Here is a 90,619-nt window from a genome sequence, read left to right as displayed (position 1 = left end):
AGGAACGCTGGGGCATCGAACTGTTCTTTAAGTAAATCAAACAGCATTTGAAGATCAAGTCGTTCCTGGGCCGCTCGGAAAATGCAGTCAGAATCCAGATCCTGACTGCCCTGATCACTTACTTGCTCGTGGCTCTGCTGCACCATTCAAGGCAAGCCACCAACTCGCTGTGGGACTTTCTCTGCCTGATCAGCGCCACCCTTTTCCAACGTCCTGACGCGGAAGCCGCTGCTGTCCGAAGGCGACGAGAATGGCAGACGCACGCCAAAAATCAGGGGTGCCTATTCTGATGAAGAGGTCAACAGAATTATTCCGGACAGCAGTGCGCCTTCGCGGGAACGACGTTTTGGGGCTAACAAAGGAACAAATTACCGTAGCACGCAAGCACTCTCGGTAACAGAAAAGGGTATCATGTTTCGTTTGATGTTTCACGTTGCAACAAACTGAAACAGATGCGCAAGGAAATCGTGGTTCGTGGAAACCAATCCGCGGCTAAGTCCTTGAAAACCCGGCATTTCCAGCCGGTGTAGCCACTGGCACGTTGCTTGCATAGTGTGAGCCCATCACAAACTCCGCATCAAAGGACAAGCATGAGCCACTACTCCGCCGGCGCCGCATTCCGCAAGGCCATCCAGGAAGAATCCCCGCTGCAGGTCGTGGGCGCGATCAATGCCAACCACGCACTGCTGGCCAAGCGCGCCGGCTTCAAGGCGATCTACCTGTCCGGTGGCGGCGTCGCCGCCGGTTCGCTCGGCCTGCCGGACCTGGGTATCTCGAACCTGGACGACGTGCTGGTCGACGTGCGCCGCATCACCGACGTGTGCGACCTGCCGCTGCTGGTGGATATCGACACCGGCTTCGGCGCCTCGGCCTTCAATGTCGCGCGCACCGTGCGCTCGCTGTCCAAGGCCGGCGCGGCCGCCTGCCATATCGAAGACCAGGTCGGCGCCAAGCGCTGCGGTCATCGCCCCGGCAAGGAAATCGTCAGCAAGGAAGAAATGGTCGACCGCGTCCGCGCCGCCGTGGACGCGCGCCTGGACGACAACTTCGTCATCATGGCCCGCACCGATGCACTGGCCGTCGACGGCCTGGAGGCCGCCATCGAGCGCGCCGTCGCCTGCGTGGAAGCCGGCGCCGACATGATCTTCCCGGAAGCGATGACCAGCCTGGAGATGTATAAACAGTTTGCCGACGCCGTGAAGGTCCCGGTGCTGGCCAACATCACCGAGTTCGGCTCGACCCCGCTGTTCACGGTCGAGGAGCTGAAAAGCGCCAACGTGGGCCTGGTGCTGTACCCGCTGTCGGCCTTCCGCGCCATGAACAAGGCGGCCGAAAACGTGTACAACGCGATCCGCCGCGACGGCACCCAGCAGAACGTGCTCGATACGATGCAGACCCGCGCCGAACTGTACGACCGCATCGATTACCACAGCTACGAGCAAAAGCTCGACGCGCTGTTCGCCCAGAAAAAAGCCAAGTAATCCAGGAGACCCACTCGCATGAACACCCAGAACAACGACACGCCAGCGTTCAAGCCGAAGAAATCGGTGGCCCTGTCCGGCGTCGCCGCCGGCAATACCGCGCTGTGCTCGGTCGGCAAGACCGGCAACGATTTGCACTACCGCGGCTATGACATCCTCGACATCGCCACCACCAGCGAATTCGAAGAAATCGCCTACCTGCTGGTGCACGGAAAACTGCCGACCCAGGCCGAACTGAAGGGCTACAAGGCCAAGCTGAAATCGCTGCGCGGCCTGCCGCAGGCGGTGAAGAGCGCACTCGAAGCGCTGCCGGCCGGCGCCCACCCGATGGACGTGATGCGCACCGGCGTGTCGGTGCTGGGCTGCACGCTGCCCGAGAAGGACGACCACAACATGCCGGGCGCGCGCGACATCGCCGACCGCCTGATGGCATCGTTCGGCTCGATGCTGCTGTACTGGTACCACTTCAGCCATAACGGCAAGCGCATCGACGTCGAGACCGACGACGACTCGATCGGCGGCCACTTCCTGCACCTGCTGCACGGCGAAGCGCCGCGCGAATCGTGGGTCAAGGCGATGCACACCTCGCTGATCCTGTACGCGGAACACGAGTTCAACGCGTCCACGTTCACTTCGCGCGTGATCGCCGGCACGGGCTCCGACATCCACTCGGCCATCACCGGCGCCATCGGCGCGCTGCGCGGCCCGAAGCACGGCGGCGCCAACGAAGTGGCGCTGGACATCCAGAAGCGCTACGAGAACGCCGACGAAGCCGAAGCCGACATCCGCAACCGCGTGGCCAACAAGGAAGTCGTCATCGGCTTTGGCCACCCGGTGTACACCATCAGCGACCCGCGCAACGTGGTGATCAAGGAAGTGGCGCGCACGCTGTCGCAGGAAGCGGGCTCGATGAAGATGTTCGACATCGCCGAGCGCCTGGAGTCGGTGATGTGGGAAGTGAAGAAGATGTTCCCGAACCTGGACTGGTTCTCGGCCGTGTCCTACCACATGATGGGCGTGCCGACCGCCATGTTCACCCCGCTGTTCGTCATCTCGCGCACCTCCGGCTGGGCCGCGCACATCATCGAACAGCGCATCGACAACAAGATCATCCGCCCAAGCGCGAACTATGTGGGCCCGGAAGACCTGCAGTTCGTGCCGATTTCGGATCGGAAGTAAGCGCGTCAATCAGCGTACCAACCGCTTCAACATCGACACGCTACAGTCGCCCGTCGTACCGGCGAAGGCCGGTACCCAATTTTGTGCGCACGCTACGCACGCAAACCTGGATCCCGGCCTTCGCCGGGATGACGGTTTTACGGTCAGCTAATCAATCAAGCGCCATCGAGCGATCGAGCCTTATCATGAACACCAATCACCGCAAACCCCTCCCCGGCACCACCCTGGACTACTTCGACACGCGCTCCGCGGTCGACGCCATCCAGCCTGGCGCCTATGACACGCTCCCGTACACCTCGCGCGTACTGGCCGAGAACCTGGTGCGCCGTTGCGATCCGGCCACCATGACCGACAGCCTGAAGCAGCTCATCGAGCGCAGGCAGGACCTCGATTTCCCGTGGTTCCCGGCGCGCGTGGTCTGCCACGACATCCTGGGCCAGACCGCGCTGGTCGACCTGGCCGGCCTGCGCGACGCCATCGCATCCCAGGGCGGCGACCCGGCCATGGTCAATCCGGTGGTCCCGACCCAGCTGGTGGTCGACCATTCGCTGGCGGTGGAGTGCGGCGGTTTCGACCCCGACGCTTTTGCGAAGAACCGCGCCATCGAAGACCGCCGCAACGAAGACCGCTTCCACTTCATCGAGTGGACCAAGAAGGCCTTTCAGAACGTCGACGTGATCCCGCCGGGGAACGGCATCCTGCACCAGATCAACCTGGAGCGCATGTCGCCAGTGATCCAGTCCGAAAAAGGCGTGGCCTATCCGGACACCCTGGTCGGCACCGACTCGCACACCCCCATGGTCGACGCGCTCGGCGTGATCGCCATCGGCGTGGGTGGCCTGGAAGCGGAAAGCGTGATGCTGGGCCGCGCCTCGTGGATGCGCCTGCCGGACATCATCGGCGTCGAGCTCACTGGTAAGGCGCAGCCAGGCATCACCGCCACCGACATCGTGCTGGCGCTGACCGAGTTCCTGCGCAATTCCAAAGTGGTGTCGAGCTACCTCGAGTTCTACGGCGCGGGCGCAGCCAGCCTGACGCTGGGCGACCGCGCCACCATCTCCAACATGGCCCCGGAATTCGGCGCCACCGCCGCGATGTTCTACATCGACGAGCAGACCATCAAGTACCTGCGCCTGACCGGCCGCGAAGAAGAGACCGTGCAGCTGGTGGAAGCGTATGCCAAGCAAGCCGGCCTGTGGGCCGACAGCCTCGCCACCGCCGTGTACGAGCGCACGCTGAGCTTCGACCTCTCGAGCGTGGTGCGCAATATCGCCGGCCCGTCGAACCCGCACAAGCGCGTGCCGACGTCGGAACTGGCGCTGCGCGGCATCTCCGGCGTGGTGGAAAACGAGCCGGGCCTGATGCCGGACGGCGCGGTGATCATCGCGGCGATCACCAGCTGCACCAACACCAACAACCCGCGCAACATGATCGCGGCCGGCCTGATCGCCCGTAACGCCAACCGCGCGGGCCTCACGCGCAAACCCTGGGTCAAGAGTTCGCTCGCGCCGGGCTCGAAAGCGGTCGCCCTGTACCTGGACGAAGCGGGCTTGACCCCGGAACTGGACCAGCTGGGCTTCGGCGTGGTCGCCTTTGCCTGCACCACCTGCAACGGCATGAGCGGCGCGCTGGACCCGGTGATCCAGCAGGAGATCATCGACCGCGACCTGTACGCCACCGCCGTCCTGTCGGGCAACCGCAACTTCGACGGCCGCATCCACCCCTACGCCAAGCAGGCCTTCCTGGCTTCGCCGCCGCTGGTGGTGGCCTATGCGATCGCCGGCACCATCCGCTTCGATATCGAGAAGGATGTGCTGGGCGTGGACGCTGCTGGTAAAGAAATCCGCCTGGCCGACCTGTGGCCGACCGACGCCGAGATCGATGCAGTCGTGGAAGCCAGCGTCAAGCCGGAGCAGTTCCGCAAGGTGTACACGCCGATGTTCGCGCGCGTGGCCGACGACGGCAGCAAGGTTAGCCCGCTGTACGACTGGCGCCCCATGAGCACCTATATTCGCCGCCCGCCCTACTGGGAAGGCGCGCTGGCGGGCGAGCGTAGTCTGGCCGGCATGCGCGCGCTGGCGGTCCTGGGCGACAACATCACCACCGACCACCTGTCGCCGTCGAACGCCATCATGCTCGATTCCGCCGCCGGCGAATACCTGGCGAAGATGGGCTTGCCGGAAGAGGACTTCAACTCCTACGCCACCCACCGCGGCGACCACCTGACGGCCCAGCGCGCAACCTTCGCCAACCCGACCCTCAAGAACGAAATGGTGCGCAACGAAGACGGCACCGTGAGGGCCGGTTCGCTAACGCGCGTCGAGCCGGAAGGGCAGGTGACGCGTATGTGGGAAGCCATCGAGACCTATATGGAGCGCAAGCAGCCGCTGATCGTGATCGCCGGCGCCGACTACGGCCAGGGCTCGTCGCGCGACTGGGCGGCCAAGGGCGTGCGCCTGGCGGGCGTGGAAGCGATCGTGGCCGAAGGGTTCGAGCGCATCCACCGCACCAACCTGGTGGGCATGGGCGTGCTGCCGCTGGAATTCAAGCCGGGCGAGAACCGCCTGACGCTGCGGCTGGACGGCAGCGAAACCTACGACGTCCACGGCGAACGCACGCCGCGCGCCGACCTCACCCTGGTGATCCATCGTCATAACGGCGAGCGCCTGGAAGTGGTGGTGACCTGCCGTCTCGATACCGCGGAAGAAGTCGCGATCTACGAGGCGGGCGGGGTGCTGCAGCGCTTCGCGCAGGATTTCCTGGAGTCGTCGGCACCGAAAGCTGCCGCGTAAGACAGGCAGGCGTGCCTATCTACGCACGCCGATTATTTGACGCGCACTATGCACGTCGTCTGCTAACGATGGAACGGATTGATCTTATATGCCACACACCCCCCAAATCAAAATCCCCGCCACCTATATGCGCGGCGGCACCAGCAAGGGCGTGTTCTTCCGCCTCGATGACCTCCCGGCAGCTGCGCGCGTTCCCGGCCCGGCGCGCGACGCGCTGCTGCTGCGCGTGATCGGCAGCCCCGACCCCTACGCCAAGCAGATCGACGGCATGGGCGGCGCCACTTCCAGCACCAGCAAGGCCGTCATCGTCGCCAGGAGCACCAAGCAAGACCACGACGTCGACTACCTGTTCGGCCAGGTCTCGATCGACAAGCCCTTCGTGGACTGGAGCGGCAACTGCGGCAACCTGTCCTCGGCCGTCGGCTCGTTTGCCATCGCGAGCGGCCTGCTCGACCCCGGGCGCGTCCCGCAGGACGGCATGGCCACCGTGCGCATCTGGCAAGCCAACATCGGCAAGACCATCATCGCCCACGTTCCGGTGACGAACGGCGAAGTCCAGGAAACCGGCGACTTCGAACTCGATGGCGTGACCTTCCCGGCCGCCGAAGTGCAGCTCGAATTCCTCGACCCGGCGGCCGAGGAAGAGGGCGCCGGCGGCGCGATGTTCCCGACTGGGAGCCTGGTCGATACACTGGAAGTCCCGGGTGTGGGCAGCTTGCGGGCGACCATGATCAACGCCGGCATCCCCACCATCTTCGTCAATGCCGAAGACATCGGCTATACCGGCGCCGAGCTGCAGGAAGCGATCAATGGCGACCCGCGCGCGCTGGCCATGTTCGAGACCATCCGCGCCCACGGCGCCCTGCGCATGGGCCTCATCTCCAGCGTCGAGGAAGCGGCCAAGCGCCAGCACACGCCGAAAGTGGCCTTCGTGGCCAGGCCGGCCGACTATGTCGCCTCGAGCGGCAAGCCGGTGCAAGCGGCCGACATCGACCTGCTGGTGCGCGCGCTCTCGATGGGCAAGCTGCACCACGCGATGATGGGCACGGCCGCGGTGGCGATCGGTACCGCCGCCGCCATCCCGGGCACCCTGGTCAACCTGGCCGCGGGCGGGGCCGCCCGCACGGCGGTGCGCTTCGGCCACCCGTCCGGCACCCTGCGCGTGGGCGCGGAAGCGGTGCTGGCGAATGGCGAATGGAGCGTCTCCAAGGCCATCATGAGCCGCAGCGCCCGGGTGCTGATGGAGGGCTGGGTGCGCGTGCCGGGCGATTGTTTCGTGGCCGAATAAGCGTTGCAACGTTTGACGGGCCGCAACAACACGGTCCGTCATCCGTGCTTGTTAGTTTTGGAACATCGGGCATTTGTGGTTTATGATTGCAAAATGGCAACCAGCCATGAGCAAAACCACGAACCACCATGGACCGACTCTCCAGCAAAGAAGTGTTCGCAGCCGAAACTGACGCGGCCGGGGTCGTCGACCTCGAGCAGAAAATGCTGCGCATCGCACTGCGCGAGCAGCGCGCGATCCTCGAAAATGCGCCGGTCGGCATCGTGTTCACCCTGCCGGGCCAGTTCAAGTCCTGCAATCCCCGCATCTGCGAGATGCTCGATTATTCGTACGCCGAGCTGAGCCACCTGTCTCCCCTCGACGTCTTCACCACCGCGCAGGCCTACCAGGCGCTGGTGGCCGAGGCTTATCCGGTGCTGGCCTCCGGCGGCCTGTTCGAGAAGGGCGAGCACCCGTTCAAGCGCCGCGACGGTTCGCTGATGTGGGCGCGCCTGCGCGGGCGCGCGGTCGACCCGGCGGCGCGCGAGGCTGGCACCATCTGGATCGTCGAGGACGTGACCGACACGCGCCAGGCGCTGTTCGAGGTGCAGGCGATCATGACCAACGCCACCCTCGGCATCATGTTTACCCGCAACCGCATCATCCAGCGCTACAACCCGGCGTTCGCGGCCATGTTCGGCTACCGCGACGGTGAGGCGCTGGGCCGCTCCACCCGCATCGTCTATCCGGACGACCAGTCCTTCATCGACTTCGGCGAGCGCGCCTATCCGCAGCTGGCGCGCGGGATTCCCTACCGCGCCGAGACGGAAATGGTCTGCAAGGACGGCAGCCGCCTCTGGGGCCAGCTCAATGGCTACCTGTTCAATCCGGACGATCCGGACCTGGGCACGATCTGGATGTTCGAGGACCGCACCCGCGAGCGCGCCGACGAGATCCAGCTGCGCAACGCGCTGATGGAAAACCGCGCCATCCTCGACAACGCGGTACTGGGCATCGCGGTGGTCCAGGACGGCCTGACCCTGCATTGCAACAGCAAGATGGAAGAGCTGTTCGGCAGCCCGCCCGGCGGCATGGACGGCACGCCGGTGCGCACGCTGTATCCGGACGAAGCGGCGTGGCACCTGGCGCGCCTCGATACCGCGCGCAGCTTCGAAGAGGGCCAGGTGCACGCCGCCGAATACCAGATGGTGCGGCGCGACGGCAGCTGTTTCTGGGTGCGCCTGTCGGGACGCCTGTTCGACGCCGCCGAGAAGAGCGGCCGCAGCGTGTGGCTGCTGGACGACGTTACCGCGCGGCGCGAGGCGGCCGAGGCGATCCGGCGCGCGCGCGACGAGCTGGAAATCCGCGTGGCCGAGCGCACCGCCGAACTGGCCGGCGCCAACGCGCTGCTGCAGGAAGAAATCAACGAGCGGCGCCAGGCCGAGGCGCGCGCCCACCACATGGCCTACCACGACAGCCTGACCGGACTGCCCAACCGCGTGCTGCTGTCCGACCGGCTCGACTGCGCCCTGCGCGCCGCCCAGCGCAGCGGGCGCACGCTGGCGGTGATGTTCCTCGACCTCGACCGCTTCAAGACCATCAACGATTCGCTCGGCCACGCCACCGGGGACCACTTGCTGCGCGAAGTGGCCAAGCGCCTGTGCGCGGCGGTGCGCGACAGCGATACCGTGGCGCGCCTGGGCGGCGACGAATTCGTGGTGCTGCTGCCGGACGCCGGCGGGGCGGCGGAGTGCGCGCTGGTCGGCGACAAGATCATCGAGGCGCTGGCCACGCCGTTCCCGTTCGAAGGCCACAGTCTGCACATTTCGCCGTCGATCGGCATCTGCCTGTGCCCGGACGACGGCGACGACGTCGAGACCCTGATGCGCCACGCCGACGCCGCGATGTACCATGCCAAGGCGGCGGGCCGCAACAACTACCAGTTCTTCGACCAGCGCATGAACCAGGCCGCGGCGCGCCGCTTCGAGCTGGAGTCGAACCTGCGCGGGGCCCTGGGGCGCGACGAATTCGAGCTGCACTACCAGCCGATCATCGACACCGCCACGCGCCGCCTGCATGCGCTCGAGGTGCTGCTGCGCTGGCGCAGGGCAGGGGGCCGCCTGGTCGGCCCGGACGAATTCATCCCGATCCTGGAAGAGAACGGGACGATCGTGCCGGTGGGCGAATGGGTGATCCGCAGCGCATGCGAGCAGAGCGTGGCGTGGCAGGCCCAGGGGCTGGCCGCGGTGCCGCTGGCGATCAACCTGTCGGCGCGCCAGTTCATGCACGACGGCCTGGTGGAATCGATGCGCCGTATCGTCGGCGAGACCGGCATCGACCCGGCGCTGGTGGAATTCGAGATCACCGAGACCGCGCTGATGCAGCATGGCGGCCAGACGCTCGAGATCCTGCGCCAGATTAACGGGATGGGCATGCGGCTGTCGATTGACGACTTCGGCACCGGCTATTCGAGCCTGGCTTACCTGAAGCGCTTCCCGGTCAGGAAGATCAAGATCGACCGCGCCTTCGTGCGCGAACTCGAGGCCAGCGCGGAAGACCGCGCCATCGTCGCGGCCGTGATGGCGCTGGCGAACAGCCTGCAGCTGTCGGTGGTGGCGGAGGGCGTGGAGACCGAAGGGCAGTACGCGCTGCTGGGGAGCTACGGCTGCCAGTTCGCGCAGGGGTACTTGTTCGCGCGGCCGCTGCCGGCTTGCGATACGGCGCGGCTACTGGTGATTGAACCTACGGTCATTCCAGGGTCGCAATGACCGGCGCGTGATCCGACGGCTGTTCCCACTTGCGGGTCTCGCGGTCGATGCTGCAGGCCGTGCAGCGTTTTGCCAGTGCCTCCGACAACAGGATGTGGTCGATGCGCAGGCCACGGTTGCGGCGGAAGGCCATCTGGCGGTAGTCCCACCAGCTGTACTGCTTCTCGGGCTGCTCGAACAGGCGGAACGCGTCCGACAGTCCCAGGCCCATGAACCTGGCCAGCGCCTCGCGCTCGGGCGGCGTGAAGTGGATGTGGTTTTCCCACTCGGCCGGATCGTGCACGTCGCGCGCTTCCGGGGCGATGTTGTAGTCGCCCAGCACGGCCAGTTGCGGGTGGGCGCGCATTTCTTCGGCGACCCATTCCTGTAGCCCCGCCAGCCACGCCATTTTATAGGCGAATTTCTCGCTGCCGATTTCCTGCCCGTTGACCACATACGCGCAAATGATGCGCATGCCATTGATGGTGGCGGCAATCAGGCGCTGCTGCTCGTCCTCGAAATGCGGGTTGTTTTTCTGGACATCCTCGATCGGATGCTTCGACAGGATCGCCACGCCGTTATACGTCTTTTGCCCGGAAAAGGCGACCTGGTAGCCGGCCGCGTTGAGTTCCGCGACCGGGAATTTATCGTCGGTGAGCTTGGTTTCCTGGATGCAAAGCACGTCGACCGGATTGGCCTCCAGCCAGGTGAGCAGGTGGGCCAGGCGGACCTTCAGCGAATTCACATTCCACGTTGCGATGTTCATTAATGATCGGACTTCATGTTGCGAGAAGCGCATGATAACCGTTCACGCGGGATGCGGACAGCGCCGCTTCAGCGCCGTATTTACCTGTTAAATATGCTCGCAGAATAATCCCGATGTAATCGACAGTTGTTTTGATGCAATTCCTGCAGCAATTGTTGCCAATGGACCTACAACATTGTGTAGCAAATAATTGGCTATGCTAGAATAACTTAATAGAATACTAAACAAGCTTGCATTTTTCTACGGTACGGACTGTGAAAGTGTTCGCAAAAGAATTAAACTAGCGGCATGTAACACTCTTTCCATGCGGGAATATACTAGTTGCGTTGAGGCAACTTAGCTTGTACCATTTACAGACTGTCAGATGTTCGGAAGCCCACACGCTCAGCTGTATCGTGCGAGCATGTTGGCCAAGTGCAAAGTGGTACACTCCGAAGATTGTTTTTTCGATAGCAGATGAACCCGAACGCCGATTTACAAAGGACTGAAATGCGCAATGCATTCGAAGCGTGGGCCCAGCGCGAAGGCCATATCGTACGCCGCCGCGAAGACAAGCCCGAGGAATACCTTGTCTATGAAACCCAGCGGCGCTGGGTGATCTGGCAGGCAGCCCTGACGCACGGCGCCAAGACGGCCGCCGAAGCAACATCGAAGTTCGCCAAGGACCCTGAGCTCAAGCCTGCCGTGACGCAGGACGAAGCCAGCGTGCGCAACCGCGTGCTCAACGAAGTGCTCGACGCGTTCAGCGAGCTCGACGAAGCTGCGGGCATGGAAGGCGTACTCAAGGTCATCCAGGGCCTCAAGAAGAAGCAGAAGGCCCTGGCCGACGCCAAGGCGTAAGCTTGCAATACCGCCACTACAAGGGCGGCATCTACGAGCTGGTCTGCGAAGCCCTCATGGAAGCAGACCATACGCCCGTGATGGTGTACCGCGGCCAGGACGGCGCGGTGTGGGTGCGTCCCCGCGACGCATTCTTCGAAACCGTCCATGTCGACGGCGTGGCCGTGCCGCGTTTCGCGCTGGCGCCCGCCGAATAGCGCCCAGCCCTTCAGCATGTGCGTGTGCCTGCCGTTAAAGGTGGCATGAAGCATTTCCTGGTGGGTTCCATGTCGCGTCTTTCCCCGTTTGTCCTGGCCTTGCCGCTCCTCCTGGGCGGCTGCGCCACCGTGTCCGATTCCCCCCAACAGCAGCTCGAACTGCACGCCGTGCTCGACTACCGCGAGGTGGGCGGGGTGGGGTGCATCCTGTCGAACGACATGGGACGCTGGTTCGTCGTGGCGCCGGGGCGGGTGACGGTGACGCGCAGTACCAAGCCTTTGAGCGTGAGCTGCAAGAAGGACGGCGCGGTCGTGGCGCAGGAACAGTTTGGCTCGCGCGCCGATGTGGCGGGGGTGATCGGGAACGTGGTGGTCACTGCGGGGGTGGGGCACCTGGTGGACCGGTATACGGGGGCCGGGTTTTCGTATCCGCAGAATTTGACGGTGGTGATGGAGGCGGTGAAGGTGCGGGATACGCTGGCGCTGGAGCAGAGGGTGGAGAACCCGGTGTTTTGAGGGGGCTACGGGCTGCTCGCATAACTTGGGTTTCCGCCTGCGCGGGAACGACGTGCCAATATACGTGGCCCAAATTTCGTTAGCGCTGTTCTCTCACTAGCTTTGAAACCGTCGTTCCCGCGAAGGCGGGAACCCAATTTCGCCGAGCACCCACGTATAAAACAAAACAGCCCCGCAAGCGGGGCTGTTTCCATTAGTGAAATAAAATTTCGCCCAAGCGCCAAGGGTGAAAGAATATTTCACCCTAAATCCATCACACCCGATTCATCAGGAAAGTCGTCAGTAGCGGCACCGGACGTCCGGTGGCGCCCTTGGCCGCGCCCGACTTCCACGCCGTACCCGCGATATCCAGGTGCGCCCAGGTGTAGTTGCGGGTGAAGTTCTCCAGGAAGCAGGCCGCCGTGATCGAGGCCGCGCCCGGGGTGCCGATGTTGGCCAGATCGGCGAAGTTCGACTTGAGCTGGTCGTTGTAGATCTCGCCCAGCGGGAAGCGCCACGCCACGTCGCCGGCCTGCTTGCCGGCGTCGATCAGTTCTTCCGCCAGCGCGTCGCTGGCGTCGTCGTGGCGGGTGAACAGGCCGCTGGTGTGGTGGCCCAGGGCGACGATGCAGGCGCCGGTGAGGGTGGCGATATCGACCACGACGGCCGGCTTGAAGCGCTCGGCGTAGGTGAGGGCGTCGCACAGGATCAGGCGGCCTTCGGCGTCGGTATTGAGGATCTCGATGGTCAGACCGTTCATCGAGGTCACGATGTCGCCCGGCTTGGAAGCGCGGCCCGACGGCATGTTTTCGCAGGCCGCCACGATGCCGATGACGTTCAGTTTCAGGCCCATCTCGCCGATGGCGCGGAAGGTGCCCAGCACCGATCCGGCGCCGCACATGTCGTACTTCATCTCGTCCATGCCGGGACCGGCCTTGATCGAGATGCCGCCGGTATCGAAGGTGATGCCCTTGCCGACCAGGACCACCGGCGCATCCTTCTTGTTGCCGCCCATGTGCTTGAGCACGATGAACTTCGGCGCTTCGTCGCTGCCCTTGGCGACCGACAGGAAGCTGCCCATCTTCAGCGCTTCCAGCTGCTTGCGCTCCAGGACTTCGATGTCGAACTTGAACTGCTCGGCCAGCTGGCGCGCGGTGGTCGCCAGGTAGGTCGGGGTGCAGATGTTCGGCGACAGGTTGCCCAGTTCCTTGGTCAGCTGCATGCCGTTGGAGATCGCGACCGCCTGCGCCAGCGTGGCCTTGAGTTGCGGCGCGGCGTCGGCGGCGATGGTGATCTTGCGCACGCCGGCAGGCGCCGGATCCTTCTTGCTCTTCTGGGTATCAGTACGGTGCTCGGTCTCGTTGGCCGCGATCACGAGTGCGCGCAGCGCCCAGTTGACGTCGCGGCCTTTCACATCCGCGACCGGGAATGCGATAATGGCATCCTGGCTGCCCAGGGTGCCGAACACTTTCAGGGCGGCGCCGACGGCGGTGCCGAAGGCTTTTTCGCTCACCGCTTCATCCGTGCCCATGCCGACCAGCAGCACGCGGGCGGCGGCGACGCCGGCAACGCCGCGCAGCAGCAGGGTCGAACCGGCCTTGCCGCTGATATCGCCCGACTTGAGCGCCGCGCTGATGTCGCCGCCGGCATCCAGGGCTTTTGCAGCCTGCGACAGTTTCTTGTTTTCGAACACGGCCACTGCCAGGACGCCGGCTTTTGCGGCGGCGAGGGTGTTCTTGGTGTCGAATGCTTTTATGCTAAAGTCCATTTTTGGTTCTCCGTGTCGTGATTTCGCGGCATTTCCCGCGGCGTGCTGCCGGCCTGTGTGCCTGCCGTCGTGCCTAACCTGCAATTATATCTATTGAATGATCTTTCGACGCGCCCTGCAACGTGAATTGGCCAGTTCGGCCGGCGCCACCTTTACGGTGCTGTTCACCATCCTCGTGACCTGGACGCTTATTTCCGTCCTCGGCAAGGCCGCCGGCGGCAAAGTCGCTTCCAGCGACGTGCTTGCCCTGATCGGTTTCGCAATCCTGAATTATCTGCCAACCATCCTGACCCTCACCACTTTTATTTCGGTGCTGGCCGCGGTCACGCGCAGCTACCGCGATTCCGAGATGGTCGTGTGGTTCGCCTCGGGCATGTCGCTGCGGCGCTGGATCCGGCCCGTGCTGACCTTCGGCCTGCCGATCCTGCTGCTGGTGGCCACGCTGTCGCTGTACGTGTCGCCCTGGGCCGCGCTCAAGCGCGCCGAGTTCGTCGAGCGCTTCGAGAAGCGCGAAGACCTCAAGCGCGTAGCGCCCGGCCAGTTCCGCGAATCGTCTTCCGCCGACCGCGTGTTCTTTGTCGAGCGCTCCACCGCCGGCGCCACCGTGGTGCAGAACGTGTTCGTCAACTCCAACGACGACAAGGGCAATTCGGTCGTCGTCGCCAAGGAAGGCGTGATCGAGACCGACGGCAAGGGCAACCAGTACCTGGTGCTCACCAACGGCCGGCGCTACCAGGGCACGCCGGGGCAGGCCGATTTCCAGTCGATGGAATTCGAGCGCTACAAGATGCGGGTCGCGACCAAGGTGCCAGTGCTGGGCGCCGACACGCCGATGAACGCGCTGCCCACCTCGGCGCTGCTGGAAGTGAACCACCAGTGGGCGCGCGCCGAACTGCTGGCGCGCATCTCGGCGCCGATCGTCTGCCTGGTGCTGATGCTGCTGGCGATCCCGCTCGGCTTCGTCAACCCGCGCGCGGGCAGTTCGGCCAACATGATCCTGGCGCTGCTGATCTTCTTCACCTATAACAACCTGGCCAAGATGATGGAAAACAGCGTCAAGCGCGGCAAGCTTGAATTCGCCGTCGCCTGGTGGCCGCTGCACCTGGCCGCCGCGCTGACCGTGCTGGCGCTGTTCGCCTGGCGCCTGAACGTGAACCACCGCTGGCATCCGCTGGCCGTGCTGAGCGCCTGGAAGCGCCGCCGCAGGGACAAGCGCCAGCTGCCCGCGCCGGCGCCGCTGGCGAAGGTGGAGGCCGAATGAAAGTCCTGCAACGCTACTTCGCGGTCAGTATCGCGCAGGCGGTCGCCTTCGTGCTGGTCGCCTTCCTCGCCCTGATCTCCTTCATGGACCTGACCGGCGAACTGCCGTCGGTCGGCAAGGGCGGCTATGAATTCCAGCACGCGCTCATCTACGTGCTGCTGCTGGTGCCCGGCAACGTCTATCAGGTGATGCCGGTGGCCGCACTGATCGGCACCATCTACACGATGGCGCAGTTCGCATCGAGCTCGGAATTCACCATCATGCGCGCCTCGTCCATGTCGACCCGGATGGCGGCCGGCATGCTGTTCAAGGTTGGCCTCGTGTTCGTCGCCATCACCTTCCTGTTCGGCGAACTGATCACCCCGCGCACGGCGCCGCTGGCCGAACGGGTGCGCCTGGCGGCCAAGGGCTCCACCCTGTCGGCCGATTTCCGATCGGGCATGTGGACCAAGGACAGCGTGCACCAGGACGGCGTCAAGGGCCCGGTGGTGGGCACGCGCTTCTTCAACGTGCGCCAGATCCGCCCGGACGGCCAGCTGGTCGACGTGCGCCTGTACGAATTCGACGCCAACATGCGCATGCGCTCCCTCATCACGGCCTCCGGCGGCACTTACAGCGGCAACAACATGTGGCGCCTGACCGGTGTGAGCGAGACCATGTTCAGCAACAGCCGCACGCTGCCGGCGCCCGGTTCGCCGGTGCCGCAGGGCCAGTCGATCCAGTCCACTTTCGGCCAGGACACCGCCGCGGTGGCCACCCGCAAGCTCGATTCGCTCGAGCTCGCGTCCGAGATCACGCCCAAGATCCTGTCGGTGTCGCGCTCCGACCCGGAACGCATGTCGGCCAACGAGCTGGCCGTCTACACCCGCCACCTGGCCGAGAACCGCCAGGAGACCGACCGCTTCAAGGTGGCGTTCTGGAAGAAGATCATCGATCCGCTGTCGATCATGGTCCTGATGGCGCTGGCGCTGCCCTTCGCCTACCTGCACACGCGCAGCGGCGGCGTGAGCCTCAAGATTTTTGTCGGCATCATGATCGGCGTGAGCTTCCTGCTGATAAACGCGCTGTTCTCGCACCTGGGCGTGCTGACCGCGCTGCCGGCCATCTTCACGGCGGCCGCGCCAAGCCTGCTGTTCCTGCTGCTGGCGATCGGCGCCCTGTGGTGGGTGGAAAGGCACTGATGGCGCGCGCACTCGTCCTGTTCGCCCACGGCGCCCGCGCCCAATCCTGGGCCGCCCCCTTCGAGCGCCTGCGCGACCAGGCCCAGGCCCGCATGCCCGAAGTGCGGGTCACGCTCGCCTTCCTCGAGCTGATGGAGCCACGGCTGCCCGAAGCGATGGACGCGCTGGTGCTTGCCGGCGTCGACGAGGTCACCGTGCTGCCGGTGTTCCTGGGGCAGGGCGGCCACGTGCTGCGCGACCTGCCGCAGATCGTCGAGACCATCCGCGCCGCCCACCCCGGGCTGCGCCTGGAGATCGTCGGCGCCATTGGCGAAGACCCGCAAGTGCAGGCGGCCATGACGGAATACTGCGTCCGTTCGCTCGGCTAGCCACTTTTCTTTGGCATGGCGGCATCGTCGTTTGCAGGCAAGCTAACTTGCCTGATAACTGTGCTGGCAAGGCAGTCATCTTGTGTTGGATTTGCGTCGTATTGCCTTGAAGAATTTACTCTCTCGCTTCTCATAAAAGTTGGCGTAGGGCATCATTATTCCTGACTCCAGCGCGTGTTGCGCGCCACCCCATCAGGAACGATCCCCATGAGCAGCATCACCGATTACGCCCCGGTCGGCATCCTCGACGACCGCGACACCCTCTTGACGAGCCTGCGCACCGGCGACACCGCCGCCACGCTCACGCCAATCGATTTTGGCGTGCTCACGAGCGGGCGCTGGGTGATCGACGCGCAGTCGGTGCCGGGCCTGTTCACGATCGCCTACAATCCGGCCACCGACACCTCGGCGCGCCTGGTGCTCGCCAACGCGGCCCTGATGCCGGCGGCCGGCAGCCCGGTCACCGTCACCGCCCATTACTACGACCGCTACCAGATCGACAGCAACGGCAACCCGCTGCCCGGCAAGGGCGTCGCCGAGACCCTGGTCTACACGGTGGAAGCAGGCAGCACGCGCGAGCTGCAGGGTTTCGGCGCCGACACCACCCTGGGAGCCGGCAGCGGCGCCGCCAGTCCGGCGCTGGCCACGCTGCCAGACGGCGGCTTCGCGGCCGTCTGGCAGGGTGCGGACAGCGCCATCTGGGCGCGCGTGACGGACGCCGGCGGCAAGGCCCGCGGCGCCGCCTTCGCCATCACCCCGTCGAGCGACGGCATCCCGGAAGGCAGCCCATCGGTTGCGGCGCTGAGTGGTGGGCGCTTCGTCACCGCCTACACCACCAGCGTAGGCGGCCAGCCGCGCATCGCCTGCAAGATCGCCGACGTCAACGGCACTACCGGCGCCCAGCTGCTGGCCGACACGGCGCCAGCAGCCGATGCGGCGATGCCGGACGTGGTCGCGCTGCGCGACGGCTCCTTCGCCATCGCCTGGCGCGCCGGCGGCCAGGTCCACGTGCGGGTGCTCGACGCGATCGGCAACCCGGTCGGCGCCGAGCAGGTCTACGGCGCGCTTGGCACCGCATTCAGCCCAAGCATCGCGGCCACTGGCAGCGGCTACACCGTGGCCTGGGGCGAAATCGGCGACGGCAATGTCTACGCCGCGCAGCAGGGCGGCGCAGCAAGCGTGGTCAGCGGCGACGGCCTCGCGGCCAGCCTCGCCACGGCGGCGCCGCTGCCGGACATCGCCGCGCTGCAGGACGGCGGCTACGTGGTGGCCTGGGACAGCTACGCCAACGAACCCTACGGCTTCACGATCAGCGACATCTTCTTCCAGCGCTTCGATGCCGCCGGCAACAAGGTGGGGGCGCTCACGCAGGCCAATAGCGACAGCGGCGGCGGGCGCTACGACGCCTCCGTCACGGCGCTGGACACCGGCGGCTTCGTCGTGGCCTGGCAGTCGGCCACGGGCGACTTCGACGGCAACGGCGTGTTCGGGCGCCGCTTCGATGCCGGCGGTAATCCACTCGACCTGCGCGAGTTCACGATCAACGAAGCGCGCGCCGGCGACCAGGCGGCTCCTGCGCTCACCGCATTGGCCAACGGCGGCTTCGCGGCCGCGTGGATCGACACCGCGGCCAACGGCGCGGTGCAGGTCGAGGCGCGCGTGCTGGCGGGCGGCATGGACGATGCCGGGGGCACCGGCTGGATCAGCGACAGCGGCAACCTGCTGGTGGGCGGCGCCGGCAGCGAGCGCGTGGACGCCCTGGGCGGCGTCGATACGGTCAGCTACGCCGGCCTGCGCAGCCACTTCACGGTGCTGCGCGACGCCGGCGCCGCGACCGTGATCGACCACGTCGGCAGCAGCGGCGTGGATACGCTGGTGAACGTCGAGCGCATCGAATTCAGCGACGTCTCGCTGGCGCTGGACATCGACGGCACCGCCGGCCAGGCCTACCGCCTGTACAAGGCCGCCTTCAACCGCGCCCCGGACAAGCAGGGCGTGGGCTACTGGATCGCGATGATGGATGCCGGCGTGGCGCTGGAGCAGGTGGCCGCGGGCTTTACGGGCAGCGCCGAATTCGCGCAGCTGTATGGTGGCAGGGCGAGCGACACCACGTTCGTGGAGCTGTTGTACAACAACGTGCTGCACCGCGCGGCGGAAGGGGCAGGGCGGGATTACTGGATCAAGGCGCTGGCCGAGCTGCACACGCCGCGCGAGCAGGTGCTGGCCTTGTTCAGCGAGAGTGCGGAGAACCAGGCGCAGGTGATCGGGGCGATCCAGAATGGGATCGAGTACGCGCCGTGGATGTAGGGTGGCCGGCTATGCCGGCCGCGCCTTCAGCTACCGTATGCGGAACATGAACGTGTGATGCACCCACTGTTTGAATGCGCGGGCGGCGAAGCCGCCCACCCTACTGGTGTTCGCGTTTGGCGAGCGCCTCGCCCAGCATGACCAGCACCGGGCCGTGTCCCGGCTCCAGGCCGTGCGCCAGGTCGGATAAGGTCAGGCGCAAGATGCGCTCGTCGGCCCGGCTGCAGTTTTCCACCACCACCACCGGCAATTCCGGGCGCCGTCCCTCGGCCAGCAGGCGCTGCGCGGTGGCCGCAGCTTCGCGCCCGCCCATGTACTGCACCAGCGTATCGGTTTTCGGCAGCGCAGGATGCTCCGGATGGTCCGGCGCCGTACTCGAGGTAAAGAAGGCCACGCTGCGCGCCACGCCGCGCTTGGTCAGCGGCTGCTTGCTCGCCGCCGCCGCAGCGACCGCCGTGGTGATCCCGGGGACGATTTCGACTTCCACGCCCGCGCCTTCGAGCGCGCGCAGTTCTTCGTCGGCGCGGCCGAACAGCATCGGGTCGCCGCCTTTCAGGCGCACGATCAGCTTGAACTTCGTGGCGCATTCCAGCAGCTGCTCGTTGATGATGGTTTGCGCCATCGAGCGCTGGCCCGAGCGCTTGCCGACGGAGATGAGTTTGGCCTGGGGGCACAGGTCGAGCATGTCGGGGGTGACCAGGGCGTCGTAGAGCACGACGTCGGCCTGCGCCAGCAGGCGCGCGCCGCGTACGGTGATCAGGTCTGCGGCACCGGGGCCGGCTCCTACCAGATAGACTTTCCCCAGTTCCGGCATACGATCCTTTCTAAGCTTGTTTCAGCCGGATCATACCCGCTGCGACGGTCTGGTGGGTGACTTCATCGATCAGGATGAAGGCGCCGGTGGCGCGGTTGTCGTCGTAGGCGTCGGCCGCCAGCGGCTGCTGCACAGTGAGGCCAATGCGCGCGATGTCGTTCAGCTTCAAGCCATCGGCGGCGTGGCGCTGCTGGGTGTTGACGTCCAGGATGCTGTCCACCTTCGTGACCTTGGCGCCGGTCTGGCGGGTACCGTGCTTGATCCAGTACTTGCGGCGCACATCCAGCGGTTCGTCCGACATCCAGCATACGTCCGCCACCACCTGCTTGAGCTGGGTGGCCGGCTGGTCGGCCCCTGCCAGCAGGTCGCCGCGCGAGATGTCCAGGTATTCATTCAGCAGCAGGGTCACCGACTGGCCGGCGGATGCCGATTCGAGCGAACCGTCGAAGGTCACGATGTCCTTCACCGTGGCTTGCTGGCCCGAAGGCTGCACCACCAGCTTGTCGCCCCGTGCCACCTTACCCGATTCGATGCGGCCCATGTAGCCGCGGAAGTCGTTGGCTTCGTGGCCGTTGTGGCGCGCCACCAGCTGCACCGGGAAGCGGAAGGGCGCGGCGTGCGACTCGTCGTAGACCGACAGGCCTTCGAGCAGGTCGATCAGGGTCGGGCCGTCGTACCAGGCCATGTTGGCCGAACTGGTGACCACGTTGTCGCCGCTCAGGGCCGACAGCGGGATGGCGGTGACGTCCTTCAGGCCGAGCGAGGCCGCGAACTCGTTGTAGGCGCCCACGATGCGGTCATACACGGACTGGTCGTAGTTCACCAGGTCCATCTTGTTGACGGCCACGATCACGTGCTCGATCTGCAGCAGCTTGGCGATGGTCGAGTGGCGCTTGGTCTGCACCAGCAGCTCCACCGAGCCATCGTCGCCGAGCTTCACCTTGGAGACGTCGACCAGGATGATGACGGCGTCGGCGGTCGAGGCGCCGGTGACCATATTGCGGGTGTACTGCTCGTGGCCGGGAGTGTCGGCGATGATGAACTTGCGCTTCGGGGTGGCGAAGTAGCGGTAGGCGACGTCGATGGTGATGCCCTGTTCGCGCTCGGCTTCCAGGCCGTCGGTCAGCAGCGACAGGTCGATGGTGTCGCCCACGGTGCGCTTGTGCTTGGAGCGCGAGACGGCGGCCAGCTGGTCGGCGAAGATGCCCTTGCTGTCGTACAGCAGGCGGCCGATCAGGGTGCTCTTGCCGTCGTCGACGGAACCGGCGGTGATGAAGCGGAGCATGCCGCTTTGATGGAGGTTGTCAAGGGTGGGGTCAATGCGGGCGTTCATCAGAAATATCCTTGCTTCTTGCGTTTTTCCATCGAGGCTTCGGAGGTCTGGTCGTCCATCCGGGTCGCGCCGCGTTCGGTCACGTCGGTGACGGCAGTTTCGGCGATGATGTGTTCCACCGTCGAAGCGCTGGAGGCTACCGGGCAGGTGCAGGAAATGTCGCCCACGGTCCGGAAGCGCACGGTGCGGGTTTCGACCGTTTCGCCCGCGCGCGCCGGGGTGAGCGGGGTGAGCGGCACCAGCAGGCCGTTGCGCGGGATCACCTGGCGCTCGTGCGCAAAGTAGATTGGCGGCAGCGCCAGCTTTTCGCGCGCGATGTACTGCCACACGTCCAGCTCGGTCCAGTTGGAGATCGGGAACACGCGCATGTTCTCGCCCGGATGCACCCGGGTGTTATACAGGTCCCACAGCTCCGGACGCTGGGCCTTCGGGTCCCACTGGCCGAACTCGTCGCGGAAGGAAAAGATGCGTTCCTTGGCGCGGGCTTTTTCTTCGTCGCGGCGGGCGCCGCCGATGCAGGCATCAAAACCGTGTTCGGCGATGGTTTCCAGCAGGGTCACGGCCTGGGCCGCGTTGCGCGAGTCCGTCGCCGGATTACGCAGGCGCACCGTGCCGCGCCCGATCGACGCTTCGACCGAGCCGACGATCAGGCGCTCGCCCAGTTCCGCCACGCGGGCGTCGCGGAAGCTGATGACTTCATCGAAATTGTGGCCGGTGTCGATGTGCACCAGTGGGAAGGGGAATTTACCCGGGCGGAAAGCCTTCTCGGCCAGGCGCAGCAGCACGACCGAGTCCTTGCCACCCGAGAACAGCAGGGCAGGGTTGCTGCACTCCGCCGCCACTTCGCGCAGGATGTGGATGGCCTCGGATTCGAGGGCGTCGAGGTGGCGCGCGTTCACGTCGGTGAGGACGCCCGGGTTGTCGAATACTGTCGTCATGTCGTTTTGCCTTTGGTGGACCGGCTTACGCGGCCACGGATTTGATGCGAATAAGTTTGCCGTCGACCAGGTGCAGGCCGCATTCCTTCGATTCGGGGTTCTCCCACCACCAGCGCCCGGCGCGCACATCCTCGCCCGGCTGGACCGCGCGGGTGCAGGGCTCACAGCCGATCGACGGGTAGCCGCGGTCGTGCAGGGCGTTGTAGGGCACCTGGTGCGCGCGCAGGTATTCCCAGATGTTTTCTTCCGACCAGTCCGCCAGCGGATTGAACTTCTGCAGTTCGTGCCCGGCGTCGAATTCCTGCACCGCCAGTTCGGCGCGGGTGGTCGATTGCGCACGGCGCTGGCCGGTGATCCAGGCCTGCTTGCCGGCCAGGGCGCGGCCCAGCGGCTCGACCTTGCGGATGCGGCAGCATTCCTTGCGCATCTCCACGCTGTCGTAGAAGGCGTTCAGGCCGTTCCGGGCCACGTAGGCGTCCACGGCATCCGGCTGCGGGCGGAACAGAGCGATCTCATGACCGTAGGTCTCGCGCACACGGTCCAGCATGGCCAAGGTTTCGGCATGCAGGCGGCCGGTCTCGAGCGAGAAGATCCCGATCGGCAGCTGCGCTTTCAGGATCAGGTCGGTAAGGACCATGTCTTCGGCCGCCAGGCTGGACGCGAATACGGCGGGCGAGAAGTCGCGGGCGATGCGCGCCAGGATGGCTTGGGTTTCTTCGACGCGGTGGTGCAGGTCGCTCATGATGCTCGCCTCAGATGCCCGCGCCGAGGTCCGTATGCTCGGGCGGCGTGCCGCGCGGCGCCCGGCGGAACAGCGGCTCCGGCTGGTCGACCGAAGCCTGGTAAGTCTCGGAGAACACGGTCAGGCCCTTCAGTGCGTCGTGGATGCTGCGGTCCTGGCGGGTGGCATAGGCGTCGAAGCCGACCCGCGACAGCGGCCACAGCTGGTCGCGCAGCACGTCGCCGATGGCGCGGAGCTCGCCGCTGTAGCCCAGGCGCTTGCGCAAATTGAAAGCGATCGAGTAGCCGCGGCCGTCCGAAAACTTGGGGAAGTCGATGGCGATGACGGCGAAGCGGCCGAGCTCGTCCTTGACGTCGGCAGCCTGTTCGTCCGGCGCGAACCAGAGGCCGACCTGGGCGCGCTGCGCCAGCACGTCGCGCTGGGCTTGCCACACGGCGAGCGGCACGATGACTTTGCCTTCCGGCACGGCGACTGCGTCCGGCGTCTCGCCTTCGACCAGGCGCAGCACGCTCCAGTCGTCGTCGACCACTTCACGGCCCTTGATGATCTGCTTGTGCAGGATGAAATTAGGCATAGTGGTCTTCTCCAACCAGTGCGCCCGCCGTGATCGGCGTGGCATAGACGTGTTCCTTGAAGGGCGCGATGCCCAGGCGCTGGGCGGTATCGACGAAGCGCTCGCCCTCGAAGCGTTCGCGCACGTACACTTCCAGCAGGCGGCCGACCACTTCCGGCATCTGCAGGGCCGAGAACGACGGCCCGATGATCTTGCCGATGGCCGAACGGTTGCCTTGCGAGCCGCCGATCGACACCTGGTACCATTCGCTGCCGTCCTTGTCCACGCCCAGGATGCCGATGGCGCCCACGTGGTGGTGGCCGCAGGCGTTGATGCAGCCCGAGATGTTCAGTTCGATCTCGCCGATGTCGTGCTGGAAGTCCAGGTTGTCGAAGCGCTCGGCAATGGCCGCGGCGATCGGGAGCGACTTGGCATTGGCCAGCGAGCAGAAATCGCCGCCTGGGCAGGCGATCATGTCGGTCAGCAGGCCGATGTTCGGCGTCGCCAGGCCCTTGGCCTTCACCAGTTGCCACAATTCGAACAGGCGGCTTTGCTCGACGTCGGCCAGCACCAGGTTCTGCTCGTGGGTCACGCGCACCTCGCCATAGCTGTACTTGTCGGCCAGGTCGGCCACGAAATCCATTTGCTCGGCGGTGGCGTCGCCCGGCGGCACGCCGGTTTTCTTCAGCGACAGCACCACGGCGGCGTAGCCCGGCACCTTGTGCGGTTTCACGTTGCGGTTGAGCCAGTTGGCGAAGGCCCGGTTATCCGGATGGGCGGCAGTCGGATCGGAATCTTCCAGCTGGGCATAGCCGTGCGGCTGGAACCAGGCCGCGACGCGGTCGAACTCTTCCTGGGTCAGGGTTTCCGGACCATCCTTCAGGTCGACCCACTCGGCTTCTACCAGGCGGGTGAATTCCTCCACGCCCAGGGCTTTGAGCAGGATCTTGATGCGGGCCTTGTACTTGTTGTCGCGGCGGCCGAACTGGTTGTACACGCGCATCACGGCTTCGGTATAGGTCAGCAGGTGGCGCCACGGCAGGAATTCGCGGATGACCGAACCCAGGATCGGGGTGCGGCCCATGCCGCCGCCGGCCATGAACTTGAAGCCGACTTCGCCCGCTTCGTTGTGCACGAGGGTCAGGCCGATGTCATGGATGGCGATCGCGGCGCGGTCTTCCACGGCGCCATTGATGGCGACCTTGAATTTGCGGGGCAGGGCCATGAATTCCGGGTGGAAGGTGCTCCACTGGCGCAGGATTTCGGCAAAGGGGCGCGGATCGATGATCTCGTCCGCCGCGACGCCGGCGAATTCGTCGGTGGTGATGTTGCGGATGCAATTGCCCGACGTCTGGATGGCGTGCATCTCGACCGATGCCAGGTCTTCCAGGATGCTTGGCGTTTGCTCCAGCTCAATCCAGTTGTACTGGATGTTCTGGCGGGTGGTGAAATGGCCATACCCGCGATCATACTTGCGGGCAATATGGGCGAACATGCGCACCTGTGCCGAGGACAGCAGGCCGTAGGGCACGGCGACGCGCAGCATGTAGGCGTGGCGCTGCATGTACAGGCCGTTCTGGAGGCGCAGTGGCAGGAATTCTTCTTCAAGCAGCTCACCGGACAGGCGGCGTTCCACCTGGCTGCGGTACTGCGCGATGCGTTCGCGCACGATGAGATGGTCGTAGTGGTCGTAGCGGTACATGGTCTCGTCCTTGGCGGTGAACGCTGCCAGAACCCCGACAAACATTGTCCACCCGTTAAATGTAGGGCCAAGTGTACGGACCGGTGCTTATATTCCAAACTACGGAGAATTCATTTGCTTATATGCGTAACTTGAATAAGCATCTTAAAATGTCGTCTGCTGCCACATTTACAAGAACACGACCCCCTACATGAATCTCCACCAGCTGCGCTTCGTGCGCGAAGCCGTCCGCCAGAACTACAACCTGACCGATGCGGCCAAGTCGCTGTTCACCTCCCAGCCCGGGGTCTCGAAAGCCATCATCGAGCTCGAGGAAGAGCTGGGCGTGGACATCTTCACCCGCCACGGCAAGCGCATCCGCGGGCTGACCGAGCCGGGGCGGCTGGTGCTGCAGTCGGTGGAACTGATCATGCAGGAGATCGAAAGCCTGAAACGCATCGGCAAGGAATACGCGGCCCACGACAGCGGCAGCTTCACCATCGCCACCACCCACACGCAAGCCCGCTACATGCTGCCGAAGGTGGTGCAGGCCTTCATGCAGAAATACCCGAAGGTGCGCTTGTCTTTATTGCAAGGCAACCCGAAGCAGATCGCGGACATGGTCAAGAACGACCAGGCCGACCTGGCCATCGCCACCGAATCGATCGCCGCCATCGACGGCCTGATCACCTTGCCTTGCTACCAGTGGGAACACGTGCTGGTGGTGCCGCACGACCACCCGCTGACCCGCTCGCGCGCGGTGTCGCTGGAAGAAATTGCCAGCTATCCCGTCATTACCTATGATGCGGCCTTTGCCGGCCGCAGCAAGATCGACCACGCCTTCGGCCTGCGCAGCCTGAAGCCGGACGTGCTGCTGGAAGCCATCGACGCCGACGTCATCAAGACCTACGTGGAGCTGGGCATGGGCGTGGGTATCATCGCCGGCATGGCCTTCGACCCGGAACGCGACCGCAACCTGCGCGCCATTCCCGTCGGCCAGCTGTTCGGCATGAACATCTCGCGCGTGGCGGTCAAGCAGGGCGCCTACCTGCGCAGCTACATTTATACTTTCATCGAACTGCTGGCGCCGACGCTCACCCGCAAGATGGTCGAGTCGGCCATGCGCGGCGGCGAGAATTACGAACTGTAATATGAACAAGGAACCACCAATGAATACCAATCCAGTCGCCAGCTTCTTCTCGACCATCGCGGAACACTACGACAGCCAGTTCCACGACGAGAGCGACGAGGACCGCCAGGATGACCTGGACGACGTGGCCGAACAGGTGGCCGAGCTGATGCGCGGGCACACCGTGCTCGAACTGGGCTGCGGCACCGGCTACTGGACCGACGTACTGGCCGAATCGGCCGAGTCGGTACTGGCCACCGACATCAGCGAAGAGATGCTGGCCGTCGCGCGCGGGCACGGGGAAGGGCTGGAGAATGTCCAGTACCGCGTGGTCGATGCGCTCAATCTGCCGACCGACCTCGGCAAATTCACGGCCGTGTTCGCAGGCTTCCTGTGGTCGCACCTGAAGCGCGAAGACCAGGACGCTTTCCTGGCCGGCCTGCGCGCCCGGATCGGCTCGAACACCTTGCTGGTGCTGATCGACGACGAATACGTCGAAGGGGTGAGCCCGACGGTTGCGCGTACCGATGCACAGGGCAACACCTGGGCGAATTTCACGGACGTGGAGGGCAATCGCCATGAACTGCCCAAGAACTATCCGACCGACAGCGCGCTGCGCAAGCGGCTCGGCACGGCGGTGCGCGAGATCAAGATCGGGCGTTGGGATAGTTGCTGGGCGCTGACTTGCCGGTTGAAGTAAGTTCGCATGGCGTCAAGCTGCACGTGAGTCCCGCACCCCCAGCACGTCGTAGGCGCCACTGGCGCCGACGACCTCCGGCGAAGGCCGGAGCCTAATTTTGCATGCGCGGCTATAAAAGCAAGCTTGGGCACCGGCCTTCGCCGGTGCGACGGTCTTTCGTGCCGTGGTCGTAGCGAGTTTAGAACCCACGCCCTGACCCAATACTGATCCCACCGCTTCCCGCACCACCCATCCCACCCGGCCCCTGTCCACGCCCACCACCCTCCGGCCTGCCCCCACGCTCCGGCCGCCCTTCGCCCTTGCCCGATCCCGGCTCCCCCGGTTGCCGTTCCAATGTACTCCTGAACCGCGCCAGCACCAGCTTGCGCTGGCGGTCGTCGAGCGCATCGTTCACCGTCAGCCACGCCTCCCGCAATTCGCGGTCCTCGTCATGCAGCAGCGCCGCATCGTCCTGCAGCGGCACGGCCAGCGCCCGCAGTTCGGCAACGGGATCCGCCGCAGCCTTCCTGGCTGCCGCATCGATCAGCTCGCGCCGCTCCTTGCGTGCCCGCAGGATGACGCGCGTCTTGCGCATGCTCCGCTCCCACAACAGGTTCTGGTTATCGGTCAGGGCAAGTTCCTTCTTCGCGTCCGCCGCCTGCATCAGCAGCTCCTCGGCGCGCCATTCGGTCAGGGAAATACCGCGGGCTGCAGGCAGGAGGAAAACCAGGCTGGCGGCCAGGGCGATGTGTGCAAACTTCATAGGTACTCGGCAAAAAGGAAAGGGGCGTCCATTCTCTGTTGCCGGCCAGTTAACTGCTGTTAGCCAGCTGTAAGCAAATGTTGCCGCTCCGGTTGCAATCAAACAACGTTATAGAAGCAATAGTTTCCACTTGGTAACAGCAATCGATATACTGCCGGGCATACATACCGAACATGGAGACCTTGTGCTGGCACGCCGGATTGCAACACCCTTAGCCCTGCTTCTGCTCGCCGCATGCGGCAATTCGTCACAGGACTCGACCGGCACGCAGCAGTCGCGCCAGTTGTCGGTCGGCGTTACCGCCGCCGCGCCCGTGGCGGCGGACTACTACCGCGTCGTCCAGCAGATCTACGTCGGCTATTTCGGACGTCCCGCCGACGTCGGCGGACTCGACTGGCACGCGAAGGTGCTGCTGGCCGCCGGCGCACCGACCGACATCGCCGGTATCGCCCGGGCCTACGACAGCAACGCCGCGCTGCGCGCCGAGATCGACAGCTTTGGCACCAGCGCCGAATCCGCCGCGCTCTACCCGGGCGACAATGGCCAGTTCATCGACGCGTTGTACCGCAACCTGTTCGGCCGCGCTGCTGACGAGGGCGGCAAGGCGTTCTGGGCCAATGCCCTGGACCAGAAGTTGATGACGCGCGCCAGCGCCGCCATCCAGCTGATGTCCGGCGCCGGTGGCGCCGACGTGACCATCATCGGCAACAAGACCAGCGTCGCCAGCGCTTTCACCGCGCAGATCGTGACACCCATACTGGCCCAGGGATATACCGGGCTCGCATCCGATGCGGTGGTCCGCACCATGCTGGGCCAGGTTGGCGCCACCACCGACCTCGCCGCCTTCAACGGCACCATCCGCTCGACCCTGACCTCGCTGGCCGGCTCCGTGGCCGCCGCCAATGGCTGGGACATCGTACCCGCCGCGCCGGCAATGAATTCGGCCGCGCCGAAAGCGCCGGTGGTCCTGGCCACCCAGGTGGTGGCCCGTCCGCCGGCCGTGCCGGCCGCGCCGCCGGTGCCGGCCACCCTCGCTGCGGCCCCCGGCGGCAGCAACCTCAAATTGTGGCTGTACGACCCGCGCAGCACCGGCAGCGTGGCGCTGGCCACCGGCATCTTCCTGCGCAACGTGACGGCCAATGGCGCCTGGTCCTTCGTCGGCGCCAACGCGGACGGCAGCCTGTACCAGCAGCTCGCCGCCGCCACCAGCTACGAGTTCGATACGGTCGAACCGAACGGCACGGCAACGACGCTGCAGCGCCACCGCTACCAGGTCAGCGTCTCGGCCACCGGCGCCGTCTCGCTCAAGGACCAGAACGCGAACGCCAACGGCATCTATGCGGTTACCCTCGACATGGCGCCGACCGTGAGCCCGCAAGTGCAGAAGCTGCAGGACGCGCTGCGCGCGCTGGCGGCCCAGCCGGTGTCGGCCTTCAAGCCCACCTCGCAATGCCAGCTGGTCGACGCCGTGACGCCGCAGCGTGCCTTCCATACCGACCTCTCGGCCGGCTTCCCGAAAGTGCGCACCCGCCTGCCGTCCTTCGGCCATGTGCGTTCCCTGATCATCCCGGTCGACTTCCCGGAAGTGGCGGGCACCGATGACCCGGGCAGCTTCTTCACGCCGCTCGCCAACGAAGTGCGCGACTTCTACCACAAGCAGTCCTACGGCCGCCTGGCCTTCGACTTCGATATCCTGCCGAACTGGGTGCGCCTGCCGTTCAACCCGTCGAAGTATGGCTTCACGTCGGTGAACGGCTCGGGCGATTTCACCTCCTACCGCAACGACATCTTCGCGATGCTCGACGGCCAGGTGGACTTCAGCAAGTACGACGCCGTCTACATCCTGGTACCGAAGCAGATGCCGATGTCGAAAATGGGCTATGGCCCGGCCATCACCGGCCCGACCTGGACCTCCACCGGCTACGTGATCAACGGCGCCACCGGCGGCGCGGACATGTACCTGACCCCGGGCAATGAGTGGCGCTGGATGGCCCACGAAACCGGCCACGCCTTCGGCCTCTACGACGAAGACCTGGACCACAAGACCCAGACCCTGGGCCACTGGGGCGTCATGGCCATGAACTGGAGCCGCAACGCCATCGAGAACGTCAGCTGGGACCGTTACCTGATGGGCTGGCTGCCGGAAGAGCAGGTCGCCTGCCTGCCGAAGGCCGGCCTGGACGCCACCGGCACCTCGGTCACGCTCGGCCCGCTGGTGCGCCAGAGCGCCGACACCAAGGCGGCCATGGTGCCACTATCAAGCACCAAGATCCTTGTCATGGAATCGCGCAAGAGCGAAGGCTACGACCGCATCGCCGCCGGCAACGAGGGCGTGCTGGTCTACACCGTCGACATGACGGTCGGCACGCTCAAGGGCGGCTACCGCACCGTGCGCCGTAGCGGCTCGGTCGATCCGAACTTCGAGGATGCGGCGCTGCGCGCGGGCGACTCGGTGACGGTGGAGGGCGTGACGGTGACGGTGACGGCGTCCGGCAAGGATGGCGATACGGTGAAGCTGAGCCGGCATTAAGGCTTACCCGCCCGTCATGAAGTGAGGCGGGCGGGCCTGCTTCCCGCTCGTGCGCACTTGCCTGCCGATATACTCGGCAGGTCGACGAGCGTGGATCCAGCATGCCCGGATAGACCTTGCGCTGCGCCGCTGCTTTGCCTTGCCAGTTGTTCGCAGGCCCAGCTGAATGCGACGATGGCGTCTCGCCAGCCGACACCGCTCGACGCGCTCACGCCCTACGGCAAGCGCGAGCCGCTGCGCTCCATCCGCTCGGGCGAGAAGGGCATCACTGGCTTCAGCCACAAAAATCGCGCTTTACGAGTTGCGTCTCGCTACTACGTGACTGCCTGGGCTGCTTTCGGCCAGAAGCGGGCAGTGAGATCGGTGAGCACACTGCCAAAAACGCCAAGTTATGGTGCTCAATCGCCTCCGCCGCACCCACCACCGCATCCACCGCCGCCATCCCCGCAATCTCCACTGCTGTCGCAGTCGCTGTTGGTTGAAGCGACATAGCCGTCCCCACCATCCTGCCGCCTGCGCAACGCTTCCGCGTGGGTCTCTTCGGTAATGTAGCCAGCCCCCAGTAGCGCCGCCAGCGAGAGTTCGGGCTGGGGGGGCGCTGTCCTTAGCCTGCGCCCCGTCGCATCGAGCCGGGTGTAGGTGACCTCGCCGTGCTGGGTCGCGTAGCCATGGCCGCGCGGCATCCGCAGCCGCGCATCCAGGGTGAACAGGCGCGGCAGCGCCGGTCCGTGGGCGGGAATACCTTCCTGCGTGCGGCACACCACCAGTGTCCTGACCAGCGCGCCCTGGTCCAGCCTGTCCGCCTCCAGGTGCGGTACCGCGGCCCCGAAGTGGCGCCGGCAAAAGTGCTCGAGGCCTTCCGGATCGTGCCTCAGCCAGGCGTGCCACACCGAGTCCGCCGCCAGTGAGGGCAACGCGCAGGGGCCGCCCTGCGTGGTGACGTCGAAGAAGCCGAGCAGCCCTTCCGCCGCGCGGACGAAAAAAAGGGCATCCCTTGGGATGCCCGGAAACTCGGTCGATGCGCCGTCCCGCCACGCTGCCTCCAGCCCCGGCGGCAGTTCCGCCAGCGCGGTCCGATAGCCCGAGGTCCGCAGGTGGCGGGTGACGCGCAGATTGTTCAGCCAGTTCATCTTGCCTCCTTTGTCGTTGTTATTGGCATCAATAGCGTAAGACAGGAATATGACAGCAAGATGACAGCGCTACACGCCTCTTCCGGTACCGCATTTGCCCACGCGTGGGGCTAGCCCGGCCGCGTCGGCGCCGCTAGATTGGAACACCGGTTGTGCAGGCGCCGCCCGCCGTCCGATCTCGCCGCCTGACCATGACACTTCGATTTCTCCCGATTGCGGTCCTCGCCCCGTCTGCTTTGGCTCGGAAGCGGTCGCGACATAGGTCCTGCCGTGGTAGCCTTGATAAAGGCGGCTGAGCACCTTGGAGGAAAAATGATTGCGGTCCTTGAGAGCTATCGGGCTGGTCTATTTGCCCGGCCCCTGTGGGCAAGTAACGTCGTGGCAGGCGTCATCGTCGGTGTTGTTGCTCTGCCTCTGGCCATGGCTTTCGCTATCGCTTCGGGCGCACGGCCTGAACAAGGTCTCTACACAGCCGTTGTAGGTGGCCTGGCAGTCACACTGTTTGGCGGCAGTCGTGTGCAGATTGCGGGGCCTACCGGGGCGTTCATCGCCATCCTTTCAGGTGTCACGGCAAAGTACGGCATCGAAGGACTGCAGACGGCTACCCTGATGGCGGGGTGTATGCTCGTCTTAATGGGCCTGGCCAAACTCGGCGGCGTCATCAAATTCATTCCCGCGCCGGTCATTGTCGGATTTACCTCGGGTATCGGCGTCATCATATTCGTTGGCCAGTGGCGGGACTTCCTCGGCTTGGCGAAGGTTGGTGGCGAGCACTTCCATGAAAAGCTTTGGCACCTGCTTGGGGAACTACCACAGCTTCACTGGGCAACGACAATCCTTGCCGTGTTTAGTCTGCTGCTGGTGACAGTCGCGCCCCGCGTCAAGTATCTGACGCGTATTCCTGGACCATTGATTGCCATGGTGGTAGTCACAGCCATCCAGGCGACGTTTCACTTCCCTGGTGTTGCCACAATCGGCAGCGCCTTTGGCGGCATTCCGATCGGGTTGCCAGTCTTTCACCTGCCCACGCTCTCGGTGTCGGAGGGCCTGACCCTGATTGGCCCAGCCTTCACCATCGCGATGCTTGGCTCAATCGAATCGCTGCTGTCAGCTGTTGTGGCCGATGGGATGAGCGGAACAAAGCACAACGCTAATCAGGAATTGATCGGACAAGGGCTTGCCAACATTGCCGCGCCGTTGTTTGGCGGGTTTGCGGCGACCGGGGCGATCGCACGAACCGCGACCAACATTCGTAACGGCGCCACAAGCCCCCTTGCTGGCATCATGCATGGGGTCACCCTGATAGCCATCCTGTTGTTCCTGGCACCGCTGGCGTCGAGTATTCCGCTGGCTGCTCTCGCCGCGATCTTGTTCGTCGTTGCCTGGAACATGAGCGACGTGAAGCACTTCGTCCACCTCATGCAACGCGCACCAAGAGCCGATCGTGCCATCCTTGTCATCACATTTCTGCTAACGGTTTTTGCGGACCTGGTTGTCGCGGTCAATGTCGGAGTGATCCTGGCCATTCTTCAGTTTCTGCGCCGAATGTCTGAAAGCGTCGAGACGTACGGGATTGAGCATCACGAAATTGCGGTGGAGTTGGCAGCGGCAGGGCTGTCCAAGCTGCCTGCCGAAGTTGTCGTGTATGAAATATCCGGTCCAATTTTCTTTGGGGCAACGGAGAGGTTTGAGCGGGTGTTGCTGGAGACGCATGCGATGCCGCAGGTTCTTATTCTTCGGCTGGGTCGCGTGCCGTTTATAGACATAACCGGTCTGCAATCACTCGAGGAAGTCATTACGGAATTACGCAAGCGAAAAGTCATGGTACTGCTCTGTGAAGCCAATAGCCGGGTTCTTGGTAAACTAAAGGTGGCCGGGATTATCACCGCAGACGATGATACTTACAGCGCAACGTTACCTGACGCGCTGCTCCGCTCGTCGAGCCTCATCCGGTTTCCATGAACCAAGTACACTCGACCGTCTGCTTCGTGTCGAAACCGGACCGCCGCAGATAGACCTCTACCGGCCAAGAGCGGTCACACCTAACGAGCGGTTGCCGCTGGTATTGCGGGTGGAATTGCGAGCTTTAAACTAATTTAACTGGATAAGATGCCAAACACTCAACTTTGGATTGAACCTCTTGGCAATGTCGTTGTGGCTCGAATGAGGGGCGAATTAACCGAAGGCATGCTTGAAGAAACACACGAGCGGGTAGTCCAACTGCTTCAGGATACGGGTTACACACGCGTACTCTACGACGGACTGGAAATGGAGTCGCCTACCGTCGATCTTGCACTGGCGCAAGAAAAACTCGACAACAGAACAAGGCAACTGTTCCAAGATCGGCCTCTCCGTAAAGCTGTTTTGGTTCCGAATACACGATTGGCTTATTTGGCCCGGATCGCCTTCGGGCAATTTGGCGAGGGGGAATACCGCGTTTTCTATAACGACCTTAGCCAAGCCTTGCATTGGCTTGAGGATTAAGCGGACCGTCCGCTTTGGGTCGGTTGCTGTCCTTCGTGACAGTCTGCAATTTTCGGCCTTGGCGAGCTGCTATGCTGAGCGCACGGCCGCCTTCGGCCAGGAGCGGACATTCACTTCCATATATGAACGCTGTTTGTGAAGGTCACCATGAAGCCAGGTATCAGATTTACCAAGCTTTCGTCCGATGAAGACATGCTCACGCTAAACGTCGAGATTTTTGATGGGCGTTCGCTATTCACAACGGATGTTTACGTTGGACATTCGCATCTGGCCGGTATCGTATTAGGTCTTCACACGTTCAAGGACCATATCTACGGAGGGCTGTTCAATCTCCGTTTCGGTGAATTTGGACCAGAGTACGCATCGGGTGCGCTCGACGTTCGCATGCATTTCCGCAAAGGAGCCAAGCTCTTTTTACGCGTGATGGCACAGTCGAAGTTCAGCGAATTCGGTGATCGAGAGGTGGCTAGCGAGGCAACTTTATACCTGATGTCTGAGCCTGCACGACTTGATAATTTTATCCTTGCTCTTCGTATGTTGAGTGACGGAAGTGTTGACCAAGCCGAGCTAGAAATAATCGAATGGGACTAGCCCCATGTGTCTGCTTCGGATCGGGTCCGGCCCCTCGTGACACTCTGCGATTTTTCGGCCTTGGCGACCTGCTATGCTGAGCGCAAAGGCCGCGTTCGGCCAGAAGCGGACAGATTTGATAAAGGCCTTGGAATCGAATATCAATGACTACCTACAAGCATGACGATTGGTTCGAAGCCGAGCGCTTGCATCGTGCTGCCGAAGATGGGGATCTCCAAGAGATCGCGCGCCTTATCTTGTCTGGATACGATGTGAACCTATTCGATGACATGGGCCACACACCAATGCATCGCGCCGTCCTAGGCGGACAAAACGACGCAGTACAGGTTCTCCTTCGACAAGGAGCCGACGTCAACGCAAACGACCATGCGACGATTGGCGAAACGCCTTTAGGGCTTGCCGTGCAGGGTGAGCACAGCGGACTGGTACGCCTGCTGCTTGAGTCTGGCGCGGATCCCGATATCACAGGCTGGATGGGCTTAACAGCACGGATGCGTGCTGACCACCGAACTGACGCTACGGGGCGAGATATACGTGAGGCTCTGGCCCGCCGCTCACCGAAATCGGGTCCTTAGCTCCCGCCAATGTAACGTCCGCAATGGGTCGAAAGCAGACAGTCGCGCATCATTTACGCCCTGCCAGTTGTGGCACAATTCATTGACCAAGCGACTAATCGATACCGTGTACATCTTGCCCGTTGCGAAAGGAACCAGCATGAGCTACATCGACTGTTTCATGGCCCCAGTCCCGCGCGCGAACATGGCCGCGTACGAGGCGCTGGCCAGGCTTTCTGCGAAGGTGGTCAAGGAATACGGGGCGCTCAGCGTGATGGAATGCTGGATCGACGAGGCAGGGCCCGACGCGCAGACCTATCACGGAACGGAAACCAGGCAGTCCCAAGTGGAATACCCAAGCTTCGTCACGGCTGCCGGTGCCGGGCCGGACGACACCGTGGTCATCTCCTATGTCGCGTGGCCCGATAAAGCCACGCGTGACACCGGCATGGAAAAGTTGACGAGTGACCCGCGCATGCAATTCGGCGGTCAAGCCCCCGTCTTCGACGGAAAGCGCCTCACCGCCGCGGGGTTCAGGCCGATTCCAGGTCTCGACGAGGCCTGAACCCCAGGTAGTCGACGCCAACACTTCGGCTGGCGTCGAACCACTTAGTTGACGAGGTCCTTGGGTGAAACAACGCCGCTGTCCGAGCGTGCCTTGTTCAAGGCCACGCGCTGCTCCCAGAAATGCGCATTCTTGATCCCCAGCGCTACCGGATCGAATTCCGGATCCTTGCCCAGCTTCTTCTGCGCCTCATAATCGCGCAAACACGTGAACGCCACGTCGCGCAGCAAGACGATCGCAATCAGGTTCAGCCACGCCATCAGGCCCACGCCCAGGTCGCCCAGCGCCCACGCCACGTCCGCCGTCTTCACCGCACCATAGATGGTCGCGCCGATCATGCACAGCTTGAGCACCACGCCCATCCAAGGACGGTTGGTCGCGCGATTGAGGTAGGCGATATTGGTTTCGGCGATGTAGTAATAGGCCACGATCGTGGTCCCCGCAAAGAACAGCAGGGCGATCGCCACGAACAGCGAGCCGAAGCCCGGCATCACGTTTTCCAGCGCGGTCTGCACATAGCCCGGGCCGGACGCCACGCCCTGCACGCCGATGAACATCGGCGTGCCATTCGGCGCTTCCACGTTGTACTGGCCGGTAATCAGGAGCATGAACGCCGTGGCCGAGCACACGAACAGGGTGTCGATGTAGACCGAGAAGCCCTGCACCAGGCCCTGCTTGGCCGGGTGGCTCACTTCCGCGGCCGACGAGGCGTGCGGGCCGGTGCCCTGGCCGGCTTCGTTCGAATACACGCCGCGCTTGACGCCCCACATGATGGCCATGCCGATGATGGCGCCGAAACCGGCGTCCAGGCCAAAGGCCGAGCTGATGATCAGCTGCAGCACGCCTGGCAGCTTGTCGATGTTGATGGCGACGATGAAGCAGGCCACCAGGATGTAGCCGATCGCCATGAAAGGCACCACGAATTCGGCGAAACGGGCGATGCGCTTGACACCGCCGAAGATGATGAATCCGAGCACGACAGCCAGCGCGACGGCGGTATAGCTGGTATCGACGCCGGCGGCCGTTTTCAGGCTCTCGGCGATCGAATTGGCCTGTACGCCCGGCAGCAGCACGCCGCAGGCGAGGATGGTCACCAGCGCGAACAGCACGGCATACCATTTCACGCCCAGGCCTTTTTCAATGTAGAAGGCCGGGCCGCCACGAAATTGCTTGTCGACCGATTCCTTGTAGACCTGGCCCAGCGTGGATTCGACGAAGGCCGAGCTGGCGCCGAGGAAGGCCACGACCCACATCCAGAACACGGCGCCGGGGCCGCCAAAGGTGATGGCGGTGGCGACGCCGGCGATATTGCCGGTGCCCACGCGTCCGGCCAGGGTCATGGCCAGCGCCTGGAAGGACGAGACACCCTGCTCGGAACTCTTGCCGTCCCATAAAAGGCGCAGCATGCCGCCGATGTGGCGCAACTGGAGGAAGCGCGAGCGGATCGAAAAATACAGGCCGACGCCCAGGCAGAGCGCGATCAGCGCCGGACTCCAGACAACGCCATTGATGGCGGTAATCAACTCATTCATTCACTTGTTCCCCGTAGCTGGCAAGCGCAGGCGCATGAACCTGCGTGCGTGTCATCGATCATCGCCGGGGTGTCGCCCCGGCTGCTTGTGGGTCACAACGATACCTGAACAGTTATCGAATTCCTACCGATATTTCTTGCTGTAATTACAGTGGCTCAGTGGAGGCGAATCGCCGCCACCGTCGTCCCCTCGCGCACTTCGATGACGGCGTCGTCGAAGCCCGGCGGCCCGAAGCGGTTTTTCGCGTCGCGACTGAATCCGTAGTTCTCGCTCGGGATGCCGATGAAGTTCCGGTCGAGCTTGCCGTTCTCGTTCGCATCCTGGAAGGCCAGCACCGCCCAATTGCCAGGCGGGATGTCCTTCAGTGTGACAACCGTCTCGCCCGCCTGCGCCGGCACCGACGCGCTGTAGGTGCACTCCTTGAGGAAACGTTCGCGGTCGCACACGGCGACGCTGACCTTGCCCCTGGCGGCGACGTTCGACACCCGCACCTCGACCGTGGCGGCGCTGGCAGGCAGCGCGGCCGAGAACAGCAGCGCACAGGCGAGGAGGGCGGTGATGGGATGACGCATGTTGTTCCTTTCAAAAATTGCGATACTGCACCGTCGATGACCCGCGCCCGGCAGGGGCGGGATCCTGTGCCGGCACGGGGTTCGTGGTAGGCTTTTGCCATGCTGCTCAATACCTTCATCGTCCTGCTCACCATCGTGCTGATGGAAGTGTTTTCCATCGTCGCGCACAAGCACATCATGCATGGCTTCGGCTGGGGCTGGCACAAGTCGCACCACGAACCGCGCACGGGATGGTTCGAGAAGAACGACCTGTACGCCATCGTGTTCGCGGGCGTGGCCATCGCCCTGATCTGGTTCGGCACGCGCGGCGCCCATCCGCTCGAATGGATCGGCGCCGGCATGACCGCTTACGGTTTCCTTTACTTCGTCGCCCACGACGGCCTGGTGCACCGGCGCTGGCCGTTCACCTACACGCCGCGCAGCGGCTACCTCAAGCGCCTGTACCAGGCCCACCGCATGCACCATGCGGTCGACGGCAAGGACGGCGCGGTGTCCTTCGGCTTCCTGTACGCGCCGCCGGTCGCCACGCTCAAGCGGCAGTTGCATGCGCTGCATGGGGGGCGTCCGCCGCGCGCCCAGGGCGCTGCCACAGGGCCGCAGGACGCGCCCGCATCGCAGGACCACTAAGGCGCGAGCCGAGCGCGGTCGCGGCCCCCTTCGCCAGCAGCCACAGCTTCATCGCCTTGCTGGTGCCGGCGCGCTCGTCCCACGCGTGCGCGCCGCGGCGTTTTACCTTGATGCCGATCTGGCGGTACACATTGCGCGCGCTGGCAATGGCCCAGGCCGAGCGCAGGGGCAGGGCGGCGATACCCGCCAGCGCCGAGTCGTAATACGGTTCCGCATGATCCACCAGCCGCGCCGCGACCTTCGCCAGCGCCGCGCGGTGGCGCGGGTCGGCCACTTCGTCCGGGGCAATGCCGGCCTCGCGCAGCCACTGGGCCGGCACATAGCAGCGGCCCATGCGCGCGTCTTCGACGATGTCGCGCGCGATGTTCGTCAGCTGGAAGGCCAGGCCCAGGTCGCAGGCGCGGTCCAGCACCGCGTCCTCGTGCGCGCCCATGATCGAGGCCATCATCAGGCCGACCACGCCGGCCACGTGGTAGCAGTAGCGCAGCGTGTCGTCCAGGGTCTCGTAGCGCGCGCCATCGACGTCCATCGCGAAGCCGGCCAGGTGGTCGAGCGCGAAGCGCGGGTCGATGCGGTGGCACAGCGCCACTTCCTGGAAGGCGGCGAAGGCCGGGTCGTCCATCGGCGCGCCGCCGTAGGCGCGGCGGGTCTGGGTGTCGAGCACGGCCAGGGCCGCGGCCGCGTCATGCGGGGCGGCACCCTCCACGTTGAAGCCGAGCTCCTGGCCGTCCACCACGTCGTCGCAATGGCGGCACCAGGCGTAGAGCATCAGCACGCTGCGCCGGGTGGCCGGGTCGAACAGGCGCGCCGCCGCCGCGAAGCTCCTGGAGCCGACTTCGATCGTGCGGGTGGCGTGATCCATCAGCGCTTCGCTCATGCCGTCACCCCTTCCAGCATCAGGCCGGCCGTCGCCTTGGCCGACCCGATCACGCCCGGTACCCCCGCGCCCGGATGGGTGCCGGCGCCCACCAGGTAGAGGTTGGACAGTTCGCTGTCGCGGTTGTGCGGGCGGAACCAGGCGCTCTGGGTCAGGATCGGCTCCAGCGAGAAGGCCGAGCCCACATGGGCGTTGAGCTGGTCGCGGAAGTCGAAGGGCGTGAAGATGCGGCTGGTGACGAGCTGGCTGCGCAGGCCCGGCATGTAGCGCTGTTCGAGGTAGTCGAAGATGCGGTCGCGGTAGCGCGGGCCTTCCACGTCCCAGTCGATCGGCGCATTGCCCAGGTGCGGCACCGGCGCCAGCACGTAGTGGCTGCCGCAGCCTGGCGGGGCGAGCGAAGGGTCGGTGACGCAGGGCGCGTGCAGGTAGAGCGAGAAGTCGTCGGCCAGGGTATCGCCCTGGAAGATATCCTTGATCAGCTCGCGGTAGCGCGGGCCGAAGCAGACCGTGTGGTGCTGCAGCTGCCGGTGATGGTGGTCCAGGCCAAAGTACAGCACGAACAGCGAATTGCTGAAGCGCTTCTTGCTCAGCGACGCGCCTTCGGCCGCGCCGCGCGGGTGCTGGCCCAATAGCTGCGCGTAGGTGTGGACCACGTCGGCGTTGGAGGCCACCGCGTCGGCCGCGAACAGGCGCCCATCCTCGACCCGCACCCCGGTCACGCGGTTGCCCGACGTTTCGATGCGCGCCACCGGGGCATTGACTTCGATACGCCCGCCGATGTCCTCGAACAGCTTCACCATGCCCCGCACCAGCGCGCCGGTGCCGCCGCGCGGGAACCACACGCCCCACTTGCGCTCCAGCGCGTGGATCAGGGTGTAGATCGAGGACGTCGCGAACGGATTGCCGCCCACCAGCAGCGAGTGGAAGGAGAAGGCCTGGCGCAGGTGTTCGTCCTGGATGAACTTCGCCACCAGGCTGTACACGCTGCGCCATGCCTGCAGGCGCGCCAGCTGCGGGCCGGCCGCGATCATGTCGCGGAAGGACAGGAAGGGCACGGCGCCGAGCTTCAGGTAGCCTTCCTCGAACACCGCCTTCGAATACGCGAGGAAGCGTTTATATCCCTCCACGTCGGCGGGATTGCGCGCATGGATCTGGCGGTCCAGCGCCTCCTGGTCGTTCACGTAGTCGAAGTGGCTGCCGTCTTCCCAGCACAGGCGGTAGAAGGGCGAGACCGGCAGCATCTCCACGTAGTCGCTCATGCGCTTGCCGGCCACCGTGAACAGCTCTTCGATGCAGGACGGGTCGGTGATGACGGTGGGCCCGGCGTCGAATACGAAGCCCTGGTCCTCGTACACATAGGCGCGGCCGCCCGGCTTATCGCGCTTTTCCAGCAGCGTGACCTGCATGCCGCTGGCCTGCAGGCGGATGGCGAGCGCGAGCCCGCCGAATCCGGCGCCGACGACGACCGCCTGTTTCGCTTGCCGGAAGGGTTCAACCATGGTGTTCATGCGGGTTTCCTGATCTGTTCGGGGTGGATCTTGCGTGCGGCGGACAAGGCTTGCAGCACCGGCACCGGCGGCTTGCCGCTCAGCAGACGGATCTTGTCGGCCAGGTGCAGGCGGCCGGCGTAGAAGCGCGCGATCAGTGGCGCCGGCAGGCGGTAGAAGCGCTGCATCACGCGCCAGCGCTGCTCGGGACGGCCGGCGAGGAAGAGCATGCGGTTGAGCAGGCGGTAGAAACGCTGGCCCTGCCACTCGCGCCGGGCCTCGTCCTGGATGGCGTCGAACAGCGCCGGGGCAGCCAGGTCGGGCAGGGCGGCGATGCGCTCGCTGAGCCGCACCGCGTGCGGCAGCGAGTAACCGGTGGTCGGGTGGAACAGGCCGGCGCGCAGCCCGCTGCTGGGCTGCCCGGCCAGGTCGGCCCAGAAACCGTCGAAGTCGCCGGCCAGCACGATCGGCAGCGAACCCTGTTCCTCGCGCAGCACCTCCAGCACCTGCCAGCCGCGCGTGCGCACGTAGGCGGCGATATTGGTGCGCAGGCGCTCGGGCTCCCAGGCGGCGGTATCGACGTAATGCGTGTCTTCCACCAGCACCCGGTCCGGGCCGAAGGGCAGCAGGTAGACGAAGCGGTAGCCGCCCTGCTGCTGCACGGTGGCGTCCATGATGACCGGCGCCGCCAGCCCGTGCGGCGCGGCCAGGCGCAGCTCCTGGCCCAGGAAGGTCTGGTAGCCGAGCGAGAGCCGGGCGGCCGGCCGCATCCCGCGCCCGTCGATGACGGCGTGCGCGTGGATCGTTTCGCCGCTGGCCAGCAGCACCGAGGTCGGGGTAAGGCGCGCGATGCGTGCGCCGGTGCGCAAGCAGGGGCCGAGAGCGGCCTCGATGACGCGCGCGAAATCGCTCGACGCGATGCTGGCGTAGCCGCCCTCCAGCGTGCGCGCCAGTTCCGGGAAGGCCACCTGGTAGCACGGCCAGCGGTGCGAGACCAGCGGCGCGATCCATGCTTGCTGCTCTTGAGTCAGGTCGCTGTCGTGGAAGGACCAGGTGTGGTTGCCGCCGATGCGCTCGCCGCCTTCGAGCAGCAGGATGCGCAGCTCGGGGCGCACGCTGCGCAGGCGCCAGGCCAGCAGGCCGTTGGCGAGCCCGCCGCCGGCCAGCACCAGGTCGTAGTCGGGCGCCGGCTTATCCACCTGCGGCCACGCTTTCCCGCACCTGGCCGAGGCCCAGGGCAGACTCGACGATGCTCGCCGCGCGCGCCGCGCCGCCGGCGGTCTCCACGCTAGAGGACATGGCCTCCAGTCGGGTGGCGAAACTGGACTCGCCCAGCAGGCGCGCCAGCTGCCCGCGCAGGGTGGCGCTGCCGGCGAAGCGCGGCGATGCCTTGAGGCCGATGCCGGCGTGGACGACGCGCGCCGCCGCGCCCGGCTGGTCGAAGGCGATCGGCAGCGCCAGGATCGGCGTGCGCGCGCTGATCGCGTCCATCACCGTGTTCAGGCCAGCATGCGACACCACCGCGTCGGCATGCGCCAGCACGGCGCCCTGGTTGGCGAAGGCGCAGACCCAGGTCGCCCCGTGCCGTTCCAGGGCGCGCTCCTGGCCCGCATCGAGCCCACCGCAGTGGGCCACCAGCAGCTGGGCGTCGAGCGCGCGGCAGGCGGTGGCGATGCGTTTGAACAGGCCGAAGCGCTGGCCCTGCAGCGTGCCGAGCGAGGCGAACACGAAGGGCCGGCCGGGTGCGATCGCCGGCATCGGTGCGTGGTCCGGCGCGCTGCCGCGCCCATTCGGGCGGCGCAGCGGCCCCACGTGGTGGAAGTGCGGCGGCAGTGCGCGGCGCGGGAAGTCGAATGCCTCGATGGTCTGGCTGACCTGGGCCAGCGGCGACAGGCACTCGTGCAGCGCGCCGCGCCCGCCCAGGCCCAGCCGGCGCGCATTGGCGTCGATGCTGCGCCGGTGCGGCCCCATCATCCAGTCGTAGACCCGGGTGCTGCCTTCGACCATCTGGTGGCCGCGCGCGTCGTCGGCATAGGCGAAAGGCATCACGGGCAGCGGGATGCCCGGTTCGCGGTTCACCGGCAGCGCACAGGCGACCGAGACGAAGGGAATGCCCAGGCCCTCGGCCACCAGGCCGCCGGCCGCTTCCATCTGGTCGGCGATGATGGCGTCGATCCCGAGCGCGTCGATGGCGCGCGGCAGCGCGTGGCACAGCATGTCGGTACTGCGCGCCATGTCGAGGATCACGCCGCGCAGTCCGAGCGGCCCGCCCGGGTTGGCGGCGCGCCGCAGCGAAGCCGCCAGCGAGCCGGCCGGATAGCGGTCGGCCCCCACCGCATGGAAGGCTGCCAGCGGATCGCGCAGGAAGGCGGCGGCGTCCGGCCGCTGCAGGAAGGTCACGCGGTGGCCGCGCGCGGCCAGTTCGCCGGCCAGCGCTTCCAGGGCATTGAAATGGCTGAAGAACGCGGGTGCAACAACACCAAAATGGGCCATCAGTTCACCAGGGCTTCGCGGGATCGCGTCGCCTCGGTGGGCAGGCGCGGGCGGCCGCGGTCCTGCGCGAACAGGCTTTCGAGGAACTGGCGGGTGGCGCTGCGGGGACCGAGCGCGGCGTCCAGGTGGCGCTGGGCGTCGTGCAGGTGCCGGGCCAGGCGGCGCTGGGCCTCGTCGGCCCCGACCGAGGCGAGCAGGGTGGTCTTGCCCAGGTCCAGGCCGGTGTCCTTGCCGGTGACCGCGCTGTCATTGCCGGGCAGGTCCTGGAAGTCGTCGCGGATCTGGAAGGCGTGACCCGCCGCCAGCGCGAAGGCGCGCAGCGACTGCGCCACGCCGTCGCTGGCCTGGGCGATGATGGCGGCCATGTCGACCGCCACGCCGAGCAGCACGCCGGTCTTGAGTTCATTGGTGGTGGCGATGGCGTCGAGCGTGCGGGCGCCGCCGTGCAGGTCCTGGAACTGGCCGCGCACCAGGCCTTGGGTGCCGATGGTCTCGGCCAGCCTCCCGACCAGGCGGGTGCGGGTAAGGGGCGGGATGTCCTGGGCGGTGGCCAGCACGCCGAAGGCGCGGCTGAGCAGGGCAACCGAGGCGAGGATGGTGACGTCTTCGCCGTACTGCACGTGGATGGCCGGCTTGCCGCGCCGCAGCTGGGCATTGTCCATGCAGGGCATGTCGTCCAGCATCAGCGAGGCCGCATGCACCATCTCGACCGCACAGGCGACGTCGGCCAGGGCCGGCGAGGTGCAGCCCAGGTCGCGCGCGGCCAGCATCACCAGCAGTGGGCGCATGCGTTTGCCGGCGCTCAGCGCACCGGTGCGCATGGCGGCGCACAGCGGGTCGGCGGCGTCGCCGCATTCGGCCAGCAGCGCGGCGATGCGCTCTTCGATGGCGGTGCGCAGCGTTGCCAGCTGGTCCGCATGGAGGGTGTCCCTTTGTGCGATGTCGAAACCGCCCGGGAATCCGTCAAGCCGCCGTGTCGCTGTAGTCATGCGCTAACCCCTTCACCGGAAACCGGGAATAAAAACTGTCAAATTTACTGACGATGATACCGAACACAATGCTGTGCAATCGCCCATTGTGTCAATCGTGTGCGCCCGCCACACCGCCTGCGCACCACCGCATTGCTGTCAAAGGCGTATTAAACTTGAAAAACAGGCCACGTTCGCTTGCGCCACGCAGGTAAGCGGGACAACCATGGGACGCAGCGAGGCGAACCATCGCCTGTGGTAGTGAGAAAGAGCGGATTTTGCCGTGCGGAAACTTGTTATGCTGTATCCCTCATCCTCACCAGGCTTCGCCATGCCATTGCACTCTCTACCTTGCCACGAATCCCGACGCTTGTCGCGCAAGGTGCTGGCGCAGGCCGGCCTGGCCGTGTCGCTGCCCCTTGCGGCAGCACCGGACGCCCTGGCCGTCGGCGGGACCGGCTGCACCTATTTCCCGGCTACCCCGAACGGCAAGCTGCTCGCAAGCGGCACGCCCGCGCAGGTCGATGCCGCGCTGCGCGACTGGCTCGATTTTCGCATCAAGCAGGCCAAGCCGGCGCGCATACTGGGCTTCGCCAGGCAGGCCACAGCCGCCGAGCAGGCCGCGTTGCGTACGCGCGAGGCCTTGTCCATCCTGGAGGGGACGCCCGGCGCCACCTGCGACGCCGGCCCACTGCTGCGATACGCGGTAGGGGCGGGTAACACGCCGGTGGTGCGCTACCTGCTGGACAAGCCGCTCGGCGTGGAGCCCGCGGTGGACAAGGACATCCTGTTCCAGTGCGAGGGCCGGCCGCAATCGACCGACGCCGCGCCGGCGCTGCGGCGCGCTGCGCTGGCCGCGGTGATCGATGCCGGCAAGGCCGACGTCAACGGACGCAAGAACGACGAGTATCCGATCCGGTTCTGCCGCGATCCACGCATCGCGTCGCTGCTCATCGCGCGCGGCGCCCGGCTCGCCATTCCCTTCAGCGGATCCAGCCCGGCCCAGAACCTGGTCGAGGATGCCGTGCTCGCAGCGACAGCGCCGATGTCCCGTGGCCGGCGCGAGCACGTCGAGACCAACCTGCAGCGGGTGAAGCTGTTCGCAGCGGCAGGCGTGAGCACGAAGATCGGCGCGCAGGTCGAGCGCAGGGTGAAATGGTATTGCCACGAACAGGACCGCGCCACACTCGGCGAGCCCGACCTGTGCAAGGAACTGGCCGGCCTGGTGCAGCTCACCCCCGGCACGCTGGAGCCGTCCGCCGCGAAGGCGCCGGCGGCCAGCGCCGCGATGGTGCCGTTCGCGTTCCCGGCCCCGCCTCCGCCCAAGCCCGTGCCCGCACCGCTCGAGGCGCCGTACCAGTTCCCGCGCGGCCAGACGCCCGCGCCGGCGCAGTCCTGTTCGTTCATGGAAGCGGAGCTTCCGCCCGACACCATCGTGGTGGTCGCGGGCGGCTATGCCGGACGCAGGCTGCCCTTCCAGATCGACCAGAGCGGCAGCCAGGCGACCCAGTTCGACATCGCGGTGCATGCGGATAAACCGGTGGCGCTGGTGCTTGGCGCCTACGACCCGACGATCTGGTCGGTCGGCTGGAGCGAAGGCACCCGCATCGTCGCGGTATTCGCCACCGGCTACCACCGGCAGGCGGTAGCCGGGCTGCCCAAGGGTACGCCCGTCATCACCACCAGCTACGAGCCAAGGGGGGCCTGCGGCTACCGCTACTTCAACGAGGGCGCCTCGCTCGACTCGGTCAATTCGTCGGCGCGCCAGGCGTTCCGGCGCAATGCCACCAGCGTCTACACGAAGGCGCGCGGCGGGCGCATCGAGATCACCGAGTCGACCCGGCCGCTGCAAGGGTATGTCACGTCGCCCGATACGCCGCCCGAGTCCTTCCGCGACCGCGCGGCGCCCCAGGCCGGCAAGCCGGGCCTGCAGGACGCTCAAGCGCGCGGCATCCTGCGCCCGGTTGCGCCGTCGGATATCGAGGTGGTGCGGGCGCATTTCCGCGCCACCGCCGGCCAGGCCGGACCGCCGCGGCCGGAGCTGCTGCGGCGCCTCGAGGACGGCTACGTGGTGATGAAGCCCTTCGCGTATCCTGCGGGACTGTTCGGCGCCCATTCGTCCGCCTTCATCATCGGCAAGGGCGTTGCGCCGCCGACCGGCAGCCCGGGCCACAGCACGGTGGTGGACCTGAACGCGGCGCTGCCGTGCAGCGGAGTGTTGTGCCGCTAGCCGCGCCACGAAAAATGCCGGCGTGTGCCGGCATCGGTGTTGCGCACGCGGCGAGCGCCGCGTGTGAGGAGGCTCTTAGAACGCGTGGCGCACGCCCACGGTGAACACCGACGGATCGGCGCCCAGCGCGGTGGCCGGCGGGGTGACCGCGGTCGACGAGGAGCTGATGCCGAACACGCCGCGGCCGTTGTTGCGCAGCTGCGCGTAGGTCGAGTAGATGTTGGTGCGCTTGGACAGCGTGTAGGTGTAGGCCAGCGACACGGTGTTGCCCTTGGCGCCGCTTTCGATCTTCTGCTGCTGGAAGTTGACGAAGAACTTGTTGGCGCCGGTGGTGTAGGCCACGCCCAAGTTCGTGTTCTTGTAGGCGTTGTTGGCGCCGGTCAGGTCGGCTTCCAGGTAGTTGCCCTTGATCTCGAAGGCGCCCATGGTGTAGCCCGCGCCGATCGCCATTTCCTTGTCGTCGCCGGTGGCCAGGCGCTCGTACTGGTGGTAGCCCGCGCCCAGGTAGAGGCCGCCGTTCTTGTATTCGAGCGACACGCCCACCAGGTCGGCCGACGGGTCGGCGGTGCGCTCGCCGGCCGAGTAGGCGGCGTTGACGGTGAAGCCGCTCAGCGCGTTGGATTTGTAATTCACCGAGTTGGCCAGGCGGCGGGTCAGGCGGTTGGTGCCGAAGGCCGACAGGTTGCTGCCGAACATGCCCTGGCCCAGGATGTCGGTGGCGGCGGCGACAGCGGCGATCGGGCTGTATTCGCGGCCCACGGTCACAGTGCCGAAGTTACCTTGCAGGCCGACCACAGCGCGGCGGCCGAACAGCGCGGAATCGGCGGCGCCGGTGTCGAGGGCGACCCCGGCTTCGATGTTGAACATTGCTTTCAGGCCGTTGCCCAGTTCCTCGGTACCACGGAAGCCGATGCGGCTGCTCGACTGGTTACCCGAATTGATCACGGTGCGACGGTCTTCACCCGGTGCGTCGGTGTCTTCCACGGCAACCGCTGCGTCCATCACGCCATAGATGGTGACGTTGGTCTGGGCTTGGGCGAACAGCGGGAGGGAGGACAGCAGGGCAGCTGCCAGGTACTTATACTTCATGAAGATCTCCAGTAGGTTTGGACAGGATGTCGAGTTACTAATCACTCGGATCGCTGCGAATGTTACCTAGCGAATATGTCGGCTTAGTGACATGTTGCTACGTGACATCCTGATATGCCCAAGGCCTGCCGGTGCATGGTTTGCTGCTCAGTGACCGACTTCTTCTTCGATGTTGCGGTGCTCCAGCGGCAGCACGATATCGATGCGCGTGCCGGGTTCGTCGTCGCTGCTGATGGTGATCTCGCCGCGCATGTTCCAGACCCGTTCGCGCATGCCGACCAGGCCCAGCGACTCTTTCTTTTCCATGTCTTCGGTGCGGATGCCGCGGCCGTCGTCGCGGATGGTGAGCAGCAGCTCGCCATCGCTGCGGTCGAGGTTGAGCAGCACCCGCGTGGCGCCGGCGTGGCGTGCGATGTTGGTGAGCGCCTCTTGCACGATGCGGAAGATGGCGGTGCTGGCGGCGTCGTCGAGGCGCAGCGCGTCTTCTTCGGCCAGCAGGGTGCAGGCGATGCCGTGGCGCTCGACGAAGTCGTCGCGCAGGCCCTGCAGCGCGAAGAACAGCCCGCCTTCGTCGAGCGCGCGCGGGCGCAGGTTGGTGGCGATGCGGCGCAGCGAAGCGATGGCCATGAGCAGGTTGGTTTCCATGCCTTCGACCAGGCGCTGGCCCGGCTCGGGCATGGGGTTGTACTGCTGGAGCAGGGTCAGGTCCATGCGCAGCGAGGCCAGCAGCTGGCCGAGGTCGTCGTGCAGCTCGCGTGCGATGTGGGTGCGCTCTTCTTCGCGGATGGTCTGCAGGGCGGTGGAGAGCTGGCGCAACTGGTCGTGCGAGCGCGCCAGCTTCTGCTGCACCAGGTGGCGCTCGGAGACGTCGCGCAGGATCACGGTGCAGACCTGGTGGCCGTCGTGCTGCACGGTGGAGATCGAGCCTTCGATCGGGAACAGCTGGCCATTGGCGCGGATGCCCGTGACCGCGTAGTCGGTGGCGCGCCGGCCCGCGCGCCCACCGCCGGAAGGGAAGTAATCGTAGGGCGTGTCGGCCTTGCGGCCGGATGCCTGGATGAAGCGCGCCAGCGAGCTGCCCTGCATGGCCAGCACGCTGCTGGCGAACATGTGCGCGGCGGCCGGGTTGGCGAACAGGATAACGGCGTGCTCGTCGATGGAGAGGATGGCGTCGCTCGCGCTGTGCACGATGCGCCGGCCGTCGAGTTCGCGCATGGTCCGCCGCACGCTGCGCGTCCGGCGCATGGCGGCGGCCGCATGGCCGGCACAATAACCGCCCAGGAACGAGAACACGAGAACCGCGGTCCCCGCGTTGCGCCGGCGGAAGCGTCGCTGTGGTGTCATGCGGGAAAGCTGCCAGTAAGGGCCGTGGAAAGGCCGGAAGCTCTACATTACGGCGTGGGGGAGGGAGGGGGGTTGATGCGAGACAAAGGGGGCGGGGAGGTATTTACCACCCCAACATATGATCCGTCATGCGCGCCACTGGCGCGTACGACGGTTTTGGGGATAACGCAGGGAACAGCCGTAGTCCAACGACAGTGAAGACGCGGCCTTACATCTGCTTGAACAAATGCAAGAAACTCCTGCTCACCTCAAGCTTCTCCGGCCGCCCCTTCACCAGCACCAGATGCCGCCCGCGAATATCCCGCGTCACGCCCTCGATCGCGTTGACGTTTACCAGCGTGGCCCGGTGGATCTGCCAGAACAGCGACGGATCCAGTTCTTCCGCCAAATCCCGCACCGGCTTGCGGATCAAGGCCTCAAACGACGCCGTCTGCACGCAGGTATATTTTTCGTCCGAGCGGAAGAACAGGATGTCTTCCACGGGGATCATGCGCAGGTCCTGGCCGATGCTGGCCTGGATCCACTGCAGGTGCTTCGGCTTCGGCGCGCCGATCTTTTCGGCCAGTTGCGACAGCATCGCCTGTACGCTGTCGTTCACCTTGCCGGCCGGGCGCTCGAGGCGCTGCTTGAGGCGGTCGACCGTCACCTTCAGGCGCTCCGGTTCGGTAGGCTTGAGGACGTAGTCGACCGCGCCGCGCTCGAAGGCTTCCACCGCGTACTGGTCGTAGGCGGTGACGAACACCACCTGGCTGCGATCGCCGATGTCGCGCGCCGCTTCCATGCCGGTCTTGCCGGGCATGCGGATGTCGAGGAAGGTCAGGTCGGGGTTCAGTTGCTCGACCAGTTCCACGGCTTCCTCGCCGTTCTTGGCTTCGCCCAGGATCTCCAGTTCCGGCCAGGCCTCCGACAGGCGCAGGCGCAGCTGGTCGCGCATCAGTCTTTCGTCGTCGGCAATAATCGCGGTAGGCATGATCGATCCGGTAGCAAAGTTAGGTGACAATTATTCAATGAAATCGCCCCGCAGGCAAGTTGCTGCGGATAAATCTCGCAGGGGCGCTTATTTCGACACGTGGTAAGGCACTTCGATCATCGCGATCACGCCGGTCGGGCTGTTGGCGGCGATGTGCAGCTGGCCGGCGTCGCCGTGCAGCAGCTTGAGGCGGTCGCGGATGGTCTGCAGGCCCAGGCCCGTGCCGTCGCTCGGCACCACGCCAAACCCCACGCCGTCGTCGGTGACGGTTACGCGCAAGCGGTTGTCGACCACGTCCGCCTGGATCTTCAGGGTGCCGCCTTCGGGCTTGCATTCGAGGCCGTGCTTGATGGCGTTTTCCACCATCGACTGCAGCATCATCGGCGGGAATGCTGCGCTGCGCAGGCTGTCGGGGACCTGCATCACCACCGTGAGGCGCTCTTCCATGCGCATGCGCAGCAGGTTCAGGTAGGCCGTCACCATGTCCACTTCGCGCCCCAGGCCGGTGACCACGGCGTTGTCGCGCATCTGCGGCAGCACCGCGCGCAGGTACTGGATCAGGCTGCGCTGCATGGCCGAGGCGCGCGGCGGATCGACCTGGATCAGGTGCTCGACCGAGGCCAGGGTGTTGAACAGGAAGTGCGGTTCCACCTGCGCCTGCATCATCTGCATCTTGGTCTCGGACAGCTGGCGCTGCATCGCTTCGCGCTCGGCCGCCGCATTGGCCACCTGCACCTCGGCGTCGGCGCGTTTCTTGCCGCCGACCAGGGCCTTGGTGCCGAATAATGCGAGCACGAACAGGATCACGAAGTTCATGAACCAGGTCGAAGCCTGCTTGTGGTAGCGCGACACCTTTTGTTCGGCCGCGTCTTCCACGGCCGCTTCGATCGCGTTCGACAATTCTTCGCCGATCTGCGGTGGCAGTTCGATATGGACCGATTCGCTGCTGGCGCCCGCGGCCGGCGGGTTGGGCGTGGTGGCGGGGGCGGGCACGCCCGGGGCGGCCGGCGCGACCGGTGCTTCGGGCGCGGCGCCGGGCTCTGGCGGCGCGCTCGGCGCTTCCGGCGGCGCCGTGCTGGCCCCGCTGCGGGTGCGGTTGCGCGGGTTGTAGTGGATGCCGCGTTCGTCGATCAGGATGGCGGCATCGCTGCGGCGGCCGGCCTCGCGCTCGGCGCGGGTGATTTCTTCTTCGGCGGGGCCGGAGAACAGTTCTTCCTGCAGGATCGCGCCGGCGGTCAGGGTCAGGATCGCGAACAGCAGGAACTTCCACCACGACAGCTGGGTGACCCAGGTCGCCACCGCGTCGAAGCCGCGGTAGAGCCACGACAGGACGCTGGAAAAATACTGCTGGTTGGTGTTCCTGGCTTGCATGGTGTTGGTTTCGTCAAATCTTGGTGCGAGCGGCGAGTGTACCGCGTTGCCGCCTGCGCGTGCCGGAAATACAACATTTCCGACCGCCACATCTGTTGGGATGATGCAACTTTACCCTTGGCGGCCGCTGCAGGCTACTGCCGTGCGACAGCCTGCATGATCCGGGGAATGGATGGCGTCCAGCCCAGCCAGGATGCGCCAACGCAAAAGCTGACAATCGGAAACATTGCAAGGTATGATCTTTCGGGAGCGGCCTTGCCCGCTTACCCGGAACCGCCCGCGGACGACGACCCCCGCTCTTGCTCTCCTTGAAAGGATGTGCCGATGTCAGCCGACCACCAACGTTTCCGACTTGTGACCCGCAGCGACTTCGACGGCCTGGTGTGCGCAGTGCTGCTCAAGCACCTCGACCTGATCGACGACATCCTGTTCGTGCATCCGAAGGACATGCAGGATGGCAAAATCGCCATCAGCGCGCGCGACATCACGACCAACCTGCCTTACGTGGCGGCGGCCCACCTGGTGTTCGACCACCACTTGTCGGAAACCATCCGCAACACCGGGGTGCGCGCCAACCACATCATCCACCCCGAAGCGCCATCGGCCGCGCGGGTCGTGTACGACCATTACGGCGGCGCCAAAGTGTTCCCGGCGAGCTGGAGCGACATGATGGCGGCGGTGGACAAGGGCGACTCGGCCCGCTTCTCGCGCGACGAAGTGCTGTTCGCGCAGGGCTGGAACCTGCTCAACTTCCTGATGGACGCGCGCACGGGCCTGGGGCGCTTCCACGAATTCCGCATCTCGAACTACCAGCTCATGATGGCCCTGATCGACTATTGCGCCCAGCACTCGATCGAGCAGATCATGGAGCTGCCCGACGTGCGCGAGCGCACCGCCCTGTACTTCGAGCACAGCGAGCGTTGCAAGGAACAGATCCGGCGCTGCGCCCAGGTCCACAAGAACCTGGTGGTGCTCGATTTGCGCAGCGAAGACGTGATCTATGCCGGCAACCGCTTCATCATCTACGCGCTGTTCCCCGAGACGAATATCTCGATCCACGTGCTGTGGGGGGTGAAGCAGCAGAACACGGTCTTCGCCACCGGCAAGTCGATCCTGAACCGCACGTCGAACACGAATATCGGCGCGCTGATGCTGGAATACGGCGGGGGCGGGCACGAGAACGCGGGCACCTGCCAGGTGGACAACGACCTGGCCGAGGATGTGCTCGGCGCCCTCGTCAACCGGATCAACAAGGACGGCTGATCCGCCGCGTATGTGCCGCTTATGCGCCGCTGTCGGTCGGCAGGCCGGCTGCGATCCAGCCAGTGATGCCTGCCGCCATCACGCGTACATCGGTGTAGCCAAGCTTGCCGGCGCGCCGGGCCGCGCGCGGCGCCTTGCTGCACAGCGGATTGGAGCAATAGAAGACGAGGCTCGCGCTGCGATCCGGCGGCAGGGCGGCGGCGTCGAATTCCACACCCAGGCTGAGCGCGCCCGGCACGCGCGCCTTCAGCCACGACTGCTGGGCATTCACGTCGATCACGACGGTGCGCCCGCCGTCGAGCTGTCCGGCCAGTGCGGCCGGTGCGATGTTTTTTACGCCCATCAGCATTGCAAGCATGAAGTCTCCCTAGGTTGTCACGGTGGTAAGAACCAAGTTTTAGCGGCCGGCGCCGCGCTGCGTCGTACCGATCCGCATGCAGCCGAGCGCTGCCCAGGTGACCGCGGCGCCGAGCGCCAGGCCGCCAATCATGCCCGCCTTGTCGAGCGGCGCCACCAGCCAGGCCAGCATGTAGGCCAGCCCGCCCAGCACCAGGGCCCAGCCGGCGAAGCGGCGGGCGGCCTGGTCGGCGCCGGGCGAGGTGCAGCGCATGCGGGCGCGTTCCACCAGCGCTTTCGGGATGGCATTCGCGTACACCACCACCACGGCGCCGAGCAGCGCACCGCCCAGCCGGCGCGCCCATTCCGGGTCGAGCCAGGCCGGCGCGGCCCAGGCCAGCAGCGCGGCCGCGCCCAGGATGAATGCAGCCCCAAGCAGGGCGCGGCAGATCGGGGTCAGCGATGTCATGGTTTCTCCTTGCGTGGTTGTGCTGGCCGGGTGACGTTCAGGCCGAAGGTTTGCGCGAACGCCAGCAGCGCGTCCTCGAGCACCGACAACCTGAGCCGGTAAGTGATCGTACGCCCATGTTTTTCGGGCGCGATCAGGCCGGCCGCCACCAGCACGGCAAAATGGGCCGACATCGTCGGCTTCGATACATCGAACAGGTCGGCCAGTTCGCCGGCGCCCATCGGTCCCCCTTGCAGGTGCTGAAGGACGGCGCGGCGGGTCGGGTCGGACAAGGCTTTGAAAACGGAGCTCATGATTGATTGTTAGCTAAACATCTAACTATTGCAAGCACTTTCGGCGGCCGGGACGTCGATCATGCTGCTGAGGCAGGAAGTCGGCGGCTTACTGTGCGTGGTAGCGCTGGTCGAGCATGCGGTGCACCGCCTCGGCCGCGAGCGGCTCGCTGAACCACTGTCCCTGCAGCTGGTCGCAGCCATGCGAGCGCAGGAAGTCCACCTGCGCTTCCGTCTCCACCGCTTCCCCTACCACCGCCAGTTCGAGGTTGTGGCCGATGTCGATCAGGGTCTTGGCCAGCTGGCTGCCGTTGCCCTCGGCGACGATGTCGTGCACCGCCGACTTCGACAGCTTCACCTGGCGCACCAGCAGCTGGCGCAGGAAGGACAGGTCGGAAATGCCCTTGCCGAACTCGTCGATCGACAGGGACACGCCGGTGTCGTGCAGCTGCGCCGACAAGTCGCGCCCCAGGCCCGGGTTGCGGATCAGGTCGGCCTCGGGGATCTCGATCTCGAGGCTGCCCGCCGGCAAACCGTACTGCTGCATGCGGGCCGCGATGCCGGGGATGAAGCCGATCTGGCTGTACTCGCGGTAGGACACGTTGACCGACACCGGCAGCCCCGTGTAGCCGAGCTGGCGCAGCTGGTGGACGAAGGCGCAGGCCTGGTCCAGCACCCAGTTGCCGATGTCGATCATCTGGCCTGACTCCTCGGCCTCGGACAGGAACGAGGCCGGCAGCATCACGCCCTGCTCGGGATGGCGCCAGCGCAGCAGCGCCTCGAAGCCGCGCACCTTGCCGCTGCGCGCATCCATGCGCGGCTGGAACAGCAGGAACAGCTCGTCGTGTTCGAGCGCATTGCGGATGCGGTTGGTGAGGGCGGCGCGCTTTTCGCTGGCCGAGCGCATCTCGGGCGAGAAGAAGTGCACGCCGCCGCCATTGCTCTTGGCTTGGTACATCGCCATGTCGGCCGCGCGCACCAGCTCGGCCGGCGTGCAGCCGTCGTGCGGGCAGATCGCCACGCCCAGGCTGGCGCCGACCGGGATCTCGTTGCCGTCGAAGGCCACCGGCATGACCAGCGAGCGCCGCAGCCGCTCGGCCATGCGCAAGGTGAAGCGCAGCGACGGCTGGTCGACCAGCACCAGCACGAATTCGTCGCCCGACATGCGCGCCACCGTGTCGCTGTCGCGCACCGCCGCGGACAAGCGCCGTCCCACCACCTTGAGCACCACGTCGCCGGCCTGGTGGCCGAAGGTGTCGTTGATGGTCTTGAAGTTGTTCAGGTCGATCAGCACCACGGCCACCATGGTCTTGTGGCGCTGCGCCAGGTGCACGGCGTGCTCGAGCCGGTCCCACAGCAGGGTGCGGTTGGCCAGGCCGGTCAGGGCGTCGTGGTTGACCTCGTGCTCGAGGTGGTCGGCGCGTTCCTTCAGGGCGGTGACGTCCTGCAGCACGCCGATGAAGTGGGTGACTTCGCCGTATTCGTCGCGCACCGGGGTGATGCCCAGGTCGTTCCAGAACAGCTCGCCGTTCTTGCGCTTGTTGCGGAACACCACGTTGACCGCGCGCCGCTCGGCGACGGCGATGCGCACCTGGCTGCGCTCGTAGGCGTCGAACTCGGGCGCCGCCATGAAGCGCGGGTCGCGCCCGATCGACTCGCTGGCCGTGTAGCCGGCAATGTGCTCGAAGGCCGGGTTGACATACTCGATGAGGTTGTCGGACCCCGTGCAGCGGGTGATCACGATGCCGTTGCTGGCCGCGTGCAGGGCGCGCTCGCTCAGGCGCAGCTGGCGTTCCTTGTCGCGCCGCCTGGCAATGTTGATGCCCATCCCGAACAGGTAGCTGCCGCCGTTGCAGGCCACTAGCGCGCCGCCGACCATCATCGGGGTCTCGCGCCCGCTGCGCGAGACATAGTTCACTTCCATCGACACTTCGGCGCCTTCCTCGAACACGCGGCGGATGTTCTCGGCCGCCAGCGCGCGCTCGCGCGGCTCGAACATGTCCATCACCTGGGCCGCGGCCAGTTCGTCGGGCGTGAGCTCGGTGAGGCGCTCGAGGTTGTCGTTCCAGAGGACGAAGCGGCCTGCGCGGTTGATCGCGTAGAAGGTGCCGGGCAGCAGGTCGACCACGCGCGCGAGCGGCGTGTTGCCGACTCGTTCGCTTTCATCGGGCGATTCGGACGGCGCGACGAGGATGCTGGCGCTCCAGCCCTGCGGCCGGCCAAGGGCATCGTACTGGCGCAGCAGGGTGAGGGTGGCGGCGCCTTCGTGGCCGCCGGCCATGCGCAGCTGCAGGTGGCCACCGCCGGCGGCGGCCAGCGCCGCCCAGGATGCCTCGCCGGCGACGAGTTCGGTCAGCGCGTGTCGGGGGGCTTGTTCCGGGGTCCAGCCGAACAGCGTGGCACAGGCAGGATTCCAGGTCACGACCTTGCCGTCGTCATCGGTCAGGAAGGTCACCTGTGCGGATGGTTCGATGGTGGACATGCCGGCACCCTTCGCAAAAAGCGCTCGTCGAAACGCCAGCTTACACGGCTTCGCTGGACGGTGGCGCAATGCAAAAAAGCCACAGCGAACCGTGGCTTTCGGGATATCGGACAGCGTGATGCTTACGCCGCGGCGATCTCCTGCTTTTCCGGCAGCGCGACTGCGTTGTCGACGCTGAACTGGTAGTCCTTGAATACGTGCTCGGCGGACAGGATCTGGTAATTGCCATCCGCCAGGCGGTGCGTGGTGTCCTTCAGGCGGTAGGTGAAGTGGCCGCAGGTCCAGCAATTAAAATTGCGCATGTGCGTGCACAGGCAGGTCTTGTCCAGTACCGAGATGTTCTTGCCGTCCGGGCTGGCCTGCACTTCGCGGTTGTACGAATTGATGTAGGCGCAGTTGCCGGTGGCGTCCAGCAGGTAGCCATAGGACTCGCAGCCCGGGCGGATGCCGGAGCCGATCGCCGGCGTGCTTTTCAGCATGCGCATCGGATAGCCGGTCGGCGAGACGCCATTGACGATGATGTCTTCTTCGCTGGCGCGGAAGTACTCTTGCTTGACCGCATCCGGCATGCCGCACTCGTGGGTGACGGTGAAGCGGGTCGCCACCTGGACGCCGGCCGCGCCTTTTTCGAGGAAGCCCACCGCATCCGAGCCGGTGAAGATGCCGCCCGCCGCGATGACGGGGATATCGAGCTGCTCGGCGCGCATGTACACATGGATCTCGTCCATGATGGTGTGCAGGTCGTACTGCTTCCAGTCATCGATGCCGAAGCCCAGGTGGCCGCCGGCCAGCGGGCCTTCGACGATGATGTAGTCGGGCAGGCGATTGAGACGCGAAACCTTGCGCAGGAACAGCTGCAGCGCGCGCACCGACGAGACGATGATGCCCAGCTTGGCGTCGCGGAAGCGCGGGTGGTCCTTGACCAGCTCGAACGAGCCCAGGTGCAGGCCGGCCGACATGGTGATGCCGTCGATGCCCGCGTCGAGCGCCGCCGACAGGCGGGTGCGCAGGGTTTCCTTGGGCGCGTTCATGGTCAGCTTTTCCATGCAGTTCACGAACACCAGGCCATCGCCTTGCTTCGCTTCCATGGTCGCGCCCACGTGCAGGCGGGTCGCCTCGGCCAGGCGGTCGAGGTCGAACTGCACCACCGCCTTGTTCATGTTGTTGATGTTGAACTTGTAGAGCTTGGTCTTGTCCTTGACGAAGGTGGTGTCGAACTTGCGGTCCGAAACGTCCTGCACCATGGCGTCCGAGATATGGCCGATGCCGCCCAGGCGGGCAGCCTCGAGCGCCAGCTCGGAGGTCGAGATGTCCACGCCCATCCCGCCGATCATGATGGGAACATATTCCTTGTTGCCCATTCGCAGGCGGAAATCATCAACACGTTTCATTGCAATCCTTAGACTACGGTAGTTCCCTACGCGTACAAATGCATCGACGCGCCCTGCGAGCGCACGGGCGTCATTCTACCCCAAGGCGGGGCGGGGGTTGGCGCGGCTGGCCGCTGCGTGACATTGCCCGCGAGCAGCCGGGCCTTGCCTCCCGCGAATTGATTAATCGCGGAAATTATTGAAGGTCAGCGGCAGGTCCTGGATATCCTTGCGCAGCTGGGCCATGGCGGCCTGCAGGTCGTCGCGCTTGGCGCCGGTCACACGCACCGATTCGCCCTGGATGCTGGCCTGGACCTTCATCTTGCTTTCCTTGATGAGCTTGGTGATCTTCTTGGCGTCCTCGGTCTCGATACCGTTGCGCACCTTGATCACCTGCTTGACCTTGTCGCCGCCGATCTTCTCGACCTTGCCTTCGTCGAGGAAGCGCACGTCGACCTTGCGCTTGGACATCTTGTTGATGAGGACGTCCTTGACCTGGCTGAGCTGGAAGTCGGAATCGGCGAACAGGGTCAGCTCCTTCTCTTTCTGCTCGACATTGGCCGAGCTTCCCTTGAAGTCGAAGCGGGTGGTGATTTCCTTGTTCGACTGTTCGACAGCGTTCTTCACTTCGACCATGTCTGCTTCGCAGACGACATCAAACGACGGCATGGGATTTCCTTATTTTGTTGGTGCAAATAGATGATTCCCTCTATTTTAACGGACAACGCGGCCGTGGGGCGACCTGTTTTGCCGGTCCGGCAAGGGGTGGGGCGCGTCCTTGCCCCTATAATGGCCAAAAAACCTGCCGCCACCATGCCAGCACACCTGACCATCGAACACGATTTTTCGCTCGCCTCCCTCAACACCTTCCGCCTGCCGGCGCGGGCCCGGCATTACCTGCGGGTGATCGGGGCGGCGCAACTGGACGCGGTGCGCGCCGACGCGGCGCTGGCGGCCTTGCCGCGCCTGGTGCTGGGCGGCGGCAGCAACATGCTGTTCACGCGCGACTTTGACGGCATCGTGCTGCACATGGCGGGCCTGGGCAAGGAAGTGCTGGGCAACGAGGACGGCCGCATCTTGGTGCGCGCCCAGGCCGGCGAAAACTGGCACGCTTTCGTGCAGTGGACCCTGGCGCAGGGCCTGGGCGGGCTGGAAAACCTGTCGCTGATCCCGGGCACGGTGGGCGCGGCGCCGATCCAGAACGTGGGCGCCTACGGCACCGAAACGAAGGACGTGTTCCATTCGCTCACCGCCTACGACATGGCCACGGGCACCGTCGCCACGCTGGACGCCGCGGCCTGCCGCTTCGGCTACCGCGACAGCATCTTCAAGCACCCTGAGGGGAGCGAGCTGGTGGTGCTGGACGTGACGTTCGCGCTGCCGGCCGGCTGGCAGCCCAACCTGCGCTATGCCGAGCTGGCCCGGGCGGTGGCGGACAGCGGACTGGATGCGCCGACCCCGCTGGACGTCGGGCGCACGGTGGAAGCGATCCGGCGCCGCAAGCTGCCCGACCCGGCCGAGATCGGCAATGCCGGCAGCTTCTTCAAGAACCCGGTGGTGTCCAGCGCGGCGTGCGCGCAGCTATTGGCGCACTATCCCGAGCTGGTGCACCACACCCAGCCGGACGGCAGCGAAAAGCTGGCTGCCGGCTGGCTGATCGACCAGTGCGGCTGGAAAGGCCGCGCGCTGGGCGCGGCGGGCGTGTATCCGAAGCAGGCGCTGGTGCTGGTCAACCTGGGCGATGCCAGGGGCGAGGACGTGGTGCGGCTGGCGCGGGCGATCCAGGCCGACGTGGCGGCGCGCTATGGCGTGCAACTGGAACCGGAACCGGTATTCATTTAAGGAGCGGGGCATGATCAAGGCAATCGTGACGGGCCACAGCCGTGGCCTGGGCGCCGCGGTGGCGGCCGAACTGGTGGCGCGCGGGATTCCCGTGCTGGGACTGGCGCGCGGGCATGCGGAGATCGGCGAAGGCATGCAGCAGGCCGTGGTCGACCTGGGCGACGCCGCAGCGCTGGCGGCGTGGCTGGGCGGGCACACGCTGCGCTCCTTCCTGGCCGGTTGCGACACGGCGCTGCTGGTGAATAACGCCGGCGTGGTCACCCCGGTGGGGCCGCTGGCGGAGCAGGACCCGGTGGCGGCGCTGCAGTCGGCGGTGCTCAACGTGGCGGCGCCGCTGGCGCTGTCGGCCGCCTTCGTCCAGGCCGCGCCCCACGCCGAACGGCGCATCCTGCACATCTCGAGCGGGGCCGGGCGCAGCGCCTACCCCGGTTGGAGCGTGTACTGCGCCTCCAAGGCCGCACTCGACCAGCATGCGCGCGCCGTGGCGCTCGACGCCGACCCGCGCGTGAAGGCGTGCAGCCTGGCGCCGGGCGTGATCGATACCGACATGCAGGCCGAGATCCGGGCCACTCCGGACACGCGCTTCCCGCTGCGCCAGCGCTTCGTCGACATGAAGGACAGTGGCGTGCTGGTGGCGCCGGCGGCTTGCGCCGTAGCGCTGGTGGACTACCTGCTGGCGAAGCGTTTCGGCAGCGAGCCGGTGGACGACCTGCGCAATTAACGCCGTAACAGCGCTTCGAACTGATCCGCCGGCAGCGGCCGCGAAAACAGGAAGCCCTGCGCGAAGTCGCAGCCCGACTGCAGCAGGCAATCGCGCTGCCCGGCCGTTTCCACGCCCTCCGCAATCACCTTCAGCCCCAGCTTGTGCGCCATCACGATGATGGTATCGGTGATGGTGCGGCTGAAGTTGTCGTGTTCGAGCTCCTTGATGAAGGACTGGTCGATTTTCAGGTAGTCGATGTCGAGCCGCTTCAGGTAGCTCATCGAGGAATAGCCGGTGCCGAAATCGTCGATCGACACCTGCATGCCGCTCGCCTGCAGCGCCGCCAGCCGGGACAGCACGGTGTCCGACAGGTTCAGCAGCAAGCCCTCGGTGATCTCGACATTGATGCAGCGTGCGCCGAGGTCGATGCCTTCGAGGTAGGCGACCCAGTCGGTGCCGTCGGGCTGGCGCTGGAACTGCACTGGCGACTTGTTGATGCTGACCTGGAAGTCGCGCCCGAGCAGGTGCGACCAGCGCTTGGCGTGGTCCGCCGCGGTGCGGAACACCCAGTCGCCGATCTCGTGGATCAGCCCGGATTCTTCGGCCACATCGATAAAGGAATCGGGCGCCAGCAGGGCGCCGGCCGCGTTGCGCCAGCGCAGCAGGGCTTCGGCCTTGGCCACCTGGCCGGTGGCCAGGTCGACGATGGGCTGGAAACACAGCTCGAGCTGGCCGTCCGGCAGCGCGCGGCGCAATTCGGCGAGCAGCTTGAGGCGCCGGATCGCCGCCGCCTGCATGTTCGCTTCGAAAAAGGTCAGCTGGTTGCGCCCCGCGGCCTTGGAGCGGTACATGGCGTGGTCGGCATTGCGCATCAGCTCGTCCGGATCGCCGGCGTCGGACGGGAAGCGGGCGATGCCGATGCTGCCGCCAATATAGATCAGCTCGGCGTGGACCTGGAACGGCCGCGCCAGCGCGTCGAGGATGCCCTGGGCGAGCGCGCCGACGTGGGCCAGTTCGCGCGTTTCGGTCAGGATCACCGTGAATTCGTCGCCGCCCAGGCGCGCCACCGTGTCGCCCTTGAGCACGCAATCCTGGATGCGGCGCGCCGCCTCGGCCAGCAGCAGGTCGCCGGCATCGTGGCCGAGCAGGTCGTTGACGCCCTTGAAGCGGTCGAGGTCGATGAACAGCAGCGCCACCTCGGCCTCGTCGTTCCCGTCCTCGGCGCGCAGGATGGCCTGCTCGAGACGGTCGCGGAACAGCGCGCGGTTGGGCAGGCCGGTGAGGGTGTCGTAGTTGGCGCGCCGTTCCAGCTTTTCGGTGAACAGGCGGATCGTGTCTTCGCTGCGCTTGCGGCCCGAGATGTCGTCGCTGAAGCCATACCAGACGGTGGCGCCGTCGGCGCCGCGGGTCGGTGTGGCGATCACTTCGCGCCAGCACAGTTCGCCGTTTGGCATCTCGACCTGGAATTCGGTCTGCAACGGCTGCAGCTGGACCCCCGACCATTCCAGGGCGCGGCGCAGGCGCACCCGCTGCGCCGCCGGGATGCGGCGCGACAGGCAGCCGAGGTCGGCCTGGATCGCGGCCGGGGCCAGCCCGAACAGCCGCTGCGCCACCTCGCTGATGAAGGGGCAGGCGAGGCTGCCGTCGGGACGCCGCACCAGTTCGAACAGGGCGCCCGGGACCTGCCGCGCCAGCTGGGCCAGGCGCTGGTGGCTCTCGGCCAGCGCCTGGCGCACCCGGTGCGACTCGGTGATATCGGTGGTGGTGCCGATCATGCGCAGCGCCTGGCCGGCGGCGTCGCGCTCGACCACGCTGCCGCGCGAGCGCACGCGGATCCATTCACCATTGGCGCGCTGGATCGCATATTCGGCGGAATAGTAGGGGGTTTCGCCGCGGAAGTGGCGCCGGATGTTGTCGCGCACCGAGGCGGTATCGTCTGGATGGATGCGGCTGCGCCAGACCTCGGGCGTGGCGCCGTCCATGTCGCCGGTAAACCCCATGATCTCCTTCCACTTGCCGGAGAAGCTCACCGATTGCTCGTCGATGCGCCAGTCCCACACGCCCTCGCCGGTGCCGTCGAGCGCCAGCACCAGGCGCTCTTCCTCGCGCCGCAGCGACTCGGCCAGCCGGCCCTGGGTGGCGAAGGCCTGCTCGAGCGCATGGTGTGCCTGCTGCAGGCGCGCCTCGCGCTCGACCATATCGGTGATGTCGTGCACGGTGCCGACCAGGTCGGTGCAGCGGCCATGTGCATCGCACACCGGCGTGATGGTCACCCGGCCCACCCTGCGCCCGGCCGGGTAATCGGTATGTTCTTCCCAGCGCTGGGTGTGCCCGGTGGCGATCGCGGTGCGGTAATGCGCCAGCACTTCCGACAGCGAGGGTTCGGGAATCACGTCGCGCACCAGCATGCCGATAATCTGCTCGGGCAGCAGCTGGGTGGCCTTGTAGAAGGCCGGATTGACGTTCACGAAGCGAAACGCGTCCTCGCCCTCGACCCGCAGCTGGTAGACGACATCTTCGATGTTGCGGTAGATGATGGCGAGCGTGTCCTCGCGCGCCGGGCCGCCTGCATGCCAGGGAGCGTGGGCGCTGTCGGGTTCCTCGATCGGACGCATGCGGTCTCGCTGGTGGTGTTTACCAGCAGGATTCTAGCCTGAAAGGGACAGGCGGGCCGTAAATGGCGAACGCTAGAGCTGGCTGGCCGCCACCGTTACTGCCGCCTTGCCGGCTTTCGGCTGGCGGCGCCCGTTGAGCAGCACCCCGATGAAGCTATGGCGCACCAGCAGCTGGTAGCTGAGCAGGCAGGCCGCGGTCGTGGCCGCGATATTGAGCAGCATTTTCGCGGCCAGCCCCAGCGGCAGGGTGTAGACCATGGCGCCAAAGCCGATCGTTCCCAGCATATGTACCAGGAACACCCAGTACGAGCTGTCGGATACGTAGCGCAGCACGCGGTTCTGCCTGGCCACGTAACGCAGGAACAGGCCGACCAGGGCAAGACTCCACAACCAGCTGGTCAGGTTGTAGAGCAGGGCAATCCACGCTTCGATATGCGGCACGGCGCCCGGTTGGCTGGTAAAGGCCTTGAACGCCCCCAGCGCCGCGATGAAGATGGCCAGCCCGGCAAGGGTGTTGCGCCAGGCGGTGCGCGTGTAGTACGGGAACAGCGCATCCTGGTGGCGGTACGCGAGCAGGCCGAACACGAAGAACAGGCCATGGTGCAGGACCTCGGGCAATTGCAGGATGAAGGATCCGCTCGAGGCAAGTACGCCGGCCCGGTAGGTGGATCCGATGGCCGCCAGCGGCAGGGTGAGGACGAGCGGCCCCCACCAGCTGGCCGCGAGCGCCATGAAGCACTTGTCGACGGCCCGGTGCGCGGCGGCGGGCAGGCGCGCCCACAGCGGCGCCAGGGCTGCCGTGAACACGCAGAACCAGATCAGGTAGTAGATGAACCACATGTGCATGGTGCTGAACGGCGAGGCAGTCGCGCCCTTCTTGCCCAGCAGCGCCAGCTCGATGCCCCAGGTCCCGTACACCATCAGGTGCACGTAGAGCAGCATCAGCACCGTGGTGCAGACGATCAGGATCGGCCAGAAGATCGTAAACGGCAGCGCAAGGCGGCGCATCCGGTGCTTGAGCATCGCCTTTGGCCCCCGGCGCGCCACCAGCAGGGCGACGAAGAAGCCGGCCAGGATGAAGAACACCGGCATGCGGAAGGCGTGGATGAACAGCAGGAGCAGGTCGGCCAGGGGAGAGGTCTGGGAATCGCGCCAGGGCAGGGGGGACGGGCCGGTGGTGTGGTTGATGGCGACGTGAATCAGGATCCCGAGCCACATCATGACGGCGCGGAGGTTGTCGAAAGCGTGCAGCCGGCCGGGGTGATCCATGTGGTGCCCTTGGTGTGATCGAGGTCGGTCGGATTCTACGGCATAAAGTTGTGCAATCAGTAAAGATCGGCTGGTGGCGGCTCAGCTGATGATCTGTGCATAGAGGTCGTGCCAGTTGGGGTTGGTGGATTGTATGAGGTTGATCTTCCAGTCCCGCGGCCATTCCTTGATTTGCTTTTCGCGGGTAATCGCCGCGATGATGTCCGAGTGGACTTCGTACCAGACCAGTTGCTTGATGTTGTAGGTTTTCGTGAAGCCGGCTACGAAGCCTTCCTTGTGTTGCCAGATGCGGCGGATGAGGTCGGACGTGACACCGGTGTAGAGCGTGCCGTAGGGACGGCTGGCGAGGATGTAGACGTAGGAGTGTTTGTCCATCGCAGCATCGTCGCGCTAACGATGGTTTCGAGGGCTGCGTGTGCGCAAACAAGCTTGGGTTCCGGCCTTCGCCGGAACGACGGTTTTGAGGATTGGTATATGAACTGCGCTTCCGGTAACGCCAAGCGTTAAAGCAAGCACCGTCGTTCCGGCGCAGGCCGGAACCCAAGTCCGCCGCACTGACGTACCCTATTTCCCGTCCGCTGTTTCCATAAAAAAAGCCGCCCACAGGGCGGCTCTCGAGGCAGTTAAGCGCTTATTGCCCGCGCTTCGCCCTGGCTTTCGCCGCGATCCGCATCCGCAGCGCATTGAGCTTGATGAACCCGCCCGCATCCGCCTGGTTGTACGCGCCGCCATCTTCATCGAAGGTCGCGATATTCATGTCAAACAACGAATCGGTCTTCGAATCGCGCGACACGACGATCACATTGCCCTTGTACAGCTTCACGCGCACCCAGCCGTTCACGGTGGCTTGCGTGTGGTCGATCAGGGTCTGCAGTGCGACCCGTTCCGGCGCCCACCAGTAGCCGTTATAGATCAGCGACGCATAGCGCGGCATCAGGTCGTCCTTCAGGTGCGCCACTTCGCGGTCCAGGGTGATCGATTCGATCGCACGGTGGCCCTTGAGCATGATGGTGCCGCCCGGGGTTTCGTAGCAGCCGCGCGACTTCATGCCGACGTAGCGGTTTTCCACCAGGTCGAGGCGACCGATGCCGTGCTTGCCGCCCAGGCGGTTCAGTTCGGTCAGCACGGTGGCAGGGCTCATGCGCACGCCGTTGAGCGCCACGATGTCGCCGCGCTCGTATTCGAGGTCGAGGTACTCGGCTTCGTCGGGCGCCGCTTCCGGCGACACCGACCAGCGCCACATCGATTCCTCGGCTTCGGCGCTCGGGTTTTCCAGGTGGCGGCCCTCGAAGCTGATGTGCAGCAGGTTGGCGTCCATCGAGTAGGGCGCGCCGCCGTTCTTGTGCTTCATGTCCACCGCGATGCCCGCGTCTTCCGCGTACTTCAGCAGCTTCTCGCGCGACAGCAGGTCCCATTCACGCCATGGCGCAATGATCTTGACGTCCGGTTTGAGCGCATAGGCGCCCAGCTCGAAACGCACCTGGTCGTTGCCCTTGCCGGTGGCGCCGTGCGAGATGGCGTCGGCGCCGGTTTCGTTGGCGATCTCGATCAGGCGCTTGGCGATCAGCGGGCGGGCGATCGAGGTGCCGAGCAGGTATTCGCCTTCGTACACGGTGTTGGCGCGGAACATCGGGAACACGAAATCGCGCACGAATTCTTCGCGCACGTCGTCGATGTAGATGTTCTCCGGCTTGATGCCGAACTTGATCGCCTTGGCGCGCGCAGGCTCGAGTTCTTCGCCCTGGCCGAGGTCGGCGGTGAAGGTGACGATCTCGCAGCCGTAGTGATCTTGCAGCCATTTCAGGATGACGGAGGTGTCGAGGCCGCCGGAGTAGGCGAGGACTACTTTTTTAATGTCGCTCATGGATTGGTTCCAGTAGGGAGGGAGGTGGGATTGATTGGTCAGCCGGCCCTTGGGAGGTCCGCCCCGGCGAAGCGGGACGGACGGGCCGACGATCAGGCATCAGGGTTGTGGCATACAGCTTCGATGTTATGGCCGTCCGGGTCGAGCACGAACGCGCCGTAGTAACCAGGGTGGTAATGGGGGCGCGGGCCGGGCGCGCCATTGTCGCGGCCACCGGCGGCCAGCGCCGCATGGTAGAACGCGTCGACCTGTGCGCGGCTGGTCACGCGGAAGGCCACGTGGATGGGCGGCTGGTTCACGCCGCGCGCGGCGGTGGCGCCGGAGATCCAGAAGTCCGGCTTGGGCGGCTCGCCGAAACCGGCGACGTCGGTGCTGCCCGTGACGGCTGCCGGGATCTCGGCCAGCAGCGCATAGCCGATCGGCGCCAGCGCCTGGCTGTAGAAGGCGCGGCTGCGCGGGAAATCCGAGACGATGACGCCGGTGTGGTCGATCATGTTACTTGTCCTCGAGGCGGCCCAGCAGCAGGTATTCGATCAGCGCCTTCTGCACGTGCAGGCGGTTTTCCGCTTCGTCCCAGACCACCGACTGCGGGCCGTCGATGACCTCGGCCGCGACTTCCTCGCCGCGGTGGGCCGGCAGGCAGTGCATGAACAGGGCGTCGGGCGTGGCGCGCGCCATCTTGGCGCTGTCGACGATGAAGCCGTCGAAGGCCTTCAGGCGCTCGGCGTTTTCCTTTTCATAGCCCATGCTGGTCCAGACGTCGGTGTTGACCAGGTGCGCGCCTGCGCAGGCGTCGGACGGGTTGTCGAACAGCGTGTAGCGATCGGTCGAGACCAGGCTCGGATCGAGGTCATAACCCTTCGGGGTCGAGACGTTCAGGTGGAAGCCGAAGACTTCGGCCGCCTGCAGCCACGAGTACAGCATGTTGTTGGCGTCGCCGATCCAGGCCACCGTCTTGCCGGCGATCGGGCCGCGGTGTTCGTAGAAGGTGAAGATATCGGCCAGCACCTGGCAGGGGTGGTGCTCGTTGGTCAGGCCATTGATCACCGGGACGCGCGAATGCGCGGCGAAGCGCTCGATGATCTCCTGGCCGAAGGTGCGCACCATGATGATGTCGCACATGCGCGACATGACCTGGCCCGCGTCTTCCACCGGCTCGCCGCGCCCCAGCTGGCTGTCGCGCGTGTTCAGGTAGATCGCGGCGCCGCCCAGCTGGTGCATGCCGGCCTCGAAACTCAGGCGGGTGCGGGTGGAGCTCTTCTCGAACACCATCACCAGGGTGCGGTCGACCAGCGGGTGGTAGACCTCGTAGGCCTTGAACTTGCGCTTGATGTCGGTCGCGCGCTGGATGACGTATTCGAATTCGTCGCGCGTGAAGTCGGAGAACTGCAGGAAGTGCTTGATTGGTTGTGAGACTGGCATATCGTCTTGGCTTTGCTGTTATCCCTTGGATTATAAGGGTTTTTGCTTTACGTTAGGGAAGGCAGGGTTTTCGCCATCAATACAAGGTCTGCGCCGATTCGTGCAGCAGCTGCCCGTACAGCTCATGGCGGTAGCGCGCGATCTTCCCGGCGGCCACTGCATCGAGCACCGCGCATTGCGGCTCCTGAAGGTGGCGGCAGTTGTAGTACTTGCAGCTGCCCAGGTAGGGCTTGAACTCGACGAAGGCCCGTTCCAGCATGCCTTCGCTCAGGTGGTACAGCCCGAACTCCTGGAAACCCGGCGAATCGATGATCGCGCTTTTCTCTTCGCCGCCCGGCAGCCAGTACAGGCGCGTGAAGGTGGTGGTGTGCTTGCCGGTGTCGAGCGCTTCCGAGATCTCGCGCACGGCGATGTCGGCATCCGGCACCAGCAGGTTGATGAGCGAGGACTTGCCCATGCCCGACTGGCCGATGAAGATCGACGACTGGCCCGCCAGCAGCGGCATCAAGGTGGCGACGGCGTGCTCGGGATCGGCGCGCGCCGACAGCTCGTGCACCGGGTAGCCGAGCGAACCATACAGGCCGGCGCGTTCGCGGGCGCGCGGCAGCAGTTCGGCGACGTCGACCTTGTTGAGGATGATGTGGGCCTCGATGCCGGCCGCTTCGGCCGCCACCAGCGAGCGCGAGACCAGGTCGTCGGCGAAACCGGGCTCGGTGGCGACGACAATGAACAGGCGCGTGATGTTCGCCGCCAGCAGCTTGGATTTGTACTGGTCGGAGCGGTAGAGCAGGGTGCTGCGGTCGGCGATGCGCTCGATGACGGCCTGGTTCTCCGAGGTTTTTTGCAGGTGGACGATGTCGCCCACCGCCACATTGGTTTTCTTGCCGCGCGTGACGCACTGGAGCAGCGCGCCGTCGGCGTCGGCCAGGTAGTGGCGGCCGTGGGCCGCGATGATGGTGCCGGTGAGGTCGCTCATGCGCCTGTTCCTTGTGCGTAGAGCGCGTCGGCCTTGGCCGCGCAGATGAAATCGTTGTCGGACAGCGCATTGCCGGCCGAATGGGTGGTGTAGGTCAGGGTGCAGTGGCGGTAGCCCACCAGCATGTCCGGATGGTGGTTTTCACTTTCCGCCATCGCCGCGATGGCGTTCACAAAAGCGATGGTCGCGCGGTAGTCGGCGAAGCGGTAGTCGCGCGCGATGCTGCTGCCGGCGGCCTGCCAGTCGGGCAGCTCGGCCAGGCGCGCGGCGATGGTCGCCGCGTCCAGCGCGGGCGCCCCATGCACGCTGTGTCGGTCGAGGAGCGTCATGCGGCCGCCAGCGCCAGCTGTTTCACCCGCACCGAGGCCGGCGGGTGCGAATCGTAGAAGGCGGAGTGCAGCGGGTCCGGCGTCAGGGTCGAGGCGTTGTCCTCGTACATCTTGACCAGTGCCGACACCAGGTGGCTGCTGTCGGTATGCTTCGCAGCGAAGGCATCGGCCTCGAATTCGTGCTTGCGCGAGGTGATGGAGCTGAGCGGCGAGAGCACGAAGGTAAAGATCGGCAGCACCAGCATGAACAGGATCAGGGCCATGCCGTCGTTCGACGCGCCCATCATGGGCGTGACGCCCAGGCCGGTGTAGAACCAGGCCTGGGTCTTCAGGTAGCCCAGCAGCGCCAGAAAGCCCAGCGACAGCGCGAACAGCACCACGATGCGCTTGACGATGTGGCGCAGCTTGAAGTGGCCCAGTTCGTGCGCCAGCACCGCTTCGATCTCGTGCGGGTCGAGGCGCGCGAGCAGGGTATCGAAGAACACGATGCGCTTGTTGCTGCCGAAGCCAGAGAAGTAGGCGTTGCCGTGGGCGCTGCGCTTGCTGCCGTCCATCACGAACAGGCCTTTCGAGGCGAAGCCCACGCGCGCCATCAGGCCTTCGATGCGCGCTTGCAGGCTGGCGTCGGCCAGGGGCGTGAACTTGTTGAACAGCGGCGCGATCACGGTGGGGTAGAGCACCATCATCAGGAGCTGGAAGCCGCTCCACACGCACCAGGCCCACAGCCACCACAAATCGCCGCTTTTTTCCATCAGCGCCAGGATCACCCACAGCAGCGGCAGGCCGATCAGGGCGCCCACCAGCGCGCCCTTGGCCATGTCGGCCAGCCACAGGCCGGGCGTCATTTTGTTGAAGCCGAAGCGCTGTTCCAGCACGAACTGGCGGTACCAGTCCAGCGGCAGGTCGAGCAGCCCCGACAGGATCGCGAACCCGGCCACCAGCGCCAGCTGGTGCAGCGTGCCGGGGCCGGTCAGCGGCAGCAGGGCGGTCGACAGCGCCTGCAGCCCGCCCAGCAGGGTGAAGCCGACCAGCACCGCGCTGCCCCACAGCAGCGCGACGATACCGAGGCGGGTCTTGGCCACCGTGTAGTCGGCCGCCTTCTGGTGCGCCGCCAGCGGCACCTTTGGCGCAAACTCGGCCGGCACGCTGGCGCGGTGGCGCAGCACGTGGCGGATATGGCGGTTGGCCAGCCAGAAGCGCAAACCGAGGGTCAGCGCAAAGAAAACCACGAACAATACCGAAAACCCGAGTGAAGACATTCTGTGCCTGTGAGAAAATGCAGGGTGAAGCGCACAAGGAAGTGCACGACCGGATACCAATAAGGCAAAGAGAGAATTATGTCACAAGCTACACAAACCGAAGGGGCAGCCGCAGCCGCGCGCCCGAATGAATTCAACCTGGTCTGGCTGGACATGGAAATGACCGGCCTGGACCCGGACAATGACCGCATCATCGAAGTGGCCGTGGTGGTCACCGACCCGGACCTGAACATCATCGCCGAAGGCCCGGTGTTCGCCATCCACCAGTCGGACGCGACGCTGGACAAGATGGACAACTGGAACAAGGGCACCCACGGCAAGTCGGGCCTGATCGACCGCGTCAAGGCCTCCACCGTCACCGAAGCCCAGGCCGAGCAGGAACTGATCGCCTTCCTGAAAAAATACGTGCCGAACAACAAGTCGCCGATGTGCGGCAATTCGATCTGCCAGGACCGCCGCTTCATGGCGCGCGGCATGCCGAAGCTGGAAGCCTTCTTCCACTACCGCAACCTGGACGTGTCGACCCTGAAGGAACTGTGCCGCCGCTGGAAACCGGAACTGGCGTCCGGCTTCAAGAAGCACCAGAAGCACACCGCGCTGGCCGACATCCATGAGTCGATCGAAGAGCTGCGCTACTACCGCGAGCATTTCATCAAGCTGTAATGCCGCACCGGCCTGCGATACATATGTGTCGCAGGCAATAAACGTGTGCGACAATCGGCGTCATGCCCCACCCACCCCACGCAGCAATTGACGGCGACAACGCGATGCGTGCGCGCATCCGCCGCCACGACTGGCGCCAGACGCCGCTCGGCCCGCCCGAGCACTGGCCGCCGGCCCTGCGCACGGCGGTCGACATGATGCTGCACTCGGCCTTCCCGATGTTCATGGCATGGGGGCCGGACCTGGTCTTCCTCTATAACGACGCGTATGCGCCCCTGCTCGGGCAAAAGCACGGCCGCGCGCTGGGCGAGCGCTTCTGCGACCTGTGGGCCGAGGTCTGGAGCGAGATGGTGCCGCTGATCGACCGCGCCCTGTCGGGTAAACCCGTCTACTTCGAAGACATGCCGATGACCGTGGTGCGGCGCGGCTACCCCGAGCGCGCCACCTTCACCTTCTCGCATGCCCCGCTCATCGGCAACGACGGCCAGGTGGCCGGCCTGTTCTGCACCGTGATGGAAACCACGCGCCGCGTCGCCGCCGAGCGCCGCGCGGCGTTCGAGCTTACCGTGTCGGATGCGCTGCGGCCGCTGTCGTCGGCCGAGGAAGTGATCGCCACCGCCAGCGTGCTGCTGGGCGGCGAGCTGCATGCGGACCGGGTGGTGTACGCCGAGATGAACCAGGCCAGCGGCCGCTTCACGGTGCCGCGCGGCTGGGCGCGCGACGGCCGGGGCATGACGCAGCCGAGCTACAGCCTCGATGGCTACGGCCCCGCCGTGGCCGCCGCGCTGCGCGCGGGCGACGTGGTGCGCATCCAGGACACCGCCTGCGATGTGCGCACCGTGGGCTATCGCAGCGCCTATGCCACCGACGGTGTCGGCTCGCTGCTGGTGGTGCCGCTGGTGAAAGCGAACCGCCTCACGGCCTGCCTGGGGATCGACTGCGCCCAGCCGCGCCACTGGAGCGACGACGACCTGCAGCTGGTGCGCGACCTGGCCGAGCGCACCTGGGCCGCAGCCGAAACCGCGCGCGCCCAGGCCGAACTGCGCGCGGAGCGCGACCGCAGCCGCAATATCTTCGACACCATCGCCGAAGGCTTCGCCCTGTTCGACGCCAGCTGGACCGTGCTGGAAATGAATGCGGAGGGCCTGCGCATCTGCCGCATGCAGGAGCAGGACGTCGTCGGCCGCAACCACTGGGAAGCCTTCCCCCATACGGTCGACGCCGAACCGGGCCCGATGTACCGCGCCGTGATGCGCACCCGGGTGGCCGGCAGCGCCGAGCATTCCCACGTGTTCCCGGACGGCGTGCGGATCTGGACCGAGGTGCGCGCCTACCCGATGCAGGACGGCGGCCTGGCCGCGTTCTTCCGCGACATCACCGACCGCAAGCTGGCCGAGGAAAAACTGGTGGAAGCCGACCGCCGCAAGGACGAGTTCCTGGCGATGCTGGCGCACGAGCTGCGCAACCCGCTGGCGCCGATCAGCGCGGCGGCCGAACTGCTGCGCATCGGCACGCTGGACGAGGCGCGGGTGCGTCAGGGCAGCAACATCATCGGGCGCCAGGTGCGCCACATGACGCGTCTGGTGGACGATCTGCTGGATGTCTCGCGCGTCACCCGCGGCCTGATCACGCTGGAGCGCACGCAAGTGGGCATGCGCGGCGTGGTGCAGGAGGCGGTGGAGCAGGTGCGTCCCGCCATCGATGCGCGGCGCCAGAGGCTCGCGGTGCGCCTGCCGCCCTCGTGGGTGCTGGTCGAGGGCGACCGCGCGCGCCTGGTGCAGGTAGTGGCCAATGTGCTGGGCAACGCCGCAAAATATACGCCGGAGGCTTGCGCCATCGAGCTCGATGCCACCGTACACGGCGACAGCCTGCAGGTCAGGGTGCGCGACGAAGGCATCGGCATGGACCAGGACCTCACCAGCCGGGTGTTCGACCTGTTCACGCAGGCCGAGCGCTCGCCCGACCGCTCGCAGGGCGGGCTGGGACTGGGCCTGGCGCTGGTGCGCAACCTGGTGGAGCTGCACGGCGGGACGGTCGGCTGTTCCAGCCCGGGACTGGGGCAGGGCAGCACCTTCACCATCGAGCTTCCGCTGTTGCCGGGCGCCGTGGCCGAAGCGGAGCCCGAGGAGGCCGTCCCGGCGGGGCACGCCGCCTCATTGACCGTGCTGGTGGTGGACGACAACGTCGACGCGGCCGAGACGCTCGGCCTGCTGCTGGCCGCGCATGGCCACCAGGTGATGGTCGAGCACGAACCGCTGGCCGCGCTCGCGCGCGCCCGCGCTGCCGCGCCGGACGTCTGCCTGCTCGACATCGGCCTGCCCGGGATGGACGGCCACGAACTGGCGCGCAGCCTGCGCGCCCAGCCCGAGACGGCGGGCGCGGTGCTGGTGGCCATCACCGGCTACGGCCAGCAGCAGGACCGCAACGACGCCTTCGCGGCCGGCTTCCATCACCACCTGGTCAAGCCGGTCGACATCGAGCAGCTGGCGCGTTTGCTGGATGGGGTGGCGGCCAGGTAGGGTGCACGGCTGTGCCGTGCGCGCGTCCAGCCAGCGCATGCCCCGCCACTATGCTGCCGGGAGTCGAACGCGCGGTCGGCGGAGCCGACCACCCTACGGCCGGATACGCCTTAGCGCATCTGGGTGTAATTCACCGGAATGAACCGGTAGCCCTTGCCCTCGCTGCGCAGGTAGCCCATGCCCGGGAACTGCAGGTGGGCGCCGCCGATCAGGTAGCCGCCCTTGGCCGCCGCGTCGAAGGCTTTCATGCGCGGCGCGGCCGCCGCCTTCTGGTCGCTGTCGAACTCGATCGTCACCGCCGGGTTCTCCATCTGGACCGCCGCCACGTGGATCAGGTCGCCAATCAGGTGCAGCTTCTGGCCGCCGCTTTCGACCAGGTAGGTGGTGTGGCCCGGCGTGTGGCCGTGCCCGGCCTGGGCGCGGATGCCGGGCACCAGCTCGACGTCGCCCTCGAAGGGTTTGAACTTGCCGGCCTTGAGGTAGGGGGTCACCGCGGCCATCGCCGACTTGAACGTGCCCTTGTCGGTCGATTTCTCCATGTTCGCCTGGCTCAGCCAGTAGTCGGATTCCTTCTTGTTGGCGCGCACGGTGGCGTTCGGGAACACGAGTTTGGCGCCGTTCACCAGGCCGCCCAGGTGGTCGCCGTGGAAGTGGGTGATGTAGATCTCGTCGACCTGCTCCGGCTGGTAGCCGGCGGCCTTGAGGTTGGCGGCCAGGCGCCCGAGCGTGGGGCCGAAGAAGGAACCGGCGCCGCTGTCGATCATGACCAGCTTGCTGCCGGTGTTGACCAGGTAGGCGTTGGCCGAGGTTTCCACCGGCGTTTTCAGGTGGACCCGGGCCAGGGTGTCGGTGGTTTTCTTCGCGTCCTGGGCCAGCAGCTTGTCGACCGGCAGGTCGACCGTGCCGTCCGACAGCGGGGTGATCTCGAACTGGCCGAGCATGACGCGGAAGTAGCCCGGGGCAGGGGTCTTGGCCATCGGCGCGGCGGCCCAGGCCGGGCTGGCGAGGCAGGCGGCGGCGAGGGTGGACAGGGTCAGGTGCTGGAGTGTGTTCATCGCGGGTCCTTGTATGGGTTCCTGCGGCGCGGCTGGCCGCAACGAGTTGCATATCCTACATGATTGCCTGAACGAATACCCGTGGCCGGCACGCGATCGCGCAAGCTGTGGTGTAATGGCAGGTTTCATTGGTACAAATTGATTCCATGTTCTCGATGCTGCTTGAGAAGCTGAGGCGCTTGCGCCCGGCCGGATCCGCATCGGTCTCCGGGCAGGCCTATGCCGCCTGCGGCGCCTTGCTGGTGCTTCTGCTGACCGAGCTGTTCAGCCGCGAAGTGCTGGCCGCCGCCGGCGTCGGTTCCGTTCCCTTCCTGGTCGCGCCGATGGCCGCCTCGGCCGTGCTGCTGTTCTGCCTGCCTGCGGCGCCGCTGGCCCAGCCCTGGCCCGTCATTGGCGGCAACATCATCTCGGCGCTGGTCGGCGTGGCCTGCTCCCAGCTGGCCGACCCGGTGGTGGCCGCGCCGCTGGCGGGCGGCCTGTCGATCGCCGCCATGCTGGCGCTGCGCTGCCTGCATCCGCCGGGCGGCGCGGTGGCCGTCACCGCGGTGCTGGGCGGGGCCGCCGTGCACGACATCGGTTTCTGGTTCGCTCTGGCGCCGGTGGGCCTGAACTCGGCCATCATGGTGCTGGGCGCGGTGGCGTGGAACAATGTGTCCGGCCACCGCTACCCGCACGTGCAGCCGGCCGCGCGCCCGCGTGAAGAGCCGGCCGGTTTTGCCAGCGAAGACCTGGACGCCGCGCTGGACAGTTACGGCGAAACGCTCGACGTCAGCCGCGACGACCTGGCGACGATCCTGGCCGACACCGAGCAGCGCGCCGCCGCGCGCCGCGCACGCCAGCACAGCTGCGGCGAACTGGCGCATCCGGTGCCCGCGACCTTGCACCTGGATACGCCGCTGGCAACGGCGCGCGCGCTGCTGGTGCGCCATGGCGTGCCGGCGCTGCCGGTGGTCGATAGCAGCGGCTGCCCGGTCGGGGTGCTGAGCATGAGCAGCCTGGTGGCGGCCGGGGGCAGCGCCAGCCGCCCGCTGCCGGCCCGCGCGCGGCGCGCCACGGCGCTGCTGTTCGGGCACGATACGGTGCCGACCGTGGGCCAGCTGGTGGAGACCGGCTTTATCGCCGTGGCGCAAGGCGCACCCGTGACGGCGCTGCTGGCGCGCTTCCATGACGGGGCCAGGCAGGTGTTCGTGGTGGACGAGGAGGGCAGGCTGGCGGGGATGGTGCAGCCGGGGGACTTGCTGGTGGGGCTGGACCTGGGCGTGCTGGAGGCGGCTGCGTGAGGCGGCCACCTCCGTTTTGGATCAGCTCGTTTCGGCGCCGCAGCACTTCTTGAACTTCTTGCCGCTGCCGCAAGGACAGTCGTCGTTGCGGCCGACTTTCGGTTCCTCGCGCACCACGGTCTCGACCGCTGGCTTACGCAGCGGCAGCCAGTAGCGGTGGATGGCCGGCAGGTTGGCTTCGATGTCCAGCGCCAGCTGGTGCGCCTTTTTCGGGTCTTCGACTTCCGGCAGTTCGGCTTCTTCGATCTCGTCGGCGCCGAGCAGGTAGAGCGGACGCATCAGTTCTCCGACTTCCGATTCCCAGATCGGGTCCCAGGAATTCGGACGCAATTCCATCCCTTCCCAGAAGCCCCAGCACCAGGCTTCGGCGTCGATCAGGGTGTCGTTGCCGACCTGGTGCTCGCAGTAGAGCGGCTCGAATTCCTTCGGCGCGACTTCGAAGGTGATCAGCACTTCGTTCATGAAGCGCATGATCAGGTTGATGATACGTTCTTCTTCCTTCGGATTCTTCCACTTCGGCGCCTGCTTGCCATCTTCGCCCCAGATCCGCGGCAGCCATTCGGCCGGCATGATGGTTTCCGGGCCGATCGCGATCGCGGTCAGGTAGCCGTGCAGGGTATCCATCGTCATCGCATCCTCGGGGGAGCGATCGGACAGCAGGAACTGGTCGAGGTCGTCGAATTCTTTTTCGGAGAGGGGCTGTTCGAGATGCATGGGAGGCTCTTGTTGCGGTTGAAGGTGGCAGTTTAACCGGTACGGCTTACAAGAGCATGGAAATCGTGTGCTTTGGCCACCTGCTGTAAAACCGTCGTTCCGGCGAAGGCCGGAACCCAAGTTGGTCGCGTCAAGTTGGCGGGTGCACGCAAGCACTAAGGGGACCCGACGGAATTGGATCCCGGCCTGCGCCGGGATGACGGTCTCTCTGCTAGTGGTGAAAGCAGAAGCTAACGCGAGTAAAACTACTTCTTCACCCCAAACGCCTTGCTCAGCGCATCGGCCGCATACTGCTCCGCCTCCTTCGCCTTCGGCACCACCGCCCCCATCCCGAAGAACTCATGCGTCACGCCGCTCCATTCGCGGTAATCGACAGCCACGCCGTCCTTCTTGAGCTTGTCCGCATACTGCTTGCCTTCGGTCAGCAGCGGGTCGATTTCCGCTGCCACGATGGTCGCGCCTGGCAGGCCCTTGAGCGAGGTCGCCTTCATCGGCAGTGCGTACGGGCTCTTCGGGTCGCCGGCGTAGTGCTTGAAGAACCAGCCCATCATCGCCTTGTTGAGCGGCTTGGCGTTGGCGTTGCGCTGGTAGGAGGCGTTGTTCATGTCGTCGTTCACCACCGGGTAGACCAGCAGCTGGTGCACCGGCAGTTGCGCCTTCTTGTCGCGGGCCATCATCGACACCACGGTCGCCAGGTTGCCGCCGGCCGATTCGCCGCCGACCGCCACGCGCATCGGGTCGCCGTTGAATTCCCTGGCGTGCTGGGTCACCCACAGGTAGGCCGCGTAGGCGTCGTCCGGCGCGGTCGGGAATTTATGCTCGGGCGCGCGGCGGTAGTCCACGGACACCATGATGGCCTTGGCCATCTTGGCCAGGGCGCGCGGCGAGGCTTCATAGACCTTGGTGTCGGCGATCACGAAGCCGCCGCCGTGGTAGTACACCATCACCGGGAACGGGCCCTTGCCTTCGGGCGTGAAGACGTGGACCGGGATGCTGCCGCCGGCCACCGGCACGTTCATCGTCTTCATGGTCACGCCCGGCTCCGGGGCGGTGCTCTTGCCCATGTCGGTCAGCACCTTTTTCACGGCGTCGGCCGGGGTCGGCTGCTTGCGCGCTTCTTCGGGGGTGAGGGTTTCGATTGGCTTCGGCTTGAGCGCGGCGTGGGCGTCCAGCACCTTCTGCATGGCAGGCTCGGCCTTCGGTGGCTGCGGCGACTGGGCCTGGGCGGCGTTCCAGACAAGAGCGGCGGCGACGGCGGTCAGCGCGAGTGGGAGTTTTTTCATCTTGTTATTCCTGGAGAAGAGGACGTATGCGACGCGGCTGCGTGCAGGTACGTGCCAAAATTCGATCATTCCATGGCAAGTCATCCGTGCACTGTTCGTGCGCGCACCAAATTCGTCAAATTGGGGCGCAGTTAGGACGGAAGCCGGTACGACGCTTACAATGCGCGGATGGATAATTTGCCAACCGAAGAGAACAGCCAGGCGCATCCGTTCGCGCGCCTCGACCCGCAAGCGGTGCTGGAGGCGGTCGAGAGCCTTGGCATGTTCTGCGACGGCCGCCTGCTGGCGCTCAACAGCTACGAGAACCGGGTCTACCAGGTGGGACTGGAAGAGGGGCCGCCGGTGGTGGTCAAGTTCTACCGGCCCGCGCGCTGGAGCGACGAAGCCATCCTCGAAGAGCACGCTTTTGTTGCCGAACTGGAAGCGCAGGAGATCCCGGTGGTGCAGGCGTCTACCCTCGACGGGCGCACCCTGCACAATTTCGGGGGGTACCGCTTCTCGGTGTTCCCGCGCCGCGGCGGCCGCGCGCCGGAACTGGGCGACCCCGCCACGCTCGAATGGATCGGGCGCTTCATCGGCCGCATCCACGCGGTCGGCGCGCGCACGCCCTACGCACTGCGCCCGGAAATCAATCCCGAAACCTTTGGCCGCGCGCCCTACGACTACCTGCGCACGCACGGTTTTATTCCGCCCGAGCTGGCGGCAACCTGGGCCAGCGTGGTCGAGCAGGCATTGGACGGCGTGGCGCGCTGCTACGAGCGGGCCGGCGAACTGCCGCTGCTGCGCCTGCACGGCGACTGCCACGGCGGCAACGTGCTGTGGACCCCGGACGGCCCGCACTTCGTCGACTTCGACGACAGCCGCATGGGCCCGGCCGTGCAGGACCTGTGGATGCTGCTCTCGGGCGAGCGCCAGGAGATGGTGGGGCAGATGGCCGACGTGCTGGCCGGTTATGAAGATTTCTGCGATTTCCACCCGCGCCAGTTGTACCTGGTCGAGGCGCTGCGCACCCTGCGCCTGATTCATTATTCGGCCTGGCTGGCGATGCGCTGGGACGATCCGGCCTTCCCGGCCGCCTTCCCCTGGTTTAACACCCAGCGCTACTGGCAGGACCGCATCCTCGAGCTGCGCGAGCAGGTGGCCCTGATGGACGAGCCACCGCTCTGGCAGGTGTAGGTTTAAACAAGGAACTGGGCCCGGTTCGCCGTCCAGTTCGGCGTGACAGGCTTGCACGATTTGCCGGATAATCGGCTGGACGCCGCCTGCGCCAGCCACCGAGAACGACCATGGACCCCATCAAGCCCGAGCACGACGATACCGACTTCACGATCGACCTTTCGCACGCCGGCAGCGCCGTGCCGCCGGCGGCCGGGCGCGGCCCGATGGAAATGCGCGACATCCAGGAAGCCATCGCACGCGTCGAAGCCGAAGCCAAGGCCAACGTGGCGGCCGAAAGCCGCGCCCATGCCGAATCGCGCGCCCGCTCGCTGGCGCTGGAACGCGCCGCCATGGACGCCGAGGCCACCGCGGCGGCGCTGGACAGCGCCCAGGCCTCGGAAGCTGCCATCGCCGCCAACCGCGAGCGCCTCGAATCGCTGCGCGCGGCGGCCAAGGCATCAAACGAGCGGCTCGAAGCGATCCGCCAGGAGACCGCCGAACTGCGCGCCCGCGTGCAGTCCGAAACCGAAAGCCGCATGGCGGCCGAAGCACGCGCCCGCGCCGAAGACGAAGCGCGGCGCCGCACCGCGGCCCAGGTCGAGGCCCAGGCCGACATGGCGGCGCACGCCGCCAAGGCCGCCGAGGAACTGCTGGTCCACACCGAACAGGCGCGCCTGCAGGCGGCCGAGCGCATGGCGGCGGTGGAAGCGGCGACCGAGGAAGTCCAGCACAACGCCAGCGCCGACGCGCGCGTGGCGATCCTGGCGCGCGAGCGCGAGCGGGCCGAACGCGGTGCGCGCCAGACCTCGGAAAAACTGGCGCAGGCCGAAGCCGAAGCACTGGAACTGACCCAGCAGCGCGAACGCGCCGACCAGGTGGCACTGAGCGCCGCCTTTGCCCGCGCCGCCGCCGAAGCGCGCGCACTGGAAGAAGCCCGCGCGCTGGCCCACATCGAACAGGAACGCGAAGCCATCGCACTGGCCCAGGCCGAATCCGAACGCGTGGCCGCGCAGTCGCTGCGCCTGCGCATGCAGACCGAAAAGGAACTGCGCGACGCCGCCACCCACCGCGAACGCATCGAGCAGATGGCCGCCTCCAGCGCCGAAGCGCGGCGCGAGGCCGAGCTGCGCATCCTGGCGGCGACCGAAGGGCGCATCGAAGCGGACCGCAAGCTGCGCGAAGTGGCCGAGGCGCGCGCCCAGGCCGAGGAAGAAGCCGGCGCGCAGGTCCAGGCCCGCCTGGAAGCCGAAGCCATCGCCGCGACCCATGCGCGCGAGCGCGCGGCCGCCGACGCCGCCGCCGCGCAGGCGGCCCGGCGCGAAGCCGACGAACAGCAGCGCCAGCGCGCCCTGGCCGAAGAACGCGCCGCCCTGATGCAGGGCGCGGCCGATGCGCTGGCCCTGGAAAATGCCGCGCACGAGGCCGACATGGCCGCCGTGCGCGAGCAAGCCGCGGCGCAGCAGCAGGTGCTGGACGCGGCCCGCCGCCGCGCGGAGCAAGCCGGGCAGCTGCTGCAGGCCGAACGCGAACGCGCCGCCGCCGAAGAAGCGGCGCTGGCGCAGCAGGAGCAGCAATTGCAGGCCGAGCGCGCCCTGGCCCAGGCGGCCGAAGCGCGCGCCCACGCCGCGCATGCGGGCGCCGCGCAGCTGCGCGAGCAGGCCGAGGCCGAGCGGCGCACGGAAGCGGCCCGTCAGGCCAGCCTGGCGGCCCAGCACGAACAGGCGCGCGCCGCGATCGAGGAAGCCGAACATGCCGAAGCCGCGGCGTCGGCCCAGCAGGCGCAGGCCCAACGCGCGCTGGATTTGGCCGCCGCCCAGGCCGACCGCGCCGCGGTCGAACAGCGCCAGCTGGAACTGACCGAAGCGGCCATCGCAGCCGAACAGGCCAGCACCGACGCGGCGCGCGAATCGCTGGCGCTGGTCGAGCGCAAGCTGGCCGCGCAGCGCCAGCAGGCGGCGGCGGATGCGCGTGCGAACGAGGCCGCGGCGGCGCGGCTGGCGTCCGAACAGGCAGCCGCCCAGGCCGCCCAGGCGCGCGCGGCGGCCGAGGAAGAACAGGCGCGGCTGGCGCGCGAGCGCGAAACGGCCGAACTGGACAGCCTGCGCGCGGCAGTCGAGAAGCGCGACGCCCAGCGCGCGCTGCTGGAACACGCGCAGCGCCACGCCGAGACCCAGCGCAAGGCGGCCACCGCCACCCAGCGCATGGCGCAGGCGCGCCAGGAGCTGGCGGCGCTGGAATCGCAGCGCTACGAGGAGCAGTCAGGCGAGCTGGCGGCGCTGGACCGGGCGATCGGCGAGCGCAAGGCGGAAAACGAGCACCGGGTGGTGTCGGTGAATATCACGCGGGAAGTGCTGGGGCGGTTCAAGCAGCCAGTGCCGGCGTCGGCGTCGCAGGCGGTGACGCGCTTGGCGGGGGTGATTGCGGATCAGCGCAAGAACGAGCAGGAGTAGGGTTTTAGTCGCGAAGGTCAAACTGGGTCCCCGCGCAGGCGGGAACCCAATTTACTGTGATACGCCGCGCATATTAATCAGTATCAATTAATACGCCAAACGTATTACTGCCCCTGATTGGGCGCCACCGGATTCACCGGCCCCACACTGGCCTTGGTCGCGAAATACTCCGTCTCCCCGAAGCACGCCGTCGGCACCCCCACGTGCTGCTCGTACGTGATCTGCACCCGCTGCCCCATCGTGTTCTGCAGATGTTTCACCACCGCTTCGTCGCGCACCGAAAACGCGAAGCGCTCGGGAATCGCGCCCGGCATGCTCGACAGGAGGATCTCACCCTCCCAGGTTTTGCACAGCCAGCCCTTCTTGGAGAACTTCTGCAGGTAGCCGGCGCGTTCGCCTTCCGAGTACGACCAGCTCAGCGTGAACCATGTATACAGTGCGAACAGCACCAGCACGGCGGCGAGGGCGGACAGGATCAGGGCGGTGGCGCGTTTTGGCAGGGTCTTGGGCATGGCAGTCAGGAGTGGTTGTCAGGATGGCAGCACGGTGCGGCCGGGGCCCATTCTCCCACGGCTGGACAAAATAGCAAAATGCCGAGCATGCTAGGACGGCAGCGCATGCTCCTTGTGCGCAATGCGGCGCCGGTAGCGCACCGACGACCACAGCGACACCAGGATGAAGGCCAGCCCCGACAGCCCGGTGAACCATTCCGGAATGTGATAGTGCACGCTGGCGAACATGATCAGCGCCAGGATCCCGATCGCATAATGCGCCCCGTGTTCCAGGAACACGAATTCCTCCAGCGTGCCCTTGTAGACCAGGAACACCGTCATCGAGCGCACGAACATGGCGCCGATCGCCAGCCCCAGCATGATGATGACGACGTCGTTGGTGATCGCAAAGGCGCCAATGACGCCGTCGAAGCTGAACGAGGCGTCCAGCACTTCGAGGTAGAGGAAGCCGCCGATGCTGCCCTGCGAGATCATCTTGCCCACCGTCGGGTCGTGCTCTTCCTTCTCGAGCAGGGCGCTGAGCCACTGCACCGCTATATAGATGAGCACACCGGTGACGCCGGCCACCAGCACCGGGAGCTTGCGCGCTTCCGGCATCAGCGACATGGCGCCGCACACGGCCGACAGGGTGATCAGGATGGCCAGGCCTTCGGTGCCGTACTTGCCCACTTTTTCCTCGATCCAGCCGAGCCAGTGCAATTCCTTTTCTTCGTCGAACAGGAAATTCAGGAACACCAGCATCAGGAAGGCGCCGCCGAACGAGGCGACTTCGGCGTGCTTCTCGGTGAGGTGGCGCGAATATTCCTGGGGGTTGTCGATGGCCATGTGCCAGACCTCCACCAGGCCGAGCCCGGTCGCGGCCGACACGATGACGAGCGGGAAGATCAGGCGCATGCCGAACACGGCCACCAGGATGCCCACGGTGAGGAACAGCTTGCGCCAGAACTCGTTCCAGCCGCGCAGGACGGAAGCGTTGACCACCGCATTGTCGAAAGAAAGAGACACTTCCAGCACGCCGAGCACGGCCGTGATCCAGAGCGCCTGCAGCATGCCGGCGATGCCCCGGTGCTCGTAGCCCCACCAGCCGGCAAGGGCCATCAGGATGACGGTAACGCCGATCGACAACCGGAAATGCCGCATATCGCCCCCTTGCTAGTCTCGTCTGGTTGAGAGAATATTACCGTTCCAGGTGCCGCGGCGGCGCTACGGATGTCCCTGCATTTGTTCCAACGATGGCCTTGCAAGTGAGATAATTCCCGCCGGCATTAACGCTACACTCAAACCACCTGGATTTCTAACATGGATTTTGTTTACCTAGTTACCCCGGTGCTGACCTGGATGGTGGTCGGCCCGATCAAGTTCCTGATTACCAGCGCGCGCCAGCGCCGCTGGGCTTTCAACCTGGTGGGCAACGGCGGCTTCCCCAGCAACCACAGCTCCGTCGTCACCAGCATGGCCACCCTGATCGCGCTGCGCGAGGGCATGGGCCACCCGGCGTTCGGGGTCGCGGTGACGCTGGCGTTCATCGTGATGATCGACGCGAACAGCTTGCGCCAGCACGTCGGCCGCCAGGCGGCGGCGATCAACCGGCTGGCGTGCGAGACGGCCGGCCACGTCGTGCTGCGCGAGCGCATGGGCCACACGCTGGTGGAAATCAGCGGCGGCATCGCCACCGGCATCGGCATGGGTTTCCTGGTCAACGCGCTGCTGGGCTAGGCATCCCCTGGCGGCAAGGCGCGGAGGAGACACGATGCGGGGCAGGGCGGACAGCACGGACGTCCGCCTGTCCGCAACACCACCGCCTTCCAGTCCGCCTGGAATGCAGCTCGTCGCCAAATATCGCATTTCATCCCTCGATTTCAGCAGTACGCAGGTTCGTCAATTGACGCCCACGGGGCACTAATCGATACTGCGCGCAGGCTGTCCATATCCTTATATTTACAAGAACACTGAGTCCATTCTCTGGAGAACCAAATGCTGCGCAAATCATTACTCGTCCTAGCTATCGCCACGGCGCTCGCCGCCTGCAGCAAGGAGGCCAAGGAGCCCGCCAAGCCGGGCGCGGAAACCTCTGCCAAGCTTGATGCCAAAGGCGACCCGAAGGACAAGCGTCCGTCGCAGCTGCAGGTCGCGCCGGAAGACGTGATGACCATCCGCAGCGACACCCTGGCCAGCGGCCCGGTCGTCACCGGTTCGATCCAGCCCGAGCGCAAGGCCGACCTGCGCGCCGAAGTCTCGGCCGTGGTGCTGCAGGTCCTGAAAGAGAACGGCGAGCCGGTCAAGCGCGGCGACGTGCTGGTGCGCCTGGACGAAACCGCGATCCGCGACAGCCTGGTGTCGGCCGAAGCCACCGTGCGCTCGTCGACCCAGGCGCTGGACCAGGCCAACCGCCAGCTCGAGCGCATGAAGACCCTGCGCGCCTCCGGCATGGCCTCGGCCGTGGGCCTGGACGACGCCGAAGTGCGCCGCAACAGCGCCCAGAGCGAACTGTCGGCCGCCAAGAGCCGCGCCGCCACCGCCCGCCAGCTGCTCAACCGCACCGTGGTGCGCGCGCCCTTCGACGGCATCGTCTCCGAGCGCAAGGTATCAAACGGCGACACCGCCACCATCGGCAAGGAACTGGTCAAGGTGATCGACCCGAACAGCATGCGCTTCCAGGCGCGCGTCTCGGCCGACTCGATCTCTACCGTGAAACTGGGCCAGAAGGTCAATTTCCGCGTCAACGGCTACGGCGAGCAGCAGTTCGCCGGCGTCGTCAAGCGCATCGACCCGGCCGCCAATGCCGTGACCCGCCAGGTCGAAGTGGTGGTCGAGTTTGCCGACAAGGTCCAGCCGAAGGTGGCCGGCCTGTATGCCGAAGGCCGCATCGACGCCCAGGCGACCGAAGCCCTGATGCTGCCGGAAGCGGCCGTGGTGAAGGCGGGCGACAAGGCCTATACCTGGCGCATCAAGGACAAGACCCTGTCCCAGGTCAACCTGGTGATCGGCGCGCGCGACCCGCGCACCGGCAACATCGAGATCAAGCAGGGCCTTGCCGCCGGCGACGTCGTGCTGCGCGCCCCGACCTCGAACCTGAAAGACGGCCAGAAGGTCGAGATGGGCGCCGCGCGCGTCGCCAGTGCGGCCGGCGCTGTCGGCAGCGGCGCGGTGCAAGGGAAATAAGGAAAAATAATATGTTCCTCTCAAATTTCAGTGTCAAGAAACCCGTCGCCACGGTCGTGCTGATCGTGGCGATGATGGCCATGGGCCTGCTGGCCCTGTCCAAGCTCAAGGTCAACCAGAACCCCGACGTCGAGGTGCCGATCATCGTGGTCGACATCCCCTACCCGGGCGCCTCGCCGGAAACGGCCGAGCGCGAGATCACCAACCGCATCGAGAAGCAGATGCTGGCGATCCAGGGCGTCACCGAAGTCAACTCCAACTCCTATGAAGGCGGCGCCTCGATCTGGATGGAATTCGACTTCGACCGCAACCTGATCGAAGCCTCGGACGACGTCCGCAACGCCATCGCCGCGGTGCGCTACAAGCTGCCGGTCGAGATGCGCGAGCCGATCCTGCGCCGCATCGATCCGGCTTCCGAGCCGGTGATGTCGCTGGCGCTGTCGTCGAGCAAGCAGAGCCACGCGGAAATCTCGCGCTACGCCGAAGACGTGCTGGCCGATAAATTCCGCGCCATCGACGGCGTCTCGACCGTCAACGTCAACGGCGCCCTGCGCCGCGAACTGTCGGTCCTGCTGCGCGCCGAGAAGATGCGCGAATTCGGCGTGTCGGCGTCCGACGTGACCACCGCCCTGCGCACCCAGAACACCAATGCGCCGGTGGGCAAGCTGCGCAGCGAGCTGGACGAGAAGGGCATCCGCCTGGTCGGCCGCATCGAGCGCCCGGAAGATTTCTCGCAGGTCGTGGTCAAGCGTAACGGCGACCAGATCGTGCGCCTGAACCAGGTCGCCGAAATCAAGGACGGCTACGCCGACATCAACAGCCTGTCGATGCGCAGCGGTAAGCCGAACGTGGGTATCCAGGTGTCGCGCTCGCGCGACGCCTCGACCGTGTCGCTGGCCAAGAAGGTCCATGCAGTGGTCGAAGAGACCCAGAAAGAACTGCCGCCAGGCACCAAGCTGGAAGTCACCCGCGATGGCGGCGAGGACGCCCAGATGAGCCTGAACAACGTGATCGAATCGCTGGTGCTGGGCGCGATCCTGACCATCTTCGTGGTGTACGTGTTCCTGAACTCCTGGCGTTCGACCCTGATCACCGCGCTGTCGCTGCCGACCTCGGTGCTGGCCGCCTTCATCGCGGTCTGGCTGTGCGGCTTCACGCTGAACTTCATGACCCTGCTCGGCCTGTCGCTGGCCATCGGCGTGCTGATCGACGATGCGATCGTGGTGCGGGAAAACATCGTGCGTCACATGGAACTGGGTTCCGACCGCCGCACCGCGGCGCTGGAAGGCACCGCCGAGATCGGCATGGCCGTGGCCGCGACCACCTTCTCGATCATGGCCGTGTTCATCCCGGTCGCCTTCATGCCGGGCATGTCCGGCCAATGGTTCGGTCCGTTCGCCCTTACCGTCACCTGCTCGGTGATCGTGTCGCTGTTCATCTCCTTCACCCTCGACCCGATGCTGTCGGCCTACTGGGGTGACCCGGTCGACCACCACAAGATCCAGAAGAAGGGCATCGGCAAAGTGCTCGACCGCTTCAACGTCTGGTTCGACCACCAGGCCGACCGCTACAGCCGCGTGATCGCCTGGGCGCTGCACCACCGGCGCTGGATGGCGGCCATCGCCATCGCCAGCTTCGTCGGCGCGATCTTCCTGCAAGCCAAGTTCGGCGGCTCGAGCTTCCTGCCGAAATCCGACCAGGGCACCCTGATGGTCGAGATCCGCGTGCCGGCCTCGTCGAGCGTGGAGTATGCGCGCCGCAAGGTCGAAGCGGCGGCCGAACTGGCCCGCGCCATTCCTGAAGTGAAAGACACCAACAGCAATGCCAACACCGGCGGCGGCCGCGTCTATGTCGACATCGGCAAGCGCAGCGAGCGCAAGCGCAGCGGCGCCGAGATCGCGGTCGAACTACGCGAGAAGGTCGGCCGCCTGGTGGGCGCCGAGTACACCGTGATCGACGACCTGAACGGCGGCGGCAAGCCGGTCCAGATCCAGTTCACCGGTCCGGATTCGCGCAAGCTGATGGAACTGACCACCGCCTACATGGCGAAACTGCGCGAAGTGCCGGGCGCGGTCGACGTCACCCTGTCGGAGCAGGATCCGAAGAACGAGCTGCAGATCGTGCTCGACCGCGGCCTGGCCAACGCCATGGGCATCTCGATCAACGACGCCGCCCAGTCGCTGCGCGTGGCCTTCGCCGGTATCGAAGTGGGCGACTGGGTCGACCCGAGCAACGAGACCCGCGACGTCGCCGTGCGCCTGCATCCGGACGACCGCGTCAATACCGACAGCATCGAGCGCCTGCCGATCGCGGTTGCCGGCACCGGCATGATGGTGCCGCTGGAGCAGATCGCCAGCATCACCATGGGCAAGGGCCCGGCCGCCATCCGCCACAAGAACGGCGAGCGCATGATCACCGTGTCGGCCAACGCCCAGGGCCGTTCGCCGGGTGAAGTGACCGGCGACGCGATGAAGCTGGCCAAGAGTTTCGACTTCCCGCCAGGCTATGGCCTGCAACTGGGCGGCGCCGGCCAGGACCAGCAGGAAGTGTTCACCGCGATGGGCATCTCGCTGGTGTCGGGCATCGGCCTGATGTACCTGATCCTGGTGATGCAGTTCGGTTCCTTCACCGCGCCGCTGGGCGTGATGCTGTCGCTGCCGCTGTCCCTGATCGGCGTGGTGCTGGCGCTCCTGATGACCAAGAACACCCTCAACCTGATGAGCCTGATCGGCGTCATCATGCTGATGGGCCTGGTGGCAAAGAACGCGATCCTGCTGCTGGACGCCGCCCGCGCGCTGGAAAAAGAGGGCATGGACCGCGAGGACGCGCTGATGCAGGCGGGCCGCAAGCGCCTGCGTCCGATCCTGATGACGACCTTCGCCCTGATCGCCGGCATGCTGCCGGTGGCGCTGGCCCTGGGCGACGCCGGCCAGTTCTACCAGCCGCTGGCCATCGCGATCATCGGCGGCACCATCACCTCGACTTTCCTGACGCTGCTGGTCGTGCCGACCTTCTACGACAGCATCGAGATCGCGCGTGACCGCATGTTCGCCAAGTTCAACCGCCGCGCCCTGCGCTACAACGTGCTGGTCGCCTTCTTCATGACCTTCATCGAAGCGATCCTGACGCTGGTGTTCGTGCGCCTGATCTTCCGGAGCATCGTGCGCGTGGGCCGCTTCGCTACCGGCCGCGGCCGGGGCAAGGCGCTGCCGGTGTAATTACCCCGGCTCCTCACCACAAAGCCAGCCTTCGGGCGAATGGTGTTCAGTTAGTTGCAATATGCACGTCGTTCCGGCGAAGGCCGGAACGACGTTTTTACGTTAACGAAAGAACAGGTATAGCCACTGCGGACCGTGGCATCCAAGCAAATTCCGCAAATAATGTAGTCTGTTTGATAATGTATTTCCGAAACAATCACTTACAATAGCCGGGTCCTGCTACCAGCCCCCGCGCCGATGTCCCCTCCCGAAAGCCCGATTCCCATGTTCGATCTGCCTGTCACGGCCATTCCGCAATCCGACCTGAACTGGCTGTCCGGCGGCGGCGACATGGGCGCCCTGATCCGCTCGATGGACTGGTCGGCGACACCGCTCGGGGCCCTCGTCAGCTGGCCGCAAAGCCTGCGCACCACCGTGAGCCTGTGCCTGTCCTCGACCTTCCCGATCCTGGTGTGCTGGGGCGAGCACGACATCCAGATCTACAACGACGCCTACCGCCCGATTTGCGGCGACCTGCATCCGGCCTCGATGGGCGCGCCGTTCAAGGAAGTCTGGGCCAGCGCGCTGCCGGTAGTGGGCGAGGCCTTCGACCGGGCGCACAAGGGCGAGGGCGCCTACATCCGCGACCAGCGCATGTTCCTCGACCGCCGCGGCTACCTGGAAGAAGCCTTCATGACCTTTTCGTTCTCGCCGATCCGCGACGAGTCCGGCGCGGTCGGCGGGGTGTTCCACCCGATTACCGAAACCACCGACCAGGTGCTGGGCGCGCGCCGCACCCAGGGCCTGCGCGGCCTGAGCGAAGCGCTGGCCGGTGCGCGCACCGCAGGCGACATCGGCGTCCAGCTGGCCGCCTGCCATGCCGGCCTGGCCGAGGACCTGCCGTTCCTGCTGTTCTACCAGTTTGACGCCACCACCGGCCAGTTGCTGCTGCGCGGGCGCGCCGGCATCGAGGGCCATAGCGCGCTGGCCCCGGCCACCACACCGCCGGACGACGCCATCTGGCCATTTGCCCGCGCGGCAGCCGCCCGCGCGGCCCAGCGGGTCACCGGCCTGGCGCCGGACTTCGCCGGCCTGCGCTGCGGCAGCTATGAGGAAGCCCCGGATACGGCGGTTCTGCTGCCGGTGATGCTGCCGGGGCAGCAGGAGCCGTTCGGCTACCTGGTCGCCGGCGTCAGCGCGCGCCGTGCGCTGGACGCCGAGTACCTGCATTTCTACGACCTGCTCGGCGCCGCCGCGAGCACGGCGGTGGGCAATGTCGCCGCCTACGAACAAGAGCAGCGCCGCGCCGAAGAGCTGGCCAAGATCGACCGCGCCAAGACCGCCTTCTTCTCGAACGTCTCGCACGAATTCCGCACGCCGCTGACCCTGATCCTGGGACCGCTCGACGACGCGCTGGCCGATGGCCAGGAGCCGCTCGGCCCCATCCAGCGCAGCCGCATCGACCTGACCCACCGCAATGCGCTGCGCCTGCTCAAGCTGGTCAACTCGCTGCTCGACTTCTCGCGCATCGAGGCGGGCCGGGTCCAGGCCAGCTACCAGCCGGTCGACCTGGCGCGCCTGACGACCGACCTGGCGGGGGTGTTCGAATCGGCCATGGCGCGCGGCGGCCTGGCCTACCGGGTCGAGGTGCAGGACCTGGGCGAGCCGGTCTGGATCGACCGCGACATGTGGGAAAAGATCGTCTTCAACCTGCTGTCGAACGCCTTCAAGTTCACGCTCGAAGGCAGCGTGACGGTACGGCTGGCGCGGCATGGCGACGGGGCGCGCCTGTCCGTGATCGACACCGGCGCCGGGATTCCGGAGAAGGAACTGGCGCGCGTGTTCGAGCGCTTCCACCGCATCGAGGGCACGCCCGGCCGCACCTACGAGGGTACCGGCATCGGCCTGGCCCTGATGCAGGAGCTGGTATGGCTTCACGGCGGCGCGATTACCGTCGACAGCGTGGAAGGGGCGGGCAGCCGCTTCAACGTCGACATCCCGTTTGGCCATGGGCACCTGCCGGCCGCGCGCATCGCCGCCGCGCCACAGCCCGCACCCGGCGATGGGCAGCGCATCGGCGCCGCCTTCGTCGAGGAAGCGCTGCGCTGGCTGCCCGACGCCGCGCCGGCGATGGACGCAGCGGCGCCGGTCCCGGATGCAGCGCCGGCGGCGGACCTGGCGCGCCCGCGCATCCTGGTTGCCGACGACAACAACGACATGCGGATTTACCTGCAGTCGCTGCTCGCGCCCTGGGCCGACGTCACCGTCTGCGCGGACGGCGAAGCGGCGTTCGCGCTGCTGGAAAGCGATCCGCCGGACCTGCTGCTCAGCGACGTCATGATGCCCAGGCTGGACGGCTTCGGCCTGATTGCGCGGATCCGCGCGCACGCTACGCTGCGCCACGTGCCGGTGATGCTGCTGTCGGCACGCGCGGGCGAAGAGGCCAAGGTCGAAGGCTTGCAGGCCGGCGCCGACGACTACCTGGTCAAGCCCTTCGCCGCCAGCGAACTGCTGGCGCGCGTACGCGGGCAGGTGAAGCAGGCGCGCGAGCGCCGCCGCCAGGAGCAGGAATCGCTGCAGCGCGACGCCTATTTCCGCTCGCTGGTCGACGCTTCGCCGGCCATGCTGTGGACCACAGATGCGAGCGAACAATGCACCTACCTGAGCCAGCGCTGGTATGACTTCACCGGCCGCCGGGTCGAGCAGGACCTGGGCCTCGGCTGGCTCGAGAACGTCCACCCGGACGACCTCGAGCGCACGGTGCAGACGTATATCGGGGCGTCGGTGGCGCGGGCGCCGTTCGCGCTCGACTTCCGGCTGCGCCGCCATGACGGGGTCTACCGCTGGGTCATCGACAACGGCCTGCCGCGCTTCGACGGCGCCGGCGCGCTGGCCGGTTACGTGGGCACCGTGATCGACGTGCACGAGCGCAAGCTGCTGCAGCAGCGCTTCGAACGCGTGGCGCGGGCCGGCAACATCGGCGTCTGGTATGCCGATGCGCCGTTCGGGGAATTCCGCCTGAATGCCGAGCTGGCCGCGCAGTTCGGGATGGACGGGTGCGACAGCGCGACGGTCGGGCAGCTGGCGGCGGCGGTGCACGCGGCCGACCGCGCCGCTTTCGAAGAGGGTGTGCGGCGCGCCCTCGGCCAGGGCAGCGTGCTGGACATCGAATTCCGCTGCGCCGCCACGGCGCCGGGCGGCGTGCGCTGGCTGCGCGCGGCCGGCTGGTGCGAGCTGGGCGAAGACGGCCAGCCGCTGCGCTTCGATGGCGTCACCTTCGACGTCAGCAGCCACAAGGACGCCGAACAGGCGCTGCGCCAACTGGCCGACGAGCTGGCCATGAAGAACCGCCAGCAAAGCGACTTCCTGTCGACGCTGGCCCATGAACTGCGCAACCCGCTCGCGCCGATCCGCGCCGGCATCGAGCTCCTGCAGGCAGGCGCAGGCGCGGGCACGGGCG

General features: G+C 66.0%; 75 protein-coding genes and 1 pseudogene (1 of these 76 running past the window's edge). 35 read left to right on the top strand and 41 right to left on the bottom strand.

All coding sequences use genetic code 11. The features are described from left to right. The 6 genes and pseudogenes from BM031_RS25875 to BM031_RS08855 form a co-directional block, all read left to right on the top strand. Positions 1-135: pseudogene (locus tag BM031_RS25875) on the top strand (transposase); the annotation flags it as partial. A 455-nt stretch (positions 136-590) separates the two neighbouring features. Continuing rightward, positions 591-1,481, top strand: coding sequence for a methylisocitrate lyase (gene prpB / locus BM031_RS08875; RefSeq protein WP_091873971.1), 891 nt, complete (start codon positions 591-593; stop codon positions 1,479-1,481). An 18-nt stretch (positions 1,482-1,499) separates the two neighbouring features. Then, on the top strand, positions 1,500-2,660 hold the full coding sequence (gene prpC / locus BM031_RS08870; protein ID WP_091873969.1) for a bifunctional 2-methylcitrate synthase/citrate synthase: 1,161 nt from the start codon (positions 1,500-1,502) through the stop codon (positions 2,658-2,660). A 185-nt stretch (positions 2,661-2,845) separates the two neighbouring features. Beyond that, positions 2,846-5,452: a Fe/S-dependent 2-methylisocitrate dehydratase AcnD gene (acnD, locus tag BM031_RS08865; RefSeq protein ID WP_091873968.1), complete on the top strand. Its 2,607-nt coding sequence runs from the start codon at positions 2,846-2,848 to the stop codon at positions 5,450-5,452. Between the two features lie 88 nt (positions 5,453-5,540). Further along, on the top strand, positions 5,541-6,740 hold the full coding sequence (gene prpF, locus BM031_RS08860) for a 2-methylaconitate cis-trans isomerase PrpF (protein WP_091873966.1): 1,200 nt from the start codon (positions 5,541-5,543) through the stop codon (positions 6,738-6,740). Between the two features lie 128 nt (positions 6,741-6,868). Further along, positions 6,869-9,487 carry a bifunctional diguanylate cyclase/phosphodiesterase gene (locus BM031_RS08855; protein ID WP_091873965.1) on the top strand — a complete coding sequence of 873 codons (2,619 nt, stop codon included), beginning with the start codon at positions 6,869-6,871 and terminating at the stop codon, positions 9,485-9,487. On the opposite strand, the gene xth is transcribed toward BM031_RS08855, so the two are convergent. Then, complete coding sequence (gene xth, locus BM031_RS08850) at positions 9,468-10,232, bottom strand: exodeoxyribonuclease III (protein ID WP_091873963.1); 765 nt, start codon at positions 10,230-10,232, stop codon at positions 9,468-9,470. The genes BM031_RS08855 and xth overlap by 20 nt on opposite strands. A 489-nt stretch (positions 10,233-10,721) precedes the next feature. Between xth and BM031_RS08845 the strand changes: the two genes are divergently transcribed. From BM031_RS08845 to BM031_RS08835, 3 genes are all read left to right on the top strand, one after another. Then, the gene (locus tag BM031_RS08845) at positions 10,722-11,072 is read left to right on the top strand and encodes a phiTE_015 family protein (protein ID WP_091873962.1); all 351 of its coding nucleotides are present in this window, start codon (positions 10,722-10,724) and stop codon (positions 11,070-11,072) included. 2 nt (positions 11,073-11,074) lie between these two features. Further along, a complete protein-coding gene (locus tag BM031_RS08840) occupies positions 11,075-11,269 on the top strand; it encodes a DUF1653 domain-containing protein (RefSeq protein ID WP_091873960.1) in 195 nt (64 codons plus the stop codon). Between the two features lie 69 nt (positions 11,270-11,338). Further along, positions 11,339-11,785: a hypothetical protein gene (locus BM031_RS08835; protein ID WP_091873958.1), complete on the top strand. Its 447-nt coding sequence runs from the start codon at positions 11,339-11,341 to the stop codon at positions 11,783-11,785. Between the two features lie 253 nt (positions 11,786-12,038). On the opposite strand, the gene BM031_RS08830 is transcribed toward BM031_RS08835, so the two are convergent. After that, on the bottom strand, positions 12,039-13,532 hold the full coding sequence (locus BM031_RS08830) for a leucyl aminopeptidase (protein ID WP_091873957.1): 1,494 nt from the start codon (positions 13,530-13,532) through the stop codon (positions 12,039-12,041). Between the two features lie 97 nt (positions 13,533-13,629). Here BM031_RS08830 and lptF point away from each other — a divergent pair, with 97 nt between their 5' ends. The 4 genes from lptF (at position 13,630) to BM031_RS08810 (ending at position 18,649) form a co-directional block, all read left to right on the top strand. After that, positions 13,630-14,793 carry an LPS export ABC transporter permease LptF gene (gene lptF / locus BM031_RS08825; protein ID WP_091873955.1) on the top strand — a complete coding sequence of 388 codons (1,164 nt, stop codon included), beginning with the start codon at positions 13,630-13,632 and terminating at the stop codon, positions 14,791-14,793. Further along, on the top strand, positions 14,790-15,974 hold the full coding sequence (gene lptG / locus BM031_RS08820) for an LPS export ABC transporter permease LptG (RefSeq protein ID WP_091873954.1): 1,185 nt from the start codon (positions 14,790-14,792) through the stop codon (positions 15,972-15,974). Before lptF ends, lptG begins: the two co-directional genes overlap by 4 nt. After that, positions 15,974-16,342, top strand: a complete 369-nt coding sequence (locus tag BM031_RS08815) for a sirohydrochlorin chelatase (protein WP_091873952.1) — start codon at positions 15,974-15,976, stop codon at positions 16,340-16,342. Before lptG ends, BM031_RS08815 begins: the two co-directional genes overlap by 1 nt. Positions 16,343-16,549: 207 nt before the next feature. Continuing rightward, entirely contained in the window at positions 16,550-18,649 is a 2,100-nt protein-coding gene (locus BM031_RS08810) for a DUF4214 domain-containing protein (RefSeq protein WP_091873951.1), read from the top strand. A 100-nt stretch (positions 18,650-18,749) separates the two neighbouring features. Here the strand turns inward: BM031_RS08810 and cobA are convergent, their stop codons facing one another. From cobA to BM031_RS08780, 6 genes are read right to left on the bottom strand one after another with little or no spacing between them, the layout of a single operon-like run. Beyond that, positions 18,750-19,463 (bottom strand): uroporphyrinogen-III C-methyltransferase, encoded by a 714-nt coding sequence (cobA, locus tag BM031_RS08805; RefSeq protein ID WP_091873950.1) that lies wholly within the window; start codon positions 19,461-19,463, stop codon positions 18,750-18,752. A 10-nt stretch (positions 19,464-19,473) separates the two neighbouring features. Then, positions 19,474-20,796 (bottom strand): sulfate adenylyltransferase subunit 1, encoded by a 1,323-nt coding sequence (locus BM031_RS08800; RefSeq protein WP_091873948.1) that lies wholly within the window; start codon positions 20,794-20,796, stop codon positions 19,474-19,476. Continuing rightward, complete coding sequence (gene cysD, locus BM031_RS08795) at positions 20,796-21,734, bottom strand: sulfate adenylyltransferase subunit CysD (protein ID WP_091873947.1); 939 nt, start codon at positions 21,732-21,734, stop codon at positions 20,796-20,798. Before cysD ends, BM031_RS08800 begins: the two co-directional genes overlap by 1 nt. 25 nt (positions 21,735-21,759) lie before the next feature. After that, the gene (locus tag BM031_RS08790; protein WP_091873944.1) at positions 21,760-22,476 is read right to left on the bottom strand and encodes a phosphoadenylyl-sulfate reductase; all 717 of its coding nucleotides are present in this window, start codon (positions 22,474-22,476) and stop codon (positions 21,760-21,762) included. 10 nt (positions 22,477-22,486) lie between these two features. After that, positions 22,487-23,050, bottom strand: coding sequence for a DUF934 domain-containing protein (locus BM031_RS08785; protein WP_091873941.1), 564 nt, complete (start codon positions 23,048-23,050; stop codon positions 22,487-22,489). Continuing rightward, a complete protein-coding gene (locus BM031_RS08780; RefSeq protein ID WP_091873939.1) occupies positions 23,043-24,731 on the bottom strand; it encodes a nitrite/sulfite reductase in 1,689 nt (562 codons plus the stop codon). The genes BM031_RS08785 and BM031_RS08780 overlap by 8 nt, the downstream gene beginning before the upstream one ends. A 190-nt stretch (positions 24,732-24,921) precedes the next feature. Here BM031_RS08780 and BM031_RS08775 point away from each other — a divergent pair, with 190 nt between their 5' ends. Both BM031_RS08775 and BM031_RS08770 read left to right on the top strand, forming a co-directional pair. After that, the gene (locus BM031_RS08775) at positions 24,922-25,860 is read left to right on the top strand and encodes a CysB family HTH-type transcriptional regulator (RefSeq protein ID WP_091873936.1); all 939 of its coding nucleotides are present in this window, start codon (positions 24,922-24,924) and stop codon (positions 25,858-25,860) included. 19 nt (positions 25,861-25,879) lie between these two features. Then, complete coding sequence (locus BM031_RS08770; RefSeq protein ID WP_091873934.1) at positions 25,880-26,539, top strand: class I SAM-dependent methyltransferase; 660 nt, start codon at positions 25,880-25,882, stop codon at positions 26,537-26,539. Between the two features lie 178 nt (positions 26,540-26,717). Here the strand turns inward: BM031_RS08770 and BM031_RS25005 are convergent, their stop codons facing one another. After that, positions 26,718-27,281, bottom strand: coding sequence for a hypothetical protein (locus BM031_RS25005; protein WP_143084540.1), 564 nt, complete (start codon positions 27,279-27,281; stop codon positions 26,718-26,720). A 184-nt stretch (positions 27,282-27,465) separates the two neighbouring features. Here BM031_RS25005 and BM031_RS08760 point away from each other — a divergent pair, with 184 nt between their 5' ends. Continuing rightward, on the top strand, positions 27,466-29,811 hold the full coding sequence (locus BM031_RS08760) for a DUF4214 domain-containing protein (RefSeq protein WP_143084539.1): 2,346 nt from the start codon (positions 27,466-27,468) through the stop codon (positions 29,809-29,811). Positions 29,812-30,209: 398 nt separating this feature from the next. Here the strand turns inward: BM031_RS08760 and BM031_RS08755 are convergent, their stop codons facing one another. After that, positions 30,210-30,941 (bottom strand): UCP032817 domain-containing protein, encoded by a 732-nt coding sequence (locus tag BM031_RS08755; protein ID WP_091873926.1) that lies wholly within the window; start codon positions 30,939-30,941, stop codon positions 30,210-30,212. A 312-nt stretch (positions 30,942-31,253) separates the two neighbouring features. Between BM031_RS08755 and BM031_RS08750 the strand changes: the two genes are divergently transcribed. The 5 genes from BM031_RS08750 to BM031_RS08730 all read left to right on the top strand — a co-directional run bounded on the left by BM031_RS08750 (position 31,254) and on the right by BM031_RS08730 (position 35,135). Continuing rightward, entirely contained in the window at positions 31,254-32,903 is a 1,650-nt protein-coding gene (locus BM031_RS08750; RefSeq protein ID WP_091873923.1) for a SulP family inorganic anion transporter, read from the top strand. A gap of 147 nt (positions 32,904-33,050) precedes the next feature. Next, the gene (locus BM031_RS25000; RefSeq protein WP_143084538.1) at positions 33,051-33,425 is read left to right on the top strand and encodes a SpoIIAA family protein; all 375 of its coding nucleotides are present in this window, start codon (positions 33,051-33,053) and stop codon (positions 33,423-33,425) included. Between the two features lie 147 nt (positions 33,426-33,572). Then, a complete protein-coding gene (locus BM031_RS08740) occupies positions 33,573-34,016 on the top strand; it encodes a hypothetical protein (RefSeq protein ID WP_143084537.1) in 444 nt (147 codons plus the stop codon). A gap of 143 nt (positions 34,017-34,159) precedes the next feature. After that, entirely contained in the window at positions 34,160-34,591 is a 432-nt protein-coding gene (locus BM031_RS08735; RefSeq protein WP_091873915.1) for an ankyrin repeat domain-containing protein, read from the top strand. A 139-nt stretch (positions 34,592-34,730) separates the two neighbouring features. Then, positions 34,731-35,135, top strand: a complete 405-nt coding sequence (locus BM031_RS08730) for a DUF1428 domain-containing protein (protein WP_091873913.1) — start codon at positions 34,731-34,733, stop codon at positions 35,133-35,135. A 44-nt stretch (positions 35,136-35,179) separates the two neighbouring features. On the opposite strand, the gene BM031_RS08725 is transcribed toward BM031_RS08730, so the two are convergent. Beyond that, positions 35,180-36,667 (bottom strand): alanine/glycine:cation symporter family protein, encoded by a 1,488-nt coding sequence (locus BM031_RS08725; protein ID WP_091873910.1) that lies wholly within the window; start codon positions 36,665-36,667, stop codon positions 35,180-35,182. 155 nt (positions 36,668-36,822) lie between these two features. Continuing rightward, positions 36,823-37,239 carry a DUF2141 domain-containing protein gene (locus BM031_RS08720; protein ID WP_091873908.1) on the bottom strand — a complete coding sequence of 139 codons (417 nt, stop codon included), beginning with the start codon at positions 37,237-37,239 and terminating at the stop codon, positions 36,823-36,825. Positions 37,240-37,338: 99 nt separating this feature from the next. On the opposite strand from BM031_RS08720, the gene BM031_RS08715 reads away from it, so the two are divergent. Continuing rightward, positions 37,339-37,866, top strand: a complete 528-nt coding sequence (locus BM031_RS08715; RefSeq protein ID WP_091873905.1) for a sterol desaturase family protein — start codon at positions 37,339-37,341, stop codon at positions 37,864-37,866. On the opposite strand, the gene crtB is transcribed toward BM031_RS08715, so the two are convergent. The 5 genes from crtB to BM031_RS08690 are packed head-to-tail and all read right to left on the bottom strand — an operon-like array spanning position 37,769 to position 43,712. Beyond that, complete coding sequence (crtB, locus tag BM031_RS08710; protein ID WP_091873903.1) at positions 37,769-38,743, bottom strand: 15-cis-phytoene synthase CrtB; 975 nt, start codon at positions 38,741-38,743, stop codon at positions 37,769-37,771. The genes BM031_RS08715 and crtB overlap by 98 nt on opposite strands. Beyond that, positions 38,740-40,251 (bottom strand): phytoene desaturase, encoded by a 1,512-nt coding sequence (locus BM031_RS08705; RefSeq protein WP_091873900.1) that lies wholly within the window; start codon positions 40,249-40,251, stop codon positions 38,740-38,742. Before BM031_RS08705 ends, crtB begins: the two co-directional genes overlap by 4 nt. Next, a complete protein-coding gene (gene crtY, locus BM031_RS08700; RefSeq protein ID WP_091873897.1) occupies positions 40,248-41,429 on the bottom strand; it encodes a lycopene beta-cyclase CrtY in 1,182 nt (393 codons plus the stop codon). Before crtY ends, BM031_RS08705 begins: the two co-directional genes overlap by 4 nt. Continuing rightward, positions 41,422-42,723: a glycosyltransferase gene (locus BM031_RS08695; RefSeq protein ID WP_091873895.1), complete on the bottom strand. Its 1,302-nt coding sequence runs from the start codon at positions 42,721-42,723 to the stop codon at positions 41,422-41,424. The genes crtY and BM031_RS08695 overlap by 8 nt, the downstream gene beginning before the upstream one ends. Next, the gene (locus BM031_RS08690; protein ID WP_091873892.1) at positions 42,723-43,712 is read right to left on the bottom strand and encodes a polyprenyl synthetase family protein; all 990 of its coding nucleotides are present in this window, start codon (positions 43,710-43,712) and stop codon (positions 42,723-42,725) included. The genes BM031_RS08695 and BM031_RS08690 overlap by 1 nt, the downstream gene beginning before the upstream one ends. A 310-nt stretch (positions 43,713-44,022) precedes the next feature. Between BM031_RS08690 and BM031_RS08685 the strand changes: the two genes are divergently transcribed. Continuing rightward, a complete protein-coding gene (locus BM031_RS08685) occupies positions 44,023-45,921 on the top strand; it encodes a hypothetical protein (protein WP_143084536.1) in 1,899 nt (632 codons plus the stop codon). Positions 45,922-45,996: 75 nt separating this feature from the next. Here the strand turns inward: BM031_RS08685 and BM031_RS08680 are convergent, their stop codons facing one another. The 4 genes from BM031_RS08680 to BM031_RS08665 form a co-directional block, all read right to left on the bottom strand. Next, positions 45,997-47,010: a porin gene (locus tag BM031_RS08680; RefSeq protein WP_091873887.1), complete on the bottom strand. Its 1,014-nt coding sequence runs from the start codon at positions 47,008-47,010 to the stop codon at positions 45,997-45,999. A 147-nt stretch (positions 47,011-47,157) separates the two neighbouring features. Then, entirely contained in the window at positions 47,158-48,354 is a 1,197-nt protein-coding gene (locus tag BM031_RS08675; protein ID WP_091873884.1) for a PAS domain-containing sensor histidine kinase, read from the bottom strand. Between the two features lie 208 nt (positions 48,355-48,562). Further along, a complete protein-coding gene (locus BM031_RS08670; protein WP_091873882.1) occupies positions 48,563-49,324 on the bottom strand; it encodes a LytR/AlgR family response regulator transcription factor in 762 nt (253 codons plus the stop codon). Between the two features lie 87 nt (positions 49,325-49,411). Continuing rightward, positions 49,412-50,695 carry a sensor histidine kinase gene (locus BM031_RS08665; RefSeq protein WP_091873879.1) on the bottom strand — a complete coding sequence of 428 codons (1,284 nt, stop codon included), beginning with the start codon at positions 50,693-50,695 and terminating at the stop codon, positions 49,412-49,414. Between the two features lie 324 nt (positions 50,696-51,019). On the opposite strand from BM031_RS08665, the gene BM031_RS08660 reads away from it, so the two are divergent. Then, a complete protein-coding gene (locus tag BM031_RS08660; RefSeq protein ID WP_091873876.1) occupies positions 51,020-51,958 on the top strand; it encodes a DHH family phosphoesterase in 939 nt (312 codons plus the stop codon). Between the two features lie 19 nt (positions 51,959-51,977). Here the strand turns inward: BM031_RS08660 and BM031_RS08655 are convergent, their stop codons facing one another. The 6 genes from BM031_RS08655 to BM031_RS08630 all read right to left on the bottom strand — a co-directional run bounded on the left by BM031_RS08655 (position 51,978) and on the right by BM031_RS08630 (position 57,556). Continuing rightward, the gene (locus BM031_RS08655) at positions 51,978-52,316 is read right to left on the bottom strand and encodes a rhodanese-like domain-containing protein (protein WP_091873874.1); all 339 of its coding nucleotides are present in this window, start codon (positions 52,314-52,316) and stop codon (positions 51,978-51,980) included. Positions 52,317-52,355: 39 nt separating this feature from the next. Further along, entirely contained in the window at positions 52,356-52,763 is a 408-nt protein-coding gene (locus tag BM031_RS08650) for a hypothetical protein (RefSeq protein WP_091873869.1), read from the bottom strand. Then, positions 52,760-53,056, bottom strand: a complete 297-nt coding sequence (locus tag BM031_RS08645) for a metalloregulator ArsR/SmtB family transcription factor (RefSeq protein ID WP_091873867.1) — start codon at positions 53,054-53,056, stop codon at positions 52,760-52,762. The genes BM031_RS08650 and BM031_RS08645 overlap by 4 nt, the downstream gene beginning before the upstream one ends. Before the next feature lie 88 nt (positions 53,057-53,144). After that, entirely contained in the window at positions 53,145-55,517 is a 2,373-nt protein-coding gene (locus BM031_RS08640) for a sensor domain-containing protein (RefSeq protein WP_091873864.1), read from the bottom strand. A 122-nt stretch (positions 55,518-55,639) separates the two neighbouring features. Then, the gene (locus BM031_RS08635; RefSeq protein ID WP_091873861.1) at positions 55,640-56,908 is read right to left on the bottom strand and encodes a nitronate monooxygenase; all 1,269 of its coding nucleotides are present in this window, start codon (positions 56,906-56,908) and stop codon (positions 55,640-55,642) included. Between the two features lie 162 nt (positions 56,909-57,070). Then, on the bottom strand, positions 57,071-57,556 hold the full coding sequence (locus BM031_RS08630; RefSeq protein WP_091873858.1) for a YajQ family cyclic di-GMP-binding protein: 486 nt from the start codon (positions 57,554-57,556) through the stop codon (positions 57,071-57,073). Positions 57,557-57,700: 144 nt separating this feature from the next. Here BM031_RS08630 and murB point away from each other — a divergent pair, with 144 nt between their 5' ends. Next, positions 57,701-58,729, top strand: a complete 1,029-nt coding sequence (gene murB / locus BM031_RS08625) for a UDP-N-acetylmuramate dehydrogenase (RefSeq protein ID WP_091873990.1) — start codon at positions 57,701-57,703, stop codon at positions 58,727-58,729. Positions 58,730-58,739: 10 nt separating this feature from the next. Then, positions 58,740-59,450, top strand: coding sequence for an SDR family oxidoreductase (locus tag BM031_RS08620; RefSeq protein WP_091873856.1), 711 nt, complete (start codon positions 58,740-58,742; stop codon positions 59,448-59,450). Here the strand turns inward: BM031_RS08620 and BM031_RS08615 are convergent. The 9 genes from BM031_RS08615 to BM031_RS08575 all read right to left on the bottom strand — a co-directional run bounded on the left by BM031_RS08615 (position 59,447) and on the right by BM031_RS08575 (position 69,166). Next, a complete protein-coding gene (locus tag BM031_RS08615) occupies positions 59,447-62,047 on the bottom strand; it encodes a sensor domain-containing protein (RefSeq protein ID WP_091873853.1) in 2,601 nt (866 codons plus the stop codon). The two genes, BM031_RS08620 and BM031_RS08615, sit on opposite strands and share 4 nt — an antisense overlap. 72 nt (positions 62,048-62,119) lie before the next feature. Continuing rightward, positions 62,120-63,316, bottom strand: a complete 1,197-nt coding sequence (locus tag BM031_RS08610) for an acyltransferase family protein (protein ID WP_091873850.1) — start codon at positions 63,314-63,316, stop codon at positions 62,120-62,122. A gap of 81 nt (positions 63,317-63,397) precedes the next feature. Then, positions 63,398-63,691, bottom strand: a complete 294-nt coding sequence (locus BM031_RS08605) for a GIY-YIG nuclease family protein (protein WP_091873847.1) — start codon at positions 63,689-63,691, stop codon at positions 63,398-63,400. 256 nt (positions 63,692-63,947) lie between these two features. Further along, the gene (locus tag BM031_RS08600) at positions 63,948-65,180 is read right to left on the bottom strand and encodes an argininosuccinate synthase (RefSeq protein ID WP_091873845.1); all 1,233 of its coding nucleotides are present in this window, start codon (positions 65,178-65,180) and stop codon (positions 63,948-63,950) included. A gap of 92 nt (positions 65,181-65,272) precedes the next feature. Beyond that, positions 65,273-65,674 carry a VOC family protein gene (locus BM031_RS08595; RefSeq protein WP_091873842.1) on the bottom strand — a complete coding sequence of 134 codons (402 nt, stop codon included), beginning with the start codon at positions 65,672-65,674 and terminating at the stop codon, positions 65,273-65,275. A gap of 1 nt (position 65,675) precedes the next feature. After that, complete coding sequence (gene argF, locus BM031_RS08590; RefSeq protein ID WP_091873840.1) at positions 65,676-66,602, bottom strand: ornithine carbamoyltransferase; 927 nt, start codon at positions 66,600-66,602, stop codon at positions 65,676-65,678. Between the two features lie 76 nt (positions 66,603-66,678). Next, the gene (gene rsgA / locus BM031_RS08585) at positions 66,679-67,578 is read right to left on the bottom strand and encodes a ribosome small subunit-dependent GTPase A (protein WP_091873837.1); all 900 of its coding nucleotides are present in this window, start codon (positions 67,576-67,578) and stop codon (positions 66,679-66,681) included. After that, positions 67,575-67,907, bottom strand: a complete 333-nt coding sequence (locus BM031_RS08580; RefSeq protein WP_091873834.1) for a 4a-hydroxytetrahydrobiopterin dehydratase — start codon at positions 67,905-67,907, stop codon at positions 67,575-67,577. The genes rsgA and BM031_RS08580 overlap by 4 nt, the downstream gene beginning before the upstream one ends. Continuing rightward, positions 67,904-69,166 (bottom strand): M48 family metallopeptidase, encoded by a 1,263-nt coding sequence (locus BM031_RS08575; RefSeq protein ID WP_091873832.1) that lies wholly within the window; start codon positions 69,164-69,166, stop codon positions 67,904-67,906. Before BM031_RS08575 ends, BM031_RS08580 begins: the two co-directional genes overlap by 4 nt. A gap of 78 nt (positions 69,167-69,244) precedes the next feature. Between BM031_RS08575 and orn the strand changes: the two genes are divergently transcribed. Beyond that, positions 69,245-69,829, top strand: a complete 585-nt coding sequence (gene orn, locus BM031_RS08570) for an oligoribonuclease (RefSeq protein ID WP_091873829.1) — start codon at positions 69,245-69,247, stop codon at positions 69,827-69,829. A 62-nt stretch (positions 69,830-69,891) separates the two neighbouring features. After that, positions 69,892-72,348 (top strand): hybrid sensor histidine kinase/response regulator, encoded by a 2,457-nt coding sequence (locus BM031_RS08565; RefSeq protein ID WP_229408722.1) that lies wholly within the window; start codon positions 69,892-69,894, stop codon positions 72,346-72,348. Between the two features lie 110 nt (positions 72,349-72,458). Here BM031_RS08565 and BM031_RS08560 read toward each other — a convergent pair whose 3' ends face one another. Next, positions 72,459-73,403 carry an MBL fold metallo-hydrolase gene (locus tag BM031_RS08560; RefSeq protein ID WP_091873824.1) on the bottom strand — a complete coding sequence of 315 codons (945 nt, stop codon included), beginning with the start codon at positions 73,401-73,403 and terminating at the stop codon, positions 72,459-72,461. Between the two features lie 146 nt (positions 73,404-73,549). Between BM031_RS08560 and BM031_RS08555 the strand changes: the two genes are divergently transcribed. Further along, positions 73,550-74,683 (top strand): HPP family protein, encoded by a 1,134-nt coding sequence (locus BM031_RS08555; RefSeq protein WP_091873821.1) that lies wholly within the window; start codon positions 73,550-73,552, stop codon positions 74,681-74,683. 21 nt (positions 74,684-74,704) lie between these two features. Here the strand turns inward: BM031_RS08555 and BM031_RS08550 are convergent, their stop codons facing one another. Continuing rightward, a complete protein-coding gene (locus BM031_RS08550; RefSeq protein WP_091873818.1) occupies positions 74,705-75,397 on the bottom strand; it encodes a UPF0149 family protein in 693 nt (230 codons plus the stop codon). 245 nt (positions 75,398-75,642) lie between these two features. Next, positions 75,643-76,680 carry an alpha/beta hydrolase gene (locus BM031_RS08545; RefSeq protein ID WP_177207689.1) on the bottom strand — a complete coding sequence of 346 codons (1,038 nt, stop codon included), beginning with the start codon at positions 76,678-76,680 and terminating at the stop codon, positions 75,643-75,645. Between the two features lie 168 nt (positions 76,681-76,848). Here BM031_RS08545 and BM031_RS08540 point away from each other — a divergent pair, with 168 nt between their 5' ends. Together BM031_RS08540 and BM031_RS08535 are read left to right on the top strand one after the other, a co-directional pair. Then, positions 76,849-77,856 (top strand): serine/threonine protein kinase, encoded by a 1,008-nt coding sequence (locus tag BM031_RS08540; protein WP_091873817.1) that lies wholly within the window; start codon positions 76,849-76,851, stop codon positions 77,854-77,856. Between the two features lie 110 nt (positions 77,857-77,966). Further along, complete coding sequence (locus BM031_RS08535) at positions 77,967-80,288, top strand: coiled-coil domain-containing protein (protein ID WP_091873814.1); 2,322 nt, start codon at positions 77,967-77,969, stop codon at positions 80,286-80,288. 104 nt (positions 80,289-80,392) lie between these two features. Here BM031_RS08535 and BM031_RS08530 read toward each other — a convergent pair whose 3' ends face one another. After that, positions 80,393-80,800, bottom strand: coding sequence for a DUF8785 domain-containing protein (locus BM031_RS08530; protein ID WP_091873812.1), 408 nt, complete (start codon positions 80,798-80,800; stop codon positions 80,393-80,395). Positions 80,801-80,890: 90 nt separating this feature from the next. Beyond that, on the bottom strand, positions 80,891-81,940 hold the full coding sequence (locus BM031_RS08525; protein WP_091873809.1) for a DUF475 domain-containing protein: 1,050 nt from the start codon (positions 81,938-81,940) through the stop codon (positions 80,891-80,893). Between the two features lie 159 nt (positions 81,941-82,099). Between BM031_RS08525 and BM031_RS08520 the strand changes: the two genes are divergently transcribed. The 4 genes from BM031_RS08520 to BM031_RS08505 form a co-directional block, all read left to right on the top strand. Then, entirely contained in the window at positions 82,100-82,516 is a 417-nt protein-coding gene (locus BM031_RS08520) for a divergent PAP2 family protein (protein WP_091873806.1), read from the top strand. 258 nt (positions 82,517-82,774) lie between these two features. Further along, a complete protein-coding gene (locus tag BM031_RS08515; protein ID WP_091873803.1) occupies positions 82,775-83,962 on the top strand; it encodes an efflux RND transporter periplasmic adaptor subunit in 1,188 nt (395 codons plus the stop codon). A gap of 11 nt (positions 83,963-83,973) precedes the next feature. Beyond that, complete coding sequence (locus BM031_RS08510) at positions 83,974-87,180, top strand: efflux RND transporter permease subunit (RefSeq protein ID WP_091873800.1); 3,207 nt, start codon at positions 83,974-83,976, stop codon at positions 87,178-87,180. Positions 87,181-87,444: 264 nt separating this feature from the next. Further along, positions 87,445-90,619, top strand: partial view of an ATP-binding protein gene (locus BM031_RS08505; protein WP_177207688.1) — the 5' portion only. The gene runs 1,025 nt beyond the window's last position; 3,175 of the gene's 4,200 nt are visible here — the first part of the coding sequence; it begins with the start codon at positions 87,445-87,447; its stop codon lies off the right edge, out of view.

Origin of the sequence: Massilia yuzhufengensis, assembly GCF_900112225.1 — a bacterium.
Lineage (GTDB): Bacteria > Pseudomonadota > Gammaproteobacteria > Burkholderiales > Burkholderiaceae_D > Telluria > Telluria yuzhufengensis.
Note: the sequence above shows the minus strand (reverse complement) of the source record. Positions and strands in the feature narration are given on the sequence as shown.

Bases quoted from the DNA above. Each gene is read 5' to 3' on its own strand.
- prpB (WP_091873971.1), top strand. From the start codon at position 591: ATGAGCCACTACTCCGCCGGCGCCGCATTCCGCAAGGCCATCCAGGAA.
- prpC (WP_091873969.1), top strand. From the start codon at position 1,500: ATGAACACCCAGAACAACGACACGCCAGCGTTCAAGCCGAAGAAATCG.
- acnD (WP_091873968.1), top strand. From the start codon at position 2,846: ATGAACACCAATCACCGCAAACCCCTCCCCGGCACCACCCTGGACTAC.
- prpF (WP_091873966.1), top strand. From the start codon at position 5,541: ATGCCACACACCCCCCAAATCAAAATCCCCGCCACCTATATGCGCGGC.
- BM031_RS08855 (WP_091873965.1), top strand. From the start codon at position 6,869: ATGGACCGACTCTCCAGCAAAGAAGTGTTCGCAGCCGAAACTGACGCG.
- xth (WP_091873963.1), bottom strand. From the start codon at position 10,232: ATGAACATCGCAACGTGGAATGTGAATTCGCTGAAGGTCCGCCTGGCC.
- BM031_RS08845 (WP_091873962.1), top strand. From the start codon at position 10,722: ATGCGCAATGCATTCGAAGCGTGGGCCCAGCGCGAAGGCCATATCGTA.
- BM031_RS08835 (WP_091873958.1), top strand. From the start codon at position 11,339: ATGTCGCGTCTTTCCCCGTTTGTCCTGGCCTTGCCGCTCCTCCTGGGC.
- BM031_RS08830 (WP_091873957.1), bottom strand. From the start codon at position 13,532: ATGGACTTTAGCATAAAAGCATTCGACACCAAGAACACCCTCGCCGCC.
- lptF (WP_091873955.1), top strand. From the start codon at position 13,630: ATGATCTTTCGACGCGCCCTGCAACGTGAATTGGCCAGTTCGGCCGGC.
- lptG (WP_091873954.1), top strand. From the start codon at position 14,790: ATGAAAGTCCTGCAACGCTACTTCGCGGTCAGTATCGCGCAGGCGGTC.
- BM031_RS08815 (WP_091873952.1), top strand. From the start codon at position 15,974: ATGGCGCGCGCACTCGTCCTGTTCGCCCACGGCGCCCGCGCCCAATCC.
- BM031_RS08810 (WP_091873951.1), top strand. From the start codon at position 16,550: ATGAGCAGCATCACCGATTACGCCCCGGTCGGCATCCTCGACGACCGC.
- cobA (WP_091873950.1), bottom strand. From the start codon at position 19,463: ATGCCGGAACTGGGGAAAGTCTATCTGGTAGGAGCCGGCCCCGGTGCC.
- BM031_RS08800 (WP_091873948.1), bottom strand. From the start codon at position 20,796: ATGAACGCCCGCATTGACCCCACCCTTGACAACCTCCATCAAAGCGGC.
- cysD (WP_091873947.1), bottom strand. From the start codon at position 21,734: ATGACGACAGTATTCGACAACCCGGGCGTCCTCACCGACGTGAACGCG.
- BM031_RS08790 (WP_091873944.1), bottom strand. From the start codon at position 22,476: ATGAGCGACCTGCACCACCGCGTCGAAGAAACCCAAGCCATCCTGGCG.
- BM031_RS08785 (WP_091873941.1), bottom strand. From the start codon at position 23,050: ATGCCTAATTTCATCCTGCACAAGCAGATCATCAAGGGCCGTGAAGTG.
- BM031_RS08780 (WP_091873939.1), bottom strand. From the start codon at position 24,731: ATGTACCGCTACGACCACTACGACCATCTCATCGTGCGCGAACGCATC.
- BM031_RS08775 (WP_091873936.1), top strand. From the start codon at position 24,922: ATGAATCTCCACCAGCTGCGCTTCGTGCGCGAAGCCGTCCGCCAGAAC.
- BM031_RS08770 (WP_091873934.1), top strand. From the start codon at position 25,880: ATGAATACCAATCCAGTCGCCAGCTTCTTCTCGACCATCGCGGAACAC.
- BM031_RS25005 (WP_143084540.1), bottom strand. From the start codon at position 27,281: ATGAAGTTTGCACACATCGCCCTGGCCGCCAGCCTGGTTTTCCTCCTG.
- BM031_RS08755 (WP_091873926.1), bottom strand. From the start codon at position 30,941: ATGAACTGGCTGAACAATCTGCGCGTCACCCGCCACCTGCGGACCTCG.
- BM031_RS08750 (WP_091873923.1), top strand. From the start codon at position 31,254: ATGATTGCGGTCCTTGAGAGCTATCGGGCTGGTCTATTTGCCCGGCCC.
- BM031_RS25000 (WP_143084538.1), top strand. From the start codon at position 33,051: ATGCCAAACACTCAACTTTGGATTGAACCTCTTGGCAATGTCGTTGTG.
- BM031_RS08740 (WP_143084537.1), top strand. From the start codon at position 33,573: ATGAAGCCAGGTATCAGATTTACCAAGCTTTCGTCCGATGAAGACATG.
- BM031_RS08735 (WP_091873915.1), top strand. From the start codon at position 34,160: ATGACTACCTACAAGCATGACGATTGGTTCGAAGCCGAGCGCTTGCAT.
- BM031_RS08730 (WP_091873913.1), top strand. From the start codon at position 34,731: ATGAGCTACATCGACTGTTTCATGGCCCCAGTCCCGCGCGCGAACATG.
- BM031_RS08725 (WP_091873910.1), bottom strand. From the start codon at position 36,667: ATGAATGAGTTGATTACCGCCATCAATGGCGTTGTCTGGAGTCCGGCG.
- BM031_RS08720 (WP_091873908.1), bottom strand. From the start codon at position 37,239: ATGCGTCATCCCATCACCGCCCTCCTCGCCTGTGCGCTGCTGTTCTCG.
- BM031_RS08715 (WP_091873905.1), top strand. From the start codon at position 37,339: ATGCTGCTCAATACCTTCATCGTCCTGCTCACCATCGTGCTGATGGAA.
- crtB (WP_091873903.1), bottom strand. From the start codon at position 38,743: ATGAGCGAAGCGCTGATGGATCACGCCACCCGCACGATCGAAGTCGGC.
- BM031_RS08705 (WP_091873900.1), bottom strand. From the start codon at position 40,251: ATGAACACCATGGTTGAACCCTTCCGGCAAGCGAAACAGGCGGTCGTC.
- BM031_RS08695 (WP_091873895.1), bottom strand. From the start codon at position 42,723: ATGGCCCATTTTGGTGTTGTTGCACCCGCGTTCTTCAGCCATTTCAAT.
- BM031_RS08690 (WP_091873892.1), bottom strand. From the start codon at position 43,712: ATGACTACAGCGACACGGCGGCTTGACGGATTCCCGGGCGGTTTCGAC.
- BM031_RS08685 (WP_143084536.1), top strand. From the start codon at position 44,023: ATGCCATTGCACTCTCTACCTTGCCACGAATCCCGACGCTTGTCGCGC.
- BM031_RS08680 (WP_091873887.1), bottom strand. From the start codon at position 47,010: ATGAAGTATAAGTACCTGGCAGCTGCCCTGCTGTCCTCCCTCCCGCTG.
- BM031_RS08675 (WP_091873884.1), bottom strand. From the start codon at position 48,354: ATGACACCACAGCGACGCTTCCGCCGGCGCAACGCGGGGACCGCGGTT.
- BM031_RS08670 (WP_091873882.1), bottom strand. From the start codon at position 49,324: ATGCCTACCGCGATTATTGCCGACGACGAAAGACTGATGCGCGACCAG.
- BM031_RS08665 (WP_091873879.1), bottom strand. From the start codon at position 50,695: ATGCAAGCCAGGAACACCAACCAGCAGTATTTTTCCAGCGTCCTGTCG.
- BM031_RS08660 (WP_091873876.1), top strand. From the start codon at position 51,020: ATGTCAGCCGACCACCAACGTTTCCGACTTGTGACCCGCAGCGACTTC.
- BM031_RS08655 (WP_091873874.1), bottom strand. From the start codon at position 52,316: ATGCTTGCAATGCTGATGGGCGTAAAAAACATCGCACCGGCCGCACTG.
- BM031_RS08650 (WP_091873869.1), bottom strand. From the start codon at position 52,763: ATGACATCGCTGACCCCGATCTGCCGCGCCCTGCTTGGGGCTGCATTC.
- BM031_RS08645 (WP_091873867.1), bottom strand. From the start codon at position 53,056: ATGAGCTCCGTTTTCAAAGCCTTGTCCGACCCGACCCGCCGCGCCGTC.
- BM031_RS08640 (WP_091873864.1), bottom strand. From the start codon at position 55,517: ATGTCCACCATCGAACCATCCGCACAGGTGACCTTCCTGACCGATGAC.
- BM031_RS08635 (WP_091873861.1), bottom strand. From the start codon at position 56,908: ATGAAACGTGTTGATGATTTCCGCCTGCGAATGGGCAACAAGGAATAT.
- BM031_RS08630 (WP_091873858.1), bottom strand. From the start codon at position 57,556: ATGCCGTCGTTTGATGTCGTCTGCGAAGCAGACATGGTCGAAGTGAAG.
- murB (WP_091873990.1), top strand. From the start codon at position 57,701: ATGCCAGCACACCTGACCATCGAACACGATTTTTCGCTCGCCTCCCTC.
- BM031_RS08620 (WP_091873856.1), top strand. From the start codon at position 58,740: ATGATCAAGGCAATCGTGACGGGCCACAGCCGTGGCCTGGGCGCCGCG.
- BM031_RS08615 (WP_091873853.1), bottom strand. From the start codon at position 62,047: ATGCGTCCGATCGAGGAACCCGACAGCGCCCACGCTCCCTGGCATGCA.
- BM031_RS08610 (WP_091873850.1), bottom strand. From the start codon at position 63,316: ATGGATCACCCCGGCCGGCTGCACGCTTTCGACAACCTCCGCGCCGTC.
- BM031_RS08605 (WP_091873847.1), bottom strand. From the start codon at position 63,691: ATGGACAAACACTCCTACGTCTACATCCTCGCCAGCCGTCCCTACGGC.
- BM031_RS08600 (WP_091873845.1), bottom strand. From the start codon at position 65,180: ATGAGCGACATTAAAAAAGTAGTCCTCGCCTACTCCGGCGGCCTCGAC.
- BM031_RS08595 (WP_091873842.1), bottom strand. From the start codon at position 65,674: ATGATCGACCACACCGGCGTCATCGTCTCGGATTTCCCGCGCAGCCGC.
- argF (WP_091873840.1), bottom strand. From the start codon at position 66,602: ATGCCAGTCTCACAACCAATCAAGCACTTCCTGCAGTTCTCCGACTTC.
- rsgA (WP_091873837.1), bottom strand. From the start codon at position 67,578: ATGAGCGACCTCACCGGCACCATCATCGCGGCCCACGGCCGCCACTAC.
- BM031_RS08580 (WP_091873834.1), bottom strand. From the start codon at position 67,907: ATGACGCTCCTCGACCGACACAGCGTGCATGGGGCGCCCGCGCTGGAC.
- BM031_RS08575 (WP_091873832.1), bottom strand. From the start codon at position 69,166: ATGTCTTCACTCGGGTTTTCGGTATTGTTCGTGGTTTTCTTTGCGCTG.
- orn (WP_091873829.1), top strand. From the start codon at position 69,245: ATGTCACAAGCTACACAAACCGAAGGGGCAGCCGCAGCCGCGCGCCCG.
- BM031_RS08565 (WP_229408722.1), top strand. From the start codon at position 69,892: ATGCCCCACCCACCCCACGCAGCAATTGACGGCGACAACGCGATGCGT.
- BM031_RS08560 (WP_091873824.1), bottom strand. From the start codon at position 73,403: ATGAACACACTCCAGCACCTGACCCTGTCCACCCTCGCCGCCGCCTGC.
- BM031_RS08555 (WP_091873821.1), top strand. From the start codon at position 73,550: ATGTTCTCGATGCTGCTTGAGAAGCTGAGGCGCTTGCGCCCGGCCGGA.
- BM031_RS08550 (WP_091873818.1), bottom strand. From the start codon at position 75,397: ATGCATCTCGAACAGCCCCTCTCCGAAAAAGAATTCGACGACCTCGAC.
- BM031_RS08545 (WP_177207689.1), bottom strand. From the start codon at position 76,680: ATGAAAAAACTCCCACTCGCGCTGACCGCCGTCGCCGCCGCTCTTGTC.
- BM031_RS08540 (WP_091873817.1), top strand. From the start codon at position 76,849: ATGGATAATTTGCCAACCGAAGAGAACAGCCAGGCGCATCCGTTCGCG.
- BM031_RS08535 (WP_091873814.1), top strand. From the start codon at position 77,967: ATGGACCCCATCAAGCCCGAGCACGACGATACCGACTTCACGATCGAC.
- BM031_RS08530 (WP_091873812.1), bottom strand. From the start codon at position 80,800: ATGCCCAAGACCCTGCCAAAACGCGCCACCGCCCTGATCCTGTCCGCC.
- BM031_RS08525 (WP_091873809.1), bottom strand. From the start codon at position 81,940: ATGCGGCATTTCCGGTTGTCGATCGGCGTTACCGTCATCCTGATGGCC.
- BM031_RS08520 (WP_091873806.1), top strand. From the start codon at position 82,100: ATGGATTTTGTTTACCTAGTTACCCCGGTGCTGACCTGGATGGTGGTC.
- BM031_RS08515 (WP_091873803.1), top strand. From the start codon at position 82,775: ATGCTGCGCAAATCATTACTCGTCCTAGCTATCGCCACGGCGCTCGCC.
- BM031_RS08510 (WP_091873800.1), top strand. From the start codon at position 83,974: ATGTTCCTCTCAAATTTCAGTGTCAAGAAACCCGTCGCCACGGTCGTG.